Genomic DNA, 115,343 nt, shown 5'->3' with positions numbered 1-115,343 from the left:
AACTCAGCCCAACTTCATTGCGCAGCATCGGTTGAATGCGGGGATCATCGTCGAATCGCCGATGCTCGAGGTGCGGTTCAAGAACGGCAAGCGGCTGGGCAAGGTGGAGGAGGGGTTCGCCGCCTCGCTCTCGCCGGGGGATACCTTCTTCTTCGGCGGCCTCGCGCTGGAAGTGGAGCGGGTGAAGGCGACCGATCTGATCGTCCGCGCCACCGCAAAGCAGGCCCGCGTACCCAGCTATATGGGTGCGCGGCTGGCGATCACCGCCAACCTCGCGACCCGTGTGCGCACCTTCCTGTTCGATCGCGGCGAATGGGCGCGCTTCCCCGCGGACGTGCGCGAATGGCTGGAAACGCAGGACCGCCGCTCGACTCTCCCCGCCCCGGGCCAGCTGCTGGTCGAAACCTTCCCGCATGAAGGCCGCCATCACCTCGTGATCTACAGCTTCGAGGGCTGGAACGCGCACCAGTCGCTCGGCATGCTGGTCACCCGGCGGATGGAGGCGATGGGGCTCAAGCCGCTGGGCTTCGTCGCCAACGATTATGCGCTGGCGGTGTACGGGCTGGAGAAGATCCTCGATCCGCGCCCGCTCTTCTCGCCCGACATCCTGGAGCATGAGTTCGTCGACTGGGTGCAGGGCTCGGCCTTGCTCAAGCGCGCCTTTCGCGAGGTGGCGATCATCGGCGGCTTGGTCGAGCGCCAGCATCCCGGCAAGAAGAAGACCGGGCGGCAGGTCACCTTCTCCACCGACCTTATCTACGATGTGCTCCGCAAATATGAGCCCGACCATCTGCTGCTCCGCGCCGCATGGGAAGACGCGCGCGCCAAGATGACCGATGTCGGCCGCCTGGCCCGGCTGCTCGACGAGGCCGGCGATCGGATGCTGCATATCGATCTGGATCGGGTAAGCCCGCTGGCGGTCCCGGTGCTGATCATGATCGGTCGCGAATCGGTGGCGCAGGGCACGACCGAAGATGCGCTGCTCGAAGAAGCGGAGGCGATCGCGGCCGAGGCGATGCGGCTCGACTGACCCTGTTCTTTTGCGGGATTGCTGCGCAACATGGACAGGCGTATTTTCCCTGCATGTTCGGAGTCTCGTCCTCGCTGGTCTTGTGGGCCCTGCCGCTCGGCCTGCTGACGGGCGGATCCCTGACGGTATCGACCGATCCAGTGGCGAGGGCACCCGTCGGCGAGCCGGATGCGATCCAGCTCGCGCTTGGCGAGACGAGCGCCCGGCTGACCGTACCCGTCGCGATAACGCAGCAGGGCCCGTACAACTTCATCATCGATACCGGCGCCGAACGGACAGTCGTATCACGCGAGCTTGCCGGCCGTCTGGGGCTTGCCCCGGGCGGCACGGTGCATGTCACCTCGATGAGCGGCCGAAGTCTGGTTGCGACCGTGATCGTCCCGGATCTCCGGATCGAATCGATTGGGAAGTCGCACGCTATCGTCGCCCCCGCCTTTGAAGCGGCGAATATCGGTGCTGCGGGCCTGCTCGGGATCGATACGCTGCGCGATCATCAGGTGACGATAGATTTCGACACCGGCACGATGGCAGTGCGCCCAAGTGTGAAGCGCAAGCGCAACGCGAAGCACGATCCCGACGAGATCGTCGTGTCCGCCAAGGACAAGTTCGGCCAGCTGATCGTCACCGATGCCTATTATGCGAACACGCGGGTGCAGGTTGTGCTCGACACCGGCTCGCAGGTGACGATGGGTAACGAGGCACTGCGCCGGAAGGTGGGCCGCAATGTCGGCCTGCTGCAGGTGATCGAACTGACCAGCGTCGACGGCGGCAAGACCCAGGCGCAATATGGCCAGGTCCCCTCGATGCGCGTGAGCAACGTGGCGTTCGAGACCTTGCCGGTCGCCTTTGCCGAGGCGGAGCCATTCAAGCGCTTCGGCCTGACGCGCCGGCCCGCACTCATGCTCGGCATGGATGCGTTGCGGAGCTTCCGCCGGGTGGAGATCGACTTCCCCAATCGGCAGGTGCGGTTCTTCATGCCGCGCGGCGTTCGCGAGCGCCGGCCGGATTTCACCCGGCCTTTGCTGCCGTCGTCCCTTGGGTCCGCGCGCGATTGACTTTACCCGTCGGGTCTGATTGGCCTGACCATATGACCATGCTTTCGCGCGCTTCGCTCGCCAGGCTCCCCGCCGGCACCCTCCGCCCCGGCCATGACCCGGCCGTGATCCGCACCGGTATCGTCCATTTCGGGCCCGGCGCCTTCCACCGCGCCCACCAGGCGGCGTTCATCGACAAGGTGCTGGACAGCGATCCGCGCTGGGGCATCGCCGCGGTGTCGCTGCGCAGCGGCACCACCACCGATGCGCTCAAGGCGCAGGATGGGCTCTACACACTGGCGGTGATCGACCGCGAGCCCTCGACGCGGATCATCGCGGCGCATTCGGATGCGATCGGCCCCGGCGAAGGCGCTCGCCTCCGCGCACTGCTCGCCAGCCCCGAGGTGCGGATCGCCACCAGCACCGTGACCGAGAAGGGCTATTGCCTGGGCGGCGACGGCACGCTCGACATGAATCATCCTGACATCGTTCACGATCGCACCCGTCCCGAAGAGCCGGCGAGCGTGATCGGCTGGGTCGTCACCGGGCTCGCCGATCGCCGCACGGCGGGCGTGCCGCCCTTCGCGATGCTCTGCTGCGACAACATGACCGGCAATGGCGGCAAGCTCCGCGCCGCGTGCGTGGCACTCGCGCGCGAATGGGATGGGGACCTTGCCGACTGGATCGCGGCGGAGGTGGCATTCCCGGACTCAATGGTCGATTCGATCACGCCCGCCAGCGACACCGCTTTCCTCGCCAAAGTCGCGGGCGATCTCGGCGTCGAGGACCACGCGGCGGTGCAGCGCGAATCCTTCACCCAATGGGTGCTGCAGCGCTTCGACATGGCCGATGGTCTGGACCTTGCCGCGGCGGGCGTCACGCTGACCAATGACGTGCGCGGCTATGAGCAGGCCAAGCTGCGCATCCTCAACGGCAGCCATTCGAGCCTCGCCTATATCGGCCTGCTGCTGGGCCATGAGACGGTGTTCGAGGCAATGTCGGACGGGGCGCTGGGCGGCTTCGTGACGCGGCTGGCGCATCAGGATATCGCGGCGTCGCTGGGGCCGGTCGATGGGCTGGACGTGGGCAGCTATGTCGATGCGGTGCTCGATCGCTTCCGCAACCCGGCGATACGGCATCTGCTGGCGCAGATCGCCTGGGACGGGTCGCAGAAGCTGCCGTATCGGTTGCTGGATACGACGGCAGCGGCGCTGGATGCCGGGCGCTCCGTGGAACGGCTGGCGGTGCCAGTGGCCGCGTGGATCGCATTCCTGGGCGCCAAGGCCAAGGCAGGCGAGACGATCACCGATCCGCTGGCGGAAGTGCTCGCTGCGGCTGCTACGGACGCGGCATCGGTAGAGGCGGTGCTGGCGCTGCGGCAGGTCTTCCCGGCGCGCGTGGCGGAGGATGCGCGATATCGCGAGGCGCTGGCTGCGGCGTTCGCTGCGATCCAGGCCGGCCAGCTGGGCGATCTGCTCGCAGGCTGATCCTCGAAGATGCTCCCCCGGAGGGGGAGGGGGACCGCCGCCGCAGGCGGCGGTGGAGGGGTGTCCCGGCTGAAGTTGCTCGCGCCAATTCAGCCTCGACACCCCTCCGTCGCGCTACGCGCGCCACCTCCCCTTACAGGAGAGGATCAGATGATCACCGCGCCTGGCGCCTCGTATAGAGATACAGCCCCGCGGTGATCGCCAGGAACAGCGCCGTGCCGCCCGCCAGCGCCACGCCCGCGAACCCGGGCCCGACCAGTGCCAGCGGCGACTCGCTCCCCGTCTCGTACACCACGCCCGCGTAGAGCACCCCGAACAGGCTGTCGCCGACGATCATGCCGGTCGCCATCAGCACGCCCATCCGCTTGACGAACTCGGGATCGCGGGCGCGTTCGGCCGCGCGGTCGTAAAACCAGCCGATCACCGCGCCGACCACCACGGTCAGCGTAACCCCCATCGGCAGGTAGATGCCGAGGCCCACCGCCAGCGGCGGCAGGCGCAGCTTGGTGGTGCGGGCAAGCAGCTCGTCCACCAGGATCACCCCCGCGCCGATCAGCGCCCCGACGCCGATCAGGTCCCAGCGCAGGTCGCCGCCCAGCACGCCTTTGGCGAGCGACGAGATCAGCGCCGCCTGCGGAGCGGGCAGCGCATCGGCGCTGGCGCCCGGCACCCCGGCGAAGCCGAACGAGGCATTGAGCACGCTCAGCACCGGGGGGATGACCAGGCTGCCGAAGATCACGCCGAAAATCAGCGCGACCTGCTGCTTCCACGGCGTCGCACCCACCAGCTGGCCGGTCTTGAGGTCCTGGAGATTGTCGTTGGAGATGGTCGCCACGCCGAACACGATGCCGGTGACGATCAGCGCATAGGCGATCAGCGCCTGGGTGGTATCGGGCTCCAGGTCGCGCCCGAACAGGCCGACCAGCATCAGCGCGGCGGCGACCACGGAGAGGATGCCGATGCCCGAGACCGGGCTGTTCGACGCGCCGATCAGCCCCGCCATATAGCCGCACACCGAGGCGATCACGAGCCCGACGACCAGCACGAACGCCAGCGAGCCCGCCACCAGCAGCCCCGCCGAGGCGGAGAGCGGCCCGGCCGCCAGCACGCTCCACAGCAGCCAGCCGATCGGCAGCAGCATGCCGAGCGTCACCACCGCAACGATGGTGATCGGCAGGTCGCGCTCGCCGATCGGCACCACCGCGCCGCTACGCGCAGCGGCCGAGGCGCGGAGCGAGGAGCGGATGCCGCCCACCACCGGCCCGATGATCTTGAGCAAGGTCCAGATCGCCGCCATGCCGATCGTGCCGGCACCCAGGAAGCGCACATCGCTGCGGAACACGGTGTTGGCCACCACCTCCGCCGCACCAGGCATGCCGGCGTTGAGGATCGGCAGCGCGATCCACCAGCCGATCGCGACACCGACCAGGATGGCGATGCCGACGGTAAGGCCGATCAGGTGGCCCGCGCCGATCAGCGCGAACTGCAGCCCGCCGATGATGCCGGTGGAGCCCGCGCCCGCCTTGAAGAACAGCGCGCCTTCCTCGGCTGCCAGCCGCATCCGGGTGACCAGCGCGAAGCCCGCCGCGGCCACCGCGTTGACCACGATCACCTTCAGCCCGCGCGCGCTTTCCTCGGCACCCTCGCGGCTGCCGGCGCCGACCTGCAGCACCTCGGCGGCGGCGCGACCTTCGGGATAGGGCAGGTCCGGCGAATCGACGACCAGCGCACGCCGCAGCGGCACCGAGAACATCACCCCGAGAATGCCGCCGAACATCGTGATCGCGGCGGTCTCGACATAGGGGAAGCCGTTCCACCAGCCGATCATCACCAGCCCCGGCAGCACGAAGATGATCGCCGCCAGCGTCCCCGCCGCGCTGGCGACGGTCTGGACGATATTGTTCTCGAGGATCGTCGAGCCGGGAAAGAAGCGCAGGATCGCCATCGAGATCACCGCAGCGGGGATCGATGTCGCGAAGGTCAGGCCGATCTTCAGGCCGAGATAGACATTGGCGGCGGTGAACAGCAGCGTGATTGCGCCGCCGAGCAGCACGCCGCGCAGCGTGAGTTCAAGCGGCGCGCGAGCAGGGGCAATGGCCATGCGCTAAAGGCTCCGAAAGTGAGAGGGGGCGATCAAGCCCCGACCAAAAACTGCCGTCATTCCCGCGAAGGCGGGAATCCATTCGCCGTGCCGGTCGCGGAAAGAACCGACAGACCAGCGCCAGTGGATCCCCGCCCTCGCGGGGATGACGCAGGGTAGCGAGGAGGGCGCGCACAACCACCGTCCCTGCGGCATCTGGCCGCAGTCTTTCGGGATCAGCATGGGCACCCTCGCCGTCGCATTGTCGTTACCGTGACACCGGCGGCACCGAAAAGACAGGCTTTTCCCGCCCATCAGCCGCGGAACAGCCCGCCCAGCACGCCGCGTACCACCTGGCCCAGAACGCCCCCGCCGCCCTTGCTGCCGAACACCGCCTTGCTGACCTCGTTGGCCACCGCACGCCCCGCCGCCGAGGAGGCCGAGCGGCTAGCGGAGCGGATCGCGCGGTTGAGCGGGTTGTTCGCTGCCTCGCGCTCGGCGGCGATGCGGGCGCGTTCTTCCTCCTTCGCGCGGCGGGCGTCTTCCTTGGCCTGCGCCGCGGCGGCTTTTTCGGCGGCATCCCGGGCCTGGGCCTCGGCGGCAGCGGCGCTCGCCTCGGCGCGCTTGGCGGCGAGCAGCTCCTCGGCCGACTCGCGGTCGATCGCGGTGTCGTACCTGGCACCGACCGCGTCGGTCTCGACCAGCACCTTGCGCTCGTCCGGCGCCAGCGGGCCGACGCGCGAGGCTGGCGGGCGGATCAGCGTGCGCATTACCGGCGCGGGCGACCCGTCCGCCTGGAGCAGCGAGACCAGCGCCTCGCCCACCGCCAGCTCGGTGATCGCGGTCGCCACGTCGAGCCCGGGGCTCGCCCGAAAGGTCTCGGCGGCGGCGCGGATCGCCTTCTGGTCGCGCGGGGTGAAGGCGCGCAGCGCATGCTGGACTCGGTTGCCGAGCTGGGCCGCCACGTCCTCGGGAATGTCGATCGGGTTCTGGGTGACGAAATAGACGCCGACGCCCTTCGATCGGATCAGCCGCACCACCTGCTCGATCTTCTCGAGCAGCGCCTTGGGCGCATCGTCGAACAGCAGATGCGCCTCGTCGAAGAAGAAGACGAGCACCGGCTTGTCGGGATCGCCGATCTCGGGGAGCGTCTCGAACAGCTCGGAGAGCAGCCAGAGCAGGAAGCTGGCATAGAGCCGCGGGCTCGCCATCAGCTTGTCGGCGGCGAGGATGTTGATCACGCCGCGACCGGTGTCGTCGTGCGCCAGGAAATCCTGCATGCCGAGCGCCGGCTCGCCGAAGAAATGGCTGCCGCCCTGGGAGCGCAGCTGGAGCAGCTGGCGCTGGATCGCGCCGACGCTCTGTTTCGAGACATTGCCATAGGTGGTGCTCAGTTCCTCGGCGCGCTCGGCGCAGTGGGCGAGCATCGCCTGCAAATCGTCGAGGTCGAGCAGCAGCAGCCCTTCGGCATCGGCGACGTGGAAGGCGATGGTCAGCACGCCTTCTTGCACTTCGTTCAGGTCCATCAGGCGCGCGAGCAGCAGCGGCCCCATCTCGGAGACGGTGGCGCGGATCGGGTGGCCCTGTTCGCCGAACAGGTCCCACAGCTGCACCGGCATCGCCTGATAGTGCCAGCGGTCGTCGCCGATCGCCTGCGCGCGCGCGGCGAACGCGGCATGCGGTTTGGCGAGCGGCGACCCGGCCATGCCCAGCCCGCCCAGATCGCCCTTCACGTCGGCCACGAACACCGGCACGCCGGCGGCGGAGAACCCTTCGGCCAGGCCCTGCAGCGTCACCGTTTTGCCGGTGCCGGTCGCCCCCGCGATCAGCCCGTGGCGATTGGCGCGGCGCAGATTCAGTTCGATCCGCGCGTCCCCGGCTGCTCCAACGAAAAGGCCCGTCTCTTCCGCCATTTTCCGCTCCTCTCTGAAGGGGCAGGCATAGGGAAGAAACGGGCCTTGGTCAGCCGCTTTCGCGGGCGTTTAGTTGGCGGCGAGGCCGACCGGGATGTAATTGCCCTGATTGCGGCGCTGGACGTACAGCACCACCTGCTTGCGACCGGCAGCCTTGGCGGCAGCGGCGACCTTGGTCAGGTCCGCCACCGTGCGCACCGGCTGCTGGTTGATCGAGACGATCACGTCGCCGCGCTGCAGGCCCTTGCCGGCTGCGTCGCTGCTTGGGTTGACGCCCAGGATCACCACGCCGCCCATCGACGGATCGACACCGATCGAACGCGCGATCTGCGGGGTCAGCGGGGTCACGCCGATCCCGAGCAATGCCGTCGGCGCCGTGGCGGCGCTGCTGCCATCGTCGCCGTCGTCGCCCTGCGCGCCGTCCTGGTCGTTCGGATCGAACTGGGCGAGCTGCTCGTCGGGCGGCCGCGTGCCGACCGTGACGTTCACCGTCTGGCGCTTGCCGTCGCGGAGCAGCTCCACCGGGATGCGCGTGCCCGGGGTGACGTTGGCAACGATGTAGGACAGCGTCTGCTCGGGCGTCACGTCGCGGCCGTTGACCTTGACGATCACGTCGCCCTGCTTGATCCCCGCCTTCTCCGCCGGCTGGCCCGGCTCGACGCGCGCGACCAGCGTGCCGCGGTCCGAGGGCAGGCCGAAACCGGCGGCGAGGTCCTTGGTCAGGTCCTGCATCGCGATGCCGAGATAGCCGCGGGTGATCGTCTGGCCCTTCATCAGCTTGTCGATGATCGGCTTGGCTTCCTCGGCCGGAATCGCGAAGCCGATGCCGACATTGCCGCCCGTGGGCGAGAGGATCTGCGAGTTGATGCCGATCACGTTGCCGTTCAGGTCGAACATCGGACCGCCCGAATTGCCGCGGTTGATCGAGGCATCGGTCTGGATGAAGCGGTCATAGGCGCCGGCGCCGGTGACGCGGTGCGTCGCCGAGATGATGCCCGAGGTGACGGTGCCGCCCAGGCCGAACGGGTTGCCGATCGCCAGGATCCAGTCGCCGACACGGGCACGCGCCGAATCGCCGAACTTGACGAAGGGCAGCGCGGCGCCGTCGATCTTCAGCACCGCGAGGTCCGACGGCGCGTCATGGCCGATCAGCTTGGCCTTGAAGTCGCGGCCGTCGGCCAGCGTCACCGTGATCGATTCGACCACTGCGCCTTGCGCGCCGGCCGAGATCACATGGTTGTTGGTGACGACATAGCCGTCCGCCGAGATGATGAAGCCCGAGCCCAGCGACTGCGCCTCGCGCGTCACCGACTGGCCCTGGCCCTGGCCGAACATCTCGAACGGCGTACCGGCGAACGGATTGGCATTCACCTTCACGCGCTGCGTCGTCGAGATGTTGACGACCGCCGGCTGGAGGCGGGCAACCAGATCGGCGAAGCTCATCGGCGCGCCGGCCTTGGGGGCCATCGCCTGGATGGTGCCGGGCTCGTTCTGCGCGGTCTGCGCGCCGGCCGGCTGGTTGAGCGAAAGTGCGGTGGCAGCGCCACCCAGCAGGATCGCAGTAGTCAAGGCGTAGGCGTAACGCACGGGGTCATTTCCTCTCGAAAGGAATGGTGTTCGTCTCAACCAGCGCTTCTACCCGGCGCGGCTGAACCTGATTTGAATATGAACGAGCGGACAGACTCATCGTTGCCCGGTGAACTCCCGCAGATACGCGTTGTTCGGCGACAGGATGATCTGGCTTTCGCCCTTCGCATCCGGGCTGAGGAAGGTGTTCCGGTACGACTGCATCGCGCGGTAGAAGTCGTAGAATTTCGGATCCTTGTTGAACGCCGCCGCATAGATCTGCGCCGCCTGGGCCTGGGCGTCGGCGCGGATGATCTGCGCGTCCTTCAGCCCCTGCGCCTTGATCGTCTCCGCCTCTTGGCGGCGCGCGGTGGCCATGCGGGTGAGCGCGCTGGTCAGCGGCGAACCCGAGGGCAGTTCGGTCTGCTTGATCCGCACGTCGACGATCTGCACGCCATACTGGCTGGCGAGCCGCTGGAGTGATGCCTGAACATTGTCCATCACCTGGCCGCGCTCCGGGCTGAGCAGCGTGTTCGAACGACGCTTGCCCAGCTCGTTGCGCAGCGACGAGCGCAGCAGCGGCTGGAGCTGTTCGCGCAACCGCTCCTCGGTGCCGACCGTCACCACCATCCGGAGCGGATCGGTGACGCGGTAGCGGGCATAAGCGTCGATCTCGAGCCGCAGCTGGTCGGTGGAGAGCACGGGCTCGTCGGGAAGGTCGACGTCGAGCACGCGCTTGTCCACCCATACCAGCCGGTCGACGAACGGAATGCGGAAGACCGGCCCGGCATTGGTGCGGCCGAAGCCCTGGCCGGGCTGATAGGCATTTACCGTGCGGTACGGCTTTTCCAGCCGCAGTACGACGACCTGCTTGGTCTCCGGCACGATCGCCACGGTGCTCATCAACACGATCAGCACCACGATCACTGCGACGACCAGCGCGATCGGGTTGCGGGCCCAGGCGATCACTTGGCGCCTCCATTGTCCTGCGCATCGGCGGGCGCATTGCCCCGGCGCAGCGCCGGCAGCGGCAGGTAGCTGTTCACGCCCGGGGCCTCGACGATCGTCTTGTTGGTGTTGGCCAGCACGGCCTCCATGGTTTCGTAATAGAGCCGGCGCTTGGTCACTTCGGGCGCCAGCTTGTACTGTTCGTAAATCTTGTCGAACTCGGCCGCCTCGCCCTGCGATGCAGCGATCACGCGCTGCGCATAGGCATTGGCGTTGTTGCGGTTCGACTCGGCTTCCTGCTGGGCGGCGGTGACGGCCTTGAAGTCGTCGTCCACCTGCGCGGGGGCGGCGGCCTTCTGGATCGCGACGCCCTGGATGCGGATGCCGGCGCCATATTCGTCGAGGATCTTCTGCATGGCGACCTGCGCCTCGGCCTCGATCTTGGAGCGGCCCTCGCCGATCGCCTCGTTGAGCGTGGTGTTGGCGATCACCGCGCGCATGGCGCTTTCCGCCGTCGCGCGCACCGTCTCCCGCGGGTCGGCGATCTGGAACACGTAATCGGAAGCGCTGCGGATGTCCCAGCGGACCGAATAGGCGAGATCGACGATGTTCTGATCGCCGGTCAGCATCAGATTCTCGCCGCTGTTCGGGAAATTCTCGGTGCGGATATTGCCCACGTCGACGACGTCGACCAGCTGGAACGGGGCGGGCAGGGTGAACTGGATTCCCGGATCGAGCGTTCCCGAATAGCGGCCCAGAAAGGTCACGACGCCCTTCTCGCGCGGGCCGATCGGGTGGATCGAGGTGTAGAGTACCCATACCGCCAGCAGGCCGGCGAGGATCAGCAGCCAAAGCCGCGCGCCGGTGGGAACGCCGGGCAATCCGCCGCCGCCGCCGCTGCGTGCCCGACGCCACAGCTCGTCCAACGCGCTGGGCGAGCCGGCGCGGCCACGCCGGCCCTCGGGCGGGACGGACCACGGATTGCGCGGGCCCCCGCCATTGCCGTCGTCCTTATCCGAACCGCCGCCCCAGGGGCTTTTCGGCGCCTCGTTGTGGAAGGTGCCGGACAGCGCGTCTCGGCCAGAACTATTCACCATGCCGACCTTTATAAGCAGGGCGACGCGGATTTACAGTGGCGTCGCACGATTGTGTACCTATGTGCGGCGCCATGACCGACCCGCAGGACCTTTCCGCCGCCCTCGCCCCCGTTTCCGCCGGACGCGCCACCGTGCGCGTGGAAGGCGGCCGCGCCAACGTCGTGCTCGACGTGACCGGCCTTTCGCCCGAGACCCGCGACGCGCTCGAAGCCGAGGTGCGCAGCGCCGCCGCCGCGCTGCCGGGCGTGGCCGAAGTCCGCATTCTCCTCACCAGCGAGCGCCGCACGCGCCGGATTCTCGCCGTCGCCAGCGGCAAGGGCGGGGTAGGCAAATCCACCGTCGCGGCCAATCTCGCGATCGCGCTGGTCCGGCGCGGGCTCAAGGTCGGGCTCGTCGATGCCGATATCTACGGCCCCTCGCAGCCCAAGTTGCTGGGCGTCGAGGGCGTGAAGCCGCAGGCGCGTGACAAAGTATTGCTGCCGATCGAAACCGCTTTCGGGCTCAAGATGCTGTCGATGGGCGGGCTCGTCGCCGAGGGGCAGGCGATCGCCTGGCGCGGACCGATGGCGGGCGGCGCGCTCGGCCAGATGGTCGATGCCGACTGGGGCGATACCGAGCTGCTCGTGCTCGACCTGCCGCCCGGCACCGGCGACGTGCAACTGACGATGATCCAGAAGCACAAGCCCGCGGGCGCGGTGATCGTCTCCACCCCGCAGGACCTCGCGCTGATCGACGCCACCCGCGCGATCGACCTGTTCAACAAGGCCGGCGTGCCGATCGTCGGCCTCGTGGAGAACATGGCCGGCTATTGCTGCCCACATTGCGGCGGGGTCTCCGATCCGTTCGGCAGCGGCGGCGCGGAGAAGGCGGCGGGGGCGCTCGGCATCCCGTTCCTCGCCCGCATCCCGCTGGCGATGGAAATCCGCGCCGCGTCGGATGCAGGCATGCCCCCCGCCGCGGGGGATACGGAGTCTACCGGATCCTTTGTAACCCTCGCCGATTCGGTCTATGAATGGCTAAAGAGGTGATGCATGCCGCTGACGCGTGACGAAGACATCCGCGCTCTACTCGAGGAAACGCGCACCATTGCGATGGTCGGCGCGTCCGATCGTCCGAAACGACCCAGCAATGGCGTAATGCTGCTGCTGCAGCGCCACGGCTATCGGGTCATCCCGGTCAATCCGCGGATTACCGGTGAGCATGTGCATGGCGAGTTCGTCTTTCGCGAACTGGACCAGATCGGCGTGCCGATCGAAATGGTCGACATCTTCCGCAAGTCCGAGGATGCCGGCGCGGTGGTCGATGCGGCGATCGCCGCGGGCGCCAAGTCGGTATGGATGCAGCTCGACGTGATCGACCATGACGCCGCCGCCCGCGCCGAGGCGGCCGGGCTCAAGGTGGTGATGGACCGCTGCCCGGCGATCGAGATCCGCCGGCTGGGCTTGGCACCGCTCGCCGCCGCCTGATCAGAGCGCGGCGAGCGCCTCGCGCAGCCGCGCCACGTCGCGGGCGTCCTGGTAGAGGCCCAGCCCGATCCGCAGCACGTCGCCGCGCACATCGGTGACGATCTCGTCCGCCAGCAGCGCCTTCTGCCAGTCCGCGGCGTGGGCGCTCCGCAGCGCCACGAAGCGGGCCTGGGGCGCATCCGGCGCGGCGGGGTTGATCCGCTCGGCGTCAAGCGGGAAGTCAGCCAGCAAATGCGCCCGCAGCGGCGCGACATGGGCGTTGATTGCCGACGTGGTCAGCCCCTCGCGCGCCAGCATCTCGCGCACCGCGACGAAGCGGTAGAGCCCCGAAGGGTCGAAGGTCGCGCCGAGGAAGCGTCGGGCGTCGGGCGCATAGCCTATCTGGCCCGGCGGCAGGGCAAGGTCCTCGAACTCGGCATACCAGCCGGTGATCTCCGGCCGCGGCCCGAAGCCCGGCGGCGCATGGAGGAAGCCGACGCCTTCGCCCGACATCGCGTATTTGTACCCGCCCGCGACGTAGAAGACCCGGTCGGCCACCGTCGACAAGTCCGTCTCCACCGCCATGAAGCCGTGATAGCCGTCGATCAGCACCCAGGGGCCTTCGGGACGCGCCAGCGCCGCAAGGTCGGCGAGCCCATCGAAGACATGGCCGGTGCCGAACTGGACATGGCTCGCCACGATCAGGTCGAAGGTGCCGGTTTGCGCGGCGGCGACGATCTCGCCCATCGGCACGCGGGTGACCACCGCCGTGCCCGCCTCTTCCCATCGCAGCGACTGGCGGCGGAAGCTGTGGAACTCGCCGTCGGTGGCGAGGATGCGCAGCGGCCGGCGCGGGCCCATCGCCGAAACAATCCGCAGCAGCAGTTCGTGGGTGTTCGGTGCGAACACCACCGTCGAGGGATCGGGCAGGTGCAGCTCGGCGGCGACATGCGCCTGGGCTGCCGGCCAGATTGCGTCCATCACCCGGCCCCATTTGCGGTCGGCGAGCCGGGCGGCATCGTCCCACGCCGCCTGCTGGCCGAGCCACGAGGCATCGGGCCAGAGATGGTGGCTGTGCGCGGCGAAGTGCAGCCGGTCGGGGGCGGCGGCCAGCGATCGCTGGAACAGGTGCTTGAAGCTGCTCACAGGTCGGTCCGCAGCGACCAGAGTTCGGGGAAGGCGCGCTTGGCAAGCGTCGACTCCAGATAGCTCACGCCCGGCGTGCCGCCGGTCCCCATCTTGCCGCCGATCACCCGGCTGACGGTTAGGACGTGCTTGTGCCGCCAGGTCGCCATCGCATCGTCGATATCGACCAGCTTTTCGGCGAGCTGGTACAGATCCCAGTAGCGACTGGTGTCGCGGTAGACCTCCGCCCAGGCCGCGCGGACGGCGTCGTTCGATTGATAGGGCGTCGGCCAGTCGCGGTGCAGCACGGCATCGGGCAGGTCGAAGCCGGCGGCGGCGAGCGCGGCATTGGCATCGTCCCACAGGCTCGGCAGCGCGGCGGCTTCGTCGGTCAGCGGCCCCGGCACCCCGCCGCCGCGCAGCCCCAGCATCGTCTCGACCGCGCGGAACTGGTCCGACTGGAAGCCCGAGCTGCCGCCGAGCACCGAGCGGAAGCGGGTATAGTCGCTGGGCGTCATCGTCGCGAGCACGTCCCAGCTCATCGTCATCACCGCCTGGATCCGGCTGACCCGCGCCAGGCCCTTATACGCCTCGATCAGCTTGCCGTCGCGGACCAGCTCCTTGGCGAGGTGCAGCTCGGCGAGGATCTGCTTGAGCCACAGCTCCTTGGTCTGGTGGATGATGATGAACAGCAGCTCGTCATGCCGGTCCGACAGCGGATGCTGGGCGGCGAGCAGCTGGTCGAGGGCGAGATAGCGCCCATAGGTCATGCCTTCGGTCATGGCGGCGACGCTAGCAGCGGGGCGGGAAACGGCAATGGGGGGGGGCTTCAGTCAGAGCGTAAACCACCGCCTTGCCGTTGGCCAAAGCGATAGAATGCGGCAGTTTGATGCAGTATGCAGCGTTTAGGAAGGTTGGGGGGCTCGCACGTGACGGTGTTGGACGGCAAATCAGCGGAGCTGGGATTGAAAGCCCGTCTTTTGCGTCTCTGCTTAGTACTTTTGGGGATCCTTGCGTTCGTAGCCGTTGCGGTGGCAATGGAGAACGAGTTTGGAATACCTTTCAAGACAACTTACCGTATAGCGTGTGCGATCGCCTGCCTCGCTTTTATGTACAGGATCGGTTCAGAGTATCCTGGGGAGCAGTGGCCACGCATCGCGTTCATAATCGCCCTCGCATTTAACCTTGGGCTGTTCTTCTCACCGCTCGCTCATTTACCTGCTTCGAAAGGCGACCTGCTGTTCTTTGGCGCGCCCGATGCAGCTATCCTGTTGGCGGCGCGGACTGCATCATACCCTGCTACGGATGCGCACCAGCGGGCGGTGCGTCAGCAATTGATACTTGGGCTGATTCTCGCACTGGCATTTTGCGCGCTCATTCTCTCGATCATGTTCATTCCCGACCGGGCGGCGCACTGACCTTCTGCGGCCGCTAGGAAGACGTGTCTTCGAAACCACATCGCTGCACCGTGCTTCGACTGCTCGGAGAGGTTACCGCTACCACCACCCTTCCCCCTACCAACGTCCCCTTTCCCTCCCCGCCGCACCGCGCTAAGGCCCTCGCGAATCTTCGCATTCGCAGCACCCCCGACGGTGCGCCCGCGCGGTCTATAATGGGCTGCGTCCACCGAGCGCCCGGCGGACCAGATAGGGAAAGGACCCCGCGCCTCATGACCGCCATCGGCAACGATACGCTCGGCACGCGTGACTCGCTCACCGTCTCCGGCAAGACCTACAGCTTCTACTCGCTCCCCAAGGCGGCGGCGAAGCTCGGCGACATCAGCCGCCTGCCCTTCTCGATGAAGGTGCTGCTGGAGAACATGCTCCGCTTCGACGACGGCGTGACCGTCACGCCGGAAGATGCCCAGGCGATCGTCGACTGGCAGCAGAACCCCAAGGCCCCCAGCCGTGAAATCCAGTATCGCCCCGCGCGCGTGCTGATGCAGGACTTCACCGGCGTGCCCTGCGTGGTCGACTTGGCGGCAATGCGCGACGCGATCACCAAGCTCGGCGGCGACGCGGCCAAGATCAACCCGCTGGTGCCGGTGCACCTCGTGATCGACCACTCGGTGATGGTCGACGAGTTCGGCACGCCCCAGGCGTTCGACGACAACGTCAAGCTCGAGTACGAGCGCAATGCCGAGCGCTACGAGTTCCTGAAGTGGGGCTCCAAGGCGCTCAACAACTTCTCGGTGGTCCCGCCGGGCACCGGCATCTGCCATCAGGTGAACCTGGAATATATCGCCCAGTCGATCTGGTCGTCGGTCGCGCCCGATGGTGCTACGATCGCCTATCCGGACACGCTGGTCGGGACCGACAGCCACACGACCATGGTCAACGGCCTGGGCGTGCTCGGCTGGGGCGTGGGCGGCATCGAGGCGGAAGCCGCGATGCTCGGCCAGCCGGTGTCGATGCTGATCCCCGAAGTCGTCGGCTTCAAGCTCACCGGCAAGCTGGCCGAGGGCATCACCGCCACCGACCTGGTGCTCACCGTCACCCAGATGCTGCGCGCCAAGGGCGTCGTCGGCCGCTTCGTCGAGTTCTACGGCCCCGGCCTGCACGCGATGACGCTCGCCGACCGCGCGACCATCGCCAACATGGCGCCGGAATATGGCGCGACCTGCGGCTTCTTCCCGATCGACGACAAGACGCTCGATTATATGCGCCTCACCGGCCGCAGCGAAGAGAATGTCGCGCTGGTCGAGGCCTATGCCAAGGCGCAGGGCATGTGGCACGGCGAGGATGCGGTGGAGCCGATCTTCACCGACACGCTCGAGCTCGACATGTCGACGGTGCGTCCGTCGCTCGCCGGCCCGAAGCGCCCGCAGGACCGCGTCAGCCTCGACAGCGTCGACGAAGTGTTCAACGGCGACCTGACCAAGGTGTACAAGAAGGAGCAGCCCGCGCGCGTGCGTGTCGAGGGTCGCGACCATGACATCGGCGACGGCGACGTCGTGATCGCCGCGATCACCAGCTGCACCAACACCTCGAACCCGTCGGTGCTGATCGCCGCCGGCCTCGTCGCCCGCAAGGCGCGCGAAAAGGGCCTGACCCGAAAGCCGTGGGTGAAGACCTCGCTGGCGCCTGGCTCGCAGGTGGTCACCGACTACCTCAACAAGGCCGGCCTCACCGAGGATCTCGACGCGATCGGCTTCAACCTGGTCGGCTATGGCTGCACCACCTGCATCGGCAATTCGGGTCCGCTCGCCGAGCCGATCTCGGCCGCGATCAACGGCAACGACATCGTCGCCGCTTCGGTGCTGTCGGGCAACCGCAACTTCGAGGGCCGCGTCTCGCCGGACGTTCGCGCCAACTTCCTCGCCTCGCCGCCGCTGGTCGTCGCCTATGCGCTGAAGGGCACGGTGACCGAGGACATGTACGAGACGCCGATCGGCACCGGTTCGGACGGCGCGCCGGTGTTCCTCAAGGACATCTGGCCCTCGAACGAGGAAATCCAGGGCCTGATCAACGCCAACATCGACGACGAGATGTTCCGTTCGCGCTACGGCAACGTCTATCTCGGCGACAGCCACTGGCAGGGCATCTCGGTGACCGTGTCGGACACCTATGCCTGGCCGACCAGCTCGACCTACATCCACAACCCGCCCTATTTCGAGGGCATGTCGATGACCCCGGCGCCGGTGCAGGACATCGTCGACGCCAAGCCGCTGGCGATCCTGGGCGATTCGATCACCACCGATCACATCTCGCCCGCCGGCAGCATCAAGGCGGATTCGCCCGCCGGCGCGTTCCTCCAGTCGCACCAGGTCGCGAAGAAGGACTTCAACAGCTACGGCGCGCGCCGCGGCAACGATGAAGTCATGGTCCGCGGCACCTTCGCCAACATCCGCATCAAGAACGAGATGGTGCCGGGCGTCGAAGGCGGCATGACCAAATATGCCGGCGAAGTGATGCCGATTTACGACGCCGCGATGCGCCACAAGGCCGACGGCACCGCGCTCGTCATCGTCGCGGGCAAGGAATATGGCACCGGTTCGTCGCGCGACTGGGCGGCGAAGGGCACCAACCTGCTCGGCGTGCGCGCGGTGATCACCGAGAGCTTCGAGCGCATCCACCGCTCGAACCTGGTCGGCATGGGCGTGCTGCCGCTGCAGTTCGCCGAGGGCGTGACCCGCGAGACGCTGAAGCTGGACGGTTCGGAAACCTTCACCATCACCGGCGTCGCGGACCTGCGTCCGCGCCAGGACGTGGAAGTGAAGCTCACCCGCGCCGATGGTTCGTCGGAAACCTTCCTCACCCGCTGCCGGATCGATACCGTCAACGAGCTGGAATATTTCCTCAACGGCGGCATCCTGCACTACGTGCTGCGCAAGCTCGCCGCCTGATCCGTCGGTCGCGCACCGCAAAAGCCGGCGCCCTCCGCAGGGAGGGCGCCGGCTTTTTTGTTCCCTGGTGCCTTGGCCCATCGTCCGTCAGACCGTTGTTATCGCGCCCGCTGAAGCATTCATGAAAGTGAAGATATGTGACGGTCTTGCGACACAAGGTTTTACCAAAACAAGAATTGTAACATTTCCTGCTTGACCCAATGCGGTCGCCTCCATCACCTTGGTTAATGATCGGTAAACCGAGATTCGGTGCGATCGAAGTCATCGACCAAAATGGGGGATCGGATGAAGACGACGAAGATCAAGACACTGCTGGCGACGGCAGCGGCATTCGGCTTGGCGATTACTGCTGCACAACCCGCAGCGGCGCAGACCAAGATCGTGCTGAACGATATCGGCGGTGTGACGGGCTCGCAGGCGGAGCTCGGCTTCAAGATTGCCGCGAGCTATTGGGAAAGCGTGCTCACCAACAATGTGACGCTGCACTTCGACGTCGGCTTTGCCAAGCTGGGCGCCAATATCCTTGGCGGCACCAGCAGCACGCTGCTCACCTATGTCCCGATCGACAGCTATTACGGTGCGCTCGCCGCGACGGGCAACAGCACGCTCGACGCGACCGTGCTCTCGAATCTGGCACCGCTGAGCCCCACCGGCAGCGTTTCGGCGATCGTGCCGGACTATGCCAAGCCCGCCACGCTCGACGGCGTCGCTGCGATCGGCACCCGTCTCACGCCGGACGGGAAGGCGATCAGCAACACGATGGCGCTGAGCAGCGCGAATGCGCAGGCGCTGGGCGCGGCGGCGGCCGCGGTCGACGGGACGATCCAGTTCTCCAGCGATTTCGCGTTCGACTTCAATCCGAATGACGGCATCCAGGCGGGCACCGCCGACTTCATCGGCGTCGCCATTCACGAGATGGGCCATGCGCTGGGCTTCCTCAGCGCGGCGGACGACTTCAACTATTCGGTCGGTTCCGGGTTCAAGACCGATAACTATTGGTGGGCCTATGCGCTCGACATGTTCCGCTACACCGGCGATGGCGAGCTTAACTGGGCGTTCGACGAGCCGGCCTATTTCTCGATCGACGGCGGCGCGACCGTTTTCCAGGGCGACGCCTATTTCTCGACAGGCGAGGATTATGGCGATGGCTGGCAGGCTTCGCACTGGAAGGCGAACAACACCTGCAGCAACTATGTCGGCGTGATGAACCCCTATACCTGCCTGGGACAGATGGATGACATCACCTCGGCCGATCTCGCGCTGATGGATGCGATCGGCTGGAACGTGAACGTCGATGTGCTGACCAATGGCGGGTACAAGGTCTCCACGCGCGACGTGGCCCAGGCCTGGATCGCCGCGGGCGGCGCGGTGCCGGAGCCCGAAAGCTGGACCATGCTGATCCTCGGCTTCGGCGCGATCGGCGGTGCGATGCGGTACCGCAACCGCTCGCGGCAGGTTCGTTTCGCCTGAACCTTCGCGAAGCGATTCCGAATGGCCCCGCTTCCTTCCCGAAGCGGGGCCGTTTTGCGTCCGGCGCGTAGCGATCGCCTCCGTTTCGCACCTAGCTCTGCTTCTCGGCGCCGCGTGCAGACGGCATGCAGGGCGTCGGGGCGCGCCGCACTGCGACGGTCGCGCAGCAGGGGCGGGGAATTGGCAATGGGCAGATATGACGCACGGCTATTCGCTTGCGGCGCGGCGGCGCTGATCGCCTGCGCGGCGCCCGCTTCCGCGCAGACGCAGATCGTACTGCACGATATCGGCGGCGTAGCGGGCTCGCCTGCCGATCTCGCCTTCAAGATCGCGGCCCATTATTGGGAATCGGTGCTCACCAACGCCGCCACGGTGAACATCAATGTCGGGTTCCAGGCGCTCGATCCGGGGGAACTGGGGGGAACGAGCTTCCGCTATTATGATGGCATCACGATTGCGAGCTACCAGACCGCGCTGTCGGTAACGGGCCGCGGGGCTCTCGATGCGCAGGTCGCCGCTCATTTCCAGCCGCTGAGCGCCGCGGGCACGCCGCTGGTGCTGATCCCTGCATATGAAGATCCGCTGCGCCAAGACGGGATCGCTACTTCGGGCACGCGGATCGCACCCGATGGCAGCGTGATCGGCAGCACCTTGGCGCTCACCGGCGCGAACGTGAAAGCGCTGGTGAACGGCGCGACCGGTCTCGATGCGGAGATCGTCTTCTCCAACGCACATGCGTTCGATTTCGACCCTTCCGACGGGATCAGCGCGGGCAGCTATGATTTCATCGGCACCGCGATACACGAGATCGGCCACGCGCTGGGTTTTACCAGCGGCGTCGATACGTTCGATACGGCGACCGGCCCGGTCGAGCATATCGACGACGTGACCGTTGCCTATGGGATGGACCTGTTCCGCTATTCCGCGCCGGGGCAGCTCGACTGGCGGTTCGGCACGCCATCCTATTTCTCGATCGACGGCGGCGCGACGGCGTTCGGCGGCAGTGCCCATTTCTCGACCGGCGAATATTATGGCGATGGCTGGCAGGCGTCGCACTGGAAGATCGTCGGTAATTGCACCGGGTTCATCGGCATGATGAATCCCTATTCGTGCGACGGGGTGCACGACGTCGTGACCGCGGCGGACCTGGCGGTGTTCGACGCGATCGGCTGGAATCTGAGCCTGAACGTTCTGGCCAATCCGGGCTATCAGCGCTCCACGGCGCAGATCTACCAGGACTATCAGGCATCACAGGCGCTTGCCGCGTCCCCTGCGGTGCCGGAGCCGGCTGCCTGGGCGATGCTGGTAGCCGGGCTTGGCTGGATCGGCGCAACGATGCGCGGGCGACGGCGGGGAGCGGCGGCGCTCGCCTGATCGAAGGCACGGCGCGGACGGCTGGCAGCCCGGGGCAGCCGCCGCGCCGCTGGTGTCAGCCGCCGACGCCGAGCAGCTCGATCTTGAACAACAGGGTAGCGCCGCCCGGGATCGGGCCTTGGCCGCGAAAGCCGTAGCCGAGTTCGGCAGGTACCGCGATCTCGATCGTGTCCCCCACGCCCATCAGCGGCACGGCGATCTGCCAGGCGCGGATCAGTCGATCGAGTGGGAATTGGGCGGGCGGGCCGCCATAGGAGCTGTCGAACTCGGTGCCGTCGACGAAGCTGCCGGCATAATGCAGCGTCACCATGTCGGTCACCTTCGGGTGCGCGCCCGATCCGTCGCCCTTCACCCGCCGCCAGCGCAGGCCGCCGTCAAGCTGGCGCCATCCCTGCGCCGAGCCGCGGCTGGCGAGCGCGAGCGACTGGGCGCTCTGCCACGCCAGATCCTGCGATCGATCCGCAGTCGGAGCCTCCTGCGCCAGACCGGGGACGGCGGCGAGCAGCGCGGCGGCTGCGAGAAGTGCGCGGGCCATCAGCCAAGCACCCGGCCGGCGACGGCGTCGAGCTTCGCCAGCAGCTGCGGATCGCGTGCCGAGGGCGCAGTGATCAGCGCGGCATCGAGGCAGGTGTCGATCGGGCTGGGCGCGCGCTCGGCCGGCAGGGCTTTGAGCAGGTGCATCACCATCTTCCGCGCCTTCTCGGCATTGCTGGAAAGCTGGGCGATCACCTGCGCCACGTCTACCGCTTCCTCGCCTTCGCGCCAGCAGTCATAGTCGGTCACCATGCCGACCAGCGCATAGGGCAACTCCGCCTCGCGGGCGAGCTTGGCCTCGGGCATCGCGGTCATGCCGATGATGTCGCAGCCCCAGCTGCGATAGAGGTTGCTCTCGGCGCGCGTCGAGAATTGCGGGCCTTCCATCGCCAGATAGGTCCCGCCGACATGGGTCGTGGCGCCCGCCGCCTGTGCCGCCTCGGCCGCCAGCGCGGAGAGGCGCGGGCAGACCGGATCGGCCATCGAGACATGCGCGACCAGCCCCGTGCCGAAGAAGCTCGAGGGCCGCCCCTTGGTGCGATCGATGAACTGGTCGGCGATGGTGAAGGTGCCCGGCGCGCGGTCTTCCGCGAGCGAGCCGACCGAGGACACCGCGAGCACGTCGGTGACGCCCAGCCGCTTCAGGACGTCGATATTGGCGCGGACGTTGAGGTCCGAGGGGCTGATGCGGTGGCCGCGGCCGTGGCGCGGCAGGAACACCACCTTCACGTGCCCGACATGGCCGACGAAGCAGGCGTCCGAGGGCTGGCCCCAGGGGCTCGCCACCTCTACCCATTCGCCGCCTTCGATGCCCTCGACATCGTAGAGGCCCGAACCGCCGATGATTCCGATCGTCCAACCGCTCATGCGTCACCCTTTGCTGCGTTGCGGCGGGCATAGGCGAAATAGACGACGAGACCCAAGAGGTTCCAGCAGCCGAACCAGATCTGCGTCTTGGTCGGCAGGCTGAGGAACAGGTAGAAGCAGCCAAAGATCGCGCCGAGACCCACCAGCCAGGCAGCAGGCGTGCGGAACGGGCGCACCAGCGCGGGTGCACGACGGCGCAGCACCAGCAGGCACAGGCCCACGGCCGCGAAGGCAGTCAGCGTCCCCGCATTGGCAAGCGCCGCGATCTCGTCGATCGGCAGGAACGCCGCGAAGAAGCTGACGATTGCCGCGGTGAACAGCGTGATGCGCACCGGCGAGCCCCGGCGGGAGACCTTCGCCAGCGCCTTGGGCAGCAGGCCGTCGCGCGCCATCACGAAGAAGATGCGGCTCTGGCCGAACAGGAAGCCGAGGATGACGGTGGGCAGCGCGACGATGGCGCTGAGCGCCAGGAACTTGGCGACGCCGGGCTGGCCGATCTCGCGCAGGATCAGCGCCAGCGGCTCGGGGCTGTCGGCGAAGCGGGTATAATGGAGCGCGCCCACGGCGGTGAGCGCCACGACCATGTAGATGGCGACGCAGGCCAGCATCGATCCGACGATTCCGATGGCGAGATCGCGACCGGGATTCTTGGCTTCCTCGGCGGCGGTGGAGATCGCGTCGAAGCCGTAAAAGGCGAAGAAGATGATCGCGGCGGCGGCCATCATCCCGCGCTCGACACCGCCGCTGGCATGCTTGGCATAGCCGAAGGGGGCGAAGGGATCGAAATTGGCGGCGTCGAAATAGGGCAGGGCGACCGCCACGAACACGGCGAGCGCGATCAGTTTCACCACCACCAGAATGGCGTTGAGCGTCGCGCTCTCGCGGGTGCCGAGGATCAGCAGCCCGGCGACCATCCAGACGACGAACAGCGCGGGCAGGTTGACGCCCCAATGCGCGACATGGCCGGCGACCATCTGGGGTCCATGGGTAAGCTCGGGCGGCACGCCGAGACCGAGCAGGAACGGCGTGGCATAGCCCGACCAGCCGACCGCGACGGTGGCGACGACCAGCGTATATTCGGCGAGCAGGCTCCAGCCGACCACCCAGGCGACGATCTCGCCGAGCGCGACATAGCTGTAGGTATAGGCGCTGCCCGAGGCGGGGATGCTGGTGGCCAGTTCGGCATAGGCGAGCGCGGCGCAGGCGCAGATCGCGCCCGCCACGACGAAGGAGAGGATCACCGCCGGCCCTGCGCGATCCGCGCCGACGCCGATCAGGGTGAGGATGCCGGTGCCGACGATCGCGCCGACCCCCAGCGCCACCAGATGATACCAGCTGAGCGTGCGGGCGAGACTTTGCCCGTGCGGCTGGTCGGCGGCGGCATGGATGGGTTTCAGACGGAACAGACTGGCCATGGATCCTCCCTTATGTTCTTGGCGCGCCGGTGATAGCGCGGTGGGGGGAGGGGGCAAGGGTGTGCGACCGACCACCCTCACCCTCCCCACCGCCTCCGGCGGCGGGTCCCCTCCCTCTCCCAAAGGGAGAGGGCGCTTATTCCCTCTCCCTTTGGGAGAGGGAGGGAGCCGCGAAGCGGCGGAAGGGTGAGGGTGATCGCCCGCCTTACTTCACCACCCGGAACCGGATCGCCTGGCCGCCGCCGGGGGCGAGCTTCACGGTCAGCGTGTCGGCCGCCGAGACCGCGCGCTTCTCGATCACGATCGAATGGCGCTTCTCGGTGCGATAATCCGCATCGTCGCCGTCGCGGTAGATCTGCGCTTCGTAGCGCTTGCCCGCATCGAGGAACGACAGCGGCACGCTCAGCGACCGGGGCTTGTCATCGCCCACCGCGCCCAGGAACCAGTCGCTGCCGCCGCGCGCCTTGCGGGCGACCGTCACATATTCGCCGACCGACCCGTTCAGCACCCGCGTCTCCTCCCAGTCGACCGCGACATCGCGGATGAACTGGAAGGCAGCGAGGTGCTTTTCGTAATTCTCGGGCAGGTCGGCCGCCATCTGCACCGGCGAATAGAGCACGACATACAGCGCCAGCTGCTTTGCCTCGGTCGAGAGCAGCGGCGTGCCGCCCTTGCCGGTAAGGCTCAGCACGCCGGGGGTGAAGTCCATCGGTCCGGCGAGCATGCGGGTGAAGAACAGGTTGGATTCGTGGTTGGGCAGGTTCTTCGGATCGCCCCAGGCATTGTACTCCATGCCGCGCGCGCCCTCGCGGCTCACCCAGTTAGGATAGGTGCGGCGCAGGCCCGTGTCCTTGATCGGCTCGTGCGCGTCGATCGCGACCTGGTAGCGATGCGCCATGTCAAGCACGCGGAGATGATGGTTGGCCGAGAACTGGCCGTCATGCCATTCGCGCATCGGCTCGCCGTGCGGGCCCACGCGCTCGATCTGCCCGGCATCGGCGACATAGCCGGTCTTGACGACATGCTCGCCATGATCATGGGCGAACCGCATCGCGCGTTCGAGCTGGCTTTCGTAATGGCTCATCGATCCGCCGGTCTCGTTATGGCCGATCAGCGCGACGCCCTTCTTGCTGGCATAGTCGGCGAGCAGCTTGGCGTCGAAGTCGGGCGTCGGCTTGTCGAAGTCGAAGCCCTTGCCGTCGCCGAACCAGGCGGTGTCCCAGCCGACATTCCAACCTTCCACCAGCACGCCGGGGAAGCCGTATTTGGCGGCGAAGTCGATATGGCGCTGGACGTTGGCGGTGGTAGCGCCGTGCACCGGCTTCGAGCCCCAGCCCGACTTGTCGAGGTGCATCTCCCACCACACGCCGACATATTTGCTCGGCTTGAAGTAGCTGACATCGCCGAGCTTGTTGGCCTCGTTCAGGTTGAGCTCGATATGCGACATGTAGAGCCCGGGCGCGTCCTTGGCGATGATCATCGTCCGCCACGGCGTGACGAACGGCGCGTCGCGGGTGACCTTGGCGGCCCCGGCGCCGGGGATCAGCACGGTCTTGAAGCGGGTGCCCTCGACGCGCTGCAACCAGGTGCCCGCATAGTCGACCAGCGCGGCCTCATGGATGGCGATGTGGGTGCCGTCGGCCAGCTTCATCGTCAGCGGGGTATGGGCGAGCGGCACGCTGGAAATGGGCGTGCGGTTGTAGAGATACTCGTCGCGGTTCCATTCCGAACCCGGGATCCACCAAGCCTCGCCATCCTGTGCGATCGCAAATTCGGTCATCTCGTCGAGGATGTGCGCGGTCTTGAGATTGGGCTGGCCGGGCAGCGCGTAGCGGAAGCCGACGCCGTCGTCGAAGACGCGGAACACCACCTCCATCACCCGGCCGAGCGCGGTCGTCTCCTTCAGGCGGACGCGCAGTTCCCTGTGGTTGTCGCGGATCGTCTTCCACTCGCCCCAGGGCTGGTCCCAGCTGGTATCGCTGGCCGAGGTGGTGCTGGCCTCGATGCGGAAGTTGCGCTGGAGCTTGGGCGCGTCGGTGAACAGGAAGCCGAGCATCGACGGATTGACGAGCGGCTTGCCGTCGCGCGCGACGGTGTAGAAGGGCCGCCCGTCATTGTCGGTCGCGACGGTGACCGCCAGGTGCCCGTCTGGCGACGTCACCGTAGCGGGGGCAGTCTGCGCGAAGGCAGGGGCGGCCAGCGCGAGCGCGCCAAGCGCGGCGAGGGTTCGCAACATCATTCTCTCCCAGGATCCTTGTCGCCCGTCGGGCTTCCTGCATCCGGGAGTAGAGCGGCCATCGCGCGGTGCAATCCGCCCGCCGCCCTTGCATTCGTATTCTTAGTTCTGGGTGCAGCTGGTCAGCTTGGCCGCCTCGGCGGACTTCGCGACGGTGTCACCTTCCTTCACCTGGTAGAGCTGCGGCCAGCGCTTGCCGGTGACGAACAGCCGCTTGGTGGGCGCATCATAGGCGACGCCGTTGGCGACATTGTCGGTGCCGCGATCCTTGGGGCCGAGGTCGCTCACGTCGAGGAAGCCGGTGACCTTGCCGCTGGCCGGATCGATCTTGGCGATCAGGTTGGTCTGCCAGATGTTCGCGTAGATCTGGCCGTCGACCCATTCCAGCTCGTTGAGATTGGCGAGCGGGCAGCCATTGGCGGTCACCCGCAGCGTCCCGGTGACCTGCATCGTATTGGGATCGAGGAAGCGCAGCACCGGCGTGCCGTCGCTCATGATGATGCCCTTGTCGTTGCGCGTGAGGCTCCAGCCCTCGCCGGTGTAGGAGAAGGTGCCGCGCGGTTCGAACGTGTCGAGTCCGTAGATGAAGCCGGTCTTGTCCTGCCAGGTTAGCTGGAACAGCTTGTCGCCCCAGGCGACAATACCCTCGCCGAAGTAAGGCGCGGGCAGCGACGTTTCCTGCTGCACCTTGCCGGTGGCGGGATCGAGCTTGCGGATCACCGATTCGCCGATCTGCCCCGTGCTTTCGTACATCGCGCCCTTCTCGAAGAAGAGGCCTTCGGTGAAGGCGCCGGTATCGTGCGGCAGCGTGGCGACGGCGACCGCGCGGACCACGGGAATGCCGCTCGGCTTGATCCGGGTGAAGGCGAAGGCGGCGCCTCCGACCAGCACGATCGCGGCCAAGACCACCAACAGGATGCGCTTCATCGGAAACCTCTTCGCTTCTACGTCGGGCTACCCAAGCCGAAGCCGGCCGTCCGTGTAAACCCCTCCCGCACCGGAACGCGGCGGATCTGCCGCGGGCCGACGCCGTCCTCACGCCGGGTGTTCGGCGCGGCATCGCGGCGATCCGGGGTGCCTTGGTGGCGCAGCAGCGTGTTGAAAATTTTCGTCCGGCGCAGTGTGGATCGGTGGCGCAGGCGTCGTCTTTCGATCGAGTGGGGCAGCACTGGCCAGACTGCGGACCAGTCGGCGTCGATGCGCCGCCGGTGCGCGGTCGTCGTCGGCCCTTCCCGGGACTGAAGGAATCGATGGGGTTATCGCAGCGATGTTTCTGGATCTTTCGAAGGACGCTTTCGATCACGTGCCAAAGATTTCCGGCCCCGACTGGACCGTCCTGATCCCGTTCTTCAACCAGCGCGAGCATCTTCCCGATACGATCGAAAGCCTGGCTCGCCAGGCCACCCGATTCACGCTTGTGCTGGTCGATAACGGCTCGACCGACGATAGTGCGGCGGTGGCGGAGGCGGCATGCCGCGCGCACCGGCTCGACTACATGCTGCTCACCGAGCGCATGCCGGGCAAGGTCGCGGCGTTGCGGGCGGGGCTCGCCTGGGTACGGACGCGCTGGGTGGCGATGTGCGAGGCGAACATCGGCTATCCCAGCCACTATCTTGAGGCGGCCGAGGCGATACTGTCGCAGCCCGGCCATGTCGCCGCCGGCGCCTATTTCATCGCGCCCGAAGCTGGCGAGGCGGGGCGCCTGCTGGCGGCGCGGCGCTTTCTGGCCGCGGTCCGGCTGCTGCCCCGGCAATGCCATGCCGGCAACGGCGGAATGACCTTCTGCACGCGCAGCCTGCGGGCGGCGGGCGGGTTTGATGCGGCACGCTGGAACTTCGTACTCGAGGACCGCGAGGTCGCCCATCGCGTGATGCGCAAGGGTCGTATGGGCTATTCCGATGCGCTCTGGTGCACGCCGTCGCGGTACGAGCGGGAGCGCGGTCCAGCTGGCTGGACGCCGTTCGAACGGCTGCTCTATTCGGCGACGGCACCGATCGCCGCTGACTGGTTTTTCTACAAGTTTCTTGCGCGCCGCCTGCAGCGCCGCCGCCTGCTCAGCGATCGTAGCTGCGAGCGCCCCAACCAGCATCTCGAAGGACCGGCGTTTGCCCCGTCTCGTTCTCTGCGCTGACGATTTCGCCTTGTCGCCGGCGGTGAGTGCCGCCATCCTGGCGCTTTCGCAGGCGGGCAAGATCAACGCGATCAGCTGCATGGCGGTGATGCCGGGCTGGGCGGGGGACGCGCGTATGCTCGCGGATCTCCCGACGCACATCGAGATCGGGCTGCACGTGACGCTGACTGGGGAGGCGCCGCGCACCGCCATGCCGCGCTTCGCGCCGGAGGGACGCATGCCCGACATCGGCCGGCTGGTGCGGGCGGCGGGCCGATGGACCGTGCCGCTCGACGAGGTGGCCACCGAGATTTCGGCGCAGTTCGACGCCTTCTTCGCGGTGCTGCGGCGTCCGCCCGCCTTTGTCGGCGGGCACCAGCACGTGCATGTGCTGCCCGGGATCCGCGATCTCGTGCTGGCCGAAACCGCGGCGCGCGCGCCCGAGGCCTGGGTGCGCGACTGCTCCGAGGGGGTGGGTGCCGTGCTGTCGCGGCCTTTCCCCGGCAAGGCAATCGGCAGCGCCTGGCACAGCCGCGGTCTGCGTGCCGCCGCGCTTGCGCTGGGCCTCCGCACGAATCAGGGCTTTGCCGGCCATTATGATTTTCGCGGCGACTATGCCGCGCTGTTCCCCCGTTTCCTGCGGCACCCGGGCCCGATGCACCTGGTTATGTGCCATCCCGGCGCCGGCGAGCGCGCGGGTGACGGCATCGCGGCGGCGCGAATAGAGGAGGCCAAGGCCTTGCACCGGCTGCCGATCGCCGACATGGCTGTTGCCGAGGGGCTGGCGTTTCCGGCCTGACCCTTCGCGGGGACCGGTAGCGGGTGGGTGACGACGGGCTTGAGGCGGTGTTCCTGGCGCAGCGGACGATGCTGCTGCGCCTGCTCGTCGCGCGGCTCGGCAATCGCGACGACGCGGAGGATGCGCTGCAGGACATGTGGCTGCGGATCGACCAGCTGGCGGAGCAGCCGATCGCCCAGCCCGCCGCCTTCCTCTATCGCGTTGCCGCCAATCTCGCCACCGATCGGCGAATTGCCGCCGGGCGCCGCGGCAACCGCGATGCCGGCTGGGTGGAGACCCAGCCTGGCGCCGAGGAGGTGCCCGATCCCGAACGCACGCTGGTCGCGCGCCGGGAATGGCAGGCAGTGGAGGCAGCGATCGGCGAGATGCCGGAGCGCATGGCAACGGCGCTGCGCATGTTCCGACTGGAGGCGCGGCCGCAGCGGGCGATTGCCGAGCAGCTCGGCATCAGCGTGAGCGGCGTCGAGAAGCTGCTGCAGCGCGCGTACCGGAAAATTCAGGATCGGCTCGAGCCCGGCGGTGTGGATTCGGCGGAGGCGCGTCGTCTCGACAAGGAAAGGGGTTCCGACCGTGCAGGTTGAGACGGCAGACGCGATCGAGATGGCGATTGCCTGGCAGCTGCGGTTGGCGGAGGCCGATGCGGCCGATTGGGCCGCGTTTATCGCCTGGCTCGAGGAATGCCCGGCGCATGCCGAGGCCTATGATCGCGTCGCGACGACCGACCGGATCCTCGGCGATGCACGCTTTCCCGAACCCGCGCCGACCGCCGAAAACGACAATGGCCCCGCGCCGCGGCGCTGGCGGTGGTGGGCGAGTGGCGCCGCCGCTGCGGCAGCCATCACGCTTGTGCTGATGCCGACGATGCGACCCGCTGCGCAGACCTATCAGGTAGCCACGCGCGACGGCGAGCGCCGCACGATCGCGCTGGACGACGGCACGCGGATCGACCTGAGCGGCGGGACCCGGCTGACGCTCGACCGCCGCGATCCCCGCATCGCGACGCTGGACCGCGGCGAGGCGCTGTTCCAGGTCCGCCACGATCCCGCGAACGCCTTCACCCTCAACGTCGGCGGCGTCGCGGTGCGGGATCTGGGCACGGTGTTCAATGTCGCCCGTCTGGACGGACATATCCGTGTCGCCGTATCCGAAGGCGCGGTGGCGTTCCGGCCCGGCGCCTCGGCGGTGACATTGCACGCCGGCGAAGCGCTGTCGGCACGCGACGACGGCGCGGGAATCGCCCGTACGCGGATCGCTCCGGTGTTGGTCGGCGGCTGGCGCAGCGGCCGTCTGAGCTTCACGGGGCAACCTTTGGGTGAGGTTGCGGGGGCGCTCAAACGTCTCTACGGCATGGACATTGCCCTGCGCGGGACGCTGTCCGAAAGACCGTTTACCGGTGTCGTTCAATTCTCCGGCGCCGCGGATCGCGACGTGCCGCGCCTGGCGGAACTGATCGGGGCAACGTGGCGGCGTGACGGGGGGCAGTGGATTTTGGCGGAGCAGGCGCCGACCGCGCCTTAGCCCCGCGCTTGCCCTGGCGCTGCTCGCCACGCCGGCAGTCGCCCAGCAGCGTGCGATCATCCTTCCCGCTGCGACGCTCGACGTGGCGATCGGCCAGCTGGCGCGGCAGACAGGAACCGACATCGTCAGTACCGATCCGGGGCTGCGATCGATCCGTACACCCGAGGTCCGGGGCGCGAAAAACGTCGAAGCCGCGTTGGCGGCGCTGCTCAAGGGCACCGGATATCGCGCGCGGCGGCTGTCCGGCGGCGGCTATCGGATCGAGCGTGCGGCCGCGCGCCCGGCGCTCAGGTCCGCCCCTGACCGGCCGCGGGCGGCGCCTCCGCCAGCAGTGCCGGACCCCGACATCGTGGTGACCGCTAGCAAGCAGCAGATCACGCTGCTGCGCTATCCCGGCAGCCTCTATCAGCTCGCCGGCGGAAGCGCGCTACCCGGTGCCGCCACGGGCACCCTGAGCGATGCCGCGCGCCAGCTTCCCATCCTGCAGAGCACGCAGCTGGGTGCAGGGCGCAACAAGGTGTTCATCCGCGGCATCGCCGACAGCAGCTTCAACGGCAGCACCCAGGCACCGACCAGCGTCTATCTAGATGATGTGCAGCTCAACTATTCGGGCCCGGAGCCGGGCTTGCGGCTGTACGACATGGCCAGCGTCGAGGTGCTGGAGGGGCCGCAGGGCACGCTGTATGGATCAGGCGCGATCGGCGGCGTGATCCGGCTCACCTCCAACCCGGTGGATCTGCAGCAAGTCGCGACCGCCGCCACCGCGGGCCTCACCGTTACCAGCGGCGCCGAACCTGGCTATGACCTTGCCGGCATGCTCAACCTGCCGCTGCGGGCGGACGTGGCGGGGGTGCGGCTGCTGGGCTATCGCATCCGCGACGGCGGCTATCTGCAGGACGCGGATCGCAAGCGCCAGGACGTGAACCGCAGCAACACCGCCGGCCTGCGTGCCGCTGTGCGCGTGCTTCCCGGCGATGGCTGGCAGGTAGAGGCGAGCGGGGCAGCGCAGTGGATCGATGCCGCCGACGGGCATTATGCCGAGCGGCAGGAGGGGGCGCTGGTGCGCCGCACGCTGCTGGCGCAGCCGTTCGACAACCGGCTCGCATTTGGGCGGCTGGTGGTCACCAAGCAATGGGACGACGGGCTCCGCTTCGTCTCGGCGAGCGGCGTGGCCGCCTACGATACGCGCGAGACCTTCGATGCGACGCTGCGGAGCGCGGCCGGTGCGGCGCTGAGCCCGCCGACGGTCTATCGCGCAAATCACGACAAGCTGCTGCTCAGCCAGGAGGCGCGGCTCTCGCGATCGCTGGCCAACGGGAACAGCTGGGTTGCGGGCTTCACGCTGGTACGCGACCGCGACATCCTCACCCGCAGCGTCGCCTTGGCCGGGTTCGGCGCCGGCATCGTCGGCGTGACCAACGTGACGAAGGCGGGATCGGCGTTCGGCGAGACCACCATCGCGCTCGGCCGACGCCTTTCGGTCACTGTCGGCGGGCGGTATTCGGTAGCGCGTACCGACGGCAATCCATCCGCGCAGGCCCGCCCCTCCAGCTTCGTAAAGGGGCGGCTGACGCGCCGCCTGGATCCTACCGTGGCGTCCTCCTGGCAGCTCGCCTCGGATCTCGCGCTGTTCGCACGGTTCCAGACCGGCTATCGTACCGGCGGCCTCGCGGTCGCGCCTGGGGTAGGGCGCGTTGCCGACTACAAGTCGGATGCGATCACCGTCGCGGAAGCCGGCCTGCGCAAGCTGCGACGCGGCGCCACGGGCCTGGCGGCGTCCGGAAGCATCTCGACCGCCTGGTGGGAAAATGTCCAGGCCGACCTGATCACCCAGCGCGGGCAGCCCTACACCGCCAATATCGGCAACGCCAAGATTCTGGCGGTGGAGGGCAATCTTGACTGGGTGCCGGCACGCGGCTGGCAGGCGCAGGCCTCGTTCCTGTTCACCAACAATCATGTCGAAGGCCCGATCGCGGATCTCTCCAGACGCAACAACCGCCGATTGCCGGAAACGCCGCCCTTCGCCGCCCATGCCGGACTATCCTATACATGGGAGGCGCTGGCCGCGCAGCCGCGTATCGCCCTTTCCGCGGGTTACACCGGCCGCTCGGTGCTGGGCACCGGCGACTTTCTCGACGTGAGCCAGGGCCGCTACTGGACCGCCGATGCGTTCGCGACAGCGCGGCTGGGCAAGGCGGTGCTGAGCGTCACGCTGGGCAACCTCACCGATCGTCGCGCCAACCAGTTCGCCTTCGGCAACCCGTTCAGTCTCAGCCTGCGCGGGCAGACGACGCCGCTGCGGCCGCGCAACGTGCGCATCGGCATCACGACCGGCTGGTGATGCGGTTCTCCCCGGGCGCGAGGGGGAGGTGCAGCGCGACGCAGGTGCCCGCGCCGGGCCGGCTTTCCACCTGCAGCCGGCCTCGGTGTACGTCCATGATGCGGCGGACGATCGACAGGCCCAGCCCGGCACCGTCCGAGCGGCGCTGGTCTGCGCGCCAGTAGCGCTCCGTCGCGGCCTCGGGATCGGAGGCGGCGATTCCGGGGCCGTCGTCGCGGACGCGCAGCGCGCCGTCGATGGAGACCTCAAGTTCGATCGCAGTGCCGGGGGGCGTGTGACGGCTGGCATTGGTCACTAGGTTGGCGAGTGCCAGTCCCGCCAGCACCCGATTGCCGCGCACCAGCACGGGTATGGCGGGCGCGTCCAGCCCGATTGTGTCGCCGGCCGCCACGATCTGCGGAGCGTGCAGCGCCACCGTCTCCTGCGCGAGCAGGCGGGCATCGAAGGTCTCGAAGCGGTCGTCCGCCATGACTTCCAGCGCGGCGAGATCCTGCAGCTGCGCGACCACATGGCCCAGCCGGTCGACCGACTCGCGCAGCCGGGCGCGGAGGGCCGAATCGTCGACCGCTTCCAGCTCCACGCGGTGAACGGTGAGCGGCGTGCGCAGCTCGTGCGCAACATTGGCAACAAATTCGGACTGGCTGCGGAAGCTTGCCTGCAGCCGTGCGAGCAGGTCGTTGGTAGCGTGCGCCAGAGGCGCCACCTCCAGCGGAAGGCTCGCTTCCTCGATCCGCACGTCCAGATTGTGAGGACCGATCGCCTCGGCCTGACGCGAGGCGTCGCGCACCGCGAAGAACAGCCGGGCGATCAGTGCGCTGTTGATCAGCGGCAGCAGCAGCAGGATGGAGATCAGCACCGGATCATAGCGGCGGATGAATCCATGAACGACGTCGTCGAGGATCGCGCCGGGCCCGGTACGGTCCTGCGTCACGATCACCCAGACGCGGCGCGTGCCGACCCGCACCGGTTGGCTGATGCCCACAAAGGCGCCCGCGCGAAAGGCGGCTCGTTGCGGCAGGCGGGGGGCCTCACGCCAGGGCACCAGATCAGCATGGGGACTTTCGACGAGCGTTCGGCCGTCGGCATCCGCCACGACGAAGGCACGCCCGTCATAGGGCGAGGCGTAAAGATGGGTAAGGCCCGGATCGAGCCGGATCGCCGGAATCGACGCGCCGCCGCTGATTCTTAGGGCGATCGCCCGCGCCTGCTCGCCCAGGATACGTTGTTCATAGCGATGCGCCTCGGTTCGGAGGAACGCGGTGAGCAGCATCGGCAGCGCCACCGCCGCGATGGCGATCGCGCCAAGTTCGAGCAGCAGGATGCGGGCGATCAGCGAGCGCGGCCAGAACCTCATGACACAGGTTTAGCGGAACGGGAGCGGTCTAGCCATCAATCGGCGGCTTCGCGCAGCATATAGCCGACGCCCCGGATCGTCTCGATCCGCAGCGTTGCGCCCGCTGCCTCGAGCTTGCGCCGCAGCCGATATGCCTGCACCTCCAGCGCGTTCGACCCGACCGGCTCGGTCAGGCCGTAGAGCTGGTCCTCGGCGAGTTGCTTGCTCACCACCTGGCCGAAGCGGCGAAGCAGCAGCGCCGCGAACTGGCGCTCGCGCGCGGTAAGCAGCACCGGAGCGTCGCCGACGATCAGGTCGCCCGTGACGGTATCGAACCGCACATTGCCAAATCGCAGCTCTGCGCCCGATAGTGCGCCCTGCCGCCGCAGCACCGCGTGGATCCGGGCGGTGAGTTCGTCGACGTCGAACGGCTTGACGACATAGTCGTCGGCTCCCGCGTTGAGCCCTGCGATCCGCGCGGCGAGCGCGCTGCGCGCGGAGACGGCGATCACCGGGATCGGATCATTCTGCGTCCGCAGGCTGCGTACCAGCGCCAGCCCGTCGCCATCGGGCAGGCCCAGATCGAGAAGCACCGCGGCATAGCGTGCCGCCGCGAGCATCTGACGGCCGTCGGCCAAGTTGTTGGCGACATCGCTCTGCACCCCGCGTCGCTTCAGGGCCTCGGTCAGCGCGGTCGCGAGCGGCTGGTCGTCCTCGATCATCAGCACGCGCACGATTTCGCCTCCCTGTAAGTTTGCCGTCAGCCGCGGCTTCTAATGGCGCGCTGCAGCATCGCCCGCAACGGCGGTGTGTCTGCGATATTTCACCCGTGAGGGGTATGACGTGACTGGACATCGTGTGGAAAGCAACCGCCTGCCCGAAACGCGCCGGATGCCGATAGGTGCGCAGGGCGCTGTCGTGGTCGGAATTGCTGTCGCCGGGTTGGCTATCCTGGTGCTGGTGATGCTCGTCAAGGCGATGCTTGCTCCCAAGCCTGTGGCGGATGTGCCGCTCCCACAGGGCGCCTTCCGCCCGACCCGGCAGCAGCTCGCCCAGCTCCAGTTCGCCACCGTCCGTGGCGGAGCCAATATGGCGTTGGTGCGTGCCAGCGGATCGATCCAAGCGGACGGCGACCACAGCACGCCGATCGTGCTGCCCTTCTCCGGCCAGGTGCTGCAGGTGCTGGTCGAGCCCGGCCAGCGCGTGACGCGCGGCCAGCCGTTACTCCGCATCGCCTCGCCCGAGCTGATCGACGCGCGCAACGCGCTGCTCAGCGCCAGCGCCCAGCGGGCGAGCGCCACCGAGGCGCTGCGCATCGCCCAGGGCAATGTCACCCGGCAGAAGGCGATCTATGAGACCGCCGGCGGCGCGATGAAGGAGTATCTCCAGGCCCAGGCCGATTTCGTTGCTGCCCAGTCCGTCGCGCGCCAAGCCGAGTCGACCCAGCGCGCCGCGCAGGACCGGCTGGCGCTGTTCGGCAAGACCGGAGGCGCCGGCAGCTCGGCCTATACCATCTACCGGGCGCCAGTCTCGGGCATCGTCGCCGATCGCAACGTCGCGCCGGGGCAGTTCCTGAGCAGCGGCAATGCGACCCCGGTGATGACGATCACCGATCCTGCCCGCGTCTGGCTGGTTGCCCAGCTGGCCGAGAGCGAGGCGGCGAGCATTCGCGTCGGCGACCAGATAGTGGTCACCACCCCGGCACTGCCCGGCCGCGAGTTCACCGCGACGATCGACAATGTCGCCGCGGGCCTCGATCCGGCCACCCACCGCCTGCCGGTGCGCGCGACGATCGCCAATCCCGGCGGTGAACTGAAGCCGCAGATGTTCGCCTCGTTCACCATCCGCCGGCCGGTCGATAGCGGCAAGGGCGTGCTCGTGCCCGCTGTGGCGGTGATTCATGAAGGCGACACCACCCGTGTCTGGGTGAAGGCCAGGGACGGCCTGATCTATGGCCGCCCGGTGCGGATCAGCGAGACCGATGGGGGCCTGACCCGCGTGCTAAGCGGCCTCGCCCCGGGGGACCGCATCGTCGCAAAGGGCGCGCTGTTCGTCAACGAGGCGGGTCTCGGCGAATGAACCGCGTGGTAGAAATGGCGCTGCGCCAGCGCATGCTGGTGCTCACCCTGCTGATCGGGATGATCGCGGCGGGCGTGCTCGGTTTTCTCAATCTCAACATCGAGGCCTATCCCGACCCGGTGCCGCCGATGGTCGAGCTGGTGACGCAAAGCGACGGCATCTCCGCCGAGGAGATGGAGCGCAACGTCACGACGCCGATCGAAGTGGCGATCGCAGGCCTGCCGCACCTCACCGCGGTGCGCTCAATCTCGCTGTTCGGCCTGTCCGACGTGCGCATCCAGTTCAGCTATGACGTGACGCATGAGCAGGCCCAACAGATGGTGCTGGGCCGGCTGTCGCAGCTGGGCCCGCTGCCGGGCAACGCTAGGCCGCTGATTTCCCCCACAAGTCCGATCGGCGAAATCTATCGCTACCGCCTCACCGGCCCGAGCGGCTATTCGGTGATGGACCTCAAGACCATCCAGGACTGGGTGCTCCAGCGCCGCTTCAAGCGCATCCCCGGCGTGATCGACGTGACCGGCTGGGGCGGCAAGCTGCGCTCCTACGAAGTGCAGCTCGACCGCGACAAGCTCACCGCGCACGGCATCACCGTGCCGCAGGTGCTGGCCGCGATCGGCAAGAGCGATTCGAACGTCGGCGGCCAGACGGTCAATTTCGGCGAGCAGGCGGCGATCGTCCGCGGTGTCGGGCTGATCCAGTCGGTCGACGCGATCAACAACGTGCTGGTCGGCACTGCCGGCACCACCCCGGTGCTGCTGCGCGACGTCGGACAGGTGAAGATCGCCAACCTGCCGCGTCTGGGCGTCGCCGGCGAGGGTCAGGACGACGACATCGTGATGGGCATCGTGCTGATGCAGCGCGGCGCCCAGTCGTTGCCGACGATCAACCGGGTGAAGGCGGAGATCGAGGAGATCAACACCAGCGGCGTGCTGCCGCCGGGTGTGAAGATCGAGCGCATCTATGATCGCTCGGATTTGATCGGCGTCACCACCAAGACGGTGATGCACAATCTGCTCGAAGGCGTGTTGCTGATCTTCATCCTGCAGTGGCTGTTCCTCGGCGACCTGCGCAGCGCGCTGATCGTCGCCATCACCATCCCCTTCGCGCTGTCGGTGGCGGTACTGATCCTGGTGATCCAGGGCGAATCCGCCAATCTCCTGTCGCTCGGCGCGCTCGATTTCGGCCTTGTCGTCGACGCGGCAGTGATCATGGTCGAGGCGATCTATCGACGGCTGGCGGATCGTTCGCACGCGATCAGCGAAGGCCGGATCCACGCGACCCCGGCCAATCGCTTCTCGGCGATCCTGCATGCCTCCAGCGATGTGAGCCGCGGCATCTTCTTCGCCGCCGCGATCATCATCGCCAGCTTCCTGCCGCTGTTCACGCTTACGGGCGTGGAAGGCCATATCTTCGGCCCGATGGCGAAGACCTATGCCTATGCCATTGCCGGTGGCCTGCTCGCGGCGTTCACCGTCTCGCCGGTGCTCTCGGCATTGCTGCTGCCGGACAAGCTGAGCGAAGTGGATACCTGGGTGGTGCGCCAGATCCGCCGCGTGCTGGAGCCGGCGGTTTCGTTCGCGCTGGCCAACCGCGTGCTGACCTTCGGTCTGGCGGGGCTGCTGGTGCTCGGCTCCTTCGCGACGATCCGCGTGCTCGGCGTCGAGTTCCTGCCGCATCTCGAAGAGGGCAATCTCTACATCCGCGCCAGCCTGCCGGCGTCGATCTCGCTGGAGGCGGGCGAAGGCGCGGTCAACGAGATCCGCAAGATCATCGCCAGCTATCCCGAGGTCGACCGCGTCGTCTCCTCGCACGGCCGGCCCGATGACGGCACCGATGCCACCGGCTTCTTCAACGCCGAATTCTACACGCCGCTCAAGCCCTTCGACAGCTGGCCCGCCGGGGTGACCAAGGAGAAGCTGACCGCCGAGCTGCAGGCCAGGCTGCAGGCGAAGTACCCCGGCGTCGAGTTCGAATTCTCGCAATACATCCAGGACAATGTCGAAGAGGCGTCGTCGGGGGTGAAGAGCTCCAACTCGCTCAAAATCTATGGCAGCGACCTCGAGACGCTCGAGTCGATCGCCAACCAGATCAAGGCGCAGATGGCGCAGGTGAAGGGCGTCGCCGATCTCGGCATCTCCGATTCGCTCGGCCAGCCGACGGTGCGGATCGATGTCGATCGCGCCGCCGCCGCTCGCTACGGGCTGACACCCGATGATATCAATTCCACCGTCGCGGCGGCGGTAGGCGGCCAGTCGAGCGGCGACCTGTACGAGAAGTCGACCGACCGGCATTTCCCGATCGTCGTCCGCCTCGATGCCGCGCAGCGCGACGACATCGAATCGATCCGCCGCATCCAGATCGGCGCGCCGTCTCCGACGGGGAACGGCATCATCCAGGTGCCGCTGTCCGAAGTGGCGACGGTCAAGCTCGCCTCGGGTGCGTCGTTCATCTATCGCGAGCACCAGGAACGCTATGTCCCGATCAAGTTCAGCGTGCGCGGCCGCGACCTGGGCAGCACGATCGGCGAGGCGCAGGCGCGGATCGCCAAGCATGTGCAGCTGCCGCCCGGCTATCATCTCGAATGGGCGGGCGAGCTCGGCAACCTGACCAACGCCGTCAACCGGCTGGAGGTGGTGGTGCCGATCAGCCTGGTGCTGATCCTCGTGCTGCTGTTCGCGAACTTCGGCTCGATCCGCGACACGCTGCTGGCGTTCAGCGTGATCCCGATGGCGATGGTGGGCGGGGTGCTGGCGCTGGCGCTGACGGGTACGGCGTTCAGCATCTCCGCTGCGATCGGCTTTGTCGCCTTGTTCGGCATCGCGGTGATGGACGGCATCCTGGTGGTCAGCACGTTCAATCAGAACGTCAACGAGGACATGGACCATGCAACCGCCATGGCGGCGACGGTGCAGCATTCGCTGCGTCCGGTGATCATGACCTGCCTCGCCGCCGCGATCGGCCTGCTGCCCGCGGCGATCTCGACCGGCATCGGCAGTCAGGTACAGAAGCCGCTGGCGCTGGTGGTGGTGGGCGGCATGACGCTGGCACCGCTGCTGATCCTGCTGGTGCTGCCGCCGCTGATCCTCAAGTTTTCGCGCCATCAGGGCGCGCATGGCCACAGCATCCGTCGCCACCATGTCGACGGCACCCCGATGGAGCAGGCATGATGCGCCGCACTTCCATGATCCCGCTCGTCCTGCTCGCCGGCTGCGCGGTGGGTCCGCACGACCTGAGCAATCCGGTGCCGACGCCGCCGGCCCAGGCGCCTGGCATGATCGCCCCCTTCAGCGGCGCGGCGCAGCAGCTGGTCGCAGGTGCGGCGGTGGTGCCGAACTGGTGGCAGGGCTTCGGCAGTGCCAGGCTCGATGCGCTGGTCGCACAGGCGCTGGCGCACAACAACGACCTCGCGGCCGCCGAGGCCAATTTGCGCCAGGCACAGGAACTGGCCAGGGCCGCCTCGGGCAGCACCGGGCCGCAGGTGGATGCGACCTACCAGGCGCAGCGTACGCGTATCTCGAAGGCGCTGTCCGGCCCCCTCGCCGACCAGAACGATTATCTGTACACGTTACATACTGCGCAGCTGAGCGTCGCCTATCCACTCGACCTGTTCGGAGGGGGCCGAAACAAGGTTAGCTCGGCGCGGGCGGCGGCGGAGGTGGCGGCGCACCGGCTGCGCGCGGCGCAGGCCGCCGCGGTCGCCAATCTGGTGCTCGCGGTGATTCAGCATGCGGCGCTGCAGGCGCAGATCGAGGCCACGCAGGCGGCGATCCGCGACAATCGCGAACTGGTCGACCTGCTCGAAAAGCGTCGCAAGCTGGGCGATATCGGCGAGGCAGATGTCGGCGCGCAGCAGACCGCGCTCGCCTCCATCGAGGCGACGATGCCGCCGCTGCTCCGCCAGGCGCAGCACCAGGCAGGGCTGATCGCGACGCTGACCGGCCAGGCGCCGGGAACCGCGGGCGGCCTGCCCACGCTCGCCGAGCTGCAGCTACCCGCCAGCCTGCCGGTTGCGCTGCCGGCGGACATCGTCGCGGCCCGTCCGGACGTACGCGCTGCCGAGGCGCAGGTGCGCGGTGCCGCCGCCGATGTCGGCTCGGCGATCGCGGCGCGGCTGCCCGCGATCACGCTCAGCGGCAATGCCGGTGGGTCGGCGACCAGGTTCCTCGACATGTTCCAGAACGGCAATCCTTTCTTCTCGATCATCGGGGGCATCACCCAGCCGATCTTCCACGCCGGCCAGCTCAAGCACCAGCAGCGCGCGGCGGCAGCGGCGCTGGAGGAGGCGAAGGCGCAGTACCGGGCGACGGCATTGCAGGCGTTCCTCGACGTCGACGATGCGGTCGCAGGGCTGCGCACCGATGCGGAGGCGCTGGACGCGGCCGCACGCGCCGAAGCGGCCGCAAGCCGCACACTGGCGATGACGCGGCGGCAGGTGGAATTGGGCGCACTGGGCACCCTTCAGCTGCTCAACGCCTCGTCGGCGGAATCGCAGGCGTCGGTGCAGCTTGTCCAGGCGAAGAGTGCACGGCTGGCGGACAGCGTGGCGCTGTACCTGGCATCGGGCAGCACGCCGGCGGACCTGCAGTCCGCCGGCCGCTGACTTACTTCCCCGTCGCCGCGACGTTGGCTGCGTTGACGTTCCAGCCGCGCACCGAAAGGTGGGCGGGGGCGTTCACGCTCGCAGGATAGCGCACGCTCAGCACCCGGTGCTGGCCCGGCAGCAGCGAGACGTAATTGTCGCTGTAGAAAGCGGGCAGGATGCGCTTGCCCTCGGCATCGACCAGCGTGAACTTGGCATTCAGCACCGGGACCGTGCTCTTGTTCGCCACCATGACCGCGATCACCTTGTCCTCGCCCTCGACCTTGGGGGTGCTCGCCTGCACGTCCAACGGCACCGAGGCGAGGCTTTCCAGCGCGCGATAGGCGGTGTCGTCGCGGCCGCGCCAGTAGAAGTTGCGCGAAACGACTGCGCCCTTGGCGTCGGTGAGGGTCAGTTCGACGAGCAGCATCGGGCTCGCCGCATAGAGCCGGTCGAGCGGCACCGCGTCCAGCGTCGTCACCCGGTTCGCCCGCGCATCGACCTTGTCGGTGCGGGCGAACAGCTGGACATTGTCGAGGCTGACGACGCGGGTCCTGGCCGTCAGGCCGCGCTGGTCGTCGCGCGTGGTATTAAGCACCACCAGCTGGTTGTCGGGCAGGTTGATCTGGATGTGCACCGGCTCGGCCGCGGTCTTCGCGCCATAATAGGCGGCCTGGGTGTCATAGTCCCAGCTGTAGATCTGCCAGCTGTTCGACGGCCAGGCCGGGTGCGTCATCCACAGCAGCCGCCCGCTGTTCTTGGTCCAAAGATGGCCCAGGAACCCCTCGAACATCGCCTTGTGCGTCTCGAGGTTCATCATCTGCGCCTTGCGCTCGAAGTCCTCGAAGCTCAGCGGCTGGCCGAACATCGTGGTCAGCGCGGCCATGAAGGTCTTGCTGTCGCCGTTCCCGCCGAAATGCCAGTCGTGATAGGCGAGCGTGTCCGACAGCGGCCAGCGATCCTTGGCGGGCATCGTCGCCGCGACGGATTCGAGCGTCGACAGGGACGGCGTGCCCGTCTCGACCGAGAAGCCGGTGGCGAGATCGGTGAAATAGCCCTCGGGCTTGCGATAATTGTAGGGGCCCGAGCCCTGCAGATTCACCTCGTTCGAGCTGCCGGTGTACCAGCGGGTGCCGTCCAGCTCGCGGATCAGCTTGTCCAGCCCCTCGTTGAGCGTGGGATAGGGCACGCCCTCGTTGCGACCGAACCAGACGACGATCGAGGGGTGGTTGCGATAGCGCGCCACCACATCGCGGGCATTGGCCAGGAACAGCGCGGCATCGTCGGGCTCGACCTGGAAATTCTGGGTCGACTGCCAGAAGTCGTTGAGCACCATCATGCCGTTCTCGTCGGCGAGCTCGAAGAATTCCTCTTCGTCGTTGTTGCCCATCCAGTTGCGGATGATGTTCATGTGCGCTTCGCGCTGGAGGCGGAAATAGGGGGCGAGCCGCGCGCGGCCGACCTGCTTCATCGCATCGTCCATGCCCCAGTTGCCGCCACGCGCGGCGATCTTCACGCCGTTGACGCGGAGCGCCAGATGCGGTTCGGGCAGCGTCTCTTCCGGGATGGCGGTGACGGCCTTGGAGGTCTCGCCCGCCGGGGTGAGCGATTCCGCCCAGCCGGTGGGGCTGCGCTTCAGCGCTTCGTGGCGCACGTCGATCAGCTGCTGGCCGGCAAGCCCGCCATCGGTGGTCTGCACGTTCACCCGGCGGAGCTGGCCGAGATGATCGAACAGCGAGAGGTCGTAGCTCACCTCGCGGATGCCGAAGCGGAGCGCGCGGGTGTCGCTCGGCTGACCGCCGGCGGCGAGGTCGATCTTGAGGTCATGCAGCGCCGGCTCGCCATAGCCGTTCGGCCACCAGAGCCTGGGATTGCGCACGGTAAGCTGGCGGAACTCGGCAGGCGCAAAGCGAACCTCGCCCCGGCCCGGCTGCGCCGTGACGGTCTTCTCCACCGCCACATCGTCGAATGCGGCGCGGACCGTCACCGACTGGGCGGCGCTCCCGCGGTTCTCGAAGGGCACGGTGATGTAGACATCGGCACTGTCGGTGCGCGGCAGCGGCAGGTCCGTCACGACATGCGGGTCGCCGATCTTCACGTCGCCGGTTGCGACCAGCTCGACCGGGCGCCAAATGCCGGTGTTGCGGTCGCGGATGCCGGGGATCCAGTCCCAGCCTTCGGTCGCGACGAAGGTGGGGCCGTCGATCGCGAGCTGGCCGCCATTCTCGCCAACGCCTGCCTTGATCGACTGTTCGTGCGGAATGCCGGGATGCGGGGGCGGCGACACGCGCACCGCGATCACATTTTCTCCTGCGGCGGGCACGATTTCGAACTGGCCGCGAATGAAGGCGCCGCGCGTCTCCCCCTGGCGCTGGCCGTTGACCCAAACTTCCGAGGCATAGTTGATGCCGCCGAACACCAGGGTCAGCCGCTTGCCGGCCGCTTCGGCGGGCACGGTGAAGCTGGTGCGGTACCAATAATCCTGCCGGGCGAGGCTCTCGGGGATCTTGAGGTTGTTCAGCCCATAATAGGGATCGGGATAGACACCGCGATCGACCAGCGTGGTCAGCACCGTGCCGGGGACGGTCGCGGCATACCAAGTGCCTTCGGGCGTGCCGGGCCTGGACAGCGCGGCGCCGTCGGCGGGTACCCGCGGGGCGGCGGCGAGCTGCCAGCCGTTGATCTGCCAATGAAGGGGGCCGAGGGGGGCAAGGCTCGGCAGCGCCGGCACAGGCTTCGCCACCGGGGGCGTGTAGGCGGTGTCGCTCTGCGGCAGGGTCCAGGGATCCTGCTGGCGCGTCATGCCGATATTGGCGGTCTTCTGGAGATTCCAGCCGACGCCGACCTGCCACATCTGGACCAGCTCGAAGGCAGGCGGCGCGGCGGCCTCGCCCTGCACCTCGGTCGCACCCAGCGCCACGCCGCGCAACTGCGCCTGAACCAGAGCGCCGCCGAAATGAGGCTGGCCCGAAATCACCGGCGCGAGCGCAATCCGCGACGCCACCGCCGCACCGTTGAGCGCGCCTTCGCCGACCTGCTCGCCGTCGAGATAGAGCCGCACCCGGCCGCCCTCGATCACCGCGGCGACATGCGCCCAGCGACCGGCGACGAGCTTGGGGGTGCTGTTCACGGCGGTGCCGCTGCCAAAGAAATGCAGCGCGCCGCCCCGCAGGCCGAGGCAGCGGCAATCGCCGGCCGGATCGCCGAACGCGATCAGCGTCACGACGCCCTGCGGCACGACATCGGGCTTCACCCAAGCAGAAAGCGTGACCGGCACACCCGAGCGCAGCAGCGCGTCGGCGCCGGTAAGGGGCCGGTCGATGCCGATCCCGCCGGCCAGGAAGCTGACATTGTAGGCCCCGGCATTATCCGGCTCGGCGGCCCGGGCGGTGGTCAGGGCGAGCAGGGCGGCGCTGGCGAGCATCGCGCGGGTGAAACTGCGCATCGGTCTTTCTCCCCCAATAATGCGCCGGTCGGGCCTGTGTGCCGCGCCGTGCAAGGTTCGCCGGGACGGCGCACGGTTGTTTTATTCACCAAATTTCGCAATTCAACCGGCGAGAACGGTTCCATGCTTGCACCATGGCGGCAAATCGACTGTTATCGCAATCAAGATGACGCGCGGCCGCCCTCCAATTCGCCTTTCGGGAACCAACCTGGAACGAGCCGCTGACCACAACCAGCGCGTGACCCTGCACGCCATCCGCGCCAATGGTTCGCTGACCCGCGTCGATCTCGCGCGGATCACCGGGCTCACCGCCGCGGCGATCGCCAACATCACCAAGCGGCTGCTCGCCGACGGGCTGATCCAGGAAGCGGGACGGCGCTTCGGCGGGCGCGGGCAGCCGCCGACGAACCTGATCATCAATCCCCAGGCCTGCTATTCGCTGGGCCTCAATATCGATCGCGATCATGTCACGCTGGTGCTGGTCGACTTTCTGGGGGAGACCGTGGCCCGTGTGTCGCGGGAGATCGACTTCGCCCTGCCCGAGCAGGTGGCCGAATTCTATCATGCCGAGGTGGAGATGCTGATCGCCTCGGCGGGGATCGATCCGGGCCGGATCGTCGGGCTGGGCGTGGCGAGCCCCGACGATCTCGGCCTGATCGAGCTGCCGGGCAAGCCCGAGGCCTATCGCCGCTGGGAGCAGACCGACCTTGCCGAGTTGCTCGCCTGGCCGCTCGACGTGCCGGTGTTCGTCGAGAACGACGCTGCCGCCGCCGCAATGGGTGAGCTGCAGCTGGGGCTGGGCCTCCAGCATTCGAGCTTCTTCTATATCCTCATCTCCTCGGCGCTGGGCGGCGGGCTGGTGATCGACAGCAACTATTTTCGCGGTGCCGCAGGTCGCAGCGGCGAACTCGGCTTCCTCACCCACCGCGATCCCGACGGCGTGGTCCGGCAGATCCAGGCGCATGTGTCGCTGTCGGGCCTTGCCGCGCCGCTGGAGGCGGCGGGCTATAGCGTGCAGGACATGCTGAGCTGCGACGGCGGCGACCCCGCATTGGAAGCGGTAGTCGATGCCTGGATCGAGGAGGCCGCGCGGCTGCTGATCGAACCGCTGCTGGCGGTGAACTGTCTGATCAATCCCGAAGCCGTGCTGATCGGCGGCCGTCTGCCCCGCCGCCATGTCGATCGCCTTGCCGAGCGCGCCAACGCGCTGCTGGCGGAGCAAGGAAGCGATGTGCCCGCGCTCGCACCGATTGCCCGCGCGCAGCTATCTGCCGACGCCCCCGCGGTCGGCGCGGCAATCCTGCCGTTCAGCTATTTCCTGCTGCCCAAGAGCAGCGCGCTGTGGAAGGCTTCTGCCGACGATGGCGGAACGGCTTGACCCACTATTAAATCAATCGAATAACTTTATTCTTGTGCGCTGTGCAGGTGCAAGGCACAGGAAGGATCGCGTGTGCAGACCGGCGTGCGGCCGGCCAGTGGGGAGGAGTCGGTGGCAAACGAGCGTATGGGACATCGGGCGCATCGGGGCAGCCGGCGTTGATGTCGGGCGTGAACCTGCCCGTCGCGGGCATCGAACTCGGCGGCACCAAGTGCATCCTTACCCTGGCATATGGGTCTGACCGGATTGTCGCGCAGGAAATGGTGGCGACCCAGACGCCGGAGGTCACGCTGGCAGGGCTGGAAGCCGTGCTGGCCGGCTGGTGGGACGATCATGGCTTTGCCGCGCTCGGCATTGCGAGTTTCGGGCCGGTCTGCCTCGATCCCGCCGATGATCGATATGGTTTCATCCTCACCACCTCCAAGCCCGGCTGGAGCGGCACCGACGTCGCGCGGCGGCTTGCTGCTCCCTTCCCGGTGCCGATGGCGTTCGACACCGACGTCAACGGCGCGGCGCTCGCCGAGATGCGCTGGGGCGCGGGGCAGGGGCTGAGCGACTTCGCCTATGTCACCGTCGGCACCGGCGTGGGCGTCGGGCTGATCGTCAACGGGCGCCCGACTCGCGGCATCGGGCATTGCGAAATGGGCCATATCCGCGTGCCCCGCCTGCCCGGCGACACCGCACCGAGCGGCTGCCCCTTCCATGATGACTGCATCGAGGGACTCGCCTCGGGCACCGGCATCCGCGCGGCGCTGGGGGACCAGCCGGTGGAGCAGGTGGGCGAGGACCATCCCGTGTGGGACCGCGTCGCCTCGGCCGTCGCGCTGTTGTGCCACACCATGGTTGCCACCACCGGCCCGCAGCGGATCGCGATCGGCGGAGGCGTGATGCAGCGCCAGCCGCATCTGCTGGCCCGCCTCGATCCGCTCCTCCGCGAGAGCATCGCCGGATACCTGGTCGTGCCGCCGGCACCCTATATCGTTGCGCCGATGTTGGGGGACCAGGCTGGACCGCTGGGCCCGGTCGCGATGGCCTTGCAGGCGCGTATCGCCTGAGGCCTCCAAACAGCGCGCGGCGATGGACTTGTGCGCCGGTCCTGCGGTATCGCCATCCCACACCATTAGGGGAGAGAGACATGTCCGCGGGCCTGAAGCTGCTACTGGCAACCACCATCCTTGCCGCCGCGCCGGTACATGCGCAGCAGGTGCCGACAGCGTTGTCCTCCACCGCGAATCCCGAGAAATGGCCCGCTGCCAAGAGCCAGGGCCTGATCGATCCGGCCACCGAGAAGTTCGTCGCCGAACTGATGGCGAAGATGACGCTGGAGGAGAAGGTCGGCCAGATGATCCAGGCCGATATCGGCAGCATCACGCCCGAGGATCTGGCGATCTATCCGCTCGGCTCGATCTTGGCGGGCGGCAGCTCGCCGCCGATCGGCGCGCCCGATCGCTCCCCCCGCGCGCCGTGGCTGGCGACGGCGCAGGCCTTCCAGAAGGCGGCGCTCGCCCGCAAGGTGGGGCATGCCCCGATCCCGATCATGTTCGGCATCGACGCCGTTCACGGCAACAACAACATCGTCGGCGCGACGCTCTTCCCGCACAATGTCGGCCTGGGCGCGATGCGCGACCCCGCGCTGATGGAGAAGATCGGCCGCGCCACGGCCGAGGAAACCGCGTCGGCGGGCATCGACTGGGCGTTCGGGCCGACGCTGGCGGTGCCGCAGGACGAACGCTGGGGCCGGGCCTATGAGGGCTATTCGGAAGAGCCCGAGGTGGTGCGCAGCTACGCCGGCGCGATGATTCGGGGCCTGCAGGGCGCGCCCGGCACCAAGGACCGGTTCCAGAAGGGCTATGTCGCAGCCTCGGCCAAGCATTTCCTCGGCGACGGCGGCACGTTCGGCGGGCAGGACCAGGGCGACACGCGCGTCTCCGAAGAGGAACTGATCCGCATCCACAATGCCGGCTATCCCGGTGCGATCGATGCCGGCACGATGACCGTGATGGCGTCGTTCAGCAGCTGGAACGGCGTGAAGATGCACGGCAACAAGTCGTTGCTCACCGACGTGCTGAAGGGCCGGATGGGCTTTGACGGCTTCGTCGTCGGCGACTGGAACGGCCATGCCCAGATCCCCGGCTGCACCGCGACCGATTGCGCCGCGACGTTCAACGCCGGGCTCGACATGGCGATGGCGCCGGACAGCTGGAAGGGCCTGTACGAATCGACGCTGGCCCACGCCAAGGACGGCACCATTCCGATGGCGCGGATCGACGATGCCGTGCGCCGCATCCTGCGCGTGAAGGTGCAGATGGGGCTGTTCAACGCCGCCCGCCCTTATGAGAGCAAGCCCGAACTGATCGGCGCGCCCGCGCACCGCGCGATTGCCCGCGAGGCGGTCGCCAAGTCGCTGGTATTGCTGAAGAACAGCGGCGTGCTGCCGGTCAAGGCGAGCGCCAATGTGCTGGTCGCGGGGCCGGGTGCCGATTCGATGGCGCAGCAATCGGGCGGCTGGACGCTCAGCTGGCAGGGCGACGGCAATCCGAACAGCATGTTCCCCAATGGCGAGACGATCTTTGCCGGGATCCAGGCGGCGGTGAAGGCCGGCGGCGGCACGGCGACGCTCTCGGCGGACGGCAGCTTCACGGCCAAGCCCGACGTTGCGATCGTCGTGTTCGGCGAGGAGCCCTATGCAGAAATGCGCGGCGACGTCCGCACGCTGGAATTCCAGCCGGGCGACAAGCAGGCGCTGGCGCTGCTCAAGAAGCTCAAGGCCGCCGGCGTGCCGGTCGTCTCGGTGTTTCTCTCGGGCCGTCCGCTCTGGGTGAATCCCGAGCTCAACGCCTCCGACGCGTTCGTCGCCGCCTGGCTGCCGGGCAGCGAAGGCGCGGGCGTTGCCGACGTGCTGATCGGCGACAAGGCCGGCAAGCCGCGCCGCGACTTCACCGGCACGCTGTCGTTCAGCTGGCCCAAGACCGCCGGCCAGTTCACGCTCAACCGCGGCGAGCCGGGCTATGATCCGCTCTTCGCCTTCGGCTATGGCCTTCGCTATGCCAAGCCGGGCACCGTCGGCATGCTCAGCGAAATCTCGGGCGTCGACGCCTCGCTGGCCAATATCAGCACCTTCTTCGCCAAGGGCGTCACGCCGGCGCCCTTCGCCTTCGCCACCGACAGCGGCATTACCCGCAAGACCGTCGACGGCCCGGCGACGCAGGAAGGCGCGCAGCAGCTGACCTGGCCGGCGGGCCCGGCGACGCTGCGGATCGGCGGCGGCGATCTCGACCTCAGCCGCGAGACCAATGGCGACCTGTCGCTGCGCCTCGTCTATCGGGTCGATGCCGCGCCGACGGGCCCGGTGAAGCTGTCGATGGAAGGCGGCAAGAACAGCGGCGCGATCGATGCGACCAGCCTGTTCACCGGCAAGAGCGGCTGGCAGACGGTGAATATCCTGCTGAAATGCTACCAGAAGAACGGCGTCGACGTCACCAAGGTGAGTGCGCCGGTGGTGTTGCAGGCGAATGGGCCGTTCGCGCTGTCGCTTGCTGAGGCGAAGATCGTTTCCGATCCCGCCAACTCGGTTTGCCCCGGTCAATGAGTGGGATCGAGGTCGTCACAATTGCGCGCGGGGCCTTCCGCGCGCAGTTCCTCAACCTCGGGGCGACGCTGCACCGGCTGGAGGTGCCCGATCGGCACGGAAGGGCGGATAATGTCGTGCTCGGCTATGCCGATCTCGAGGACTATCGCCGCCAGCCGCCGCGCTATTATGGCGCGGTGGCGGGGCGCTATGCGAACCGCATCGCCGGTGGCCGCTTCACGCTGGATGGCGAGACCTACCAGCTCACGACCAACGAAGGCGGCAACAGCCTTCATTCGGGGCCGGACGGGTTCGACCGGCAGTTCTGGACGGTGGAGGCGCGGAGCGAGAGCGCCGTCACCTTCCGGCTGGACACGCCGCATGGCTGGAACGGCTTCCCGGGCGATCTGGTCGCGCGGGTGGACTATGCGCTGGAGGAGGACGGCCTGACGGTCCGCTTCACCGCCACGCCCGACCGGGCCACGATCGTCAACCTGACGCAGCATGCCTATTTCAACCTTGCCGGCGAGGGGAGCGGCGCAACGATCCTCGATCAGGTGCTGCAACTCCCGGCGAGCGCGATCACGCCGGTGGACGACGCGATGATCCCCACCGGTGCGTTGGCGCAGGTGGAGGGCGGGCCGTTCGATTTCCGGCTCCCCAAGCCGATCGGCCGCGACATCGCGGCCGAGGATGCGCAGCTCGCATTGGGGCTTGGCTACGACCATAGTTTCGTGCTCGACGGACCCGCCGGGTTCGAGCGCCGGATCGCGACGCTGTTCGATCCCGGCTCCGGCCGTGTGCTGGAGGTGCATTCCACCGAACCGGGTGTGCAGGTCTATTCGGGCAACCACCTCGCCGATGGCGCGCCGGGCACCGGCGGAAGCGTGTATCCCAGGCGCGGCGGACTGTGCCTGGAGCCGCAGAAATTCCCCGACAGCCCGAACCAGCCGGGCTTTCCGAGCGCGCGCGTGGAAGCCGGCGAGACCTATCGGCACAGCATGGCGTTCCGGTTCCGCACGGCGGAGCATCTGGCCGAGGCGTTCCCGCTTTAAGCCGCTCCTCCTTGGAGGAGGGGTTTGGGTGGAGGGACTCCAGAACAGAAGTTGGTCTCGGTGAGACACTGCCCCACCCCAACCCATCCCCTGAAGAGGGGGGGCTTGATATTGCCCGCGGTGGTGGCTCCAGATACACGCCGGGCATGGCAAAAGCGGATCGTCTCGAACGGCTCGACACCCGGCGCATCGAACTGGAAGCGGAATACCGCGCAGCGCTGATCGCCGCCCTGGAGCGGACGGCGGCGGGCAAATGGGGACTGTTCGATCACCAGCGCGACCGCCACGCCCGCGCCGCGATCCGCCCGACGCTGGAGCATCTCGCCGAACTGGGCGAGGAGATCGACGATGCCCGGGCACGGCTGGGTTTGCCGCTCTTCGCGCTCCAGCAGGAGTTTCTGGCGGCGCGGGGGCCGGTCGGTCCCTCCGCGGTCGGCGAGCCCAAACAGGCGCAGGCATGGCTGGCGCGCCTGGCTGCCGAGGCACCCGGCGCCGACTGACGCAGCGGCGCTTATTCGCCCGCGTCGGTCTCAGCGTCCGCGGGCGCCTGCCAACGCTGCGCCGCTTCCTTTTTCTTTTTGCCCTGATCGTAATGCCACTTGATGGCAAAGAACATGCCCGTGCCGAACACGAGGATCTTGAACGTGCCCAGCAGGATCGGAACCCAAATCATCACTATAACCTGACATTGTCTGACGCGCGGCCGGGGACCTGGTGCGGTGCCCGGACGCCCATGCGCGGGTAGCGGGGGCAAGCTGCGCACGCCATAGGGCGGATTGTCGCACCGCCATCGGCCGATGTGGGCACATGCTCGACGGGCACATGCTCTAGTCCGCGTCGCCGCCGTCCCCGCCGCCGGCGCGCTGCGAATAGGTGATGCGGATGCGTACCCAGCTGCCCACCAGCAGCCGACTGTTGACGCGCGGCGCCTTCACTCGGAACTGGAATGCCGCCTGGCGTACCGCGCCGGCATAGCCCGAGCCGCGCGGGAATTCGCCCAGTTCCTGGCAGTCGGTCACCTGATAGCGCTCGATCGTGCGGCAGGCGACTTCGCCCCAGCCTTCGCGGCCCAGCGCGCGCTGCGGAAGATAGGGGGAAAGCTGGGCGTTGGTCGGGCGGCGATACCAGTCGGCCGCGTAGAGCGTCTCGCCATGCGGGCCGGTGCCGGCGCGCGGCGTATCATCGGCGCCGCTGCCGCCACCGGAGTCGGCGGTCTCGGTGTTGCCCTGGTCGCCCGATTGGGGGGCGGGGGCCTTGGCAATATCGCTCGCGGCATAATCGCGGCGGCTCATCACGATGAAGCTGGGCGGCCCGCTGGAGACGGGCGGCGTCACCGGCGGCGGAGGCAGGGCAGCGGTGGGCGGCGTCGGCTGTTCCGCCTCGGCCTTCTCGCCCGCACGCCTTCGCGCCTTTTCGGGCGCCTTCGCGGCGTCCTTCTCGGCCGGTGCCTGTTCGCCGTCCGACGCCTCGATCCCGAACACCACCGTCTTGGGCTTCGGCTTGGGCTCGATATGCGGCGCCATCCACAAGAGCAGCAGCGCGATCAGCAGCTCGATCGCCAGCGCCAGCAGGATGGCCGCGCCGCGTCCGCGCAGCGAAACGCGCAGCCGGCGCACGGGCGAGGCGGAGGTGGTGGACAGCATGCGCGCGGGACACTCAGAAAAGGGCGATGCCGGGGAATCCGGCACCGCCCATGCAGTCGCTATACACCTTGGCCGACGCGGCGGGAGTGGGGCGAAAGCATGTCGGCTTTCCGCCCTTCCGCCGCGCGTGTGACGGCCCTTGCAACACTCAGTCGCGCAGCAGCTCGTTGATCCCGGTCTTGCTGCGGGTCTGCGCGTCGACGGTCTTGACGATCACCGCGCAGTACAGGCCGGGCTTGCCGTCCTCGGACGGGAGCGTGCCGGGCACGACCACGGCGTAGGGCGGCACTTCGCCGCGATGGACCTCGCCCGTCGCGCGATCGACGATCTTGGTCGAGGCGCCGAGATAGACGCCCATCGACAGCACCGCGCCCTCGCCGACGCGCACACCCTCGGCCACTTCCGAGCGCGCGCCGATGAATGCGCCGTCGCCGATGATCACGGGATCGGCCTGCAGCGGCTCGAGCACGCCGCCGATGCCGACGCCGCCCGACAGGTGGACGTTCCTGCCGATCTGCGCGCAGCTGCCCACCGTGGTCCAGGTATCGACCATCGTGCCTTCGCCGACATAGGCGCCGATATTGACGAAGCTCGGCATCAGCACCGCGCCCTTGGCGATGTGCGCGCCGTGGCGGACGATGCTGCCCGGCACTGCGCGGAAGCCCGCGTCGCGAAACGCCGCCTCGCCCCAGCCGGAGAACTTCGAGGGTACCTTGTCGAACCAGGCGGTGCCTTCGGGGCCGGGCACGACGACATTGTCGTTGAGCCGGAAGCTGAGCAGCACCGCTTTCTTCAGCCACTGGTTCACCTGCCAGCCGCCGTCCACCGGCTCGGCGACGCGTGCCTCGCCGCGATCAAGCAGGTTCAGCGCTTCGGCGACGGCTTCGCGCACCGCGCCTTCGGTGGCGAAGCTCAGATTGGCGCGGTCTTCCCAGGCGGCGTCGATCGTCGCGGCGAGATCGGTCATGTCAGCTCTCCAAGATGCTGTGGAGCCAGGCTCCGAGATCGGTGATGGTGTAATCGATGAAGCTGCGGTCGACGTCTGGCGCCTGTTCCGAGCCATTGTCGATCCAGACGGTGGTCATGCCGATCGCCTTGGCGGGCCCCAGGTTGCGCGCCATGTCCTCGACGAACAGCGATTCGCGCGGATCGAGGCCATAGGCATCGCACAGGCCCCGATAGGCCGAAGGCTCCGGCTTGGGGCGATAGCGGGTGGCATGGATGTCGTGGATCGCCTCGAAGGTCTCACCCAGGCCCAGCTTGTCGAGCACCTTGCGCGCATAGGGCGCATCGCCATTGGTGAAGATCAGCTTGCGGCCGGGCAGCTGCGCCAGTGCCTCGACCAGCGCCTCGTTGGCCTCTAGCACGCTCATGTCGACATCGTGGACATAGTCGAGATAGTCGTGCGGATCGGTGCCATGCTCTTCGATCAGGCCGTACAGCGTCGCGCCGTGCGCGTGGAAATAGGCCTTCTGCACCTTGTGCGCCTCTTCCGCCGAGCAATGGAGCAGGCGCTGGACATACTCCCCGATCCGCGCGTCGATCATCGCGAACAGGTTTGCGCTCGCGGGATAGAGCGTGTTGTCCAGATCGAAGATCCAGTTGCGGACGTGCGAGAGCGAGGCGAGCATCGCCGGCGCGTGTAGGGGGTGCCCCCCGCCGCCGCAAGCGCGGAGCGCGATGCGGAGATCTGAAACGTGCGTGGACTGCTAAACGCAACTGCAACCACTTTAGTCTAAAGGATATCGCGCTGACATGTGAGGGTTTCGGAATGCGAGTGGCGTTGCGCAGGAGTTGGTTGCAGACGGCTGCGCTCGGCGGCTTGGTGGCGCTCGGCGCGTGCAGCGGCGGCGGGGGCGGGATCGCCACCACCCCGGCACCGCCCCCGGTGCCGACGCCAACGCCAACGCCTGCACCAACGCCGACACCGACGCCAACGCCAACGCCTGCACCGACGCCGACGCCGACGCCTGCACCAGCGCCGACGCCCACACCCACGCCTGCGCCATCCCCCGCGCCGGCGCCAAGCCCGACCCCTACGCCCACGCCTGTGGCCGCTATCAACTACGACACGTCCGAATATCGCGGCACGGCGGGCGCCGTCTCGATGCGGGCGCTGATCGCCTACAATGCCGGCGCGACAGGCAGTGGGATCAAGATCGGGGTGATCGATTCGGGCATTGATCTGCAGAGCGCCGAATTTGGCGACTGCTCGGGCGGCCTTGGCGTCGGAACCTGCCGCATCCTGGCGGACTCGAGCAATACGGGCGGCAGCGGTACCGTGGACGATGTGGGCGGGCACGGCACTGCGGTGGCGTTCACCATTGCCGGGCGGCGCAACGATGCGGGCACGCACGGGGTGGCGTTCAACGCGCAGCTCGTCGTCGCGCGCGCCGATCAGCCCGGCAGCTGCGACGGCACCGACACGAGCACTTGCAAATTTTCCGACAGTGCGATCGCCCAGGGTCTGGACCGGGCCCGACAGGCGGGCGCGCGCGTCGTCAACATCTCGCTTGGCGGCGATTCCGCCTCCACCGCTCTCGCATCGGCGATCGATCGCGCCACCGCGGCAGGCGTGATCGTGGTGATCGCTGCAGGCAATGACGGGGCGGCGAACCCCGACGCGTTCACCAGCGCCGCGACCAACGCGGCGATCGCGCGCGGGTTGGTGATCATCGCCGGGTCGGTGAATGCGAGCGACGCCATCTCCAGTTTCTCCAACCGCGCCGGCAGCGCGGCCGCCGTCTATCTGACCGCGGTGGGCGAAGGCGTGCGCGCGCCGGATGCCAACAACACCGCCTATATCTGGTCGGGCACGTCCTTCTCCGCCCCCCAGATTTCCGGCGCGATCGCCCTGCTTGCCCAGGCCTTTCCGAACCTCACCGGCAAGCAGATCGTCGATCTGCTCTATGCCACTGCCCGGGACGCGGGCGAGGCGGGGGTGGATGCGATCTACGGACGCGGCGTGCTCGATCTCACCCGCGCCTTCCAGCCTGTCGGGACCATGTCCGTGGCCGGCACCAGCGCGGCGCTGTCGCCGACGATCAACGGCACGCTCAGCGGACCGATGGGCGATGCCAGCCAGGGTGCGCTGGCCATGGCGGCGCTCGATGCGTTCGGCCGCGCTTATGCGACGACGATCACCAACGGCTTCCAGCGGCAGAGCCTGTCGCGCAACCTGCCGGCGCTGATGGCGACGCGGAACCGCAGCTTCTCGGTGGGCGGAGAGCAGGTGCGCGTCGCGGTGTCGATCATACCGTCGGTTGATTCGGTGCGGATCGAACGGCTCGGCATCACCAGCCGCGACGCGGGTGTGGCACGCATGCTGGCGACGACGGTCAGCGGGCGGCTGGGCGCGACGGCGCAGTTCGCGTTCGGCGCCGCGCAGAGCGGCAACGTGCTGACCGCCCAGCTGGCGGGTCGCGACGATCCTGCCTTCCTGATCGCGCGCGACCCGCTGAGCAGCGCCGGCTTCGATACCGATGTCGGCGGGTCGGCGGCGGTGCGCCAGATGGTGGGCCGCTGGGGTGTGACCGTTGCCAGCGAAGTGGGCGACGTGCTCAGCCAGCGCGCGGGCGATGCGGCGGCGTTGCAGGCGCGGTGGCTGCGCTCCGGCTATGGCCGCGGCACGGTGGCGGTGGACCGTCGCTTCGGCGGGTTCAACGCCAGTATCGGCGTAACCCGCCTTTCGGAAGACAATAGCGTGCTGGGCGCGCGGTTCAGCGCAGGGCTGGGCGCGGCGCGGGCGACCAGCCTGTTCGCCGACCTGGGGCTGCGCTGGGATCTTGGCCTCGGCTGGAGCCTGGGCGGCTCGCTGCGCCAGGGCTGGACCAACGTGCGGCTGCGCCAAGGCATTCAGGGTTCGGGGCTGATCCGCACCAACGCCTGGGCGGCGGACATCGGCAAGGATGAGCTGTTCGGCAGCGACACGATCGGTCTGCGGATCGCGCAGCCGCTGCGGGTGGCACGCGGCGGCATCGGGCTCACCCTGCCGCAGGGCTGGGATTACGACACGCTGAGCGTGACCAGCTGGAGCAGCCAGCGTATCAACCTTGCGCCAGTGGGCCGGGAGATCGATTACGAGCTGCGCTATCAGTGGCGTTTCGCGGACGGTGACGTCAGCAGCAACCTGTTCCTGCGCCGCCAGCCGGGCAACATCGCCGCGATGCCCAGCGATCTGGGCGGCGCGGTGCGATGGAGCTGGGGCTTCTGACCGCTTCCCCTGCGCGCGGCGCCCCTGTACTGGGGGCGCATTGCCAGGGGAGACGTGATGATCGAGATCGCCAGCGCGCGGCTGACCGCCGCGATCAACCCCCACGGGGCCGAGCTCTCGTCCCTCCGCGATTCCGTCGGGCGCGAGCTGATGACCGACGGCGATCCCGCCTTCTGGTCGGGCCGCGCGCCGCTCCTGTTCCCGATCGTCGGGCGGCTGGTGGGCGATCGCTACCGGCTGAACGGACAGGACTACAGCCTGCCGCAGCACGGCTTTGCCCGCCGCCGAGACTTCACGCTGGTCGAGCGGGCCGTCGATCGCGCGACCTTTCGGCTGGCGGACGATGTCGATACCCGCGCGGTCTATCCCTTCGCCTTCACGCTGGATGCCACCTACCGGCTGGAAGAGGCGACGCTGTGGATCGAGATCGCGGTGACCAACCGCGACGATCGCGACATGCCGGCCAGTTTCGGCTTCCACCCCGCCTTCGCCTGGCCGCTGCCCTATGGCCGTCCGCGCGCCGACCATCGCATCCTTTTCGACGAGCCGGAATTCTCCTCGCTGCGCTACATCGGCGAGGGCGGGATCGCCGCGGATCGCCGGGCAAGCCCGGTGGAGGGGCGGGCGCTGCCACTGTCCGATGACCTGTTCACCGCGGACGCGCTGATCTGGGACCAGTTGACCAGCCGGGGGCTTCTGTACGGCGCGGAGGAAGGCCCGCAGCTGCGCATCCGCTTTCCCGATACCGGCGTGCTCGGCATCTGGACCAAGCCCGGCGCCCGCTATGTCTGCGTCGAGCCCTGGTGGGGCATCGCCGATCCGGCGGGCTTCGCCGGCGAGATCTGGGACAAGCCCGGCATTCAGCGCCTCGCCCCCGGCGAGACGCGGCACTTCGGCATGGACGTGACGCTGCTCGACTGAGGGACAGCGCGGCGCACTCGCTGCTGGATAAAGAACCCGCCACCGACTAAGGCGTCGCGATTCTCCCTCCCGTTCGAAGTACCCGCATGTCCCCCTCCGATCGTCGTACGTTCGCCATCATCTCGCACCCCGACGCGGGCAAGACTACGCTCACCGAAAAGCTGCTGCTGTTCGGCGGCGCGATCCATCTTGCCGGCGAAGTGAAGGCGCGTGGCCAGGCGCGGCGTGCGCGCTCGGACTGGATGAAGATCGAGCAGCAGCGCGGCATCTCGGTCACCAGCTCGGTGATGACCTTCGAGCGCGACGGCATCACCTTCAACCTGCTCGACACGCCGGGCCACGAGGACTTCTCGGAGGATACCTACCGCACCCTGACCGCGGTCGATTCCGCGGTGATGGTGATCGACGTCGCCAAGGGCATCGAGAGCCAGACCCGCAAGCTGTTCGAGGTGTGCCGCCTGCGCAACGTGCCCATCATCACCTTCGTCAACAAGGTCGATCGCGAGGGCCGCGAGGTGTTCGCGACGCTGGACGAGGTGGCCGAACTGCTCCAGCTCGACGTGGTGCCGATGACCTGGCCGGTAGGCATGGGCGGCACCTTCGAGGGCATCTACGACCTCGCCACCAAGCGCCTGCTGCTGCCGGAGGGCGATGCCCGCGAATTCCAGGGCAAGGTGATCCAGACGACCGGGCTCGACGATCCGCAGCTCGATGCGATCGTCTCCGCCGACAATCTCGCCAAGCTGCGCGAAGACGTGGAGCTCGCCCAGGCGGGCTATGCCGAATTCGATGGGGAGGCCTATCGCAACGGCGACATGACGCCGGTCTATTTCGGCTCGGCGCTGAAGGAGTTCGGCGTGGATTCGCTGATTGCCGCGATCGCCGATTTCGCCCCGCCGCCGCACGCGCTGCCGGCCGAACCGGCGCCGGTCGAGCCGACCCGCGACGAGGTGACCGGCTTCGTGTTCAAGGTCCAGGCGAACATGGACCCCAACCACCGCGACCGCATCGCGTTCATGCGGCTGGTCTCGGGCACCTTCAAGCGCGGCATGAAGCTGACGCCCACCGGGCATGGCAAGCCGATCGCGATCCATTCGCCGATCCTGTTCTTCGCCCGCGAGCGCGAACTGGCCGACGAGGCGTTTCCGGGCGACATTATCGGCATCCCCAACCATGGCACGCTGCGGGTGGGCGACACGCTGTCCGAGCGCGCAGGGGTGCGCTTCACCGGGCTGCCGAACTTCGCGCCGGAAATCCTCCGCCGCGTGGCGCTCAAGGACCCGACCAAGACCAAGCAGCTCCGCAAGGCGCTGGACGATCTGTCCGAGGAGGGCGTGATCCAGGTCTTCTATCCGGAGATCGGATCGAACTGGATCATCGGCGTTGTCGGCCAGCTGCAGCTGGACGTGCTGCTCAGCCGGCTCGATGCGGAATACAAGGTGGGCGCGGTGCTCGAGCCTTCGCCCTATGACACCGCGCGCTGGATTTCGTCGGACGATGCCGCCGCGCTCAAGGAGTTCCTCGATCTCAACCGCGGCGCGCTTGCCAAGGATCGAGACGGCAATCCGGTGTTCCTGGCCAAGTCGGCCTGGGAAGTCGGCTATATCGCCGAACGCTACAACAAGGTGAAGTTCGCGGCGACGCGCGAGCGGTAATCAGGCCGCGACGCGCTGCTGCTCGCGGCCGCGTTCGCCGAGGCCGCTGGCGATCCAGTCGCGGATGCGCTCGGCGCGGCCGAGATCGGCTTCGAACTTGGCGAGCAGTTCCTGGGCGCCCTCGGTGGGGCTGCCGGCGGCGCGCATCATCGCGAGCACTTCCTGCTGGGCGGCGATGTGGCGCTCGGCGAGCACCACATTCTTCTCGGCTTTGACGAGGTCGGTCGGGGTATAGCTCATGTGGTTATTATAGAAGTAACCAAGCAACAGCGGGAATCGCGCTGCTATTCGACCCAGTCCGCCGCAAGCCGCCGGCTCGCCAGCGCCATCAGGATGCCCGCGACGAGATACAGGCAGAGGCCCCCCGCGATGGCGTAGCGCAGGCCGTCGGCGGCGCCGTATGCGGGCGTCAGCTGCTTGGAAAGCAGGCCGATCACCCAGCTGCCCAGCCCAAGCCCGATCAGGTTGTTGATCAGCAGGAACGAGGCCGAGGCGGTGGCGCGCATCTGCGGCGGCACGAGGTGCTGGACAGCGGTGAGCACCGGCCCCAGCCACACATAGACCAGCGCCTGCGGCACCAGGAACAGCAGGAACGCCGCCTGCCAGCTTTGCGCGAGCACCCCCGCCACGAACAGCGGCAGGCCGAGGACGTAGCAGATGGCCGGCGCCAGCGCGTACCACTTACGATTCCGTTGCCCCAGCCGGTCGCCCAGCCAGCCGCCGAACAGGATACCCGCCACGCCGCCGGTGAGCGCCAGCCCGCCGAAGAACTGGCCGACCTGCGCCAAATCGAGCTGGAAGCTGCGCAGGATCATGCTCGGCAGCCAGAAGGCGACGCCGTAGCCGCACATCGATCCCGCCGCCGCGCCGAAGGCGAGCAGCCAGAAGCTGGGCTTGGCGGCGAGGATGCCGAAGACACGGGAAAGCGGTACCTGGTCCTTCGCCGGGGCCACGCGCGGTGGATCACGGACGAGCAGCTTGAACGGCACCGCGATCGCCAGCCCGAGCAGCCCGACGACGAGGAAGGCGGTGCGCCACTCCACCGTCTGCGCGATATAGCCGCCGAGCAGCGCCCCGCCCGCCGAGCCGAGCGGGATGCCGAGCGAATAGATCGACAGCGCGCGCGCCCGGCGCTCTGCCGGATAGGCGTCGGCGATCAGCGCATAGCTGGGCGCCACGCCCCCCGCCTCGCCGACGCCGACGCCGAGCCGATAGAGGAACATGCTCGTGAAATGCTGCGCCGTGCCGCACAGCGCGGTGAACGCGCTCCACACGCCGAGCGAGACGGCGATCACCCAGCTGCGGCTGGTGCGGTCGGCCAACATCGCGAGCGGGATGGCGAGCGTGGAATAAAGCAGCGCGAAGGCGAAGCCGCCCAGCATGCCGAGTTGCCCGTCGTCGAGCCCCAGATCCGCCTTTACCGGCTGGGCAAGGATCGAGAGAATCTGCCGGTCGAGGAAGTTGAAGATGTAGACCAGCAGCAGCATCGCGAGGACGATGCCGCGGGGCGTGGCGGGACGGGTGCGGTGCGGGGGCATGGTGGGTCCTCGGCCAGAGATGGTGAATGCTGCCTAGCGGCCCTCGCTGTTTCGAGGGAAGTCTGGAGATTCTTCGTCATCCCCGCGGGGGCGGGGATCCATTTGCACAGGTGCCGCGGTTCTTTCCCCCAGCGCACAGGCCAATAGATTCCCGCCTACGCGGGAATGACGAAGATCATGTGGTTGGCGTCGCCCCTAGAACTTCACCGTCCCCGTCAAGAACACCTGGCGCGGATTGCCGTAATAGCCGGTCAGCACGCCCTCGGTTCCCAGCGTCGGCATATAGGCGCCGGCGGGCGTACGCAGGAAATCGCCCGTGTCCGGGTTCTGCGCGAGGAAGTTGTAGCCCGAGACGATGTAGCGCTTGTCGAACAGGTTGCGGCCGTGGACGCCGATCGAGAACATCTTGTTGATGTCCCAGTTCAGATTCGCGTCGAACAGCGTGAACCCCGGCTGGTCGAGCATCGGCGTGCGCAGCTCGAACTGCTGCGAGGCGCTTCGATAGGAGGCGGTGAAGCTCGCCGCCACCTGCCCCTCGTTGCCCACCGGCACCGAATAGCCGATCGTGCCGCTCGCGGTCCAATCCGGCGTGTTCTGGATGCGGCGGCGGCTGGCGACGTCGATCCCGCGCGAGTCGATGAAGCGCTTGTAGCGCGCATCGAGATAGCCGACCGACCAGTTGAGGTTGAGCGTGCCGCCCGGTGCCCCCAGATCGCGCGCGGCGATCAGATTGCCTTCGAATTCCACGCCCCGCATCCGCGCCTTGCCGGCATTGGTGGTGATGCCGATGAAGCTCTGCTGGCCGTTGATCGTGGTGCCGATCGAGCCGGGCACCTGCACGTCGGTGTAATCGGCATGGAAGGCGGCGAGCGCGAAGGTCAGGCGGCGATCCAACAGCGCGGCCTTGTAGCCGATCTCGTAGCTGGACACGCTTTCGGGATCGAACGACATGAAATCATAGACCTGAGCGGGTGTGCAGGTGACGCCGGTGGGCGTGCGGCAGGCGCTGGTCTGACCGCGCGGATCGAAGCCGCCGCCCTTGAAGCCGTCTGCCCAGCTCGCATAGAGCGTGTGGTCGGCGCTGGGCTTGAAGCTGATCGAGGCGCGCGGCGTGAACTTCTTGAAATCGGCGCTGCCGCGGAAATCCGAAGTGGTCGCGAACAACACGCCGCTGCCGCCGAAATAGGGCGAGCCGCCGCCGAGATAGGTCTGGCGCAGCACCCGCGACTGGCGCTGGTCCCAGGTATAGCGCCCGCCTGCCGAGATGCTGAACATGGGCGTGAGATCGTAGGTGAAGTCGCCGAACACCGCGACGGTATCGGTGTTCACGTCGCCGAAGGTCAGTGCGGTCACGCCGCCGGGCAGCCGCACGTCGAACACGGTGCGCGCCTTGGCATCGAGATAATAGATGCCGAGCAGGCCCGAGAGGCCGCCGGTATTGATCAGAAGCTGGGCTTCCTGGCTGAACTGCTTGTTGTTGTAGAAGGCCGGCACGTCGACCTGCACCGCCGGCAGCGCGTCGAAGTCGATCGGGGTGGCGCTGTCGTCCTTGCGATACGCGGTGATCGAGCGGAAGGTCAGCCAGTCGGCGGCGCGCAGCTCGGCGAGGCCGGTGACGCCCCACGCCTTCACGTCCTGCCGGGGGGTGACGAGGCCGCCCTGCGAATCGAACTTGTCGGTCAGCACCGGCGTACCGCTGACGATACCCGGGATCAGCCGGTGGCCGCCGCGGCTGTTGCTCTTGTCATGGGTATAGTCGCCGGAGACGCGGAAGAAGGCGCTGCTGCTCGGTTCATACTCCACCGTGCCCCGCGCGGCCCACAGGTCCTTGTTGTAATTGTCCTCGCCGGTGGTGAGGTTGGTGCCGAAGCCGCCGCGGCTGAGCCGCGCGCCGGCCGCGCCGATCTTGAGCCCGGTATCGCCGACCGGCGCGCTGGCGCTCACCACCAGATCGGCCTGATTGTACGTGCCATAGGTGCCGCGCACCTGCAGTTGCGGGTCGGCGCCGATGCGCTTGGTGACATATTTCACCGCGCCGCCGATCGTGTTGCGGCCGTAGAGCGTGCCCTGCGGCCCGCGCAGCACCTCGATCCGCTCGACGTCGTAGATGTCGAGCACCGCCGCCTGCGGGCGATTGAGATACACGTCGTCGAGATAGAGTCCCACGCCCGCCTCGAATCCGGCGACCGGATCCTGCTGGCCGACGCCGCGAATGAAGGCGGACAGCGTGTTGTTCGTGCCGCGCGACACCTCGAGCGAGACGTTCGGCGCGGACTGGGCAATATCGGTGATGTCGAGCGCGCCTTGGGCATTCAGCTGTGCGCCGCTGATCGCGGTGACGGCGATCGGCACGTCGATCAGGCTTTCGGCGCGGCGGCGCGCGGTGACGATGATCTCGCCGTCCTGCTGCTGCTGGGCGGCATCGGCGGTCTGGCCGGCGGCCTCGCTGTCCTGTGCTAAGGCGGGCGTGGCAAACAGCAGCGCGGCGCTGGCGAGCAGGGCGATGCGGACGGAATCGTGCCGTGACATGCTTGGTAATCCTCCCCTGGTGCAACCCGTCGTGGACGCGGGTTGTAAGCCGGTACGGGAAACTATACTGAAACCTGAACCGGGTTTCAACTTGGATCGAAAGGGGAGGCGGATGAAGGCGGGGAAGCGTGGCGGTTCGGCCACTGCTGTATCGCGGGACGACCGGTCTTCCGGCGATGCCAAGGTGCCGCGCACCGAGCGCGGGCGGCGGACCCTGCGCGCGATCCTCGATGCCGCCGCCGCCGAATTCGGCGAGAAGGGATTTCACGAAGGCTCGATCAGCGGGATCACCCGACGCGCCGGCGTGGCGCTCGGCAGTTTCTACACCTATTTCGATTCAAAGGACGCGGTGTTCCGTGCGCTGGTCCGTGACATGAGCGAGCAGGTGCGGGAGCATGTCGGCCCCGCGCTGCGCGGCGCGCGCGACCAGATCGACGCCGAGCGCGCGGCGCTGCTCGCCTTCATCCGCTTCGCGCGCGAGCACAAGGAAATCTATCGGATCGTCGACGAGGCCGAATTCGTCGACCCTGCCAGCTTCCGCCATCATTATGCCAGCACCGCCGAGCGCATCGCCGCCCGCCTGCGCGCCGCCGCCGAGCGCGGCGAGGTGCGCGACGATGTCGGCGAGATACACGCCTGGGCGATCATGGGGATGAACGTGTTCCTCGGCCTGCGCTACAGCGTGTGGGATGAAGGCACCCCGCCCGAGGCGATCGCCGACACGGTTGCGCAATTGCTGGCGCGGGGGATCGGCCGCTAGGCTTGCACCGCGGCGCCGAAGCGTTAGCGTGTGCCGCATGACCAACACACCCGTTCTCGGCGTTCGGCTTTTCCGGCTTGCGGCATTCGGATTGGTTGCGGGCGCCGCGGCCCATCTGCTCGCCTATGCGGGAGGGCCAGCCTGGATGGCGTGGCTCGGCGCGCCGCCGTCGATCATTGCGTCGCGCATTGCCGGGACCTGGCCCGCGCTCGCCGGCACATTGGGTATCGCTGTCCTGCTGCTCGGGCTGGCCGCAGCCTGCTGCGCGCCCGCAAGCGGCGCCGCACACCGCCTGCTGCTGGCGGCGCTGGCGCTGCTGTTCATCCTGCGCGGGCTGCTCGTCCTGCCATATTGGGCGGGGCTGCACGGCCTGCGCACGCCGATCGGCCGTTTCGTCCTTCTCGGTGACTCGTTCGCGGCCGGATCATTGGTGGTGCTCGCGATCGGGCTGCTGTTGGCGGGCGGCCTGGGTGCCAGCCGCCCGGGGCGGCTCATTTCTTCGCCAGCAAATCCTTGAGGCCGGCAAGCGCCTTGGTCGGCCCGGCCTCCTCCTCGCTCTTCACGCCGGCGGCGCGCAGCACCTCGGCGGCACGGGCGCTGCGCGGATAGGGATCAAGTTCGAGCGCCATCGTCTCGGCCGCGGCTTCGCCAAGGTCGATCGTGCCGCCCGAATAGAAGACGGTATCGCACTCGTCCTCGGTCAGCTCCACCTCATCGTCGCCGGCCACGGCGGGTTCGGGCACGAAGCGGATCGCGAAATCCTGCTCCACCTTCGCGGGAAGCGAGTCGCCGGTGACGACGCACGCCTGGGTCAGTCGCGCGGAGAGATGACCGCGCGCCACCACCCCCTGGGCGTCGCGGCGGAGATGGTAGACGGCGTCGAGCGTCTCGATTGCCTTGAGGCCGAAGCGGCGGCTGAGTGCGGCGCGCTCGCTCTCGTCGGCGGTGATCCGGACGTCGCTTTCGCCGGCGCCGATCTGGTCGAGCCGGTGCGGTCGGGAAAATTCTGGGTCGGTCATTCGGGGAGCTCTCCTGCGATTACACGCGCGAGCGGGGTGGCCGCCAGCGCATCGCGAAAGGCGCGCAGCCGCGCCTCGACATGGGTTAGCGCGGCAGGCGCGGGCGCGTCGCCGCGATAGAGGTTGCGGATCAGCGCCGGACCGAGATCGCCCGCGGCCAGGCCGCTGCGATAGGCGCCGAGCCGCCCGCCGAGCATGCCCATCATCCGGCCGACATGCTTGCCGACGATGATGTCGCCGATGCCGATCTCGCGCAGCTGGCCATCCATGTCGTCGATAAAGCATTCGGCGACGGCGGTGCTGGTCGGGATGCCGGCAGGCTCCGCCTCGAGCCGCAACAGCGCCATGCACAGCACCGCCGCGATCATGTCGAACCGGCCGTCGACCGTGTCCGGCACCGCGCCTTGAGTATACCAGTGCGGCGCACGGCCGCGCGCGACCACGCCCGCATAGAGCTGCGGGGCAGTGCCGCGATCGGTCTTGCCGAAGAGCCGCTGGAGCATGCGCATCGCCGTTGTTCGTGCCTTCCGCTGTCGCGACCTTGTTTGGCCGCATTTTGCCGCATATTGAGGCGTTCGGCCCGCGATGCAATCCGGGGGCCGCCTGTGTTTGCCTGGAGAACCTGATGTCGCTTCCCGTTCGCACGCTCGGCACCGCCGCGTTGTTGGTCGTGCTCGGCACCACCGCCTGTACGCCGGTGCGGACGCATCAGGGCTATGTCGTCGATCATGATCTGGTCGCTTCGGTCCAGCCGGGCGTCGACACGCGCGATTCGGTGATGCAGACGCTCGGCCACCCAAGCTTCACCAGCCAGTTCAACGAAGGCGAGTGGTTCTACGTCTCGCGCGACAGCAGCAACTTCGCGTTCCGCAACCCGAAGGTGAAGACGCAGACCACGCTGCGCATCCGGTTCGACCAGGCGGGCAACGTCAAGTCCATCGACCAGACCGGCGTCGAGCTCGCCGCCTCGATCGATCCCTATGGCAAGACCACGCCGACGCTGGGACGCCGTCGCAGCTTCTTCTCGGATCTGTTCGGTAATATCGGCACGGTCGGCGCGCCCGGCGCGGGCGCCGGCGGCGGCGGCAATACCGGGCCGTAACTTCCTTTCATTCGGCTGACCGAATCGTTCGCTGGGCGTTCAGCGGTGCTTCTCCATAGATATGCGCAGGCCGGCCTTCGGACCGGCGGTTCGATCAGGATGGAGAAGCATATGAAGAAGCTCGTTCCCATCGCCTTGCTGACGGCGATCGCGGCACCCGCGCTGCTGGTGCCGGCGGGTGCGATGGCGCAGTCGCGCGCCGAACTGCGGGAAGACCGACGTGACATACGCGACGCCCAGCGCGATGTGCGCCGGGCGCAATGGTCGGGCGATCCGCGTCGTGTCCGCGAGGAGCGTCGCGATCTTCGCGAGGCGCATCGCGAATATCGCGAAGACCTGCGCGACCGCGACCGACGCTGGGCGGACAATGACTGGCGCAATTGGCGCGACCGCAATCGCGGTCTCTATGCCCGCGGCAATTGGCGTGCGCCTTTCCGCTACAATCGCTTTCATCCCGGCGCGCGAATCGGCACCGTCTATTACGGCCCGCGCTACGTGATCGGCGATCCGTGGCGGTACCACCTGCCGCGACCGGGCTTCAACCAGCGCTGGGTGCGCCATTACAACGATGTGCTGCTTGTCGACACCCGTCGCGGCACCGTGATCCGCGTCGTGCCCGGTTTTTACTGGTAAGCAAAAAAGCGGCCGCATCGACTCTGTCGGTGCGGCCGTTTTCAAGTTTCGGGTTATCCAAAGGGACTGTTGCAGCGATCAAACGCTGCAGCGCGCCGGTGGTTCCACGAGCAGGCGGTGGTTCCACGAGCAATTGCTCCAGATCGGCGCGATCTTGTGCCGGAAAAACGACACGGTCGTCGAGGTTTGCGCGCCAACACTGCGAGTTCCCGCATTGTTCGGCTTGCCTAAGCTTCCTTCTATCGCAAACATGCGGATATCCGAATCGGATGCATCGCCCGGGGGGGAATGCTGATGACGCTGAGCATTGTCGACGCAATCACAGGCGAATTAATCCTATTTGCCGCAGTTTTTATTGCGCTGGGTGGGGTGGACGATTTTCTCGTCGACCTCCTTTTTGTCTATTATTGTTGTGCTGGACATCGCCTCTCGCCGAAGTGTTCGGAAAACTGGGGTGGCGGTGCGGCAAGCCGTTTTGCCATTTTCGTGCCCGCATGGGACGAATCGTCGGTGATACGGCCGATGCTGCGCGCAATGCTCGCCCGCTGGACGGACGGCTCGTACCGTATCTATGTCGGTACCTATCCGAATGATCCCGCGACGATCGCCGCTGTGGCATCGCTGGCCCTGGACGACGCGCGGGTGCGCCTCGTCGTCGGTCCGCGCCCCGGACCGACCACCAAGGCCGATTGCCTGAACGCGCTCTGGGCCGCGATGGAACGGGACGCGGCGGCGGAGGGGGAAGGGTTCGCTGCCATTGTGCTGCACGATGCGGAGGACATCGTTCATCCGCAGGAACTCTCGGTCTACGCGCGCTGGATCAAGACGCATGGCGCGGTGCAACTGCCGGTCGCGCCGCTGTGCCAGCCGGGGTCGCGGCTGGTTTCCGGCCATTATGTCGATGAGTTCGCCCAGTCCCATGGGGCGACGCTGCTGGTCCGGCAGATGCTGGGGGCCAGCCTGCCGCTTGCCGGGGTGGGCTGCGCCATCCGGTGCGAGGTGCTGCGGCGGATCGCCGATGCGCGCGGCGTGCCGTTCGATGCGAACAGCCTTACCGAGGATTACGAGCTGGGGCTCAGCCTCCGCGCGATGGGTGCGCGCACGGCCTTTGTCCGCGTGCCGGAGGCGCCGGGCGGCGCGGCGGTGGCCGTGCGTGCCTATTTTCCCGCGACGGTACAGGCCGCGGTGCGGCAAAAGGCGCGCTGGATGGCGGGGATCGCGCTTGCCGGTTGGGACAGGACCGGCTGGTCGCGATTCTGGGATCTGGGCGACCATTGGATGCGGATGCGCGATCGGCGCGCCGCGCTGTCGATGCCTGTCCTCGCCATCGCCTATGTCGCGCTGCTGGGATGGAGCCTTTCGCTGCTCTCCCACTGGATGACCGGCGTGCCGTCTCCCGCGCAGGATGCATGGCTGCAGGCGCTGCTGGCGTTCAATCTGCTGCTGCTCGTCTGGCGCTGGGCGATGCGGACGGTGCTCGTCACCCGCTTGCACGGCTGGCGCGAAGGGCGGTGGGCAGGCCCGCGCATGGTGGTGGCGAATTACATCGCGCTGCTCGCGGCACGACGCGCGCTGTGGACCTATGTCGGGCTGCTCGCCGGCGGCCCGCTCCGCTGGGACAAGACCGCGCACCAGTTTCCCGGATCCCTGTTTGATGCGACACCGGCCGCGGCATGAGCCGCGCCGGCCGCGGCCGCCCGCTGCGCTTCGTCGGCGCGATCGGGCTGGGCTGGATCGGCCTGCGGATCGGGCTGCTGGAGTGGGAGGAAACCGATCTGCCCCCGAGCGTACGGGCTGTGTCCACACGATACGCGGGCGGCTCCGGTGCCACCACGTCGCCGCGGATCATCCGCGCGGCCGAACGGATGGTGCCCCCGTCGGCGGCGGCGCTTCCCGCCCCGACGCGGCAGGAAGAGAGCGCCGCGCTGGCTACGGCAGCTATGCCGATAGCGGAGGGCGCGATCGCCGAAACCCAAGGCGCGGGCGCGGCGTCGATCCGTGTCGCGGCGGCCGTGCTGCCGCCGCGGGTACCGGTGCTGACGCCGTCCCCGGTGCGGCGTCGATGGACCGGCGGCGCATGGCTAGCGTTTCGACCGGGGCAGGGCATCGGCGCGGCGCCGACGGCCGGGCAACTTGGCGGCAGTCAATATGGCGTTCGCCTGGTTCGGGTGCTGGACGCCGAGCGAAAGGTCGCGGTGTTCGGCCGCGTCGCCGGGCCCCTGCGAGGTTTCGGTGCCGAGGCCGCGCTGGGGCTGGAGTGGCGGCCGCTCGCCGCACCCGTGCGGATCGCGATCGAGCAGCGGTTCGGTCTCGACGGCACGCGGGGTGGCCCCGGTATCGGCGCGGTGACCGGACTTGATCGGGAAATTGCGGGCTTTCGGCTCGAAAGCTACGGCCAGGCGGGCGTGATCCTGCGCGAACGGGCGGAACCCTATGCAGACGGTGCGCTGCGGCTCACGCGCGCCGTCACGATCGGAGGGCGCGCGGTGCCGGCGATCGGCATCGGTGCTTGGGGCGCGGCCCAGCGCGGCGCGCAGCGGCTCGATATCGGGCCCACCGTGGTCGCGGGGCTGACGATCGACGGGCTGCGGGCGAGGATCGCTCTCGACTGGCGGCAACGTGTCGCGGGCACGGCGCGGCCGGGCTCCGGCGTCGCGCTGACGCTGGGCAGCGATTTCTGACCCGCCGGAGATGCGAATCCCCACCTTCGCCCTTTCCCGATCCGGCACAAAGGGGCTAGGTCTCGGCCTGCATGGATCTGTACCTCCCCATCGCCAACCTGTCGGTCAATGCGCTCGTGATCGTAGCGCTGGGGCTGGGCGTGGGTCTGCTCTCGGGCATGTTCGGGGTGGGCGGCGGCTTCCTCACCACGCCGCTGCTGATCTTCTACGGCATCCCGCCCACCGTGGCCGCAGCGTCCGCCGCCAGTCAGGTGACCGGCGCCAGCGTATCGGGCGTGTTCGCGCATTTCCGGCGCAAGGGCGTCGACGTGCAGATGGGCGCGGTGCTCGTCACCGGCGGGATCCTCGGCAGCCTGCTGGGCGCCTGGCTGTTCAAGCTGCTGCAGGCCAGCGGGCAGATCGACGTGGTGATCGGCATTCTCTACGTCGTGCTGCTCGGCTCGATCGGCGGGCTGATGGCGAAGGAGTCGGTCGGCGCGATCCGCGTGTCGCGCGGCGCGCGGCCGCCCAAGGCCCGCAAGCGGCGGCACCACCCGCTGGTTGCGGCGCTGCCCTTCCGCTGGCGCTTCTACGCCTCGGGCCTCTACATCTCCCCGCTGGCGCCGCTGCTGCTCGGCGTGTTCGTGGGCGTGCTGACGATGCTGCTGGGGGTGGGCGGCGGCTTCATCCTGGTGCCGGCGATGCTCTACATCCTCGGCATGGGCACGCAGACGGTGGTCGGCACCTCGCTGTTCCAGACGCTGTTCACCACGGCAGTCGCGACGATGGTGCATGCGACGACGACCAAGGCCGTCGACATCGTGCTGGCGATCCTGCTGCTGCTCGGATCGGTGATCGGCGCACAGCTCGGCGCGCGCTTCGCGGCAAAGGCCAAGCCCGAATATCTGCGGCTGCTGCTCGCGGTGATCGTGCTGCTGGTGGCGGCACGGATGCTGCTCGGGCTCGCCTGGCAGCCGGACGAGATCTATTCGGTGGATGCGGCGTGAGACGCGCCTGGGCGCTTGTGCTGCTCGCCCCCCTGCTGATGGGGCAGGCCAAGCCCGAACTGGTGCCGGACGTCTCGCAACGCGACATCGAGATCGCCTACAGCTTCACCGGTGCCGAACTGCTGCTGTTCGGCGCGATCCTCTATCCCGGCGGTCGCGCGCCGGGCGAGGGCGAGCGGCCCGCCGATATCGTCGTGGTGATCAAGGGGCCCACCGAATCGGTGGTGGTGCGCGAGAAATCGAAAGTCGCGGGAATCTGGGTCAACGCCGCGCAAATGCGGTACCGATCGGCACCCAGCTTCTACGCGATGGCCTCGTCGCGGCCGATCCGTCGCCTCGTCGACGAGCGGACGCGGGCGATCTACGAGCTGGGGCTGGATAGCCTGCAGCTTTCCCCCGCCTCGGGCGCCGCGCCGCAGATCCAGCAGCGCTTCGACAGCGGCTTCGTCGATCTAAAGCGACGCAACGGGCTGTTCTACGAGGCTCCGGGCGCGGTCGAGATCACCGGCGGCGTGCTCTATCGCGCGCGGCTCACCATCCCGGCGCGGGTGCCGGTGGGGCGTTTCACGGCCGAGACCTTCCTGATCCGCGACGGGCGCGTACTGGCGGCGGCGGTGCGGCCGATCGAGATCCGCAAATCAGGGTTCGAACGCTTCGTCGCCACCAGCGCCGATCGCAACGCCATCGCCTATGGTCTGGTGGCTGTGGCCGTCTCGTTCCTTTTCGGCTGGGGCGCGGGTGCGCTCTGGCGCCGCTTCTGAGACGCCTGCACACGCAACCTTAACCTGCCCGCGCGCATGCTCCCCCCCGCCTTTTTGGGGGATGCACGATGGAAGGCCAGTTTCGCCTCGGCGGGTTTGAGAATGAAGCGGCGGGCGGTGGGCTGCCGGTGGGCCGCGCGCCGGGCGCCGCGCGCGCGATCGGCGCGGTGTTCGAGATCGCCGGCGCGTCGAGCCAGGTGCTGCTCGACCTTGCCGAACTCGATGCGCTCGCCGCCAGCGCCGACGCCGCGCTCGCCAATGCCGGCCAGGTCGGCGCGCAGGTCAAGATCCGCGTCGGCAGCGCCTGGCTGATCGCCAGCATCCGCACCGCCCGGCTCGACTCCTCGGGCGCGCGCGTTGCGGCCGCGATCGACTTTCTCGGCGAAGGCGACGAGGAGAAGCTGACCGGCAAGCTCTACCGTTTCCGCCGCGGCGTCACCCGCTATCCTACCCCGGGCGCGGAGGTGTTCCCGGTCACTACCGCCGATCTCCGCCAGATTTACGCCGCCGACGATCGCCCCCATATCGAGATCGGCACCGTCTATCCGACCAAGGACATCCGCGCCGCGCTGTATGTCGACGCGATGCTCGGCAAGCATTTCGCGCTGCTCGGCTCGACCGGCACCGGCAAGTCGACCTCCGCCGCGCTGATCCTGCACCGGATCTGCGAGCTGGCGCCGCAGGGCCATGTCGTGATGATCGATCCGCACGGCGAATATGGCAGCGCCTTCCAGCATAATGGCGCGCTGTTCGACGTATCGAACCTGCAGCTGCCCTATTGGCTGATGAACTTCGAGGAACATTGCGAGGTGTTCCTCACCAGCGAGGGCGGCGACCGGCAGGTGGATGCCGACATCCTCGCCAAGTGCCTGCTCGCCGCACGTTCTAAGAACCGGATCGGGCAGGAGATCGGCAAGCTCACCGTCGACGCGCCGGTGCCCTATCTGCTGTCGGATCTCACCAATGCGCTGACGCTCGAGATGGGCAAGATGGACAAGGCGACGGATACCGCGCCTTATCTCCGCCTCAAGAGCAAGATCGACGAGGTGAAGGCCGATCCGCGCTATGCCTTCATGTTCTCGGGCATGCTGGTGGCGGACACGATGGCGACGTTCCTGTCGCGCATCTTCCGCCTGCCGGGGGACGGCAAGCCGATTTCGATCATCGACGTCTCGGGCGTGCCCAACGAGATCACGAGCGTGGTCGTCGCGGTGCTCAGCCGGATGGTGTTCGATTATGCGATCTGGTCGCGCGGCGAGGCGAAGCGGCCGGTGCTGCTCGTCTGCGAGGAGGCGCACCGCTATGTGCCCAACGAGCGCAACGCCGATGGCTCGTCGGTCGGGCGGATCCTCAGCCGCATCGCCAAGGAAGGCCGTAAGTACGGCGTCTCGCTGGGGCTGATCACGCAGCGCCCGTCGGACCTAGCCGAGGGGGTGCTTTCCCAGTGCGGCACGATCCTGTCGATGCGGCTCAACAACGAGCGCGACCAGGCGTTCGTGCGCGCGGCGATGCCGGAAGGCGCGCGGGGTTTCCTCGATGCGATCCCGGCGTTGCGGAACCGGGAATGCATCGCGGTCGGCGAAGGCGTGGCGACGCCGGTGCGGCTGCTGTTCGACGATCTCGATCCCGCCAAGCGCCCGGCTTCGGACGATCCGCTCTTCTCCGAGCTGTGGCGCGAAGTCGGTGGCGAGGAGGCGATGCTGGAGCGGACCATCCGCCGCTGGCGCTCGCAGGGGCGGTAGGACACCGCCCTCTCACCATCATTGTCATTCCCGCGAAGGCGGGAATCCATTGGCTGAGTCGATGCGGTTCCTGCTGCGACGGAACGGCGAATGGATCCCCGCCTTCGCGGGGATGACGCAGGGTTTGTGGCTCCCGAAGTAGCTTACTCCGCCGCTTCCTTCTGCGCGCCATGGCCGACGGGCACCGCCATCAGGCCGTGCAGCCTGGCCTTGAAGGCACCCAGCGCCCCGCCGGCGAGGCGCCGGACCGATGTGAACGACACCGCCCGCGGATTGACCGCGTGGCCATTGCGCGTCGTTTCGAAATGCAGGTGCGGGCCGGTCGACAGGCCGGAATTGCCGCTGCGGCCGATCTGCTGGCCCTTGCGCACCGACTGGCCGGGACGGACCATCACCTTGCTCAGATGCGCATAGCCGGTGCCGAAGCCGCCGCCATGGTCGATCCGCACCAGATTGCCATAGCCCGCCGACCGTCCGGCAAGGCGTACCACCCCGTCGACAGCGGCATAGACCGGCGAGCCATAGGGGGCGGCGATGTCGATGCCCTTGTGCATGCGGGTGAAGCCGAGGATCGGGTGCATCCGCATGCCGAAGGCCGAGGAGAAGCGGCCGTTGACCGGCATCGTCATCATGCCCGTCTTGCTGCCGGTGCCGCTGGCGTCGAACCATTCGGTCTTGCCGTCGCTATCCCAGGGGGCGAGCTGGACGCCGTTCGCACAGCCGGTCACCCCGGCATACATCAACTGGCCATATTGGACTTCGCCGGTCGCGGCGCGCGCCTGGCCGAGGATAAGGTCGAACTTGCAGGCCGATCCCAGCTTCGACACCGAGACTCGGCTGCCGAGCGTGCGCAGGAAGCTTTCCACCGCCTTGGCGGGCGCACCGGCAGCGCGCGCCGAGCGATAGAGGCTGGATCCGATCAGCCCCTGCACGCGCAGCGGCGTCCGGTCGATCGCGATCGGGATCGATTTGATCGCCAGCGCGGCGCCGGTGCGGGCGATCTCGATCCGGCGATCGAAGGCGGCGCGGAAGGCGAGCTTTTCGAGCGGGCGCGGCTGCGACTTGTCGGCGCGGCGGCCCAGCGTCATCTCCAGCACCGTGTTGCGCTGGATCTGGCCGAGCGGCATCGCGCCCGACACCAGGCTGGCGACGATGCCGGCATCCGCCTCGCCCACGCCCGAGCGCTGCAGCACGCTGCGCAGCATCGTGCCGCTGGCGAGCTTCGCTTCATGCTCGATGATCGGGCGCTCGGGGGTGTCGGTAAGCGGCTTGACCAAAGGGGTCGCGGCGACGTGAACACCCGTGCGCGCTCCCTTGGCGAGCGGCGCGATGGCCTGCGCTTGTTGCGCCAGTTCCGCCTCGCCGGCCAGTGGGGCAGGGACGATGCCGGTGATCGGCCGGTCGAAGCCGGGGGCGAGCATCCAGGTCGCGGCGCAAAGCGCGGCGCAGGTCGCGGCACCGCGAAACCAGGTCGGCGAGCCGATATCCGCGCCGAGATCGGGTACCAGGTCGAGCGTCGCCAGCCGCTTGCCGATCCGCGCGGGAACGACGGCCGGGATCGCGCGCGCCAGGCCACCGCCGCCGCCGGCAAGGCCCGAGCCATGATCGTCGCGAAAGAACAAGCCGTGCTGCCCCTAAGACCCGATTGCGCGCGGCATGAAGCGGCGCGTCCATCGAATCACTCTGGAATCATGCTCTTAAAGTCAAATTAAGTTTGCCGCCCGGTGACTTCCTGCGCGCCGACCCGTGCCATGGCTGCGGCGAAACCATCGATATGGGTGCAACCGTCATGAAGTCGTGGAAAAGCCGCGGCAGGGAGTTGCCTAACGGCGCGCGGGCGCCGATCTTGGAAACCGACATGAGCCAGTTCGCCCGTTCGCCCGTCACGGCAGTGCTGGGGCCCACCAACACCGGCAAGACCCACCTCGCCGTCGAGCGGATGTGCGGCCATGCCAGCGGCATGATCGGCTTCCCGCTGCGGCTGCTGGCGCGCGAGGTGTATGACCGCATCGTCCGGATGAAGGGCCCCGCCGAAGTGGCGCTGATCACCGGCGAGGAGAAGATCCTGCCGCCCAAGGCGCGCTGGTTCTGCTGCACGGCGGAGAGCATGCCGCTGGAGCGCGAGACCGCCTTCGTCGCGCTCGACGAGGCGCAGCTGGGGGCCGATCCGGAGCGCGGCCATGTCTTCACCGATCGGCTGCTGCGCGCGCGGGGCCGCGAGGAGACGATGATCCTCGGCTCGGACAGCCTGCGCCCGATGCTCAAGGCGCTGGTGCCCGAGGCGGAGATCGTCGGGCGGCCGCGTTTCTCGACGCTCAGCTATGCGGGCGCCAAGAAGCTCTCGCGCCTGCCGCGACGCTCGGCGATCGTCGCCTTCTCGGCGGAGGAGGTCTATGCCGTCGCCGAGGCGCTGCGGCGGCTACGCGGTGGCGCGGCGGTGGTGATGGGCGCGCTGTCCCCGCGTACCCGCAACGCCCAGGTCGCGATGTTCCAGGCGGGTGAGGTGGATTATCTCGTCGCCACCGATGCGATCGGCATGGGGCTCAACATGGACGTGCACCATGTCGCCTTCGCCTCGCTCCACAAGTTCGACGGCCGCCGCCAGCGCCGGCTTACCATCGCCGAGATGGCGCAGATCGCCGGCCGCGCCGGTCGCCACCAGAAGGACGGCACCTTCGGCGCGCTGCACGAGGAGGGGCCGAGCGCCTTCACCCCCGAGGAGGTGCTGGCGATCGAGGGGCACCAGGTGCCGAGGCTCGAGCATCTCTACTGGCGCGAGGGCGAGCCCGATTTCGCCAGCATCGAGGCGCTGGTCGGCAGCCTCGAACGCAAGCCCCAGGCCGAGGTGCTGCGTGCCGCACCGCAGGCGACAGACCTTGGGGTGCTCAAGCGGCTGGCCGAGGAGGATTGGGTGCGCGCCCGGGTGCGCTCGCCCCGCGCGGTCGCGCGGCTGTGGGCGGCGTGCGGGTTGCCCGATTTCCGCAAGCTCGGCGTCGATCCGCACGCGCGCTTCGTAGGAAGGCTGTTCGGGCATCTCTCCGAAGGACGCGGGCATGTGCCGCACCAATGGTTCGCCGACGAGATCCAGCGGCTCGATAACATGGGCGGCGATGTCGAGACGCTGGCCGGCCGTATCGCGGCGGCGCGCAGCTGGGCCTATATCGCTCACCGCGCCGACTGGCTGGAAGAGCCGGCGCATTGGGCGGAGCGCACCCGGGCGATCGAGGAAAAGCTGTCCGACGCGCTCCACGCCAGCCTCACCCAGCGCTTCGTCGACAAGCGCACCACGGTGCTGCTCCGCCAGATCGGCGCCGATGCCGCGACGCTGCCGGTAACGATCGGGCCCGAAGGCGAGGTGAGCGTGGAGGAGCATCCGCTCGGCACGCTGGAAGGCTTCCGCTTCAAGGTCGCTGCCGAGGCCCGGGCCGGCGACAAGCGCATGCTGCTCGCCGCCGCCGAGAAACGGTTGGCGGGCGAATATCGTCGGCGCGGCGCGGCGCTCGCCGAGGCGCCCGATGCGGAGCTGGCGCAGGTCGGCACCGCGATCCACTGGCGCGGGCATGACGTCGCGCTGCTCAAGCCCGGCGTCAACCTGGTGCGTCCGCGCGTGCAGCTGGATCGCGCGCTCGACGTGCTTGATCCCCAGGCCAAGGCGGCGGTACAGGCGCGGCTGGAGCGCTGGTTCGCGGAGCGGGTGGCCGGCGACCTGCCGGTGCTGGCCAAGCTGGACGCCATCACCCGCGAGGAAGCGGCCGGGGCACCCCTGCGCGCGCTGGCCACTGCGCTGCTCGAACAGGGCGGCCTGCTGCCACGCCGCGCCGCCGGCACGATGCTCGAGGCGCTGGACGGCCCCGCCCGGCACCGGCTGCGCAGGATCGGCATGACCATCGGCACGCTCGACCTGTTCGCGCCCGCGCTGCTCAAGCCGCGCGCCGCCGCCCGCCGCCGGGCGCTGATGGGGCTCGCAAGCGGACCGCCCGATGCCGCCGTCGTGCTGCCGCGCGACGCCGAGGGGGCGGAGCTCGTCCACGGCTTCCGGCCGTTCGGCGCGCAGGCGGTGCGCGTGGATCTTGTCGAGCGGATCGCCCGGGCGGCGCACGAGGCGCGACAGGGACGCAAACCCTTCGCCCCCGATCCGGCGCTCGCCACCTCGATCGGCCTCAAGCCGGAGACGATGGCGCGGCTGATGGCGCAGATGGGCTTCCGCACCGCGCGGGGCGATGCCGAAGGCGTGCAGCGCTGGATCTGGCAGGGCCTCACCCCGATCGCCAGGCCCAAGCCGGTGGCGGTGCCGGGCAATGCCTTCGCGGCGCTGGCGGCGCTCCGCAATGGCTGAGCCCGGCGGGCATGGGCCCACGATGCGGCTCGATCGCTTTCTCTGGTATGCGCGGATCGTGAAGACCCGCAGCGCCGCCCAGGCCCTGTGCGAGAAGGGGCTGCTGCGCATCGACGGGCGCCGGGTGGAAAGGTCGTCCGCGTCGGTGCGGGTCGGCGCGATCCTCGCCTTTCCGATCCAGGGCAGGGTGCGGGTGCTGCGCGTCGGGACGCTGCCGATCCGGCGCGGCCCGCCGGGCGAGGCGCGGCTGTGCTATGAGGATCTCGTCACCGATCGGGACGTTCAGCCCCCGTCCCATGATTGACGTGCGCGCCCAGCGCGCATAGCAGGGCCCCGCATTGATCGTTCGTAGCCAAGGACCGTTTCCCCAATGACCTATGTCGTCACCGACGCATGCATCCGGTGCAAGTACATGGACTGTGTCGAGGTCTGTCCGGTCGACTGTTTCTACGAAGGCGAGAACATGCTCGTCATCAACCCGAGCGAATGCATCGATTGCGGCGTGTGCGAGCCGGAATGCCCGGCCGAGGCGATCCTGCCCGATACCGAGAACGGCCTGGAAAAGTGGCTGGAGCTCAACCGCACCTATTCGGAACAGTGGCCCAACATCACCACCAAGGGCGAGGCCCCGGCCGACGCCGATGCGATGAAGGCCGAGACCGACAAGTTCGACAAGTATTTCTCGCCGAACCCCGGCTCGGGCGACTGATCCTGCGGCAGGCCTGCCGGCACGGGACCCGGCACGCCCGAAATGGGGCACGGCGCATGGATTTATGCGCCGCTCGCATGACCTTTCACTGGTAATTTTATTACGAGCGTGTTAAATAGCGTCCGACGAAGGCAGAAAGACTCGCCTTCGCCCGGAGACGCTAGCGTATGCCCCGTGTTCCCTCGTCCGCCGCGTACCGCGCGCCTGGGCGGGATCCACATTCCAACCGGGGCCGGTAATTCACGAAAGGTTCCTCGCACATGGCTGCCAAGGCGCTGTCCTTCGATGTCGGCGATTATGTCGTTTACCCCAAGCACGGCGTGGGCCGTGTGATCGAGCTGCAGAAGCAGGAAATTGCTGGGATGCAGCTCGAACTCTACGTCCTGCGTTTCGAAAAAGAGAAGATGACGCTCCGTGTGCCGACCAACAAGGCCGAGAGCGTGGGCATGCGCAAGCTTTCCAGCGACAAGACGCTTCGCGAAGCGCTCGATACGCTGAAGGGCAAGCCCAAGGTCAAGCGCACCATGTGGTCGCGTCGCGCCCAGGAATATGAAGCGAAGATCAATTCGGGCGACCTCGTGTCGATCGCCGAGGTGGTCCGCGACCTGTTCCGTGCCGACGACCAGCCCGAGCAGAGCTATTCCGAGCGCCAGATCTTCGAAGGCGCGGCCAGCCGCCTCGCCCGCGAACTGGCGGCGATGGAAGAGATCGACGAGCCCGCAGCGCTGGAAAAGATCCTGGATATCCTGCGCAAGGCCGCGGCGATCCACAACAAGGACAAGGTTCCCGCCTGACGGCAACGGAACCGAACGGTCGGATCAAAAGGGGGCGGAGCCACAAGCTCGCGCCCCCTTTTCGTTTCAGGCATGTTGTGTATTATAACAGCAATACACAAGTTGGGAGGTCACCATGCGTTCGTTGCTCGTCCTTGCGCTGCTACCCTTTGCCACGGCTTGCCACACCAGCTGGAGCGACACCAAAGGCACCGCGGTCGAGGCGAGCGGTACGGGCGCCAGCCGCAGCTTTGCGGCGACGGGCTTTACCGATGTTGCGTTGAAGAGTTCCGACGATGTTGACGTGCGTGTCGGGCCGGACTTCTCGGTACAGGCGGAGGGGGACGCCGCCGTGCTGGACCAGCTCGACATTCGCCTCGACGGAAAGACGCTCAACCTGGGCCGCAAAACCAGGACAGGCGTGATGTGGGACAAGGGCGGCGCGGCCAGAATTCGCATCGTGATGCCGCAGCTGCGCGCGGCGACGGTCGCGGGTTCGGGAACGATGCAGGTGGAGCGCGCCGTCGGGAAGTTCGAAGGCGTGGTAGCGGGATCGGGCGACCTCCGCATTGCGGCAGTCGCGGCGGAGGAAGCGTCGCTGTCTATCGCGGGATCGGGCAACGTCACGCTGGCCGGCCGCGCCGACAAGCTGGACCTGTCGGTCGCGGGCGCGGGTGACCTGAACGGCCAGCAGTTCACCGCCGATCGCGCGGACATTTCGATCGCGGGGTCGGGCAGCGTGCGCGCCAATGTGGGCGGCCCGGCCTCGGTCTCGATCCTCGGCTCGGGCGATGTCGAGCTGCGCGGCGGGGCGAAGTGCGAAGTGAGCAAGATCGGTTCTGGCGCGGTGAAATGCTCCTGAGCGCGCGCCTCCGCGTCTAAGCGTCGGCGCGGCCTTCGACATGGTCGCGCCACCGCCGATCGAAGTCGGCGGCGATGTCGCCCAGCGTGATGTTCGCCAGCTGCTCCACGAGAAGCTGCTCCGCGCGGCGCAGCGCCTCCGCCATCGAGGCGTTGACCGCTTGCTCGACCAGGCATTTGGCAGCGGGGTCCGCCAGCCCGATCGCGAAGACCCGCGGTTCGCCCAGCGCCTTGTAGACGTCGAGCATCCGAAGGTCGTCGAGCGATCGGGACAGCGTCCACCCGCCCGCATGGCCCTTGTTGGAGCGCACGATGCCGGCATCACGCAACCCCGCGAGCGTCCGGCGCACGACCACGGGATTGGTGCCCAGCATCGCGGCTGCGGCCTCGGACGTCATCGGTCCATCCGTCCGGTCCAGATGGATCAGGAGATGGAGCATGCGCGACAATCTTCCGTCCAGTTGCAAGCACCGCCCTTTCTCTCGCTGCATTATCACGACACTTTTCGAGTTGCAAACATCTGGCGGGACAGTAACGTAACATCATATGTTTCGTGATTCGAAAGGTGGTTTATGCACGACGTCATCGTAATCGGGGGCAGCTTCGCAGGGCATGCGGCGGCTTTGCAGCTGGCGCGGGCACGCCAGGACGTGCTGCTGATTGACGCAGGCGCACCCCGCAACCGCTTCGCCGATGCCGCGCACGGGTTCCTGTGCCAGGATGGCCGCGCGCCCCACGCGATACTGCGGGAAGCGGCATGCCAGCTGCTCGCCTATCCCACGGCGGAGATGGTCCAGGCCGAGGCGGTGGGTGCGGAGAAGACGGCGGGCGGCTTCGTGGTGCGGCTGGCGAACGGCACCGATCGACGCGCCCGGCGCCTCGTTCTTGCCACCGGCGTGACGGATACGCTGCCCGACCTTCCGGGCATGGCGGAACGATGGGGCGCTACCGTTCTCCACTGCCCCTATTGCCACGGCTATGAGGTGCGCGATCGCCCGCTGGGCATCATCGCCAACCATCCCATGTCCGCCCATCAGGCGGCGCTGATCCCGGACTGGGGTCCGGCGACCTTCTTCACGCAAGGCCTGTATGAGCCGGATGCGGAGCAGGCCGCGCTACTCGCCCGGCGCCATGTCGCAATCGAGCGCAGCCCGGTCGTGGCGCTGCTGGGAGATGCACCCGGCCTTGCCGGCGTGCGGCTCGCTGACGGACGGGTTGTTGCGGTCGAGGCGGTCTTCACGGCGCCGCGGACCCAGCCGACCGGTCCGATCGCGTCCCTGCTCGGCTGCGCGATGGACGAGGGTCCGAGCGGCCCCTTCGTCACGGTCGATGCCTGGGGCGCGACCAGCGTGGCGGGAGTCTATGCCGCGGGCGATGCGTCCAGTCCGATGCACAATGCTACGCTTGCCGCCGCGTCCGGCGTGCTTGCCGGGATAGGCGCGCATCAATCGCTGATGCGTGCCTGACCCTGCCGATCGTTGTCCGCTCGCCTTTCGCAAGCGACGGCGCTGCCACCCTTATGCCGCCAGCGGGAAGCGCAGCAGCTTGCGTTCCGTTGCGACCAGCGCTTCGGCGCCCGGCCCCACCGCGCGCACGATCTCCGGATGCCCTGCGTCCAGCCCGCCGGTCAGCGCGCCGAAGGCCGGCAGGATCAGCTTGGTGCTGGTCGCCACGAAGCAGCGGCGGGCGACATGGCGCCCGCGCACGGTGAGGCGCAGCTTGGGATGGAAATGGCCGGACAGCTCGGGTCGCGGCTCGCCGGCCGCTGCCTCGTGGCGCAGCACCAGGCCGTCGACATCGGCCTCCTCGTGCACGGTGCCGCCGCAATGGTCGACCAGCACCGAATCATGGTTGCCGGTGATCCAGTGCCATGCCAGCCCGCCGGTCAGCGCGGTCAGCATCGCGCGGGCGTCCGCGGGCAACCGTTCGCAGCCTTCGACATCGTGGAAGCTGTCGCCCAGGCACCAGAGCTCGATCGGCGCCACCCGCTCGACCAGCGCGGTCAGCGCGGAGAGCGTCGCCAGCGTGTCATAGGGCGGCAGCATCTGGCCGCCGAGCGCGAACCAGCTCGCCTTTTCGAAATGCAGGTCGGCGACGAGCAGCGCCCGCCGCGCCGGCCAGTAGAGCGCGCCCTCGGGCAGCGCGCGAAAGTCATGGCCGGCGAACGAAAGGGGAACCATGGCGCTGCTATCCCGCTTCCGTTCGCCTTCGTCAATGCCGATCAGGCGGCGACCGTCGCGCGCTCGACTCGGGTCGTCTCGCCCAGCGCGCCCAGGATGCGCACCCAGGAGCGGATGCCCTTGTGGAAGCTCTTCAGCTCGTACTTCTCGTTGGGCGAATGGATATTGTCGTCGGGCAGCGCGAAGCCGACCATTACGCTGTCCATCCCCAGAATCGAACGGATCGAATTGACCACCGGGATCGAGCCGCCGCAGCCGAGCAGAGCGGATTTGCCCCATTCCGCATCGAGCGCGCCCTGCGTCGCCGCGAGCGGGCCGCTGTCGCTCGCCAGGCTAATTCCGAAGCTGCCGGGGCCGCGCGTCGCGAACTCGGCGGTGCAGTCCTCGGGCAGGCGGCGGCGGACATGGGTCTGAAAGGCCTCCCACACCTGGTCCGGATCCTGGCTGCCGACCAGCCGGAAGCTCACCTTGGCGTGCGCTTCGGCGGGGATCACCGTCTTGAAGCCCTCGCCGGTATAGCCGCCCCACATGCCGTTGATCTCGGCGGTCGGGCGCGACCAGACCTGTTCGAGCACGGTCTTGCCCGTCTCGCCGGCGGGCACGCGCAAGCCGATCTCGCCGAGAAACGCGCCCGCATCGAAGCCGAGCTTGTTCCAGCTTTCGAGGACTGCGGGCTCGGTATCCGGCACGCCGTCATAGAAGCCGTCGAGTGTCACCCGGCCCTCGGCATCCTTCATCTCGCCCAGGATGCCGGCGAGCAGCTGGAGCGGGTTGCGGGCCGCGCCGCCGTACAGGCCCGAATGCAAGTCGCGCGAGGGCCCGCGCACGGTCACTTGGCCGGCGGCCATGCCGCGCAGGCCGATGGTGATGCCTGGGGTGTCGCGATCCCACATCAGCGTGTCGCAGATCAGCGCGAAATCGGCCTTCAGTTCCTCGGCATGGGCATGGAGGAACGGCTCGAGGCTGGTCGAGCCCGATTCCTCCTCGCCCTCGAACAGGATGGTGACGCGGCAGGGCAGGCGGCCTTCCGCCTGCTTCCAGGCGCGGCACGCCTCGATGAAGGTGCGCAGCTGGCCCTTGTCGTCCGAGGCGCCGCGGCCGACGATCGTCCTGGAGCCGTCGGCGCGGGTGTCGATCCACGGATCGAACGGGTCGCGCGTCCAGAGCTCGATCGGATCGACCGGCTGGACGTCGTAATGGCCGTAGAACAGCACGTGCGGGCCATCCCCGTCGTGATGCGCGACGACCATCGGGTGGCCGGGCGTATCGGCGACGCGCGCCGCGAAGCCGATCTCGGTGAGTTCGGCGGCAAGCTGCTCGGCGGCGCGACGGCAGTCGGCGGCATAGGCCGGATCGGTGGAGACGGAGGGCACGCGCATCAGCGCGGCGAGGCGCTCGACGCTGGAATCGAGCTGCGCATCGGCGAACGCAAGGACGGAGTCGGTCATGGGCGTGCAGCTATGCCGCGCCGCGCCCGCCCGCAACCCCGGCAAAGGGGAAGGAGAGTCTCGGAAGCGTCATATGGCATGGTTAACAAGTTGTTAGCGCCGTGATGGCGCGTTCTGGGGGACTTTCATGCTTCGCAATACCGCTATCGCGCTGGCGCTGTCGTGCGCCGTCATCGTTCCGGCTCAGGCCCAGCTGGTGCTGCTTGCGCAGGGCCAGCTTACCGGCAGCGCGGCCGGCGTCGGCAAGGATCTGTCCGGCCTCGGCTACACGCTCGAAAACGGCGTGCCCGCCGACATTCTCGGCGGTATCGGCTCGGGGCTGACCTATGCCGGCGGCAACACCTTCCTGGCGGTGCCCGATCGTGGGCCCAATGCCACCGAGTATAACCTCGCGATCGATCACACGACCTCGTACATCAGCCGCTTCCAGACGCTGAGCATGGCGCTCACCGCCTCGACGGGCGGCGGCCTGCCCTTCACGCTGACCCCGCAGCTGCAGAAGACGACGCTGCTCTACAGCCCGACCGCGCTGACCTACGGCACCGGCGCCGGGCTCGGCACCAAGGCGGACGGCACCCCGCTCGGCTCGGGCGCGCCGGTGGTGAACAGCGCCGGGAAGTATTATTTCAGCGGCCGCTCGGACAATTACGGCGCGGGCAGTTCGAGCAACCCGGCCAACGGCCGCTTTGACCCGGAGGCAATTCGCGTCTCAAACGACGGCAAGAGCGTCTTCATCTCCGATGAGTACGGCCCCTATGTCCGCCAGTTCGACCGGGCGACCGGCGCGCTGGTGAAGACCTTCACGCTGCCCACCAACCTCGACATCACCAATCTCTCGCCCAACGGCGATACCGAGATCGACGGCAATACCGTTGGCCGCGTTGCCAACAAGGGCATGGAAGGCCTGGCGATCACCCCCGACGGCAAGACGCTGGTCGGCATCATGCAGGCGGCACTCGAGCAGGATGCCGACAAGGCGGGCAAGCTGGTTCGCATCGTCACGATCGACATCGCGACGGGTGCGACTCACGAATATGGCTACAGGCTCACCGGCGGTTCGGGCGTGAGCGAGATCGTGGCACTGAACGACCACCAGTTCCTGATCGACGAGCGCGACGGCAAGGGTCTGGGCGACGGATCCACCGCCAAGGTCAAGCAGCTGTTCCTCGTCGACCTGAACGGCGCTGCCGACATCACCAACCTCAGCGGCAAGGCCGCGCTGGACAAGGCGGTGGCCAAGTCTTCCACGCCGTTCCTCGATCTGGTCGCGGAACTCGCCAAGCAGGGTGTCACCGGCGCCAATGTGCCCGCCAAGATCGAAGGCGTCAGCTTCGGGCAGGACGTGGCGTATAACGGCGGTATCTACCACACGCTCTATATCGCCAACGACAATGATTTCGTGCCGGGCGTTGCTGGTGGCAACCAGTTTTACGTGTTCGGTTTTCAGGACAAGGATCTGCCGGGCTATGTCGCCCAGTCGGTGGCCGCGGTGCCGGAACCGGGCGTCTGGGCGATGCTGATCGCCGGACTGGGGATGATCGGCGGCATGCTGCGCCGTCGGAGGAAGCTAACGCTCGCCTGAATGGACGGCGGGTGCGGAGGTCCGCCGGGGCTCCGCACCCTTCTGCCATGGCGGGGTTCGAAAGCCTTGCCGCCCCCTTGTCGCTCTGAGATAGTCGCGGCCGGGGAAGGGACCGCGTGACGACAGAGAGCGATACGGGCACGGGTGCGCGGTACGGCGCGTTCATCAGCTACAACCATGCGGATCAGGCGCGGGCGCGCTGGCTGCATCGCGCGCTGGAGCGGTACCGCATTCCGGCCAAGCTGGTCGGGCTGGAAACGGCGGCGGGACCGGTGCCGCGGCGGCTGGGGCGCATTTTCCGCGATCTCGACGAACTGCCCGCCGCGAGCGACCTCAGCGCCGAGGTGCGCGCAGCCATCGCCGAATCGCAGTGCCTGATCGTCGTGTGCACGCCGGCGGGTGCCGCGTCGCGCTGGGTGGCGCGCGAGATCGAACTCTTCCGCGAACTGCATCCGACCCGTCCCGTGCTCGCCGCGCTGTTCGAAGGCGAGCCGGCCGATGCCATGCCGCTGCCGCTGCTGCGTACCGCCCAGGGTGCGGAGACCGAGCCGCTTGCCGCCGATTTCCGCGACGGTAAGGACGGCAAGCGGCTGGCGTTGCTAAAGCTGGTCGCCGGCGCGCTGGGAGTGCCGCTAGACGCGCTGGTGCAGCGCGACGCGCAGGCGCGGGTGCGGCGCGTGACGGCCGTCACGGCCCTGGCGATTCTTCTGCTGCTAGCCATGGCCGGATTGACGATCCTGGCCGTGCGGGCCCGCGGGGAGGCGGAGGCTCGGCGTGCCCAGGCGGAGGGGCTGGTGGAATTCATGCTGACCGATCTGCGGGGCCGGCTGAAAGAGGTCGGCCGGCTCGACGTGCTTCGGGAAGCGAATGAACGTGCCCTCGCCTATTATGGCGAACAGGATCTTACCGATCTGCCGCCCGATGTTCTTGCCCGTCGTGCGCGTGCGGTGATGACCATCGGCGAGGATGCGATGGAGGCCAAGGATACGGCCCGGGCCCGCGCCGCCTTTGTCGAGGCGGACCGTGTCACCGGCAGCCTGATCCAGCGAGCGCCTGATAGCTATGACGTCGTGTTCGCCCACGCCCAAAGCCAGTTTTATCTCGGCTCGCTTGCGTTTGAGGCGGACGATCTGGCGCGCGCCGAACCCTATTTCGAATCCTACGCCAAGCTCGCCCATCGTCTGGTCGCGCTGGATCCGCGCGACAAGCGCAGCGCCGAAGAGGTCGCCTATTCGAGCGGGAATCTTTGCGCATTGCGGATGAAGCAGCATGCGGTGGCCCGGATGGTGCCGCTATGTCGCGAGGCGCTGGAGGCGAGCGAAGCGCTGGCACGCCGCGAACCCGCCAATGACCAGCACGTGCGGAGCGTCGCCGATCGGCAGGGGTGGTTGGCCGACGCGGAGCGCGCATCCGGCAATGCTGCCGCCGCCCGGCAGTTGCGGCGGGCGCAGGTTGCATTGATTGGACAGTTGGTGGCCAAAGACCCGCGCAATGCCCGCAATCGGCGCCTGCTGATCTGGGCGGAGCGCGCGCTGGCCAAAGCCGAATGGCGAGCGGGTGATGCGGCGGCAGGCATCGTCCGGATGCGCTCCGCTATCGAACATCTGCGAAAAATGACCGCGACGGATACCGAAAATAAAGAACTGTCCGATAAATTGGGAGATATGCAGGCTGAACTGCAAGACATCGAAAGGGGACAACAATGATCGGTCAATATCCGCTGTCGGTATATCCGCCTTCTGCTATCACTCTTGTCAAGCGATTTCAGATATATACTAGCAGTGGTGGTGGATCTCCTGTTCAGGATCTCCAATTTCATATCCTCGGCTATGAAGAAGTTGATCGTGTCGGCAATGGCAAGCAGGTAACGGCTGAGGACGACTTTACGAAGATCGTGCGCGATTTCGTGCTTGCGCCCGCCAACATCGATCACCAGACGCCCGCACCGGACCATCCCACGCCGGGGACCGTGCCGACCCAGCTTGACTTTGTGGTGCGCCAGCCTTGCTGCGTGATCCTCAAGCTGATCGGCAATTATTGGGAATATACCCCCAACAGCCTGTATGTGAGCACCAAGCACGAATATCCGGACGGCAAATATCGTCGTCCCTTCCCGCTGCTGGACAACAACGGCCGGATCGCCGCCGTTGGCTTCTTCGTCGAGTATGTTACGCCGCCACAGGACCGGAAGACGTGCGACGGCTTGAACCTCTACGTCGATTTTGTGCACGACAATTACCGCCTGCCGCTGATCATCGATCCGACTGTCGAGAACCGCGGCGACGGCGGGTGATCGAGGGAATGTAACATGCTACAGGAGAGGGAATGCATGAGGGCAAGCCGGGACGGATGACGCCAAAGGTGCTTACCATCACCGCCCAGGCGCGTGCCGGTGCGCTCGATCTCGCCTGGCGCATGTTCCGCGACGCGGGGTTTGACCGCGTCGTGGACGATCCCGCCGTGCTCAGCCTGCGCGGCAGGCTCCTCAAGGACGAGGCGCTGCTGCTCGCCGGCGAGGCCCGGCGGCAGCATGCCCGCGAAGCCGCCGCCGCCTATAGCGCGGCGGCGCAGCTGGCGCCGGCCCCTTACCCCCTGATCAATGCGGCGACGCTCGCGCTGATCGCCGGTGATATGGCGGGCAGCCGGGCGCTCGCCGCCGACGTGCAGGAACTGTTGCAGGCGGGCGTTACCGACGAAACCCCCTATTGGCTGGGGGCAACCGAGGCGGAGGCGCTGCTGCTCGGCGGCGACCGCGACGCCGCCGAAATTGCGCTCGCCCGCGCGATCGGCGCGGCGCCGCTGGCCTGGGAGGACCATGCTTCGACGCTGCGCCAGTTCGGCGTGATCCTCGCCGAGCAGGGCGCGTCGGCGGCATGGCTCGATGCCTATCGCCCACCGCGCAGCCTCCATTTCGCCGGCCATATGCGGCTGCCCGAGGACGTGGCGGCGCTTTCCGACTCGATCGATGCGCTGCTGGAGCAGGAGCGGGTGGGCTTCGGCTATGGTGCGCTCGCCGCGGGGGCCGACCTGCTGATCGCCGAGCGGCTGATCGCGCGCGGTGCCGAGCTGCACGTGGTGCTGCCCGGCGACGTCGCTGCGTTCGTCGATCGCTCCGTGCGCCCGCATGGCGAGGGCTGGGTGAGGCGCTTCGAGGCGGCGCTGGCCGAGGCTGCCAGCGTTCAGGAAATGGGCGCGGCGAGCCCGGCGGCGTTCATGCCTTCGGTGCGCCTCGCCGATCTCGTCGCGATGGGGCGGGCGACGATGCACGCCGCCCTGCTCCAGTCCGAGGCGGTGCAGCTGCTGCTCGGGCCCGCCTCGATCGACGAGGTCGGGCAAAGCGCGCATGCGGGCGGGCTGTGGCACAGGGCCGGCCGCCGCCAGCATTTGCTGCCGCTGCGCGCGCCCGCCACGCCGCACGGCACCGATCGCACCGCGCTGCAAATCGTGTCGGTGCTCGCGGTCGACCTGCTCGGCGGCGAGGGCGAAGATTTCGCCGCGCTTGACCGGGACGTAGCGTGCCGCTTGCCGGCGCTGCGGGAGGCGCTGCGGGCGGTGCCGCCGCTGGCCGTACGCTGGGGCGCGCGCCGCCTGCTGATCGCGTTCGACGGCGCCGGCCAGGCCCGTGATGCGGCGGTTCGGCTGGCGGCGGCACTGGGCGGCAGCGGACCGCTTCGCCAGTCGCTGCACATCGGCCTCGCCACGGCGATCGACGATCCTGTGACGGGCGCGCCGATCCTGCTGGGCGGCGCCTTCGATCTCGCCGAGCGCATGCTGGGGGTGACGACGCCGGGCGCTACCTTCGCCAGCGAAGCCTTCGCCGCGAGCCTCGCTGCCTGCCAGGCCGATGCGGGGCGGGCCGAGCTGGTGGGGGAGATCGCGCTGGCGGGGCAGGCGCCGACCACGCTCTACGCGCTGAAGCCCAGCCTCAGACGATAAGCGCCTCGAGCCGGGCGGGTGCGACGATCTCCAGCCCGTCCTCGTGCCGCTGCACGATGCCGCGCCGCTCCAGCGCCGAGACTGCCCGAGACACGGTTTCGCGCGCGGTCTGTACCCGCAGCGCCAGGTCGGAGAGTACGGGAAGGGGGCGGATCCAGCGCCCATCCTGCGCGCGGGCCAGGCGCAGCAACTCCGCATGCACGCGTCCGGTCGCGGACAGGGTGAGCCGGGCGGAGACGAGCTGGCTGAGCGACGAGAACTGCCGCACCATCGTCCGCGCCAGCACTACGCCGACACCGGCATGGCGCTCGGCCAGCGCGTAGAACTCGGCCGTGGCGAAGCTGGCGACATGGGTGGGCAGGGTGGCGGTGCAGTCCGCCGCCTGTTCGCGGCCGGGGTCGACGCCGCCGAAAATGTCCCCGGGGTGATATTCCGCCAGCTGCAGCACCCGGCCGTCCAGCGTCACCATCGCGGCGCGGACATGGCCTTCCAGCAGCACCAGCACGCGGCCGGACATCTCCCCTTGGTGGACGATCGTGGCACCCGGCGGACAGCGACGCGCCAACGCCGCCGCGGCCAGCTCGGCCGCGATCGCTTCGCTGCACGCGAAAAGTTGGGCGAACCGCGTCGCCAGATCGATGTCGCCTGCCCCCACGCCCCGCATTTCGCTGCGAAAACTGCAATCGCACCATGTTGACGGATTTGCGGCGTGGCAAGTCCGTTCCGGATGCAAGACAGCGAATCCGGATGCTTTCGGGTAATCTGCGCCGCGTTTTCGCGCCTTTGGCGTGCGGGCTAAATGGGCATCGCCTCGCTGCCGCCCCCTCCCGCCGCCGTCCGGACATGTGTCACGCCGCCGCTGCGGTGGCGCGATCGGGCCAGGCGGCGGGTAGCACGCAGCGAACGACCCGCACCTCGAACGCTGCCCAAGCATGCGCATCCCTGGCCTTCATCTGATGCGCTGGCCGCAGGCGAGTTGCAAGCAAGCCCGTAAATCTCGTGACAACGTTTACCGTGCAAAATGCGTTTGTTGCTGATCGTTGCTGCAAAGTCACACATCGTTCGCGAGTTTAATTGACAATTTGTTTTTCTATTGCGACACCGTCGCCAACAGCCGCGGGCTCACGTCTGACATCGCGGTCAGAAAAACCATGGGGTGCCTGGGGGCCCTCAGGTTGAAGAGGGAGAAGGATCTTGTCCAACGGCAATCTGTTCCGTTCGTCGTCGGCGCCCGTGCGTCACCGGCTGCTGTGCCAGCTGATGCTCGGCACCAGCCTGTGCGCTGCACTGCCAGGTCTCGCCTTCGCGCAGGCAACGACGACGCAGCCGCAAGCGGGCGATTCCAGCGCGCCGCAAAATGCCGCGCCGAGCGACGGCGAGGGAGACATCGTCGTCACCGGCTATCGCGCCTCGATCGAAGCCAGCCTGTCGCAGAAGCGCGATGCCAATGCGTTCGTCGACGTGATCACCGCGGAGGACGTCGGCAAGTTCCCCGACAAGAACGTGGCGGACGCGCTGCAGCGCGTCCCCGGCGTGGTGATCGAACGCGATGGCGGTGAAGGCAGCCGGGTGAGCATCCGCGGCCTCAGCTCCGATCTGACGTTAACCGAGCTCAACGGCAATTTCATTGCCTCGGCCGACTCCGGCGATCCCTCGCGCAGCTTCAACTATCTGCTGCTGCCGGCAAACCTGATCGGCAGCGTAGAGGTGTTCAAGTCGTCCGAAGCGCGGCTGGATGAAGGCGGCGTCGGCGGCGTGATCATCAACCACACGCGTCGCCCGTTCGACCTCAAGCCCTGGTCGGGCAACGTCCAGGTCGAGGGCACCTATTCGGACGTCACCAAGAAGGTTGAGCCCAGCGTTTCGGGCCTGCTCTCCTGGCACAACGAGGCCAAGACCTTCGGGCTGCTGTTGGGGGCGACCTATCAGGTCCGCACCAACCGCACGCTGAGCGCGGCGACCGAAAGCTGGCATTGGTGGACCGACGCGGCCAATCCGAAGCAGGCGACTGACGTCAACGGCAAGACCTACGCCAATGACGATGCCATCTCCTATTGGAACGACGGTGTGACCACGCAAGGTGGCACGCATTATAACGGCTATTGGGCGCCGCAGTCGGTCGACGAGACCGTGCTGATCGAGAAGCGCAAGCGGCTGGGAATCCAGGCGACTGCGCAGTGGCAGCCGTTCGAGGGCTTCAATCTCACCGCCAATTATTTCCGCTTCCAGCTCAATGGCGACAATGTCTCCAACCTCATCAAGATTCCCGAATGGGGTTACGGGAATTTCTTCACCGGCGGCCAGTTCGACAAGAGCGGCACGATCCTTACCTCGGCGACCTTCCAGGTGCCGCCGGACGGGACGGCATGCCGTACCGGCACCTCGCCCTGCACGATGGAAACCCCGGCGATGCAGAGCTATTATGCGCGCCAGAAGACCGTCTCGAACACCTACGACCTGCACGGCGACTATACGCATGATCGCCTGACCGTGTCGTTCGCCGGCGGCAAGACGCGCGCGACCGGCGGTCCGTCCTTCCAGTTCTACGCCCAGGCCAAGCCGCGGCTGGTGGTCGGCGACGGCCTCGCCAATCGCGTCAACGGCAACATGCTGAGCCAGTGGAGCTTCACCGGCCAGTCGGTGGCGATGCAATTCTCGCCCGAACTCCAGCAGAACCTGATGAAGGGAATCTCGCAGGTCGATCTGGGCTCGACCGGGTCGGGCTATACCAACAGCGCGATCGAGCAGAAATATGCCCAGATCGACCTGACCCGCCGCTTCGACAGCTTCATCGACTCGATTCAGGTCGGTGCCAAGTGGCGCGAGGGCAAGGTGGAACGGCAGACCGGGCGTTTCGAATGGTATTCGGATGCCGCCAACACGCTGCGCTATCAGGATACCGCCGGCGCGGCGGTGACCCAGCCGGCCTTCTTCCTCAGCCAGCCGATCGGCAACATCGCCGGCGGGTTCACGACGAGCGTCTTCCCGGCGTTCAACATGGACAATTATCTGGCCTATCTGAACAAGACCTATAACGGCCCGGTCCGCGTGCCCGAGCCGGAGAACCGCTACGACATCAAGGAGCGGATCTGGGCGGGCTATGCCCAGGCGAACTTCAAGATGAACAACATACGCGGCAATATCGGCCTGCGCGTGGTGAGCACCAAGCAGTCGGGCGTGTCGACCGACGTGATCTATTACGAGAATGACTATTGCCAGAACACCAACGGCGACCCGTTCGTCCCGCCGCCGGTGGGCCCGGACGGCAACTGCCTCGTGCTGCCGCAGGCGCAGCGCGAAGTGAAGGTGTTCAGCCCGAACGACGAGTCCAAGCGCTACACGGACTTCCTGCCGAGCTTCAACATCTCGTGGGAGGTGACGCCGAACCTGCTGATCCGCGGCGCGGCGTCGAAGGTGATCGCGCGGCCGGGCTATGGCGACCTCGCCGGCGCCCGCTCGCTGACCTTCAACTCGGACGCGTTCGTCTATGACCGCGCCCAGTTCGGTGCGCTGCCCGGCTGGTTCGGCAGCGGCGGCAACTTCAATCTGAAGCCGTTCAAGGCATGGCAGTATGACGTTGGCGTGGAATGGTATTTCCACCGCGGCTCGGTGCTCGGCGGCACGCTGTTCCGCAAGGACGTGTCGGACTTCATCGTGCCGCTGGTGCTCGACATTCAGAGCGAAGTTGCCGGCAACACGGTGACGGTGCAGCAATATTCGACCCAGGCGAACGGTTCCAATGCGGTGTCGCAGGGTGTCGAGCTCTACGCGCAGCATACCTTGCCGTTCGGGCTCGGCGCGCAGGTGAACTTTACCTATAACGACACCTCGGTCGCCGAGATCACGCTGGATGGCAAGAAGGTGGGCGATTCCCCGCTGGTCGGCAGCGCAAAGACGCAGATCAACGGCTCGATCTTCTTCGAGACCAAGAAGCTGCTGCTCCGCGCCTCGTACAACCGCCGCGGCGAGCGGGTCGGCGGTATCCAGTCGGGCCTGAACGTCTATTCGGATCCGTATGAGCAGGTCGATCTCAACGCCTCGTACAATTTCTTCGAGAACCTGCAGCTGACCGCCTCGGTGATCAACCTCACCAAGTCGGAGGAGCGGGCGCACCTGGGCAACGACACCGACGCGCGCTTCATCAGCAACCAATATACCGGACGCCGTGCCTATCTGGGGCTGGCCTACAAGTTCTGATCGTACCCCCCCCTCTGGCGGGGCGGCCGACGCCGCCCCGCCTCCTTTTTACCCGTCGCCAGGCTATTCAGCGGCCAAGGAGACCCAGCATGCGATCGAAGCTCCGCCGGGCGCTCGCCCTTCTCGCCCTGATGGCGCCGCTCGCCGCTTCCGCGTCCAACCCGATCGTGCGCGGCTGGTATGCCGATCCCGAGATCCGCGTCTTCCAAGGGCAATATTGGATCTACCCCACCTATTCCGCCGATGACGGCGTGCGCGACCGCACCCGGCGCTTCACCCCCGCGCAGCAAGAGGCGCGCAAGCGCAAGACGGTGCGGCCCTCCTACGCCTATCAGACCTTCTTCAACGCCTTCTCCTCGCCCGATCTCGTCCACTGGACCAAGCACCCCCATGTCCTCGACGTGACGCGGATTTCCTGGGCGGCCTATGCGATCTGGGCGCCCTCGGTGATCGAGGCGCAGGGGCGCTACTACATGTTCTTCTCCGCCAACGACATCCAGAGCGACAAGGAACAGGGCGGCATCGGCCTCGGGGTGAGCGACAAGCCCGGCGGCCCCTTCCGCGATGCGCTCGGCAAGCCGCTGATCGGCGGATTCCACAACGGTGCGCAGCCGATCGACCCCTTCGTGTTCCGCGATACCGACGGGCAGGTCTATCTCTATTATGGCGGCTGGCGGCACTGCAACGTCGTGCGGCTGAGCAAGGACCTGCGCCGCGTGCTGCCCCATGCCGACGGTTCGACCTGGAAGGAGATCACGCCGCCGGGCTATGTCGAGGGATCCTTCGTCATCAAGCGCAAGGGGGTCTACTACCTGATGTGGTCCGAAGGCGAATGGACGGGCTCCGACTACCGCGTCGCCTATGCGACCGGGCCCAGCCCCATCGGTCCGTTCACGCCGCGCGGCACGATCCTCCAGGAAGATCCCAGAATCGCGCGCGGAGCGGGGCACCATTCGGTGGTCAACGTGCCCGGCACCGATCGCTGGTACATCGCCTATCACCGCCGTCCGCTCGCCGACCAGCAGGGCGAGCATCGCGAACTCGCCATCGACCGCATGACCTTCAATCCGGACGGCTCGATCCAGCCGGTCACGCTGACCAACCAGGGCGTGGCGCCCGAGCCGCTCCGCCGTACCCGCACCCATTGACGACGCGCCCAGCCAAAGGAACCTCCGTGCCCCTTTTCTCCGCCAAGCCGCTCCGCGCCGCCGCCTTCGCGCTCCTCGCCGGCGTCGCCACCTTGCCCGCGATCGCGCAGCAATCCGATCGCAGCGAGGCGCTGGTCGATCTGGTCAACCCGCTGATGGGCACCGATTCCACCTATGAGCTTTCCTACGGCAACACCTATCCCGCGGTGGCCGTGCCATGGGGCATGAACTTCTGGACGCCGGTCACCGGCAAGCCCGGCAGCGGCTGGGGCTATATGTACCATGACAACAAGATCAACGGCATCAAGCAGACCCACCAGCCCAGCCCGTGGATGAACGACTATGCCGCTTTCTCGCTGATGGCCGAGACCGGGCCGGTGCGGATCCGCGAGGCCGAGCGCGCCTCCTGGTACAGCCACAAGGCCGAGGAGAGCCATCCGTACAGCTACCGCGTCTACCTCGCCGATTATGACGTGACTGCGGAAGTCGTCCCCACCGCGCGCGCCGCGCAGTTCCGCTTCACCTTCCCCAAGGCGGACGACGCGCACATCGTGCTCGACGCGCTCGCCGGCGGATCGAGCGTCACCATCGATCGCGCGCGGCGCCGGATCAGCGGCTGGGTGCGCAACAACCATGGCGGCGTGCCGGGCAATTTCCGCAACTATTTCGTCGCCGAGTTCGACCACGACTTCACCGTCACCCGCAGCTGGGACGACAATTGGCAGCTGACCGCCGACGCGCAGCGCGAGGGCAACCATGTCGGCGCGGTGGTGAGCTTTGCCACCCGCGCGGCCGAGCAGGTCCACGTCAAGGTCGCGTCGTCCTTCATCAGCCCCGAACAGGCCGAGCGCAACCTCGCCAGCGAGATCGGCGGCGACGGGTTCGAGCAGACCAAGGCCAAGGCCAAGGCGGCGTGGGAGAAGGAGCTCGGCCGCGTCCGCGTGACCGATCCCAATCTCGACAACCGCCGCACCTTCTATTCGGCGCTCTACCGCATGCTGCAGTTCCCGCGCATGTTCTACGAGATCGATGGGCAGGGCCGCCAAGTGCACTACAGCCCCTATGACGGGCAGGTGCATCCCGGCCCCATGTACACCGACAACGGCTTCTGGGACACGTGGCGCGCGGTCTTCCCCTGGTTCGCGCTGATGTACCGCGAGCGCGATGCCGAGATCATGCAGGGTCTGGTCAACACCTACAAGGAAGGCGGCTGGCTGCCCGAATGGGCGAGCCCGGGATACCGCGACGTGATGATCGGCTCGAACTCGGCGAACCTGATCGCCGATGCCTATCTGAGCGGCGTGCGCGGCTTCGATATCGAACCGCTCTACGAGGCGATGGTCAAGAACGCGACGACCAGCCAGGGCCGGCCGAAGGACAAGAACGGCAATGTCGTCGGCGCGGTCGGCCGCGAGGGCGTCGAATATTACAACCAGCTCGGCTATGTGCCCTATGACGTCGGCATCAACGAGAATGCCGCGCGCACGCTCGAATATGCCACCGCCGACTTCTCCCTCTCGCGTCTCGCCGCAGCGCTGGGCAAGAAGGACGATGCCCGCCTCTATGCCGAGCGCGCGCAGAACTTCCGCAAGCTCTACGATCCCGAGAGCGGCTGGATGCGCGGGCGCAACAAGGACGGCGCGTGGGAGACGCCGTTCAATCCGTACAAATGGGGCGACGCCTTCACCGAGGGCAATGCGCTGCATTACAGCTGGTCGGTGATGCAGGACGTGCAGGGCCTGATCGACCTGATGGGCGGCGACGCCAGGTTCGTCGACCGGCTGGATTCGGTGTTCGCCACCGCGCCGATCTTCGACGACAGCTATTACGGCCAGGTGATCCACGAGATCCGCGAGATGCAGATCGTCGACATGGGGCAGTACGCCCATGGCAACCAGCCGATCCAGCACATGATCTATCTCTACGACTGGGCCGGCGCGCCGTGGAAGACGCAGGCGCATGTCCGCGACGTGATGCGCAAGCTCTATGCCGCAACCCCGGACGGCTATCCGGGCGACGAGGACAATGGTCAGACTTCGGCCTGGTACGTCTTCTCGGCACTCGGCTTCTATCCGGTGACGCCGACCGTCGGCCAATATGCGGTCGGCAGCCCGCTGTTCCGCAACGTCCGGCTCACCATGCCCGGCGGCAAGGTGCTGACGATCGAGGCGACCAACAACAGCGCCGAGAATGTCTATATCCAGTCCGCCACGCTGAACGGCCGCGCCTACACCAAGCCCTGGCTGTCGCGCGAGGCGCTGCAGGCGGGCGGCACGCTGCGCTTCGTGATGGGGCCAACGCCGAACAAGACCTGGGGCGCGCGCAAGGCCGATGCGCCCTTCTCGATGAGCGCGCCCAAGTGAGCGCGGGGGAGACCAAGATGCAGATCGATCGACGTTCGCTGATGGCCGGTGCCGCGGCGCTGGGGGTTACCGCCGCGCTGCCGGGTGCCGCGCGCGCGGCCACGGGCTTCGTCAGCAAGCGCCCGCCGCTAGCCAAGCGCCGCTTCGTAAGCAAGGCGGTGGAGGCGGAGATCACGCGGGTGAGGGCGCGCATCGCGGATCCCGAACTCGCCTGGCTGTTCGAGAATTGCTACCCCAACACGCTCGACACCACGGTGGAGCTCGGCACGCTCGACGGCCGGCCGGACACCTTCATCATCACCGGCGACATCAACGCGATGTGGCTGCGCGACAGCTCGGCCCAGGCGCAGACCTATGTCCATCTCGCCGGGCAGGATCCGGCGCTGCGCCGGCTGTTCGTCGGGCTGATCCAGCGCCAGGCGCGCTGCATCCTGGTCGATCCCTATGCCAATGCGTTCGAAAAGGACCTGAAGGCCAAGTCGAGCCTCGAATGGTCGCAGGTCGACGTGACCGACATGAAGCCGGGCGTCGCCGAGCGGAAATGGGAGATCGATTCGCTCTGCTACACGATGCGGATCGCCCATGCCTATTGGACCCACACGCGCGACAAGACGCCGTTCGACGACCTCTGGTCGCAGGGCGCCAAGCTGGCGGTCGCCACCTTCCGCGTGCAGCAGCGCAAGGAGGGGCCGGGGCCGTACCACTTCCAGCGCCAGGCGGTCGCGCCGACCGACAGCGTGCCGATGGGCGGCTATGGCGCGCCGACGCGCAAGATCGGGCTGATCCATTCGATGTTCCGCCCCTCGGACGACGCCTGCGTCTATCCATTCCTGATCCCGTCCAACCTCTTCGCGGTCTCGGCGCTGCGCAAGGTCGCACAGCTGCACCGCGAGACGCGCGGCGACGAGGCGGCGGCGAAGGATGCCGAGTCGCTCGCCGACGAGGTCGAGAAGGCGCTGCACGATCATGCGCTGGTGCCGGACGGCAAGGGCGGCAGGGTCTGGGCCTATGAGATCGACGGCTTCGGCAACTGGATCTTCATGGACGACGCCAACGTCCCCAGCCTGTCGGGCCTGGCGATGATCGACGCCGCGCGCCGCGACGATCCCCTTTTTCGCCGCACCGCCGACCTCGCCTGGAGCGACCGCAACCCGTACTATTTCGAGGGCAAGGCCGCGAAGGGCATCGGCGGCCCGCATATCGGGCTCGACATGATCTGGCCGATGTCGATCATCACCCATGCGCTGAACAGCGACGACGATGCCGTGATCGCCCAGTGCCTCGCCTGGCTGAAGACCACGCATGGCGGCACCGGCTTCATGCACGAAAGCTTCAACAAGGACGATCCCGCCAAATTCACCCGCGCCTGGTTCGCCTGGACCAACGGGCTGTTCGGCGACCTGATCCTCGACCTCGAGCGGCGGCGCCCCGCGCTGCTCGCCCGCACCTACTGATCCCTTTGCTTCTACGGAGCCGATGCCGATGACCATCGCCACACGCCGCCAACTCCTGCTGGGCAGCGGCACCGCCGCGATCGCCGCCGCGCTGCCGCGCACCGCTTGGTCCGCCGCCTTCGAGGCAGCGCGGCCCGATCTGTTCATCGGCACCGGCGGGCACGGCCATACCTTCCCCGGGCCGGCGCTGCCCTTCGGCATGGTCCAGCTCGGGCCGGATACCGACAACAGCCGCTGGGATGCCTGTTCGGGCTACCACAAGGGTGACGCGACCATCATGGGCTTCTCGCACACCCACCTGTCCGGCACCGGCATCGGTGACATGCTCGACGTGCTGGTGGTGCCCAGCCGGGGACCGCTCAAGCTCACGCCCGGCACACTGGAAAAGCCCGAGGGCAGCTATCGCCAGCGTTATTCGGACGAGCATGCCGAGCCGGGTTACTATCGTGTCCGGCTGGAATCGGGCGTGCTCGCCGAGCTGACCGTCACCGAGCGCACCGGCCAGCATCGCTACACCTTCCCCAAGGGCGAGGGGCACATCCTGATCGATTTCGCCCATGCGATCATCGACAGCTGGGACAAGGGCACGCTGGTCGAGGACGCCACGCTGGCGCTCTCCGCGGACGGGCTGCTCACCGGCAGCCGCAAGGTCAATCGCTGGGCCAAGGGGCGGCACATCCACTTCGCGATGCAGCTCTCCCGCAAGCCGAGCCGCGTGCAGTTCTTCGGCGACGGCGACGCGCCTGCGCCTGCGGGGGCGACCGGTGTTACTGGCAAGCGGCTCAAGGTCGCCTTCTTCTTCGACGATGCGGGCGCCAAGCCGATCGAGATCAAGACCGGCATCTCGGCCGTCGACGTCGCTGGCGCCAAGGCGGCGCTGGCGGGCGAGGCGCCCGGCTGGGCATTCGACGCCACCCGCGCGGCGGCGGCACGGACTTGGACGCGCGAGCTCGACAGCATTCGCGTCGAAGGCGGCACGCCCGCGCACCGCACGATCATGGCAAGCGCGCTCTACCACGCCTCGCTCTCGCCGACGCTCTTCACCGATCGCGACGGCCGCTATGTCGGGCTCGACCGGCAGGTGCACCAGACGACGAGCGACGCGCCCGCCTACAGCACCTATTCGCTTTGGGACACCTACCGCGCGCTGCATCCGCTGCTCACGCTGATCCGTCCCGACATGGCGGCGCGCTTCACCCAGGATCTGGTCCGCCAGACCCAGCAGAGCCCCTATGGCCCGCCGGTCTGGCCGCTCCAGGGCGTCGAGACCGCGTGCATGATCGGCTGGCATGCCGTGTCGGTGCTGGCGGAAGCGCGCAACAAGGGCATCGAGGCCGACTACGCCGCCGCCTGGCCCAAGATCCGCGCGCGCGCCTTCGATCGCGCTTTCCCGGACATCGACAGCACGCTCGGCCGCGGCTTCTATTACGATCTCGGCTATGTGCCCGCCGACAAGATCTGGGAATCGGTCAGCCGCACCCAGGAATATGCCTATGACGACTGGGCGATGGCGGTGCTCGCCGAGGCGGCTGGTGCCCATGACGACGCCGCAACCCTGCGCAAGCGCGCGCAAAATTATCGCAACGTGATCAGCACCGAGATCGGCTTCGCCCGGCCCCGCTTCGCCGACGGCAGCTGGTGGAAGGACTATGATCCGATCCAGCTCGGCCACAACCCCGACAAGCAGCGCGACTATACCGAGGCCAATGGCTGGCAGGCGACCTTCCTCAACCAGCACGACGTCTATGGCCTGATCGATCTGTTCGGCGGCGACGCCAAATTCGAGGCCAAGCTCGACGCGCTGTTCACCGCGCCCTCGACGCTGCCCAGGAACGCGCCGCCGGACATTTCGGGCCTGGTCGGCCAGTACGCCCATGGCAACGAACCCAACCAGCACGTCGCCTATCTCTATGCCTATGCCGGCACGCCGTGGAAGACGCAGGCGATGGTGCGCCGCCTGTGCAACGAGATGTACAAGGCCGATCCGGATGGGGTGATCGGCAATGACGATTGCGGCCAGACCAGCGCCTGGTTCATCCTCAGCGCGCTCGGCTTCTATCCGGTCGATCCGGTGAGCGGCGTCTATGTGTTCGGCTCGCCGCTGTTCGATCGTGCCGAGATGGCATTGGGCGGTGGCCGAACGCTCCGCATCCGCGCAATCGGCAATGGTATCGATCGACCTTATGTCCAATCGGTGACCTGGAACGGGAAGGCTTGGAGTCGCAACTGGATAGGCCATACCGAGCTCGCACGCGGCGGCGAGCTGGTGTTCACCATGGGGGCAACGCCGTCCGCGTTCGGGACGGCCAAGGCGGATCGTCCCCCTTCCTTCGGGCGTGCCGCTGTCTGACGGCCGCGAGGCGTGGATACGTCCTCTCCTGGCCTAGGGCTGCGATGAGACCAATTGTAACCTTTCAGCAACGCCTGGAGAAATATCGCAAACAAATTTCATTTTATGGCAACAGGGATGTTGCCCGTATGAAACCAGCATGACACCTTCTGGTAACCAAGTCCGGAATGGTTTGTCCGGCACCCAGGTGGCACGGTCCGCGCGCCACCCGCTTCCCCCCGGAGCGCAGCGGTGCCGGACGAACTCGTCCCGATTTCGGTCAGAAAGAGGGGAATAGTTCATGATGCTAAGGGGAATCTGGGCCAGCAGCTGTTGCGTGGCCGCGCTGATGGCGGTGCCTGCCGCCGCACAGACCAATGACAATCCACCCGTATCGATCGGCGATCCGGTGGCATCGGCCAAACTGGCGGGCGAAGCCGATCAGGACAATGCCGGCCCGATCGTCGTCACCGGCACGCGCATCGTCCGGCTGAACAATCGCTCGGCCGCGCCGATCGTCACCACCACCGCCGCCGAGATCGCCGCGCAGGGTGCGACCACGATCGAGGAAGTGACCAACCGACTGCCGCAGGTGCAGGTCAATTCCGAGCAGAACTTCAGCGACTCCGAAGGCCGCCAGCGCATCAAGCTGCGCAGCCTGGGCTATGAGCGTACGCTGATGCTGATCGACGGCATGCGCATCGGCCTGGCCAACTCGGTCGACGTGGGCATCATCCCGAACGCGCTGGTCGACCGGATCGACGTGCTGACCGGCGGCGCCTCGTCTGTCTACGGCTCGGACGCGGTCGCGGGTGTGGTCAACTTCGTGATGAAGAAGAACTTCTCCGGCATCCGCATCGACGGCAACTACAGCTTCTTCAACCACAAGAACCGCGCCAGTGCGGTCACCGAGGCCGCCGCGCGCGCCGGCTTCAATTCGCCGCTGGGCATGAAGAACGACGGCGGCCGCGCCGATGTCAGCATCGCTGCCGGCACCAACCTGTTCGACGGCCGCGTCAACATCTCGGCCTTCGCCGATTATCGCGAGTCGAGCCTGGTCCGCCTGCGCGATCGTTCGAACGCGGTTTGCGAGGTCGTGACGAGCAGCCGTACCTCGCCGCTCGGCTGTTCGCGCGCGTCGTTCACGCCGGCGGGCACGATCATTCCGCAGTCGGGGGCGTTCGCTGGTCAGGTGCTGGTCAACAATCCCAACGGCAACGGCACCTTCATCCCGATCAACAGCGGACCGGCGGGCAGCTCGGCAAACCCGTATGACGATTGGGCCTTCCAGCGGCCGTTCCACCGCGTCAATGCGGGCGGCTTCCTGACCGCGCAGCTCGACGATCACATCGAATTGTACAGCAACGTGCTGTGGTACCGCGACAAGTCGTACAACACCCAGCTCAACCGCAACTTCAACTTCGCTGCCTATGGCAGCACGCCGTTCCAGGTGAATTGCGACAACCCGTTCCTCTCGGCCTCGCAGGCGCAGACGCTGTGCGGTGCCAATGCGGGGGTGGCAGGGCGATTCGCGCCCATCGACGTGCGCTATCGTTTCGATTCGCAGCCGCTCGTCCGCCAGGAATTCGTTAATGCCGGCTACCGCGTCACCGCCGGTCTTCGCGGCCGGGTGCTCAACGATGTCTGGTCCTATGACGTGGCCGGCATGCTGTCGCGCGCCCAGCTCGACACCATCGACGTGCCGTTCGCGCGCTTCGATAACATCAACCGGTCGCTCGACGTGGTGAACGTCAACGGCCGACCGACCTGCCGCTCGGTGGTCAACGGCACCGATCCGTCGTGCGTGCCGTTCAATGCCTTCCGGCCGTTCAACGATGATTCGGCGCTGAACAACTATCTGTTCGGCGGCGCCACCGGCGGCATCGCCAAGCGCGTTCCGCGCCTGCTGCAGTTCATCGGCACGGTAAGCGGCGATCTCGGCAAGTACGGCATCACCTCGCCCTTTGCCGAGCAGGGCATCGCCGTCGCCGTGGGCGCCGAATATCGCGACGAGATGGACCGCACCGACTACAACGACATCTTCCGCGAGAACAACAGCAGCGGGGCCAACAGCCGCGCCACCCAGACCATCCTGGAAGGCAATGTCGAGCTTTCCGCCCCGTTGGTCGAGCGCCAGTCCTGGACGCACCTGCTCCAGCTCAACGCCGGCTACCGCCTGTCCAAGTATAATCGCCTGGACGACAAGTTCGGTACGTGGAAGATCGAGGGCATCTGGGCGCCGATCGAGGACATCACCTTCCGCGCCTCGTACAACAAGTCGCAGGCGGCGCCGGGCGTCGGTGCGGCGGCCAATGCAGCCAACATCTTCTGGAACACGGGCTTCTACGCGGATCCTTGTGCGCCGCAGATCGACGGGGCAAATCCGAACGGTCCCCGCGTTCCGTCGCGCTTCTCGGCGCAGCAGTGCGCCAATACCGGCCTGGCGACCAACCTCTACAACAGCACGACGCTGATCTGCCCGAACGATGCCTGCACCGTTCGCGAGGGCGGTTTTGCGCTGCGTCCGGAGACCGCCTACACCAAGACCTTCGGCCTGGTGCTCCGCCCACGCTTCGTGCCCGGCCTGACCGTGTCGGTAGACCGCTGGCTGATCGATCTCGAGGACCAGCTGGAGTTCTTCAACCCGCTCGACTGGCTCAACGGCTGCCTGACCACCGGCAACGACTATTATTGCCGCGGCATCAGGCGGAACGCCGACGGCACGCTGTCTAGCTCCCCGACGACCAGCCCGGCGACCGGCTGGGTCTCGCGCGGATCGACCAACGGCTACAAGTCCAAGTCGCACGGCTGGGATTTCCAGGGTCAGTACAATACCGGTCTGGGCAGCATCGGGTCGCTCGACATGAGCTTCAACGGCACGCTGATGACGCTGGTTGGCAGCCAGGGGGCACCGGACATCACGCCGCGCGACTGCACCGGCTATTTCGGCAGCGGTTGCGGCGAGAGCATGCCGACCTGGGCGCACCAGTTCCGCACCACCTGGATGGCGCCCAGCCGCGTCGTCAGCGTGTCGCTCAACTGGCGCCACCGCAGCGCCATGCCGATGACCGTCTATGCGCCTGCCAGCACCGGCATTCCGGCGCTGCCCGAAGGCGACAAGCGCGATGCCTTCCCGGGCATCAAGGCCTATGACTGGTTCGACCTGGCGCTGACCTTCGACATTACCAAGCGCATGACCTTCCGGCTGGCCGCGAACAATCTGTTCGATCGCGACCCGCCGATCGTGCCGGACAGCCGCAGCCGCATCGGCCTGCTGCGCGGTAACACGATCATGGGCTACGACCTGCTGGGCCGCCAGCTGGTCGCGGGCATCTCGCTGCGCCTGTAACGGCACGGCACACCGCCATGCTCCCGTCCCCCGGAGGCCATGCCTCCGGGGGCTTTTTCTTGGGCGGAAGAGGCCGTCATGTCGACGACGCGGGTTCGCAGGGCAGCCGGTTCGGCTTCAACCTCGGTGCTGCGTTTGCCGGCGATGTGGGAAATGGCGCACCCGACAGGATTCGAACCTGTGGCCTCTGCCTTCGGAGGGCAGCGCTCTATCCAGCTGAGCTACGGGTGCCTGGAAAGCGGCGACTAGCAAAGCCTTTGGCCGAACGCCAGCCCGTTTCGGCACCTTCCCCGCAAAAGCTCAGGTGGGTTGGGCTGCCTTCTTCGCCTTGGGCATCGGCGTCTTCGGCTTGAACGTGCAGCAATCGACGACCGGACAGCGCCAGCACTCGGGCATGCGCGCCTTGCAGATGTAGCGGCCGTGCAGGATCAGCCAGTGATGCGCATGCAACCGGAAGGGCTGGGGCACCACCTTCTCCAGCTTCAGCTCCACCGCCAGCGGCGTCTTGCCCGGGGCGAGGCCGGTGCGGTTGCAGACGCGGAACAGGTGCGTGTCGACCGCGAAGGTCTCGTGTCCGAACGCCACGTTCATCACCACATTGGCGGTCTTGCGACCGACGCCCGGCAGTCGCTCCAGCGCGTCGCGATCGGCCGGCACCTCGCCGCCATGGTCGCGGAGCAGCGCCTCCGACAGCGCGATGACGTTCTTTGCCTTGGTGTTGAACAGGCCGATCGTCTTGATGTGCTGCTTCAGCCCCGCTTCACCGAGCGCGACCATCTTCTCAGGCGTGTCCACCTGCGCGAACAGCGCGCGGGTCGCCTTGTTGACCCCCGCATCGGTCGCCTGGGCGGAGAGCACCACGGCAACGAGCAGCGTGTAGGTGTTGACCGATTCGAGCTCGGTCTCCGGGTGCGGATTGTCCGCCGCCAGCCGCGCGAAGAACTCGACGACCTGCGCATTCTTCACACGCCGAGCACCTCGGCCATGGTATAGCGGCCGGCGTCGCGGCCGGGGAGCCACAGGGCCGCGCGGATCGCGCCCTTGGCGAAGATCGCGCGATCATCGGCGCGATGGGTGAGCTCGATCCGCTCGCCGTCGCTGGCGAAGACCACCGTATGGTCGCCGATCACCGATCCGCCGCGCAGGCTCGCCATGCCGATCGTGCCGGCGGCGCGGGGGCCGGTGAGGCCGGCGCGGTCGCTGACCCCGGCTTCGGCGAGCGTGCTGCCCATCGCCTCCGCGGCGGCGGCGCCCAGCATCAGCGCGGTGCCCGACGGTGCATCGGCCTTGTTGCGATGGTGCGTCTCCACGATCTCGATGTCCCAGTCCTGGCCGAGCCGCGCCGCCGCCTCCTGCACCAGCCGCGCGAGCAGGCCGATGCCGAGCGAGGTGTTGCCGGTCTGCAGCACGGCGATCTCTGCCGCCGCAGCATCGATCATTCGGTGATGGCGCTCGGCCAGGCCTGTGGTGCCGATTACGATGGGCGTGCGCGCCGCGCATGCGGCGGCGAGGTTCGCCTCAAGCGCGGCGGGGGCGGAGAAGTCGACGAGCACATCGGCCTTGCGGGCGAGCTCGGCGGGGTCGTCGCCCACATCCGTGCCGCCTGCCAAGCGGGCGCCGAAATCGGGAAGGGCGGCGGCGATCGCCTGGCCCATCCGCCCCATGCTGCCGTAGATGCCGATGCTGGTCATGGCCTGCGCTGTTGCACGATCCTGCTGCCAAGCGACAGATGCTATTTTTGCGTTTCGTCCGGCTTTTTCTTCTTCGCGCGCAGCGGAATCCGCAGCGTCACGAAGGCGGCGGGCACCGAGGCGACGCCGGCGCTGTGTTGCTGCGCCTCGGCGCGCACCTCGCCGCCGCCGGGGAGGCGGAAGCTGGGATCGAGCGCGCTGCGCTGGGGCGGTGCCGCCAGCTGCGGGCCGATGCGGTAGCGATCGGGTTCGTCGCGCTTGCAGACGACGATCTCGTCGGGATTGGTGGGGACCGGGCAGCGTTGCCGGGTGAGCGGGCGCGCGACCACGCCGGTGCCGTCGTCGTCGGCGGCGGGGCCGCGCGCCTGTTGCGGCAGCAGGATCGCGAGAAGGGCAAAGGCGAGCACGGCCATGATCTTGTCTCCGGTCCTTGAGCGATCAGGGAAACCAGACTTTGCGGCGCTGGCATGGCCGGCCTAGGGTCGCGGCATGGCCAGCTTCCGCAATCTCGTGATTCTCACCGGCGCCGGCGTTTCCGCCGAAAGCGGCATCGCCACCTTTCGCGGTCCCGGCGGCCTGTGGGAGGGGCACCGGGTGGAGGATGTCTGCACGCCCGAGGCGCTGGCGCGCGATCCCGAACTGGTCCACCGCTTCTACGATCTGCGGCGCGCGGCGCTGGAGGCGGTCGCGCCCAATGCCGCGCACCATGCCCTCGCCAAGCTGGACTCGGCTTGGCCCGGCGAACTGCTGATCGTGACGCAGAATGTCGACGACCTGCACGAGCGGGCGGGGGCGACGCGGCTGCTCCACATGCATGGCGAGCTGCGCTCGGCGCTGTGCGCGGCGTGCGGCGTGCGCGAGCGCTGGGAAGAGACGCTGCCGCCCGAGAGCGAATGCCCCAATTGCGGCATGCTCGCATTGCGGCCCGACATCGTCTTCTTCGGCGAGATGCCCTATCAGATGGAGCGGATCGAGGCGGCGATCGCCGAAGCGGATCTGTTCGTCTCGATCGGCACTTCGGGCGCGGTCTACCCGGCCGCAGGGTTCGTCCAGACCGCGCGGCACTATGGCGCGGCGACGCTGGAAATGAACCTGGACCCCTCGGGCGGCAGCCACTGGTTCGAGGAGAGCCGGATGGGCCCGGCGGGGACTCTGGTCCCGGCCTGGGTCGACGAACTGCTCGCCACGGCCTGAGCCCCGCAACATCGCGCTGGCATTGCGCAGCATCCTGCGGAAGGATGGGGCCAAGGCGTCGCGACAGGCGCCAGCGATCAGGGAGAGGCGGGCGATGACCCAGCAGGCAATCTTCATTACCGGCGGCGCGTCGGGAATCGGGCGGGCGGTGGCGCTGCTGTTCGCGCAGCGCGGCTGGCGCATCGGGCTGGCGGACGTCAATGCGGCGGGATTGGCGGAGACGCTGGCGATGCTGCCGGCGGGCAGTGCCACGACGCACCCGCTCGACGTGCGCGATGGCGACCAGTGGGAGGCGGCGCTGGCGGCCTTTGCCGAGGCGAGCGGCGGGCGGCTGGACGTGCTGTTCAACAATGCCGGCATCGGCACCAGCGGCCCCTTCGCCACCACCTCCCGAGCGGAGCTGGAGCGGTGCATCGCGGTCAATCTAAGCGGCGTGGTGTACGGCGCGCATGCCGGGTTCCCGTTGCTTTCCGCGACACCGGGATCGGTGATGCTGATCACCAGCTCCGCAGCCGGCATCTATGGCACGGCGGGCGCGGCGATCTATTCGGCGACCAAGTTCGCGGTGCGCGGGCTGGCCGAGGCGCTGGACGGCGAATGGGCCGCTGCGGGCATCAAGGTGCGCACGCTGATGCCCGCCTTCATCGACACGCCGCTGCTCGACCAGCCGACCGGCGGTTCCAACCAGCTGATCCGCGAGAATGTGCGGCGGGCGGGGCTGGAGATCTCGCCCGTGAGCGACGTTGCCGAGGCGGCCTGGGCAGCGGTGCAGGGCACGGTGCTCCACACCCGCGTCGGCAAGACCGCGCGCAAGCTGTGGTTCGCGGCGCGGTGGATGCCGGGCGCGCTGCGCAAACAGGCGCAGCGCAGCCGGCTGGCGCGGCGCTAGGCTTGGCAGCTACGGCGGATCCGCGATACGGCCGCGCTGCCGTAACGAAGGGAAGGGGCAAGCGCATGAAGATGGGGATGCTGATCGGGCTCGGCCTGCTGGCGGCGGTGCCGGCACAGGCGCAGGTGAAGTCCACCGATCCGCAATCGGTGGTCAAGGCGCTGCAGGATGCGGGCTACAAGGCGGAGCTGGCCAAGGACAGCGACGGCGACCCGATCATCCGCAGCGGTGCGCAGGGATACAAGTACACCATCTTCTTCATGAGCTGCGACAAGGGCCGCAATTGCGGCGACCTGCAATTCTACGCCGGCTGGACCGACAAGCTGTCGCCGGAGCGCGCCAATGCCTGGACCCAGAAGCACCGCTTCGCGCGTGTCTATTCGGACGAAAAGGGCGAGGCGGCGATCGAATATGACCTGAACTTCGAGGACCAGCCGATGACGACCATGCTGTTCCGCAAGAATCTGGAGCTGTGGGATTCGCTGGTGGGCAGCTTCGCCGATTACGTCAGCGAAACGAACGAGACCCAGAAGAAATAGGACGCGGGGCGGGCCGTTCAGAACAGCCCGTCATCGTCATCATCCTCGTCCATGCTCGTCTGCGGCGCCGAGGACGTGCCCGGCAGCGCGAAGCGGCTGTGGATCTCGCGTTCGCGCGCCATGGTGTAGCTGCGCGCCATGCCGTCGAGCAGTTCGGCCAGCGCGACTGCCACCGCACCCTCGGGGGCCGGGCAGGGGGTGCCGAACAGCTTGAGCTGCAGCACCACGCTGCGCAGCGAATCGCCGAATGCTGCCTCGCAGTCGACGTTGCTGGTGGTCGTCTCCAGGATCCGGGACACTGCCGCCGCATCCTCGCTCAGCCCCGCCATGCCGGCGCGCATGCGCTGGGCGCCATCGCGGATGCAGGCGAGCGACTCGGTCAACGCCTCGGCGGCGTCGCCGCCCTGTTCAACCTCGGGATCGCGCAGCGCCGTCACCGCGCTTACCAGCGATTCGACCGACTGGCGGATATCGGCCGAGATCGTCGCCAGCATCGTCGCAAAGCCGCGGATCTCCTGCGCCACCATCGCCAGCGCCTTGCCCTCGTCGCCGAGACGGTGGCAGCGCAGATCGGTGTTCCACGCCATCAGGTGCACGTCGTGGTTCACCCGGTGGACGACGCGCAGCCGCTGCGCGAGGCGCTCGGCACTGTCGGACGTGGAGCCGCCGAGCGCCTGCGCCTTGGCATCGGCATCGCGCAGCCGGGCGGTCACCTGCGCCACGTCGGCGACGCTCTTCTCCAGCGCGCCGAGAAAGGCGCTGTTGTCGCCGCTTGGCGTGCGGTCGCCCTCGGCCTTGATCGCCAGCAGCTGGGTCGCGCTGGGCGCGATCGCGCGCAGGCTTTCCGCCAGCCGCTGCGATTCGCCGTGGAACGTCTCGATCGTGTCCGATGCCTGGGCGGCGAACAGCGCGACCATATGGCCGACCACCGAAATCGCCGTGGCGGGATCGGCGGCGTCGCGCCAGGCGATGAGCGCGCGCACGCCGGCGGCGACATGCTCCAGCCGCTGGCGGGTGCTGTCGCCGACCTGCATCGCACCGATCGCGGTGGCGACCTGCCCATGGATCTCGCGCCCCACCGCCGCGATCCGCGCGGCGCGGGCTGCATCGGCAGCCTGGTGCCGCTGCAGCGCCTCGGCATCGGCGGCGAGCTTGCGCGGCACCTGCGGGATCACCTTTGCGCATTCGGCGGCCAGCTGGCGATCGACCTCGATCAGCGCCGGGATGCTGGCGGTGAGCTGCTCGATCTCGGTGCCGATGCCGCCGATCTCTTCTTCGCCCACGTCCAGCCGCACGTTCATCGTGTCGGCAAAGTCGGCGAAGCCGTTGCGGCCGGCTGCCGCCACCTTGATGTTGAGGCCGCAGATTCGCAGGAAGTCGAGGGTGCGCTTCACCTGCGCGATATAGTGGGCGAGGGGACGTGCACCGGCCGCGATGCTCTCCAGCCCGGCCTGCCGCGCCGCCTGCACGGCGGGCAGCCGCTCCAGCCGCATGGCCGTTGCGCGCATATTGTCGACCGCCGCTTCCGCCGCGTCGCGACCCATGGCGTTGGTGACGCCTTCCAGCGCGTTCACCAGCCGCTCGACGATCGCATAGGCCTGGGCCAGCGCTTCGCCCGCCGCGACGAAGCGCGCGTCGAGCGCGCCGGCGACTTGGCTGATCGTCGCCTCGATCTGCGCCAGCGACAGTTCGGATTCGGGGTTGGGTTCAGGAATCGGTGCGGCGTACATGGCCGTCTCCTTGTTGCGCGGTCATCGTGCCGTGGCCGTGAGCAGTTCGCGGGCGATGTGCCCGAGGGGGATGATCCTGTCCGCGGCGTCGCGCGCGATCGCCTCCTTGGGCATGCCGAACACGATCGAGCTCGCTTCGTCCTGCGCGAAGGTGCGCGCGCCGGCCTGGCGCATTTCCAGCAGGCCCCGAGCGCCATCGTCGCCCATCCCGGTCATGATGATGCCGACCGCGTTGGATCCCGCCGCGCGCGCCGCCGAGCGGAACAGCACGTCCACCGAGGGTCGGTGGCGCGACACCAGCGGCCCATCGCGGACCGAGACATAATAGCGCGCGCCCTGCCGCTCGAGCATGGTGTGCCTGCCGCCGGGGGCGATCAGCACTTGGCCGCGCAGCACCGGATCGCCGTCGACCGCTTCCTTGACGTCGACCTCGCACAGCCCGTTGAGCCGCTGCGCGAAGGCACGGGTGAAATGCTCCGGCATGTGCTGGACGATGACGATGCCGGGGCTGTTCGCCGGCAGCGCCTCCAGCACCTCGCGCAGCGCCTCGGTGCCGCCGGTGGAGGCGCCCATGCACACCACCATCTCGGTTGTACGGCTCATCGCCTTGCCGCTAGGCGGCGGCAGCATCGCGTCGGCGGTGAGCTTCGTCGCAGGTGCCTCGGCCTTCGGCACGGGCTTGCCAGGTCGGCCGCGCACCCGGGCCCGGGCCGCCGCCTTCACCACATCGCGGATCTGGAGGTGATGCTCGGCGAGATGATCGGCCACGCCCACCCGGGGCTTCAGGATCACGTCGACCGCGCCCGCCTCCATCGCCTGGAGCAGCGTGTCGGAGCCGTTCTCGGTCAGCGACGAGCACATCACCACCGGCACCGGGCACTGCACCATCAGCTTGCGCAGGAAGGTGATGCCGTCCATCCGCGGCATCTCCACGTCCAGCGTGATGACATCCGGCACCTGTTCCTGGATGCGCTTGGCCGCGCTGAACGGATCGGCGGCGGTGCCGATCACCTCGATCGCCGGATCTTCCCCCAGGATCGTCGCCATGGTCTGGCGGACACTGGCCGAATCATCGACGATCAGGACGCGGATCTTGGGCATCAGTCACCCCGCCGGAACACGGTGTTGGCGACCTGCTCGAGCGGCAGGCCCAGCCCCGTGATCGATTCCGAATGGCCGAGGAACAGATAGCCGCCAGGCGCCAGGCAGTCATAGAGCTGCGAGACGACCTTTTTCTGCGTGGGCTTGTCGAAATAGATCAGCACGTTGCGGCAGAAGATCAGATGCATCGCATCGCCCACCGGATAGCGATCGTCCATCAGGTTGAGGCGGCCGAAACCGATCGCGCTGCGCAGCCGCGGCACGATCCGCACGTCGCGCCGGGCCGGATCGTTCGACGTCATCACATATTTGCGTCGCAAGGCCGCGGGCACCGGATCAACCAGCTCGGCGGCATAGATGCCGCTGCGCGCGGTCGCCAGCACCTCGGTATCGAGGTCGGTGGCGAGAATGCCATAGTCCGGACCGCCCGTCCGCTCGGCATGGTCGTCGAGCACCATTGCCAGCGTATAGGGCTCCGGCCCCGTCGAGCAGGCGGCGCTCCACGCACGCAGCGTGCGCACGCCGCGCATCGCCAGCGCGGGCAGCACGCGTTCGACCAGATAGTCGAAATGCGCCGGCTCGCGGAAGAAGTCGGTCTTGTTGGTAGTGACGGCGTTGATCAGATGCAGCCCTTCGGCCGCCAGGTGATCGCCGGCGAACACATAGTCGCAATAGCCGTCGAGCGTATCGACGCCGACCGCGCGCAGCCGACGGCGCAGCCGCCCTTCGAGCATGGTCTTCTTGGTCTCCGGCATCTTGATGCCCGAGACCTCGTAGATATAGGCGGCGAGGCGCGCGAAGTTGCGCCTGCTCATCATATCGAGCCCGGCGGGGGGCGACGGATCCAGCGCTAATGCTGCGGACAAGGGCTGCTCCGTGACGCTCAGGCGGCAGCGCGGGTGGTGAGCACCCGCGCTTCTTCGGAAGAGAAGATCTTCGCCATGTGGACTAGCACGACGAATCCTTCGGACCGCTTAATCACCCCGCCGATATAATCAGAGGACCAGCGCACGCCGATGTCCGGCGCCGCTTCCAGCTGATCGGCGGTCACGCTGCACACTTCCAGCACGCGATCTACCACCAGCCCCAGCATCAGCACCCGATCCGCGACCGGTACATCGACCACCAGGATGCGGGTGGCCGGCGTGGGGGCAAAGGGCGAGAGGCCGATCCGCCGGCGGAAGTCGATCGTCGGCACGCCCTGGCCGCGCATGTCGGTCAGGCCGAGCAGATAGTCCGGACCATTGGGGATGCGGAAGGTCTCGCGATAGTCGAGGATCTCGCGCACCAGCGTGACCGGCACGGCGAAGATCTCCGCGCCCAGCCCGAAGGTGACGAGCTGGAGTTCGGCGGTGTCGCTCATGCGGCCTCCACGCCGAACGCGCTGTCCTCGGCATCCGGGCCGCCGGTGGCGAGATCCAGCGCGAAGCCGCTGACCCGGGCCTGCTGATCGGCGATGCTGTTGGGCTTGGGGCGCGCTGCGGTCTTGGCGGCCTGTTTCGATGCCGGGCGGCGCGCCGGGGTGGGCGTGCGCGCGCGCGGCGGCTGCTCGACGCGGAAATAGGCGATGCTGGCCTGGAGTTCCTCGGCCTGCGCGGCAAGTTCCTCCGAGGTGGCGCTGATCTGCTCGGAGGCGCCGGCATTCTGCTGGGTGACCTGGTCGAGCTGCTGGATCGCCTCGTTGATCTGCGCGGCGCCGATGTCCTGCTCGCGGCAGGCGGCGCTGATCTCGCTGACCAGCTCGGCGGTGCGGCGGATGTCGGGTACCAGCCGGCCGAGCATGTCGCCGGCCTCGGCGGCGGCCTTCACCGTCTCGGACGAGACCGAGCTGATCTCGGCGGCGGCACCCTGGCTGCGCTCGGCGAGCTTGCGCACTTCGGAGGCGACCACGGCGAAGCCGCGGCCATGTTCGCCGGCGCGGGCTGCCTCCACCGCGGCGTTGAGCGCGAGCAGGTCGGTCTGTCGGGCGATTTCCTGAACGATGCCGATCTTCTCGGCGATGGTGCGCATCGCGCCGACCGCGCGATCCACCGCGACGCCGCTGGTTTCGGCATCCTTGGCCGACTGGCGCGCGATCTTCTCGGTCTGTGCGGCGTTGTCGGCGTTCTGCTTGATGTTGGCGGCCATCTCCTCCATCGCCGCGGAGGCCTGCTCGGCGGCGGCGGCCTGCTCGGTCGCACCCTGCGAGACCTGCTCCGAGCTGGACGACAGTTCCTGGCTGCCCGCCGAGACGTTGTTCGCAGCGACCGTCGCATCGCCGACCACGCCGCGAAGCCGCTCGACCATGCGCACCAGCGCGTGGCCCAGCATGTCCTTGTCCGAGAGCGGGCGATGGTCGACGGTCAGGTCGCCATCCGCGATCTTGTCGGCCAGCTTGGCGCTCATGCGCAGATTGGCCGTCATGCGGTTGAGCGTGTCGACCAGATCCTTGATCTCGTCATTGGTGGTGACGGCGACATCCTGCTCGAGATCGCCGATCGAAACCGCCTGCACGGCGACGCTTGCCTTGCGCAGTCCGAGCGTGACGCTGCGCGCGATCCACAGCGCCGCCGCCACGCCGAACACAAGCGCACCCACCACCATCGAGATGAACAGGATCCGCGCCGCCGAATAGGTGGCATCCGCCATTGCGCTGGCGTTGCCGCCGCCGTCGATGTTGAGCTTCACGAGCTTGCCGAGGTCGGCGGAGAAATCGTCGTACAGCGGCTTGCTCTCGGCGATCTTGGCGTTGGCCTGCACATTCTGGTTCTGGCGGGACAGCGCGATGAACACGTTGCTCGCCTCCAGATACCGTTGAAACTTCTCGGAGAACTGGTTGTAGACGCCCCGTTCCTCGTCGGAGGAAATCAGCTTTTCATAGCGCTGCCGCTTGTCCCGGATGTCGGCAAGGATGCGGCGCAATTCTTCGTCCACCTGCTGCATGCCGCGCTCGTCGAGCGTGGCGACATGCGTCAGCTGCGCCACGCGCAGGTCCGAAGTCGCGGTGTTGATCTGATTCACGAGATTGGTGCTCGGCATCCAGTTCTCGGTGATCTCGGTCGACCGGTCGTTGATCGACGCCATCTTCACGACGCCGACGCCGCCGAGAAGCGCCGTGATCAGCAGCAGAAAGCTGAAGGCGGCCGCAAGCTTTGTCTTGATGGTCAAGCGCATATGATCGTTCCTGTTGTGCGGGGCATTCGTGGTCAGGCGGCGTAGCCAAAGGCCGCGTCATCGGCGTCCGGGCCACCGTTGCTCAGGTCGAGCGCGAAGCCGCTGACTCGCGCCTGCTGATCGGCGACGCTTTTGGGCTTGGGGCGCTGGGCCGGCTTGGCCGCAGGGCGCCGCACCGGCGCCGCGGCGCGCGGGCGCGCAGCCTGTACCGTATCGACCTTGAAATAGGCGATGCTGGCCTGGAGTTCCTCGGCCTGCGCGGCGAGTTCCTCCGAGGTGGCGCTGATCTGCTCGGAGGCGCCGGCATTCTGCTGGGTGACCTGGTCGAGCTGCTGGATCGCCTCGTTGATCTGCGCGGCGCCGATGTCCTGCTCGCGGCAGGCGGCGCTGATCTCGCTGACCAGCTCGGCGGTGCGGCGGATGTCGGGCACCAGCCGGCCGAGCATGTCGCCGGCCTCGGCGGCGGCCTTCACCGTCTCGGACGAGACCGAGCTGATCTCGGCGGCGGCACCCTGGCTGCGTTCGGCGAGCTTGCGCACTTCGGAGGCGACCACCGCGAAGCCGCGGCCATGTTCGCCGGCGCGGGCTGCTTCCACCGCGGCGTTGAGCGCGAGCAGGTCGGTCTGGCGGGCGATTTCCTGGACGATGCCGATCTTCTCGGCAATCGTGCGCATCGCGCCTACCGCGCGATCCACCGCGACGCCGCTGGTCTCGGCGTCCTTGGCCGACTGGCGTGCGATCTTCTCGGTCTGCGCGGCGTTGTCGGCGTTCTGCTTGATGTTGGCGGCCATCTCCTCCATCGAGGCCGACGCCTGCTCGGCGGCGGCGGCCTGCTCGGTCGCGCCCTGCGAGACCTGTTCGGCGCTCGACGACAATTCCTGGCTGCCCGAGGAGACGTTGGTCGAGGCGACCGTCGCATCGGCGATCACGCCGCGCAGGCGATCGACCATTCCGTTGACCGTCTCGACCAGATCCTTGATCTCGTCGTTGCTCGTCACCTGCACGCGCTGGTTGAGGTCGCCCTCGGCGACGGCGGTGATCGCCGAGCCGACGCGCGCCAGGCCGGTCGAAACGGCGCGAGAAATCCACCAGGCGGCAGCCACCGCGATCAGCAGCGCGACGCCGGCGACACTGTACAGCGCGATATTGGCACCGTTGTAGACCGCGGTGGTCTCCTGCTCGGCGGTGCTCATCTGCTGGCGCGACAACGTCACGAGCTGGGTGACGACCTGGCTGATCGACAGCGCCAGCTCGCGCGATTTGCCCATTGAGAGCTGCGACGCCTCCACCTTCTTGTTCGCCAGGCCGAAACTGCGCACCTGGTCATTGACCGGCACGAACTCGTCGATCTTGCTTTCCAGCTGCGACCAGAGCGGGCGGCCCTGTTCGGTCGCGCCGGCGACGCCCTTGGCAATCAGCTGCTGCAGCTCGCCGCGCGCCTTCATCAGGTCCGCGTCGAACTTGCGCATCTGCGCATCGTCGGTCGACATGGCCAGGTTCTTCTCCTGGCGGATGACGAAGCCGAGCTTGGCGTCGATTGTCTGGGCGAGCTCGAGGCGCTGGGCGGGGCCGCGAATGACGTCGGTGGTTGCCTGGTTGAGCACGGCCAGCCGGGTGCTCGCCACGCCTACCACCACCAGCAGCAGGACGATCAGCACACCGAAGGTGGCGCCGAGTTTCAGTTTGAGGGTTGCACGCATGGTCATCGTTCCTCGAAGCGGGGGCGCATCGGCGATGTCGGCCGTGCGGGCGGGGGGAGAAGGCGGCTCATTCGGCGGCCGCGATGGCGCGCTCGCCGAGCTGGTCGGCGAAGATGGCGTGGAGGTCCGGGAGGACGACGATGCCGTGTTCGCGGCGCACCAGGGTGCGGACGAACTGGCGGCGCCAGCGCATGCCGACAGCGGGGGGCTCTTCGGCGGCGGCCTGGTCAAGCGTGGCGACCTCATGGACCTTGTCGGTGCGGATGCCGATCTGGAGCGGCTCGCCGGCGAGCGGGATCTCGATCACGACGATGCGGCTGTCGAGCG

Annotated in this window: 91 protein-coding genes, 1 tRNA gene and 1 pseudogene (1 of these 93 running past the window's edge); 53 read left to right on the top strand and 40 right to left on the bottom strand. The window is 67.8% G+C overall.

Annotation, left to right across the window (positions count from 1 at the left end):
• The 3 genes in view from S2M10_RS14195 to S2M10_RS14185 are tightly spaced (at most 53 nt apart) and all read left to right on the top strand, a layout consistent with a single transcriptional unit that may run on beyond the window.
• A protein-coding gene (locus tag S2M10_RS14195; protein ID WP_168846642.1) for a ligase-associated DNA damage response DEXH box helicase crosses the window boundary here: on the top strand, positions 1–1,030 show its 3' end. Its footprint begins 1,382 nt before the window's first position; only the last 1,030 of its 2,412 coding nucleotides appear in the window; its start codon lies beyond the left edge, outside the window; it ends in the stop codon at positions 1,028–1,030.
• Positions 1,031–1,083: 53 nt separating this feature from the next.
• Positions 1,084–2,085, top strand: a complete 1,002-nt coding sequence (locus tag S2M10_RS14190; RefSeq protein WP_168846641.1) for an aspartyl protease family protein — start codon at positions 1,084–1,086, stop codon at positions 2,083–2,085.
• Positions 2,086–2,117: 32 nt separating this feature from the next.
• Complete coding sequence (locus tag S2M10_RS14185) at positions 2,118–3,551, top strand: mannitol dehydrogenase family protein (RefSeq protein WP_168846640.1); 1,434 nt, start codon at positions 2,118–2,120, stop codon at positions 3,549–3,551.
• A 154-nt stretch (positions 3,552–3,705) separates the two neighbouring features.
• Here S2M10_RS14185 and S2M10_RS14180 read toward each other — a convergent pair whose 3' ends face one another.
• The 5 genes from S2M10_RS14180 to S2M10_RS14160 all read right to left on the bottom strand — a co-directional run bounded on the left by S2M10_RS14180 (position 3,706) and on the right by S2M10_RS14160 (position 11,155).
• Positions 3,706–5,652, bottom strand: a complete 1,947-nt coding sequence (locus S2M10_RS14180; protein WP_168846639.1) for an oligopeptide transporter, OPT family — start codon at positions 5,650–5,652, stop codon at positions 3,706–3,708.
• A 293-nt stretch (positions 5,653–5,945) separates the two neighbouring features.
• On the bottom strand, positions 5,946–7,544 hold the full coding sequence (locus S2M10_RS14175) for a helicase HerA-like domain-containing protein (RefSeq protein ID WP_168846638.1): 1,599 nt from the start codon (positions 7,542–7,544) through the stop codon (positions 5,946–5,948).
• A 69-nt stretch (positions 7,545–7,613) separates the two neighbouring features.
• Positions 7,614–9,131, bottom strand: a complete 1,518-nt coding sequence (locus S2M10_RS14170) for a Do family serine endopeptidase (RefSeq protein ID WP_168846637.1) — start codon at positions 9,129–9,131, stop codon at positions 7,614–7,616.
• Between the two features lie 96 nt (positions 9,132–9,227).
• Positions 9,228–10,079: a protease modulator HflC gene (locus tag S2M10_RS14165; protein WP_348770607.1), complete on the bottom strand. Its 852-nt coding sequence runs from the start codon at positions 10,077–10,079 to the stop codon at positions 9,228–9,230.
• Positions 10,076–11,155: a protease modulator HflK gene (locus S2M10_RS14160; protein ID WP_168846636.1), complete on the bottom strand. Its 1,080-nt coding sequence runs from the start codon at positions 11,153–11,155 to the stop codon at positions 10,076–10,078. Before S2M10_RS14160 ends, S2M10_RS14165 begins: the two co-directional genes overlap by 4 nt.
• Positions 11,156–11,226: 71 nt before the next feature.
• Here S2M10_RS14160 and S2M10_RS14155 point away from each other — a divergent pair, with 71 nt between their 5' ends.
• Positions 11,227–12,183, top strand: coding sequence for a P-loop NTPase (locus tag S2M10_RS14155; protein ID WP_168846635.1), 957 nt, complete (start codon positions 11,227–11,229; stop codon positions 12,181–12,183).
• A gap of 3 nt (positions 12,184–12,186) precedes the next feature.
• Positions 12,187–12,621: a CoA-binding protein gene (locus tag S2M10_RS14150; protein ID WP_168846634.1), complete on the top strand. Its 435-nt coding sequence runs from the start codon at positions 12,187–12,189 to the stop codon at positions 12,619–12,621.
• Here S2M10_RS14150 and S2M10_RS14145 read toward each other — a convergent pair whose 3' ends face one another.
• Both S2M10_RS14145 and S2M10_RS14140 read right to left on the bottom strand, forming a co-directional pair.
• Entirely contained in the window at positions 12,622–13,746 is a 1,125-nt protein-coding gene (locus S2M10_RS14145) for an aminotransferase class V-fold PLP-dependent enzyme (RefSeq protein ID WP_168846633.1), read from the bottom strand.
• On the bottom strand, positions 13,743–14,507 hold the full coding sequence (locus S2M10_RS14140) for a tryptophan 2,3-dioxygenase (RefSeq protein ID WP_168846632.1): 765 nt from the start codon (positions 14,505–14,507) through the stop codon (positions 13,743–13,745). The genes S2M10_RS14145 and S2M10_RS14140 overlap by 4 nt, the downstream gene beginning before the upstream one ends.
• 147 nt (positions 14,508–14,654) lie before the next feature.
• On the opposite strand from S2M10_RS14140, the gene S2M10_RS14135 reads away from it, so the two are divergent.
• The 4 genes from S2M10_RS14135 (at position 14,655) to S2M10_RS14120 (ending at position 20,914) form a co-directional block, all read left to right on the top strand.
• A complete protein-coding gene (locus S2M10_RS14135; protein ID WP_168846631.1) occupies positions 14,655–15,143 on the top strand; it encodes a hypothetical protein in 489 nt (162 codons plus the stop codon).
• A gap of 251 nt (positions 15,144–15,394) precedes the next feature.
• Complete coding sequence (gene acnA, locus S2M10_RS14130) at positions 15,395–18,070, top strand: aconitate hydratase AcnA (RefSeq protein WP_168846630.1); 2,676 nt, start codon at positions 15,395–15,397, stop codon at positions 18,068–18,070.
• A 285-nt stretch (positions 18,071–18,355) separates the two neighbouring features.
• Entirely contained in the window at positions 18,356–19,540 is a 1,185-nt protein-coding gene (locus tag S2M10_RS14125; protein ID WP_168846629.1) for an NF038122 family metalloprotease, read from the top strand.
• Positions 19,541–19,726: 186 nt separating this feature from the next.
• Positions 19,727–20,914, top strand: coding sequence for an NF038122 family metalloprotease (locus S2M10_RS14120; protein WP_168846628.1), 1,188 nt, complete (start codon positions 19,727–19,729; stop codon positions 20,912–20,914).
• Positions 20,915–20,969: 55 nt separating this feature from the next.
• On the opposite strand, the gene S2M10_RS14115 is transcribed toward S2M10_RS14120, so the two are convergent.
• From S2M10_RS14115 to S2M10_RS14095, 5 genes are all read right to left on the bottom strand, one after another.
• On the bottom strand, positions 20,970–21,449 hold the full coding sequence (locus S2M10_RS14115; RefSeq protein ID WP_168846627.1) for an FKBP-type peptidyl-prolyl cis-trans isomerase: 480 nt from the start codon (positions 21,447–21,449) through the stop codon (positions 20,970–20,972).
• Positions 21,449–22,315, bottom strand: a complete 867-nt coding sequence (locus S2M10_RS14110) for an S-methyl-5'-thioadenosine phosphorylase (RefSeq protein WP_168846626.1) — start codon at positions 22,313–22,315, stop codon at positions 21,449–21,451. The genes S2M10_RS14115 and S2M10_RS14110 overlap by 1 nt, the downstream gene beginning before the upstream one ends.
• A complete protein-coding gene (locus S2M10_RS14105; protein WP_168846625.1) occupies positions 22,312–23,730 on the bottom strand; it encodes an amino acid permease in 1,419 nt (472 codons plus the stop codon). The genes S2M10_RS14110 and S2M10_RS14105 overlap by 4 nt, the downstream gene beginning before the upstream one ends.
• Before the next feature lie 205 nt (positions 23,731–23,935).
• Positions 23,936–25,969 carry a glycoside hydrolase family 97 protein gene (locus S2M10_RS14100; RefSeq protein ID WP_168846624.1) on the bottom strand — a complete coding sequence of 678 codons (2,034 nt, stop codon included), beginning with the start codon at positions 25,967–25,969 and terminating at the stop codon, positions 23,936–23,938.
• A 99-nt stretch (positions 25,970–26,068) separates the two neighbouring features.
• Positions 26,069–26,893, bottom strand: coding sequence for a glutaminyl-peptide cyclotransferase (locus S2M10_RS14095; RefSeq protein WP_168846623.1), 825 nt, complete (start codon positions 26,891–26,893; stop codon positions 26,069–26,071).
• 376 nt (positions 26,894–27,269) lie between these two features.
• Here S2M10_RS14095 and S2M10_RS14090 point away from each other — a divergent pair, with 376 nt between their 5' ends.
• The 5 genes from S2M10_RS14090 to S2M10_RS14070 are packed head-to-tail and all read left to right on the top strand — an operon-like array spanning position 27,270 to position 32,734.
• The gene (locus S2M10_RS14090; protein WP_348770606.1) at positions 27,270–28,097 is read left to right on the top strand and encodes a glycosyltransferase family A protein; all 828 of its coding nucleotides are present in this window, start codon (positions 27,270–27,272) and stop codon (positions 28,095–28,097) included.
• Positions 28,072–28,875: a ChbG/HpnK family deacetylase gene (locus S2M10_RS14085; protein ID WP_168846621.1), complete on the top strand. Its 804-nt coding sequence runs from the start codon at positions 28,072–28,074 to the stop codon at positions 28,873–28,875. The genes S2M10_RS14090 and S2M10_RS14085 overlap by 26 nt, the downstream gene beginning before the upstream one ends.
• A gap of 23 nt (positions 28,876–28,898) precedes the next feature.
• Positions 28,899–29,456, top strand: coding sequence for an RNA polymerase sigma factor (locus tag S2M10_RS14080; RefSeq protein WP_348770605.1), 558 nt, complete (start codon positions 28,899–28,901; stop codon positions 29,454–29,456).
• On the top strand, positions 29,446–30,393 hold the full coding sequence (locus S2M10_RS14075) for a FecR domain-containing protein (protein ID WP_168846620.1): 948 nt from the start codon (positions 29,446–29,448) through the stop codon (positions 30,391–30,393). Before S2M10_RS14080 ends, S2M10_RS14075 begins: the two co-directional genes overlap by 11 nt.
• Positions 30,344–32,734 carry a TonB-dependent receptor gene (locus S2M10_RS14070; protein ID WP_348770604.1) on the top strand — a complete coding sequence of 797 codons (2,391 nt, stop codon included), beginning with the start codon at positions 30,344–30,346 and terminating at the stop codon, positions 32,732–32,734. Before S2M10_RS14075 ends, S2M10_RS14070 begins: the two co-directional genes overlap by 50 nt.
• Here the strand turns inward: S2M10_RS14070 and S2M10_RS14065 are convergent.
• Both S2M10_RS14065 and S2M10_RS14060 read right to left on the bottom strand, forming a co-directional pair.
• A complete protein-coding gene (locus tag S2M10_RS14065; protein WP_168846619.1) occupies positions 32,718–34,088 on the bottom strand; it encodes a HAMP domain-containing sensor histidine kinase in 1,371 nt (456 codons plus the stop codon). The genes S2M10_RS14070 and S2M10_RS14065 overlap by 17 nt on opposite strands.
• Before the next feature lie 35 nt (positions 34,089–34,123).
• On the bottom strand, positions 34,124–34,801 hold the full coding sequence (locus S2M10_RS14060; protein WP_168846618.1) for a response regulator transcription factor: 678 nt from the start codon (positions 34,799–34,801) through the stop codon (positions 34,124–34,126).
• Between the two features lie 109 nt (positions 34,802–34,910).
• On the opposite strand from S2M10_RS14060, the gene S2M10_RS14055 reads away from it, so the two are divergent.
• From S2M10_RS14055 to S2M10_RS14045, 3 genes are read left to right on the top strand one after another with little or no spacing between them, the layout of a single operon-like run.
• Positions 34,911–36,146, top strand: coding sequence for an efflux RND transporter periplasmic adaptor subunit (locus S2M10_RS14055; protein ID WP_348770603.1), 1,236 nt, complete (start codon positions 34,911–34,913; stop codon positions 36,144–36,146).
• Positions 36,143–39,313 (top strand): CusA/CzcA family heavy metal efflux RND transporter, encoded by a 3,171-nt coding sequence (locus S2M10_RS14050; protein WP_168846617.1) that lies wholly within the window; start codon positions 36,143–36,145, stop codon positions 39,311–39,313. Before S2M10_RS14055 ends, S2M10_RS14050 begins: the two co-directional genes overlap by 4 nt.
• Complete coding sequence (locus S2M10_RS14045; protein ID WP_211091043.1) at positions 39,313–40,746, top strand: efflux transporter outer membrane subunit; 1,434 nt, start codon at positions 39,313–39,315, stop codon at positions 40,744–40,746. The genes S2M10_RS14050 and S2M10_RS14045 overlap by 1 nt, the downstream gene beginning before the upstream one ends.
• Before the next feature lies 1 nt (position 40,747).
• Here the strand turns inward: S2M10_RS14045 and S2M10_RS14040 are convergent, their stop codons facing one another.
• Complete coding sequence (locus S2M10_RS14040; RefSeq protein WP_247650817.1) at positions 40,748–44,170, bottom strand: LamG-like jellyroll fold domain-containing protein; 3,423 nt, start codon at positions 44,168–44,170, stop codon at positions 40,748–40,750.
• Between the two features lie 166 nt (positions 44,171–44,336).
• On the opposite strand from S2M10_RS14040, the gene S2M10_RS14035 reads away from it, so the two are divergent.
• From S2M10_RS14035 to S2M10_RS14015, 5 genes are all read left to right on the top strand, one after another.
• Positions 44,337–45,548, top strand: coding sequence for an ROK family transcriptional regulator (locus S2M10_RS14035; RefSeq protein ID WP_168846615.1), 1,212 nt, complete (start codon positions 44,337–44,339; stop codon positions 45,546–45,548).
• A gap of 161 nt (positions 45,549–45,709) precedes the next feature.
• Positions 45,710–46,603, top strand: a complete 894-nt coding sequence (locus S2M10_RS14030) for an ROK family protein (protein ID WP_168846614.1) — start codon at positions 45,710–45,712, stop codon at positions 46,601–46,603.
• Positions 46,604–46,683: 80 nt separating this feature from the next.
• Entirely contained in the window at positions 46,684–49,137 is a 2,454-nt protein-coding gene (locus tag S2M10_RS14025; RefSeq protein WP_168846613.1) for a glycoside hydrolase family 3 protein, read from the top strand.
• The gene (locus S2M10_RS14020) at positions 49,134–50,171 is read left to right on the top strand and encodes an aldose epimerase family protein (RefSeq protein ID WP_168846612.1); all 1,038 of its coding nucleotides are present in this window, start codon (positions 49,134–49,136) and stop codon (positions 50,169–50,171) included. The genes S2M10_RS14025 and S2M10_RS14020 overlap by 4 nt, the downstream gene beginning before the upstream one ends.
• 146 nt (positions 50,172–50,317) lie before the next feature.
• On the top strand, positions 50,318–50,671 hold the full coding sequence (locus S2M10_RS14015; RefSeq protein ID WP_168846611.1) for a hypothetical protein: 354 nt from the start codon (positions 50,318–50,320) through the stop codon (positions 50,669–50,671).
• 11 nt (positions 50,672–50,682) lie between these two features.
• On the opposite strand, the gene S2M10_RS14010 is transcribed toward S2M10_RS14015, so the two are convergent.
• From S2M10_RS14010 to S2M10_RS13995, 4 genes are all read right to left on the bottom strand, one after another.
• Entirely contained in the window at positions 50,683–50,844 is a 162-nt protein-coding gene (locus S2M10_RS14010) for a hypothetical protein (RefSeq protein ID WP_168846610.1), read from the bottom strand.
• Between the two features lie 154 nt (positions 50,845–50,998).
• Entirely contained in the window at positions 50,999–51,814 is an 816-nt protein-coding gene (locus S2M10_RS14005) for a hypothetical protein (RefSeq protein ID WP_168846609.1), read from the bottom strand.
• 148 nt (positions 51,815–51,962) lie between these two features.
• Complete coding sequence (gene dapD / locus S2M10_RS14000) at positions 51,963–52,781, bottom strand: 2,3,4,5-tetrahydropyridine-2,6-dicarboxylate N-succinyltransferase (protein WP_168846608.1); 819 nt, start codon at positions 52,779–52,781, stop codon at positions 51,963–51,965.
• A gap of 1 nt (position 52,782) precedes the next feature.
• Positions 52,783–53,445: a pyrimidine 5'-nucleotidase gene (locus S2M10_RS13995; RefSeq protein WP_168846607.1), complete on the bottom strand. Its 663-nt coding sequence runs from the start codon at positions 53,443–53,445 to the stop codon at positions 52,783–52,785.
• A gap of 419 nt (positions 53,446–53,864) precedes the next feature.
• Here S2M10_RS13995 and S2M10_RS13985 point away from each other — a divergent pair, with 419 nt between their 5' ends.
• The 3 genes from S2M10_RS13985 (at position 53,865) to S2M10_RS13975 (ending at position 58,603) form a co-directional block, all read left to right on the top strand.
• Entirely contained in the window at positions 53,865–56,027 is a 2,163-nt protein-coding gene (locus tag S2M10_RS13985) for a S8 family peptidase (RefSeq protein WP_348770602.1), read from the top strand.
• 57 nt (positions 56,028–56,084) lie between these two features.
• On the top strand, positions 56,085–56,948 hold the full coding sequence (locus S2M10_RS13980) for an aldose 1-epimerase family protein (protein ID WP_168846606.1): 864 nt from the start codon (positions 56,085–56,087) through the stop codon (positions 56,946–56,948).
• 86 nt (positions 56,949–57,034) lie between these two features.
• Positions 57,035–58,603: a peptide chain release factor 3 gene (locus S2M10_RS13975; protein WP_168846605.1), complete on the top strand. Its 1,569-nt coding sequence runs from the start codon at positions 57,035–57,037 to the stop codon at positions 58,601–58,603.
• Here the strand turns inward: S2M10_RS13975 and S2M10_RS13970 are convergent, their stop codons facing one another.
• The 3 genes from S2M10_RS13970 to S2M10_RS13960 all read right to left on the bottom strand — a co-directional run bounded on the left by S2M10_RS13970 (position 58,604) and on the right by S2M10_RS13960 (position 62,670).
• On the bottom strand, positions 58,604–58,843 hold the full coding sequence (locus tag S2M10_RS13970; RefSeq protein WP_168846604.1) for a hypothetical protein: 240 nt from the start codon (positions 58,841–58,843) through the stop codon (positions 58,604–58,606).
• Between the two features lie 44 nt (positions 58,844–58,887).
• Positions 58,888–60,141 (bottom strand): MFS transporter, encoded by a 1,254-nt coding sequence (locus S2M10_RS13965; protein WP_168846603.1) that lies wholly within the window; start codon positions 60,139–60,141, stop codon positions 58,888–58,890.
• 195 nt (positions 60,142–60,336) lie between these two features.
• Complete coding sequence (locus tag S2M10_RS13960) at positions 60,337–62,670, bottom strand: TonB-dependent receptor (RefSeq protein WP_168846602.1); 2,334 nt, start codon at positions 62,668–62,670, stop codon at positions 60,337–60,339.
• 112 nt (positions 62,671–62,782) lie between these two features.
• Between S2M10_RS13960 and S2M10_RS13955 the strand changes: the two genes are divergently transcribed.
• Both S2M10_RS13955 and S2M10_RS13950 read left to right on the top strand, forming a co-directional pair.
• Positions 62,783–63,430: a TetR/AcrR family transcriptional regulator gene (locus S2M10_RS13955; protein ID WP_211091042.1), complete on the top strand. Its 648-nt coding sequence runs from the start codon at positions 62,783–62,785 to the stop codon at positions 63,428–63,430.
• Positions 63,431–63,467: 37 nt separating this feature from the next.
• Complete coding sequence (locus tag S2M10_RS13950) at positions 63,468–63,947, top strand: hypothetical protein (protein ID WP_168846601.1); 480 nt, start codon at positions 63,468–63,470, stop codon at positions 63,945–63,947.
• On the opposite strand, the gene S2M10_RS13945 is transcribed toward S2M10_RS13950, so the two are convergent.
• Together S2M10_RS13945 and S2M10_RS13940 are read right to left on the bottom strand one after the other, a co-directional pair.
• Positions 63,922–64,449: a DUF177 domain-containing protein gene (locus S2M10_RS13945; protein WP_168846600.1), complete on the bottom strand. Its 528-nt coding sequence runs from the start codon at positions 64,447–64,449 to the stop codon at positions 63,922–63,924. The genes S2M10_RS13950 and S2M10_RS13945 overlap by 26 nt on opposite strands.
• A complete protein-coding gene (locus S2M10_RS13940) occupies positions 64,446–64,958 on the bottom strand; it encodes a ubiquinol-cytochrome C chaperone family protein (protein WP_168846599.1) in 513 nt (170 codons plus the stop codon). Before S2M10_RS13940 ends, S2M10_RS13945 begins: the two co-directional genes overlap by 4 nt.
• 116 nt (positions 64,959–65,074) lie before the next feature.
• On the opposite strand from S2M10_RS13940, the gene bamE reads away from it, so the two are divergent.
• The 7 genes from bamE (at position 65,075) to S2M10_RS13905 (ending at position 72,354) form a co-directional block, all read left to right on the top strand.
• The gene (gene bamE / locus S2M10_RS13935; protein WP_168846598.1) at positions 65,075–65,551 is read left to right on the top strand and encodes an outer membrane protein assembly factor BamE; all 477 of its coding nucleotides are present in this window, start codon (positions 65,075–65,077) and stop codon (positions 65,549–65,551) included.
• 111 nt (positions 65,552–65,662) lie between these two features.
• Complete coding sequence (locus S2M10_RS13930) at positions 65,663–66,184, top strand: RcnB family protein (protein ID WP_168846597.1); 522 nt, start codon at positions 65,663–65,665, stop codon at positions 66,182–66,184.
• A 288-nt stretch (positions 66,185–66,472) separates the two neighbouring features.
• Complete coding sequence (locus tag S2M10_RS13925) at positions 66,473–67,861, top strand: glycosyl transferase family protein (RefSeq protein ID WP_348770601.1); 1,389 nt, start codon at positions 66,473–66,475, stop codon at positions 67,859–67,861.
• A complete protein-coding gene (locus tag S2M10_RS13920; protein WP_168846595.1) occupies positions 67,858–68,865 on the top strand; it encodes a hypothetical protein in 1,008 nt (335 codons plus the stop codon). The genes S2M10_RS13925 and S2M10_RS13920 overlap by 4 nt, the downstream gene beginning before the upstream one ends.
• Positions 68,866–68,936: 71 nt before the next feature.
• Positions 68,937–69,851 carry a sulfite exporter TauE/SafE family protein gene (locus S2M10_RS13915; protein ID WP_168846594.1) on the top strand — a complete coding sequence of 305 codons (915 nt, stop codon included), beginning with the start codon at positions 68,937–68,939 and terminating at the stop codon, positions 69,849–69,851.
• 38 nt (positions 69,852–69,889) lie between these two features.
• Positions 69,890–70,612, top strand: coding sequence for a TIGR02186 family protein (locus S2M10_RS13910; protein WP_168846818.1), 723 nt, complete (start codon positions 69,890–69,892; stop codon positions 70,610–70,612).
• Positions 70,613–70,680: 68 nt separating this feature from the next.
• Positions 70,681–72,354, top strand: coding sequence for a DUF87 domain-containing protein (locus tag S2M10_RS13905; RefSeq protein WP_247650815.1), 1,674 nt, complete (start codon positions 70,681–70,683; stop codon positions 72,352–72,354).
• Between the two features lie 143 nt (positions 72,355–72,497).
• Here the strand turns inward: S2M10_RS13905 and S2M10_RS13900 are convergent, their stop codons facing one another.
• Positions 72,498–73,976: a M23 family metallopeptidase gene (locus S2M10_RS13900; RefSeq protein ID WP_168846593.1), complete on the bottom strand. Its 1,479-nt coding sequence runs from the start codon at positions 73,974–73,976 to the stop codon at positions 72,498–72,500.
• A 236-nt stretch (positions 73,977–74,212) separates the two neighbouring features.
• On the opposite strand from S2M10_RS13900, the gene S2M10_RS13895 reads away from it, so the two are divergent.
• The 5 genes from S2M10_RS13895 to S2M10_RS13875 all read left to right on the top strand — a co-directional run bounded on the left by S2M10_RS13895 (position 74,213) and on the right by S2M10_RS13875 (position 79,034).
• Positions 74,213–76,690, top strand: coding sequence for a helicase-related protein (locus S2M10_RS13895; protein WP_168846592.1), 2,478 nt, complete (start codon positions 74,213–74,215; stop codon positions 76,688–76,690).
• On the top strand, positions 76,683–76,994 hold the full coding sequence (locus S2M10_RS13890) for a S4 domain-containing protein (protein WP_168846591.1): 312 nt from the start codon (positions 76,683–76,685) through the stop codon (positions 76,992–76,994). Before S2M10_RS13895 ends, S2M10_RS13890 begins: the two co-directional genes overlap by 8 nt.
• A gap of 66 nt (positions 76,995–77,060) precedes the next feature.
• Entirely contained in the window at positions 77,061–77,399 is a 339-nt protein-coding gene (fdxA, locus tag S2M10_RS13885) for a ferredoxin FdxA (RefSeq protein WP_066722732.1), read from the top strand.
• A gap of 260 nt (positions 77,400–77,659) precedes the next feature.
• On the top strand, positions 77,660–78,193 hold the full coding sequence (locus tag S2M10_RS13880; RefSeq protein ID WP_066722729.1) for a CarD family transcriptional regulator: 534 nt from the start codon (positions 77,660–77,662) through the stop codon (positions 78,191–78,193).
• Between the two features lie 115 nt (positions 78,194–78,308).
• On the top strand, positions 78,309–79,034 hold the full coding sequence (locus S2M10_RS13875; RefSeq protein WP_168846590.1) for a head GIN domain-containing protein: 726 nt from the start codon (positions 78,309–78,311) through the stop codon (positions 79,032–79,034).
• 16 nt (positions 79,035–79,050) lie between these two features.
• Here the strand turns inward: S2M10_RS13875 and S2M10_RS13870 are convergent, their stop codons facing one another.
• A complete protein-coding gene (locus tag S2M10_RS13870; RefSeq protein ID WP_247650814.1) occupies positions 79,051–79,473 on the bottom strand; it encodes an Rrf2 family transcriptional regulator in 423 nt (140 codons plus the stop codon).
• Between the two features lie 132 nt (positions 79,474–79,605).
• Here S2M10_RS13870 and S2M10_RS13865 point away from each other — a divergent pair, with 132 nt between their 5' ends.
• Positions 79,606–80,499, top strand: coding sequence for an NAD(P)/FAD-dependent oxidoreductase (locus S2M10_RS13865; RefSeq protein ID WP_168846588.1), 894 nt, complete (start codon positions 79,606–79,608; stop codon positions 80,497–80,499).
• A gap of 51 nt (positions 80,500–80,550) precedes the next feature.
• Here S2M10_RS13865 and pdeM read toward each other — a convergent pair whose 3' ends face one another.
• Together pdeM and S2M10_RS13855 are read right to left on the bottom strand one after the other, a co-directional pair.
• Positions 80,551–81,213 (bottom strand): ligase-associated DNA damage response endonuclease PdeM, encoded by a 663-nt coding sequence (gene pdeM / locus S2M10_RS13860; RefSeq protein WP_168846587.1) that lies wholly within the window; start codon positions 81,211–81,213, stop codon positions 80,551–80,553.
• Positions 81,214–81,254: 41 nt separating this feature from the next.
• Positions 81,255–82,661, bottom strand: coding sequence for a M20/M25/M40 family metallo-hydrolase (locus S2M10_RS13855; RefSeq protein WP_168846586.1), 1,407 nt, complete (start codon positions 82,659–82,661; stop codon positions 81,255–81,257).
• Positions 82,662–82,788: 127 nt separating this feature from the next.
• Between S2M10_RS13855 and S2M10_RS13850 the strand changes: the two genes are divergently transcribed.
• From S2M10_RS13850 to S2M10_RS13835, 4 genes are all read left to right on the top strand, one after another.
• Positions 82,789–84,243 (top strand): esterase-like activity of phytase family protein, encoded by a 1,455-nt coding sequence (locus S2M10_RS13850; RefSeq protein ID WP_168846585.1) that lies wholly within the window; start codon positions 82,789–82,791, stop codon positions 84,241–84,243.
• A gap of 116 nt (positions 84,244–84,359) precedes the next feature.
• Positions 84,360–85,949, top strand: a complete 1,590-nt coding sequence (locus tag S2M10_RS13845) for a toll/interleukin-1 receptor domain-containing protein (protein WP_168846584.1) — start codon at positions 84,360–84,362, stop codon at positions 85,947–85,949.
• Positions 85,946–86,536 (top strand): nucleotide synthetase, encoded by a 591-nt coding sequence (locus S2M10_RS13840; RefSeq protein ID WP_168846583.1) that lies wholly within the window; start codon positions 85,946–85,948, stop codon positions 86,534–86,536. Before S2M10_RS13845 ends, S2M10_RS13840 begins: the two co-directional genes overlap by 4 nt.
• Positions 86,537–86,568: 32 nt before the next feature.
• Positions 86,569–88,179: a tetratricopeptide repeat-containing protein gene (locus S2M10_RS13835; RefSeq protein ID WP_168846582.1), complete on the top strand. Its 1,611-nt coding sequence runs from the start codon at positions 86,569–86,571 to the stop codon at positions 88,177–88,179.
• Here S2M10_RS13835 and S2M10_RS13830 read toward each other — a convergent pair.
• Positions 88,169–88,843: a Crp/Fnr family transcriptional regulator gene (locus S2M10_RS13830; protein WP_168846581.1), complete on the bottom strand. Its 675-nt coding sequence runs from the start codon at positions 88,841–88,843 to the stop codon at positions 88,169–88,171. The two genes, S2M10_RS13835 and S2M10_RS13830, sit on opposite strands and share 11 nt — an antisense overlap.
• Before the next feature lie 530 nt (positions 88,844–89,373).
• Here S2M10_RS13830 and S2M10_RS13825 point away from each other — a divergent pair.
• The 6 genes from S2M10_RS13825 to S2M10_RS13800 all read left to right on the top strand — a co-directional run bounded on the left by S2M10_RS13825 (position 89,374) and on the right by S2M10_RS13800 (position 103,019).
• Entirely contained in the window at positions 89,374–92,376 is a 3,003-nt protein-coding gene (locus tag S2M10_RS13825) for a TonB-dependent receptor (protein ID WP_247650813.1), read from the top strand.
• An 89-nt stretch (positions 92,377–92,465) separates the two neighbouring features.
• A complete protein-coding gene (locus S2M10_RS13820; protein WP_168846580.1) occupies positions 92,466–93,524 on the top strand; it encodes a glycoside hydrolase family 43 protein in 1,059 nt (352 codons plus the stop codon).
• Positions 93,525–93,550: 26 nt separating this feature from the next.
• Positions 93,551–95,887 carry a GH92 family glycosyl hydrolase gene (locus tag S2M10_RS13815; protein WP_168846579.1) on the top strand — a complete coding sequence of 779 codons (2,337 nt, stop codon included), beginning with the start codon at positions 93,551–93,553 and terminating at the stop codon, positions 95,885–95,887.
• 17 nt (positions 95,888–95,904) lie between these two features.
• Positions 95,905–97,341 (top strand): glycoside hydrolase family 125 protein, encoded by a 1,437-nt coding sequence (locus S2M10_RS13810; RefSeq protein WP_168846578.1) that lies wholly within the window; start codon positions 95,905–95,907, stop codon positions 97,339–97,341.
• Between the two features lie 28 nt (positions 97,342–97,369).
• Entirely contained in the window at positions 97,370–99,691 is a 2,322-nt protein-coding gene (locus S2M10_RS13805; RefSeq protein ID WP_168846577.1) for a GH92 family glycosyl hydrolase, read from the top strand.
• 280 nt (positions 99,692–99,971) lie between these two features.
• Entirely contained in the window at positions 99,972–103,019 is a 3,048-nt protein-coding gene (locus S2M10_RS13800) for a TonB-dependent receptor (RefSeq protein ID WP_247650812.1), read from the top strand.
• A 154-nt stretch (positions 103,020–103,173) separates the two neighbouring features.
• On the opposite strand, the gene S2M10_RS13795 is transcribed toward S2M10_RS13800, so the two are convergent.
• The 4 genes from S2M10_RS13795 to S2M10_RS13780 form a co-directional block, all read right to left on the bottom strand.
• Positions 103,174–103,250 (bottom strand) — tRNA-Arg (locus S2M10_RS13795).
• Between the two features lie 69 nt (positions 103,251–103,319).
• Positions 103,320–103,985, bottom strand: coding sequence for an endonuclease III (nth, locus tag S2M10_RS13790; RefSeq protein WP_168846576.1), 666 nt, complete (start codon positions 103,983–103,985; stop codon positions 103,320–103,322).
• A complete protein-coding gene (gene dapB, locus S2M10_RS13785) occupies positions 103,982–104,710 on the bottom strand; it encodes a 4-hydroxy-tetrahydrodipicolinate reductase (RefSeq protein ID WP_168846575.1) in 729 nt (242 codons plus the stop codon). Before dapB ends, nth begins: the two co-directional genes overlap by 4 nt.
• Positions 104,711–104,751: 41 nt before the next feature.
• Positions 104,752–105,123 carry a hypothetical protein gene (locus S2M10_RS13780; RefSeq protein ID WP_168846574.1) on the bottom strand — a complete coding sequence of 124 codons (372 nt, stop codon included), beginning with the start codon at positions 105,121–105,123 and terminating at the stop codon, positions 104,752–104,754.
• 76 nt (positions 105,124–105,199) lie between these two features.
• Between S2M10_RS13780 and S2M10_RS13775 the strand changes: the two genes are divergently transcribed.
• The 3 genes from S2M10_RS13775 (at position 105,200) to S2M10_RS13765 (ending at position 107,332) form a co-directional block, all read left to right on the top strand.
• Positions 105,200–105,904, top strand: a complete 705-nt coding sequence (locus S2M10_RS13775; protein ID WP_168846573.1) for an NAD-dependent deacylase — start codon at positions 105,200–105,202, stop codon at positions 105,902–105,904.
• 94 nt (positions 105,905–105,998) lie between these two features.
• On the top strand, positions 105,999–106,793 hold the full coding sequence (locus S2M10_RS13770; protein WP_168846572.1) for an SDR family oxidoreductase: 795 nt from the start codon (positions 105,999–106,001) through the stop codon (positions 106,791–106,793).
• A 65-nt stretch (positions 106,794–106,858) separates the two neighbouring features.
• A complete protein-coding gene (locus S2M10_RS13765; protein WP_168846571.1) occupies positions 106,859–107,332 on the top strand; it encodes a YbjN domain-containing protein in 474 nt (157 codons plus the stop codon).
• Positions 107,333–107,349: 17 nt separating this feature from the next.
• Here the strand turns inward: S2M10_RS13765 and S2M10_RS13760 are convergent, their stop codons facing one another.
• The 7 genes and pseudogenes from S2M10_RS13760 to S2M10_RS13730 form a co-directional block, all read right to left on the bottom strand.
• The gene (locus S2M10_RS13760; protein ID WP_168846570.1) at positions 107,350–109,062 is read right to left on the bottom strand and encodes a hypothetical protein; all 1,713 of its coding nucleotides are present in this window, start codon (positions 109,060–109,062) and stop codon (positions 107,350–107,352) included.
• Between the two features lie 21 nt (positions 109,063–109,083).
• A complete protein-coding gene (locus S2M10_RS13755) occupies positions 109,084–110,163 on the bottom strand; it encodes a chemotaxis response regulator protein-glutamate methylesterase (RefSeq protein ID WP_168846569.1) in 1,080 nt (359 codons plus the stop codon).
• Positions 110,163–110,978 (bottom strand): CheR family methyltransferase, encoded by an 816-nt coding sequence (locus S2M10_RS13750; RefSeq protein ID WP_168846814.1) that lies wholly within the window; start codon positions 110,976–110,978, stop codon positions 110,163–110,165. Before S2M10_RS13750 ends, S2M10_RS13755 begins: the two co-directional genes overlap by 1 nt.
• A gap of 68 nt (positions 110,979–111,046) precedes the next feature.
• Positions 111,047–111,526, bottom strand: coding sequence for a chemotaxis protein CheW (locus tag S2M10_RS13745; protein WP_168846568.1), 480 nt, complete (start codon positions 111,524–111,526; stop codon positions 111,047–111,049).
• On the bottom strand, positions 111,523–113,316 hold the full coding sequence (locus tag S2M10_RS13740; RefSeq protein ID WP_168846567.1) for a methyl-accepting chemotaxis protein: 1,794 nt from the start codon (positions 113,314–113,316) through the stop codon (positions 111,523–111,525). Before S2M10_RS13740 ends, S2M10_RS13745 begins: the two co-directional genes overlap by 4 nt.
• Before the next feature lie 32 nt (positions 113,317–113,348).
• The gene (locus S2M10_RS13735; protein ID WP_168846566.1) at positions 113,349–115,016 is read right to left on the bottom strand and encodes a methyl-accepting chemotaxis protein; all 1,668 of its coding nucleotides are present in this window, start codon (positions 115,014–115,016) and stop codon (positions 113,349–113,351) included.
• 67 nt (positions 115,017–115,083) lie between these two features.
• Positions 115,084–115,343: pseudogene (locus S2M10_RS13730) on the bottom strand (chemotaxis protein CheW); the annotation flags it as partial.

Origin of the sequence: Sphingomonas sp. S2M10 (genome assembly GCF_012650175.1) — a bacterium.
GTDB lineage: Bacteria > Pseudomonadota > Alphaproteobacteria > Sphingomonadales > Sphingomonadaceae > Sphingomonas.
Note: the sequence above shows the minus strand (reverse complement) of the source record. Positions and strands in the feature narration are given on the sequence as shown.

What these genes read in the sequence shown, in the direction of transcription:
- S2M10_RS14160 (WP_168846636.1), bottom strand. Translation starts at nt 11,155, where the DNA reads ATGGTGAATAGTTCTGGCCGAGACGCGCTGTCCGGCACCTTCCACAAC.
- bamE (WP_168846598.1), top strand. Translation starts at nt 65,075, where the DNA reads ATGTCGCTTCCCGTTCGCACGCTCGGCACCGCCGCGTTGTTGGTCGTG.
- S2M10_RS13945 (WP_168846600.1), bottom strand. Translation starts at nt 64,449, where the DNA reads ATGACCGACCCAGAATTTTCCCGACCGCACCGGCTCGACCAGATCGGC.
- S2M10_RS14015 (WP_168846611.1), top strand. Translation starts at nt 50,318, where the DNA reads ATGGCAAAAGCGGATCGTCTCGAACGGCTCGACACCCGGCGCATCGAA.
- S2M10_RS13780 (WP_168846574.1), bottom strand. Translation starts at nt 105,123, where the DNA reads ATGGCCGTGCTCGCCTTTGCCCTTCTCGCGATCCTGCTGCCGCAACAG.
- S2M10_RS13915 (WP_168846594.1), top strand. Translation starts at nt 68,937, where the DNA reads ATGGATCTGTACCTCCCCATCGCCAACCTGTCGGTCAATGCGCTCGTG.
- fdxA (WP_066722732.1), top strand. Translation starts at nt 77,061, where the DNA reads ATGACCTATGTCGTCACCGACGCATGCATCCGGTGCAAGTACATGGAC.
- S2M10_RS13970 (WP_168846604.1), bottom strand. Translation starts at nt 58,843, where the DNA reads ATGAGCTATACCCCGACCGACCTCGTCAAAGCCGAGAAGAATGTGGTG.
- S2M10_RS13850 (WP_168846585.1), top strand. Translation starts at nt 82,789, where the DNA reads ATGCTTCGCAATACCGCTATCGCGCTGGCGCTGTCGTGCGCCGTCATC.
- S2M10_RS13865 (WP_168846588.1), top strand. Translation starts at nt 79,606, where the DNA reads ATGCACGACGTCATCGTAATCGGGGGCAGCTTCGCAGGGCATGCGGCG.
- S2M10_RS13890 (WP_168846591.1), top strand. Translation starts at nt 76,683, where the DNA reads ATGGCTGAGCCCGGCGGGCATGGGCCCACGATGCGGCTCGATCGCTTT.
- S2M10_RS13810 (WP_168846578.1), top strand. Translation starts at nt 95,905, where the DNA reads ATGCAGATCGATCGACGTTCGCTGATGGCCGGTGCCGCGGCGCTGGGG.
- S2M10_RS14155 (WP_168846635.1), top strand. Translation starts at nt 11,227, where the DNA reads ATGACCGACCCGCAGGACCTTTCCGCCGCCCTCGCCCCCGTTTCCGCC.
- S2M10_RS13835 (WP_168846582.1), top strand. Translation starts at nt 86,569, where the DNA reads ATGCATGAGGGCAAGCCGGGACGGATGACGCCAAAGGTGCTTACCATC.
- S2M10_RS13750 (WP_168846814.1), bottom strand. Translation starts at nt 110,978, where the DNA reads ATGAGCAGGCGCAACTTCGCGCGCCTCGCCGCCTATATCTACGAGGTC.
- S2M10_RS14065 (WP_168846619.1), bottom strand. Translation starts at nt 34,088, where the DNA reads ATGAGGTTCTGGCCGCGCTCGCTGATCGCCCGCATCCTGCTGCTCGAA.
- S2M10_RS13735 (WP_168846566.1), bottom strand. Translation starts at nt 115,016, where the DNA reads ATGCGTGCAACCCTCAAACTGAAACTCGGCGCCACCTTCGGTGTGCTG.
- dapD (WP_168846608.1), bottom strand. Translation starts at nt 52,781, where the DNA reads ATGACCGATCTCGCCGCGACGATCGACGCCGCCTGGGAAGACCGCGCC.
- S2M10_RS13830 (WP_168846581.1), bottom strand. Translation starts at nt 88,843, where the DNA reads ATGCGGGGCGTGGGGGCAGGCGACATCGATCTGGCGACGCGGTTCGCC.
- S2M10_RS14035 (WP_168846615.1), top strand. Translation starts at nt 44,337, where the DNA reads ATGACGCGCGGCCGCCCTCCAATTCGCCTTTCGGGAACCAACCTGGAA.
- S2M10_RS14005 (WP_168846609.1), bottom strand. Translation starts at nt 51,814, where the DNA reads ATGCTGTCCACCACCTCCGCCTCGCCCGTGCGCCGGCTGCGCGTTTCG.
- S2M10_RS13755 (WP_168846569.1), bottom strand. Translation starts at nt 110,163, where the DNA reads ATGCCCAAGATCCGCGTCCTGATCGTCGATGATTCGGCCAGTGTCCGC.
- S2M10_RS13910 (WP_168846818.1), top strand. Translation starts at nt 69,890, where the DNA reads ATGGGGCAGGCCAAGCCCGAACTGGTGCCGGACGTCTCGCAACGCGAC.
- S2M10_RS14020 (WP_168846612.1), top strand. Translation starts at nt 49,134, where the DNA reads ATGAGTGGGATCGAGGTCGTCACAATTGCGCGCGGGGCCTTCCGCGCG.
- S2M10_RS13820 (WP_168846580.1), top strand. Translation starts at nt 92,466, where the DNA reads ATGCGATCGAAGCTCCGCCGGGCGCTCGCCCTTCTCGCCCTGATGGCG.
- S2M10_RS14105 (WP_168846625.1), bottom strand. Translation starts at nt 23,730, where the DNA reads ATGGCCAGTCTGTTCCGTCTGAAACCCATCCATGCCGCCGCCGACCAG.
- S2M10_RS14185 (WP_168846640.1), top strand. Translation starts at nt 2,118, where the DNA reads ATGACCATGCTTTCGCGCGCTTCGCTCGCCAGGCTCCCCGCCGGCACC.
- S2M10_RS14100 (WP_168846624.1), bottom strand. Translation starts at nt 25,969, where the DNA reads ATGATGTTGCGAACCCTCGCCGCGCTTGGCGCGCTCGCGCTGGCCGCC.
- S2M10_RS13920 (WP_168846595.1), top strand. Translation starts at nt 67,858, where the DNA reads ATGAGCCGCGCCGGCCGCGGCCGCCCGCTGCGCTTCGTCGGCGCGATC.
- S2M10_RS14050 (WP_168846617.1), top strand. Translation starts at nt 36,143, where the DNA reads ATGAACCGCGTGGTAGAAATGGCGCTGCGCCAGCGCATGCTGGTGCTC.
- S2M10_RS14180 (WP_168846639.1), bottom strand. Translation starts at nt 5,652, where the DNA reads ATGGCCATTGCCCCTGCTCGCGCGCCGCTTGAACTCACGCTGCGCGGC.
- S2M10_RS13880 (WP_066722729.1), top strand. Translation starts at nt 77,660, where the DNA reads ATGGCTGCCAAGGCGCTGTCCTTCGATGTCGGCGATTATGTCGTTTAC.
- S2M10_RS13965 (WP_168846603.1), bottom strand. Translation starts at nt 60,141, where the DNA reads ATGCCCCCGCACCGCACCCGTCCCGCCACGCCCCGCGGCATCGTCCTC.
- S2M10_RS13875 (WP_168846590.1), top strand. Translation starts at nt 78,309, where the DNA reads ATGCGTTCGTTGCTCGTCCTTGCGCTGCTACCCTTTGCCACGGCTTGC.
- S2M10_RS13800 (WP_247650812.1), top strand. Translation starts at nt 99,972, where the DNA reads ATGATGCTAAGGGGAATCTGGGCCAGCAGCTGTTGCGTGGCCGCGCTG.
- S2M10_RS13955 (WP_211091042.1), top strand. Translation starts at nt 62,783, where the DNA reads ATGAAGGCGGGGAAGCGTGGCGGTTCGGCCACTGCTGTATCGCGGGAC.
- pdeM (WP_168846587.1), bottom strand. Translation starts at nt 81,213, where the DNA reads ATGGTTCCCCTTTCGTTCGCCGGCCATGACTTTCGCGCGCTGCCCGAG.
- S2M10_RS13805 (WP_168846577.1), top strand. Translation starts at nt 97,370, where the DNA reads ATGACCATCGCCACACGCCGCCAACTCCTGCTGGGCAGCGGCACCGCC.
- S2M10_RS13895 (WP_168846592.1), top strand. Translation starts at nt 74,213, where the DNA reads ATGAGCCAGTTCGCCCGTTCGCCCGTCACGGCAGTGCTGGGGCCCACC.
- S2M10_RS13770 (WP_168846572.1), top strand. Translation starts at nt 105,999, where the DNA reads ATGACCCAGCAGGCAATCTTCATTACCGGCGGCGCGTCGGGAATCGGG.
- S2M10_RS14175 (WP_168846638.1), bottom strand. Translation starts at nt 7,544, where the DNA reads ATGGCGGAAGAGACGGGCCTTTTCGTTGGAGCAGCCGGGGACGCGCGG.
- S2M10_RS13760 (WP_168846570.1), bottom strand. Translation starts at nt 109,062, where the DNA reads ATGTACGCCGCACCGATTCCTGAACCCAACCCCGAATCCGAACTGTCG.
- S2M10_RS14150 (WP_168846634.1), top strand. Translation starts at nt 12,187, where the DNA reads ATGCCGCTGACGCGTGACGAAGACATCCGCGCTCTACTCGAGGAAACG.
- S2M10_RS14010 (WP_168846610.1), bottom strand. Translation starts at nt 50,844, where the DNA reads ATGATTTGGGTTCCGATCCTGCTGGGCACGTTCAAGATCCTCGTGTTC.
- S2M10_RS14095 (WP_168846623.1), bottom strand. Translation starts at nt 26,893, where the DNA reads ATGAAGCGCATCCTGTTGGTGGTCTTGGCCGCGATCGTGCTGGTCGGA.
- S2M10_RS14190 (WP_168846641.1), top strand. Translation starts at nt 1,084, where the DNA reads ATGTTCGGAGTCTCGTCCTCGCTGGTCTTGTGGGCCCTGCCGCTCGGC.
- S2M10_RS13940 (WP_168846599.1), bottom strand. Translation starts at nt 64,958, where the DNA reads ATGCGCATGCTCCAGCGGCTCTTCGGCAAGACCGATCGCGGCACTGCC.
- S2M10_RS13925 (WP_348770601.1), top strand. Translation starts at nt 66,473, where the DNA reads ATGCTGATGACGCTGAGCATTGTCGACGCAATCACAGGCGAATTAATC.
- S2M10_RS14030 (WP_168846614.1), top strand. Translation starts at nt 45,710, where the DNA reads ATGTCGGGCGTGAACCTGCCCGTCGCGGGCATCGAACTCGGCGGCACC.
- S2M10_RS13980 (WP_168846606.1), top strand. Translation starts at nt 56,085, where the DNA reads ATGATCGAGATCGCCAGCGCGCGGCTGACCGCCGCGATCAACCCCCAC.
- S2M10_RS13930 (WP_168846597.1), top strand. Translation starts at nt 65,663, where the DNA reads ATGAAGAAGCTCGTTCCCATCGCCTTGCTGACGGCGATCGCGGCACCC.
- acnA (WP_168846630.1), top strand. Translation starts at nt 15,395, where the DNA reads ATGACCGCCATCGGCAACGATACGCTCGGCACGCGTGACTCGCTCACC.
- S2M10_RS13855 (WP_168846586.1), bottom strand. Translation starts at nt 82,661, where the DNA reads ATGACCGACTCCGTCCTTGCGTTCGCCGATGCGCAGCTCGATTCCAGC.
- S2M10_RS14115 (WP_168846627.1), bottom strand. Translation starts at nt 21,449, where the DNA reads ATGGCCCGCGCACTTCTCGCAGCCGCCGCGCTGCTCGCCGCCGTCCCC.
- S2M10_RS13745 (WP_168846568.1), bottom strand. Translation starts at nt 111,526, where the DNA reads ATGAGCGACACCGCCGAACTCCAGCTCGTCACCTTCGGGCTGGGCGCG.
- S2M10_RS13960 (WP_168846602.1), bottom strand. Translation starts at nt 62,670, where the DNA reads ATGTCACGGCACGATTCCGTCCGCATCGCCCTGCTCGCCAGCGCCGCG.
- S2M10_RS13870 (WP_247650814.1), bottom strand. Translation starts at nt 79,473, where the DNA reads ATGCTCCATCTCCTGATCCATCTGGACCGGACGGATGGACCGATGACG.
- S2M10_RS14025 (WP_168846613.1), top strand. Translation starts at nt 46,684, where the DNA reads ATGTCCGCGGGCCTGAAGCTGCTACTGGCAACCACCATCCTTGCCGCC.
- S2M10_RS14110 (WP_168846626.1), bottom strand. Translation starts at nt 22,315, where the DNA reads ATGAGCGGTTGGACGATCGGAATCATCGGCGGTTCGGGCCTCTACGAT.
- S2M10_RS13740 (WP_168846567.1), bottom strand. Translation starts at nt 113,316, where the DNA reads ATGCGCTTGACCATCAAGACAAAGCTTGCGGCCGCCTTCAGCTTTCTG.
- S2M10_RS14125 (WP_168846629.1), top strand. Translation starts at nt 18,356, where the DNA reads ATGAAGACGACGAAGATCAAGACACTGCTGGCGACGGCAGCGGCATTC.
- S2M10_RS14040 (WP_247650817.1), bottom strand. Translation starts at nt 44,170, where the DNA reads ATGCGCAGTTTCACCCGCGCGATGCTCGCCAGCGCCGCCCTGCTCGCC.
- S2M10_RS13950 (WP_168846601.1), top strand. Translation starts at nt 63,468, where the DNA reads ATGACCAACACACCCGTTCTCGGCGTTCGGCTTTTCCGGCTTGCGGCA.
- S2M10_RS13905 (WP_247650815.1), top strand. Translation starts at nt 70,681, where the DNA reads ATGGAAGGCCAGTTTCGCCTCGGCGGGTTTGAGAATGAAGCGGCGGGC.
- S2M10_RS14140 (WP_168846632.1), bottom strand. Translation starts at nt 14,507, where the DNA reads ATGACCGAAGGCATGACCTATGGGCGCTATCTCGCCCTCGACCAGCTG.
- S2M10_RS13840 (WP_168846583.1), top strand. Translation starts at nt 85,946, where the DNA reads ATGATCGGTCAATATCCGCTGTCGGTATATCCGCCTTCTGCTATCACT.
- dapB (WP_168846575.1), bottom strand. Translation starts at nt 104,710, where the DNA reads ATGACCAGCATCGGCATCTACGGCAGCATGGGGCGGATGGGCCAGGCG.
- S2M10_RS13975 (WP_168846605.1), top strand. Translation starts at nt 57,035, where the DNA reads ATGTCCCCCTCCGATCGTCGTACGTTCGCCATCATCTCGCACCCCGAC.
- S2M10_RS14120 (WP_168846628.1), top strand. Translation starts at nt 19,727, where the DNA reads ATGGGCAGATATGACGCACGGCTATTCGCTTGCGGCGCGGCGGCGCTG.
- S2M10_RS13765 (WP_168846571.1), top strand. Translation starts at nt 106,859, where the DNA reads ATGAAGATGGGGATGCTGATCGGGCTCGGCCTGCTGGCGGCGGTGCCG.
- S2M10_RS13995 (WP_168846607.1), bottom strand. Translation starts at nt 53,445, where the DNA reads ATGCTCGCCTCGCTCTCGCACGTCCGCAACTGGATCTTCGATCTGGAC.
- S2M10_RS14045 (WP_211091043.1), top strand. Translation starts at nt 39,313, where the DNA reads ATGCGCCGCACTTCCATGATCCCGCTCGTCCTGCTCGCCGGCTGCGCG.
- S2M10_RS13775 (WP_168846573.1), top strand. Translation starts at nt 105,200, where the DNA reads ATGGCCAGCTTCCGCAATCTCGTGATTCTCACCGGCGCCGGCGTTTCC.